This is a genomic window from Cellulosimicrobium sp. 72-3 (genome assembly GCF_013127315.1).
Classification (GTDB): Bacteria; Actinomycetota; Actinomycetes; order Actinomycetales; family Cellulomonadaceae; genus Cellulosimicrobium; species Cellulosimicrobium funkei.
This window is the reverse complement of the sequence record NZ_CP053419.1, coordinates 340,615-455,237: the sequence shown is the minus strand read 5'-3', so window position 1 is coordinate 455,237 and position 114,623 is coordinate 340,615. Positions and strand designations below refer to the sequence as shown.

Sequence of the window (114,623 nt, the reverse complement as noted above, 5' to 3'; positions counted from 1 at the left end):
GGCAACCGACCGCGGCGCTACTCCCCCACGGTCCCGTCGATCGCCTCGCGCAGCAGGTCGGCGTGACCGTTGTGCCGCGCGTACTCCTCGACCAGGTGCACGAGGATCCAGCGCAGCGTCCAGCGCTCGCCCGTGTGCCGGTCGGCGCGGGCGCTCAGCCGGTCGAGCCCGCCGTCCGCGAGCGCCGCGTCGAGCACCGCGTCCGACGCCGCGACCGCCCGGTCGAACAGCATGCGCAGCTCCTCCGGCGAGTCGCCCGCCGCGGAGGTCCAGTCCCAGTCGCGGTCGTCGGCCCAGTCCGCCGTGTCGAACGGGGGCATGAGCTCCTCGCCGCGGAACACCTGCGAGAACCACTGCGACTCGACGAACGCGAGGTGCTTGAGCAGCCCGCCGAGCGTCATCGACGACGGCCGCAGCCGGTGCGCGAGCTCCGCGGCGTCGAGCCCGGACGTCTTCCAGCGGAGCGTGTCGCGGTGGAAGTCGAGGAAGCCGCGCAGCGTGGTCACCTCGTCGGCGGCGACGGGCGGGTCGGTGCGGTGGTCGGTCACGGCGCCACCCTAGCGACCGCGCCGGTGCGCCCGCTCAGGGCAGGTCGGCCTCCCACGCGAGCCACTTCCGCCGTACCGCCGCCTCGACGTCGACGCCCTGGGAGCGCGCGAGCAGCAGCAGGTGCGCCAGGACGTCGGCGACCTCGTCCGCGAGCGGCGAGGCTCCGCCGTCGGGCCCGGGCGTCCCCGCACGTCCGCGCGGGCGGGTGCGCCCCGTCGCGGCGAGGAACGCCTGGGTCAGCTCGCCGACCTCCTCGGTGAGCTTGAGCATGAACCAGTCCGGGTCGCGGTCGACGCCGAACTTGCGCGCGTACAGCGCCGACACCGCCTCGACGCGCTCGCCGAGCGCGGGCAGGGTGAGGGGCGCGTCGTCGTCCATCGCGCCAGTGAACCACCTGGCACCTCCGACCGTTCGGCACCCACGGTCCGCGTTCGGCAGCACGAGGTGCCGAACCCCGCACGACCTGCCGAACAGCGGACCTACCGCACGACGAGCGCGACGACGAGCAGCAGCACCGTCGCGACGATCTCCCCGGTCCCGACGGCCCGCGGGCTCAGCCGTCGGCCCGGCAGCACCGCCGCCCGGGCGGTCGCGGCGGCGAGGAACGCCGTCGCCCACCACCACGTGGGGTCGTGCACGACGGCGACGACGCCCGCCGCGAGGGTGACCGCCGCGTGGTACGCGACCGAGGCGACGACGTACGACCGCACGCCGCGCTCGCGGATCATCGTCTTGACGTAGAGCACCGTGCCGAACAGGTACGCGAGGAGCAGCGCGGCGACCAGCCAGACGACGGCCGGGACGGCGAGCACGGACGCACCCGCGGGCCGGCACGCGGCGTACGCGACGACCGTCATGAGCGCTGCCGCGACCGTCAGGGCGCCGCCCGCGGCGACGGACCGCTCGGTGCGCCGCGCCGACGCCCACAGCCCGAGCGCGAGGAACGGCACGAACGCGGGCGCCCAGGCCGCGAGCGCCGGGTCGAGCAGGAGCACGACCGTCCCGAGAACGGTCGCAGCCGCGCCGTACGTGAGCATCGGGCGCCGGTAGCGGGGCCGGCGGCGGGACTTCAGCCACAGCCCGGCCGCGGAGTAGGCGAGGTAGCCGATGAGCCAGAGCGCGCCGAGCGCGAGGGTCACCGGACGGAACCCGGCGTCCTGCACGCCGCGCACCGTGCCGACCACGAACGGCAGCAGGAGCATGGGCCACGCGCCGTGCTGGTTCGGCACCCAGCCGGGCGGACGTCGGGCCACGTCCCGAGGCTAGCGCCGCGGCGGCCGGCTCCGGCCGCGCGGAGTCCCCCGTGCGCGTGGCCGCACGTCCCGGCCGCGCGGGACCTTCGTCCTGACCTTCGACGGCGTCCCGCGGCGCGCCGTCGTCCGCCGTCACGCGCAGCCGTCGGACTAGATATGGTGGCGCAGCCGTGATTCACACCCCACATGTTGGGGTACGGTCCGACGCGCAACCCCTGCGTGCCGGCGAGAACCCGGTGGGCAGAGGGGACGAGCGATGACCGCCATCGAGCTCGACCAGGCAGCACCGCACCGCACGACCGCCACGCTGGAGGTCCTCAAGCGCGACGGCCGGCGACGGCCGTTCGACGACGCCCGCATCCGCGCCGCCGTGACGAAGGCGTTCGCGGAGGTGCACGGCGACCTCACGGCGACGCACCGCCGCCGCGTGGCGGAGGTCGTCGACCGGGTCGACGCGGAGATCGCCGCGCGGTTCGACGCGACCGTGAAGATCTACGAGATCCAGGGCGTCGTCGAGCACGTGCTCCTCGAGTCGCACGAGTACGACGTCGCGCGCGCCTACATCGACTACCGCGTGCAGCGCGACTTCGCGCGCAGCCGGGCGACGGACCTCAACCACTCGATCGTGCGGCTGCTCGACAAGGACTCGACGGTCGTCAACGAGAACGCGAACAAGGACAGCGAGGTCTTCAACACCCAGCGCGACCTCACGGCCGGGACCGTGGGCAAGGCGATCGGGCTGCGGATGCTGCCGCCGCACGTCGCGAACGCGCACCAGAAGGGCGACCTGCACTACCACGACCTCGACTACCACCCCTACGCGCCCATGACGAACTGCTGCCTCATCGACTTCCGGTCGATGCTGTCGAGCGGCTTCCGGATCGGGAACGCGCAGGTGGAGCCGCCGCGCTCGATCCAGACCGCGACGGCGCAGATCAGCCAGATCATCGCGAACGTGTCCTCCAGCCAGTACGGCGGGTGCTCGGTCAACCGCATCGACGAGCTCCTCGCCCCGTACGCCGAGCGCAACCTGGAGAAGCACCTCGCGGACGCGCGCCGGTGGATCGCCGACGAGTCCGCGCACGAGGAGTACGCGCGCGAGAAGACGCGCAAGGACATCTACGACGCGATGCAGTCGCTGGAGTACGAGATCAACACCCTGTTCACGTCGAACGGGCAGACGCCGTTCACGTCGGTCGGGTTCGGGCTCGGCACGGGCTGGCTGGAGCGCGAGATCCAGCGCGCGATCCTCCAGATCCGCATCCGCGGCCTCGGCAGCGAGGGTCGCACCGCGATCTTCCCCAAGCTCATCTTCACGCTGCGCCGCGGGCTGAACCTCGACCCCGGCGACCCCAACCACGACCTCAAGCAGCTCGCGGTCGAGTGCGCGACGAAGCGCATGTACCCGGACGTGCTGTCGTACGACAAGATCGTCGAGCTCACCGGGTCGTTCAAGGTGCCCATGGGCTGCCGGTCGTTCCTCCAGGGCTGGCAGGACGAACACGGCCGGGACGTCTCGGAGGGGCGCATGAACCTCGGCGTCGTGACGCTCAACCTGCCGCGCATCGCGCTCGAGGCGGACGGCGACCTCGACGCGTTCTGGCGCCTGCTCGACGAGCGCCTGGAGACCGTGCACGACGCGCTCGTCTTCCGCATCGAGCGCTGCAAGGAGGCGACGCCGGGCAACGCGCCGATCCTCTACGTGCACGGGGCGTTCGGGGAGCGCCTCGCTCCCGGCGACGACGTCGACCGGCTCTTCCGCGACGGCCGCGCCACGGTGTCGCTCGGGTACATCGGGCTGTACGAGGTCGCCGCCGCGTTCTTCGGCGGCGCCTGGGAGCACGACCCGCGGGCCAAGGAGCTCACGCTCGACGTGCTGCGGTCCCTGCACGCGCACGCCGCCGGGTGGACGGCGCGGCTCGGCTACCGGATCAGCGTCTACGCGACGCCGAGCGAGAGCCTGACCGACCGGTTCTGCCGCCTCGACCGGGAGCGGTTCGGCGCGGTGCCCGACATCACCGACAAGGACTACTACACGAACAGCTTCCACTACGACGTCCGCAAGAGCCCGACGCCGTTCGAGAAGCTCGACTTCGAGGCCGAGTACGCGCGGTACACGTCGGGCGGGTTCATCCACTACTGCGAGTACCCCGTGCTCCAGCAGAACCCGCGGGCGCTGGAGGCCGTCTGGGACTACGCGTACGACCGCGTGGGCTACCTCGGCACCAACACGCCCATCGACCGCTGCTACGCGTGCGGGTTCACGGGTGACTTCGACCCGACCGCGCGCGGCTTCGCGTGCCCGTCGTGCGGCAACGCCGACCCGCGCACGTGCGACGTCGTGAAGCGCACGTGCGGGTACCTCGGCAACCCGCAGCAGCGCCCCATGGTGCACGGCCGCCACGCGGAGATCTCCGCGCGCGTGAAGCACCTGCCGGACTCGGCGTCGGCGTGACCGTGGCGCGCACCCCCGGCCCCGGCTGGCGCTCGGACCGCGTCAGCCAGGGGTACGTCGCGGACTACAAGCCGTTCGTCATGGTCGACGGCGAGGGAGTGCGCTGCTCCCTCTACGTGAGCGGGTGCCTGTTCGCGTGCGAGGGCTGCTTCAACGAGGCCGCGTGGAGCTTCCGCTACGGCCGCCCGTACGACGACGCCCTGGAGGACCGCGTCCTCGCCGACCTCGCGCACCCCGCCGTGCAGGGCCTGTCCCTGCTCGGCGGGGAGCCGTTCCTCAACACGGGCGTGTGCCTGCGGCTCGTGCGCCGCCTGCGCGCCGAGCACGACGACCGCCGGGACGTGTGGTGCTGGACGGGCTACACGTTCGAGGAGCTGCGCGCGGGGACCGCGGACCAGCGCGCGCTCCTCGCCGAGGTCGACGTGCTGGTGGACGGCCGGTTCGAGCTCGCGCGCCGCGACCTCACGCTCGCGTTCCGCGGCAGCACCAACCAGCGCGTGCTCGACGCGCGGGCCTCGCTCGCGACGGGGCGCGCCGTCCCGTGGGTGTCGGACCGCGCGACGACGAGCGCCTGACGACAGCAGCCCCGGGCCGCCGGATCACCGGGACGCGCGGCGCCTGGGAGCGGCGTCGGGTTCCGCGGGGCGGCGGATGCTCCCGATCATCTCCCACGTCGCCGTCGTCATCCGGAAGGTTCCCCAGAGGAAGAGGACGAACCCGCAGACGTAGAGGGCGTTGAGCGCACCGCGCGGGACAGGTGTGGTGACGTCGGGAGCGTCCGGGGCGACGACGACGGCGGTGAGGAAGGAACCCACGGCGGCGGCACCGAAGAAGATCACGCAGGCGATCACCGCGAGCACGAGCCCGGAGACCGCCTTCTTCGCCGGCGTGGTCCACGACATGTCGTCCTCCTGGTGGTCGGTTGCGCTCGACGATCTCATGGACGCCCCCGACCCACCACGGACGGCGACCACGCCCGCCGGAAGCACCTTCACCCCGCGCAGCCGCGCCTGGTGAGCCGTCAGACGGTCTTGCGGGTGCGGCGGATGCCGACCCACAGCCCGACGGCGCACGTCACCGCCGCGGCGACGAAGCCCCACAGCACGTCGGGGTCGGCGAACGACCCGGCGAGCAGCGCGCGCTCCGCGTCGACGATGTAGGTCAGCGGGTTGAAGAGCGCCGCGGTGCGCATCCACGCCGGCCCGGCCTCGAGCGGCAGCATCATGCCGGAGAGGATGAGCAGCGGGAACAGCAGCGACTGCTGCACTCCCCAGAACAGCCACTCGCGGTTCTTCGCGGCGAGCGCGAGCGCGATCGACAGCGCGCCCACCCCGATGCCGAACAGCCCGAGCAGCAGGAGCCCGACGAGCAGGTGCAGCGGGTAGAGCGTGAAGCCGAACGGGACGCACACGAGCGCGATGAGCAGCCCCTGCACGACGAGCGGCGCGAACTCCTTGAGCGAGCGCCCGACGAGGATCGCGGAACGGTCGAGCGGCGTCGCGAGCACGCGCTCGTAGGAGCCGGTCATCATCTCGTAGAGCAGGTTCGACCCGCTCATGGACGTGCCGAACAGCGAGATCATGACGATCACGCCCGGGACGAACCACTGCAGCGTCTCGGCCGTCGACCCGCCGCCCCCGGGTGCGCCGCCACCGAACCCGCCGACCGCGCCCGTGAGGAGCGGGCCGAACAGGCCGAGGAAGATCAGCGGCTGCAGCAGCGAGAAGATCAGCGTGAACGGGTCGCGCAGCACGAGCAGGATCTCGCGCGTGAACACGGCCCACGTGTCGCCGAGGAACTTCGCGACGCCGGTCCGCATCGCCGTGTCGGCACCGGCGGCCGGTGCCCCGACGCGTGCGCCCGCCAGGTCGGTCCGCGTGCTCATGCGGCCTCCTCTCGCAGGCTGCGGCCGGTGAGGTTGAGGAAGACGTCGTCGAGGCTCGCCTGCTTGAGCTCCGCCGAGCGCACGGCCAGCCCCGCGACGCGCAGCGCCTCGATGGCCTCCGGGAGACGGTCGGCGCCGTGCGTCGTCGAGATGCGGACCGTCACGACGCCGTCCGCGCCGGTCGTGGTCGCGACCCGGCCCGCGTCCTCGGCGAGGGACGCGCGGACGCGGCCGACGACGTCGGGCACCGCTCCCGGTGACGCCTCCCCCGGGGCACCGCCGCCGGGCGCCGGGACCACGGCGAGCGTGATGACGTCGTCCGCGTGGTCGTGCTTGAGGGAGTCCGGCGTGGCGTCGGCGATGATCTCGCCGTGGTCGATGACGACGACGCGCTCCGCCATGCTGTCGGCCTCGTCGAGGTAGTGGGTCGTGAGCACGATCGTCATGCCGTAGCGCTCGCGCATCGCCGCGATGTGCTCCCAGAGGTTCGCGCGGGCGTGGGGGTCGAGGCCCGTCGTCGGCTCGTCGAGGAAGAGCAGCGGCGGGTGGTTCATCAGCCCGAGCGCCACGTCGAGGCGACGGCGCTGGCCGCCGGACAGCGACTGGACGGTCCGCTTCTCGAGCCCGCCGAGGTCGAGGGCGTCGAGGAGCTCGGCGGCGCGCCGCGTGTACTCGGTGGGCGGCAGCCCGTAGAAGCGGCCCTGGTTGTGGAGCTCGTCGAGCACGCGGTAGGAGAACCCGCCGCCGTTGCCCTGGCCGATGAAGCCGATGCGCGAGCGGACCCGCGCCGGGTCGCGCGCGACGTCGTACCCGGCGACCTCCGCGGTCCCGGCGGTCGGTGCGAGGAGGCTCGTCAGCATCCTCAGGGTCGTGGACTTGCCGGCCCCGTTCGGGCCGAGGAAGGCGACGAGCTCGCCCTCCCGGACGTCGACGTCGATGCCCTTGACGGCCTCGACGGTCTCTTTCTTGCGGTGGAAGGTCTTGGTCAGGCCGCGGGCTCGGATCACCGGAGCCACCCTCTCGTACGCCGTACCGAAATGGAGCGACCACGCTAGCATACGGTGTACGGGAAAAGGCAAGCCTTCGTCGCACGCTCGCACCGGAGGCGAGATCCCGCGGGAAGTCGGGGAGGATACGCACGTGACGACCGACCCGACCGACGCCCGCGCGGCCGACCGTGCGCCGTCCGCCACCGCGCCGACCCCGCCCGCGACCCCGGACCCCGAGGACGCCGCGGGCAACGACGACGCCGTGCGGACGCGCGGCGTCGCGGCCGCCGCGGACGCCGGGGTCGCCTCCGCGGTGCAGGCGGCCGAGCACGCGCGCGCGCAGTTCACCGAGATCGTCCGCACCCCCGAGATCACGCGCCGCCTCGCGCTCCTGTGGGACCCGCCGGCCCCCGCGACGCGCGGCCGCAAGCCGCGCCTCACGCTCGACGACGTCGTGCGGGCGGGGATCGCCGTCGCGCAGGAGGGCGGGCTCGACGCGCTGTCCATGCGCCGCGTCGCGACCGAGCTCGGCGTCGGGGCGATGTCGCTCTACACCTACGTGCCCGGCCGCACCGAGCTCGTCGACCTCATGATCGACCGCGCGTACGCCGAGCTCGACCTGCCCGCCGCGGGAGCCCCGTGGCGTCCCGCGCTCGCGCAGTACGCGCACGAGCTGTGGAACCTCTACCTGCGCCACCCGTGGATCCTCCAGACCAACATGTGGCGCGCCCCGCTCGCGCCGCACGTGCTCGACGCCCAGGAGGCCGGGCTGCGGACCATCGTCGACACCGGTCTCTCCGAGCTCCAGGTCGTCGACACGCTCGGCCTCGTCGACAACTACGTCCAGGGCCTCGCGCGCGCCACGATCGCCGAGCGGACCGAGCGCGACGCGACCGGCGTGGGCAACGACGAGTACTGGACGACGCTCGGCAGCTTCTGGGAGGACTGGTTCGACGTCGAGCGCTACCCCGTCATGACGCGCGTCTACGTCGCGGGCGGCTTCGACGCGCCGCAGGGGCCCTTCGACGCGAGCCTCGACCGCCTGCTCGACGCCGTCGAGCTGGCCATCGACAGCGCGAGCGTCGACCGGTCCGACGACCCCGCCGCCGCGCCGGAGGACCCCGACCCCGCAGGCTAGGGAGGTCGTGCCGAAGGTCCCGCGCCACGACGTCCGTCCCGGCTGACGTGCGGGCGCCACCCCTGGCAGGATCGACCCATGGATCCCCGCGCCGGCACGCCCGCCCAGCCCAGCGACCTCATCGACGTCGACGCCGTGGTCGGCGCCTACTACGACCTCGCGCCCGACGTCGACGACCCGGCCCAGAAGGTCGTGTTCGGCACGTCGGGCCACCGGGGGTCGAGCCTGGACCACGCGTTCAACGAGGCGCACATCATCGCGATCACGGCCGCGATCGTCGAGTACCGGCGCTCGCAGGGCACCGACGGGCCGCTGTTCATCGGCCGCGACACGCACGCGCTGTCGCTCCCGGCGTGGCAGACCGCGCTCGAGGTCCTCGTCGCGGCGGGCGTCCAGACGTACGTCGACGCGCGCGACTCGTTCACCCCGACCCCCGCCGTCTCGCAGTCGATCCTCCTGCACAACGAGGCGACGACGGTCGACGGCGTCCGCACCACCGGCCCCGGCCTCGCGGACGGGATCGTCGTCACGCCGTCGCACAACCCTCCGCGCGACGGTGGCTTCAAGTACAACCCGCCGCACGGCGGCCCCGCCGGGTCAGAGGCGACCGGCTGGATCGCGAACCGCGCGAACGAGATCCTGCGCACCGGTGTCGGCAGCGTGCCGCGCGTGCCGCTGACCCAGGCGCTCACGTCCGAGCACGTGCACAAGCACGACTTCCTCACCACGTACGTCGACGACCTGGCGAACGTCCTCGACCTCGACGCGATCCGTGACTCCGGCGTGCGGATCGGCGCCGACCCGCTGGGCGGCGCGTCGGTCGAGTACTGGGGCGAGATCGGCGAGCGGTACGGGCTCGACCTCACGGTCGTCAACCCGCAGGTCGACCCCCGCTGGGCGTTCATGACGCTCGACTGGGACGGCAAGATCCGCATGGACTGCTCCTCGCCGTACGCGATGGCGTCCCTCGTCGCGGGCATGACCGGGGAGTCCGGGAACGCCGAGGGCGGCGCGCCGTTCGACGTCGCCACCGGGAACGACGCCGACTCCGACCGCCACGGGATCGTCACGCCCGACGCCGGGCTCATGAACCCCAACCACTACCTCGCCGTCGCGATCCAGTACCTCTACGGCGGCGCGCGCGAGGGCTGGCGCGACGACGCCGCGATCGGCAAGACGCTCGTGTCGTCCGCGCTCATCGACCGCGTCGCGGGCGGGCTCGGCCGTCGGCTCGTCGAGGTCCCCGTCGGGTTCAAGTGGTTCGTGCCCGGCCTGCTCGACGGCTCGGTCGGGTTCGGCGGCGAGGAGTCCGCGGGGGCGTCGTTCCTCCGCAAGGACGGCCGCGTCTGGTCCACGGACAAGGACGGCCTGCTCCTCGCGCTGCTCGCGTCGGAGATCATCGCGACGACGGGCCGCACGCCGTCCGAGCACCACCGCGACCTCGTCGAGCGCTACGGCGAGTCCTGGTACGCGCGCGTCGACGCGCCCGCGACGCTCGAGGAGAAGGCGACGCTCGGCAAGCTCTCGCCCGAGCAGGTCACCGCGACCGAGCTCGCCGGCGAGCCGATCACCGCGAAGCTCACGAACGCCCCGGGGAACGACGCCCCGATCGGCGGGCTCAAGGTGACGACCGAGAACGCGTGGTTCGCGGCCCGGCCGTCGGGCACGGAGAACGTCTACAAGATCTACGCCGAGTCGTTCGTCTCCGCGGAGCACCTGTCCCAGGTCCAGGCCGAGGCGAAGGACGTCGTCTCCGCGGCCCTCGGGAGCTGACGCCCCCGCCGAGGTAGAGGCGTGGTCACCACCACGCCTCTACCTCGCGAAACCGGGGCTCTACCTCGCGGGACCACGCCTCTACCTCGCGGGACCGGGGCTCTCCCTCGCGAGAAGGGGCTACGTCGTCCGACGGCGCTCGCGCTCGTCCCACGTGTCCGTCGCGACGCGCTGGGCGTCGCGGAGCGCGCGGGCCGGGTCGACGCCCTTCGGGCAGACCTGCGTGCACGCACCGATCTGGATGCACGGCCAGGCGCCGAACTCGGTGTCGAGGACGTCGGCGCGGTCGAGCTCGCCCGCGTCGCGCGAGTCCTCGTCCCAGCGGCGCGCCGTCGCGACGACTGCCGGGCCGAGGAAGTCGGGCGCGACGTCGAGCTGCGGGCACGCCGCGTAGCAGAGCATGCAGTCGATGCACTCGGCGAAGCCCTTGAACGCGGCGAGCTCGCCCGGCGTCTGCCGGTGGCCCGACGCCGGCCCGACCGCCCGCAGCACGTCGCCACCGTCCGGCGTCCGCGAGCCGTCGACGTCCTCGCCCACCTCGCCCCCGACGCCGGCCCCCGCCCCGGCGCCGGCTTCAGCCCCGACCGCGGCCGAGGGCGGGTCGACGAGCGGGAGGCGCGTGGCGCCGTCGGGCACAAGCCAGGGCTGCACGGTGGCGAGCTTGCCGAGGAACGTGTCGGTGTCCACGACGAGGTCGCGGAGCACCTCGGCGTGCGCGAGCGGCTCGACGACGAGGCCGGACGTGCGGTAGCCGCGCACGAACGTCTCGCACCCGAGCACCGGGCGGCCGTTGACCATGACGCCGCAGCTCCCGCAGACCGCCATCTTGCACGACCACCGGAACGTCAGCGTGGGGTCGGCGTGGTCCTTGACCCACTGGAGCCCGTCGAGCACGGACGTGCGGTCGTCGTAGGGCACGTCGAACACGTCCCGCCCGCCGGTGCCCGCGCCGTCGGGCGACGTGCGCGCGACCTCCAGCCGCACCGTCTGCTCGCTCACGCGCCCTCTCCCTCCTTCGCCGAGAACGACGTTCTCGTCGTCTCCGGGCCCTTCCCGACAGCAACCCCGTGCTCGGCGGGGGTCCCGGCGCCCACCGGGACGTGCGCCACCTCGATGGCGCCGCCCGCGCCGAGGCGGACCTCGGAGTGGCGCGCCACCGTGTCCGGTGCCGGGAAGTCCAGCCGCTGGTGGGCGCCGCGCGACTCCTCGCGCGCGAGCGCGGCGGCGACGGTCGCGTGCGCGACGAGCAGCGTCGCGCCGAGCTCGACGGTCGTCGCCCAGTCGGTGTTGAGCACGGCGCTCGTGTCGGCGACGCGCACGTCGTCGTACCGGGCCCGCAGGTCCTCGACGGCCCCGAGCGCCCGCCGCAGGCCGTCGGCGTCGCGGTAGATCCCGGCGTCGGCGTCGAGGACGCGCCCGAGCTCGGCCCGGATCGCGGCGGGCGGCTCGGTCCCCCGGCCGCGCATCGCGAGGTAGCCGTCGGCGATCTCGGCGGCCCGGTCCACGACCGCGGGACCCGTCGGGAGGGCCGAGGGCCCGCCGTCGGCCCCGGGCTGACCGACCTCCCGCGACCACGCGAGCGCCGCCTCGCCCGCCGCGCGCCCGACGACGAGCGTCTCGACGAGCGAGTTGGACCCGAGCCGGTTGGCGCCGTGCAGGCCGGTGGAGGCGCACTCCCCCGCGGCGAACAGCCCGGCGACGCCGGTCGTGCCGCGCGCGTCGGTGCGGATGCCGCCCATCGTGTAGTGCGCCGTCGGGCGGACGGGGACGGGCTCGTCCGCCGGGTCGACGCCCGCGAACTGCTTGGCGAGGCCGGTCACGAGCGGCAGCCGCTCGGCGAGCCGCTCCTTGCCGAGGTGCCGCAGGTCGAGCAGGACGACGCCGCCGTCGGGCGTCGGGATCGTGCGCCCGTCACGGTCGGCGTGCCAGAACGCCTGCGACAGGCGGTCGCGCGGCCCGAGCTCCATGGTGCGCGGCACAGGCGCCCCGACGGGCGACTCGGGACCGAGGCCGTAGTCGGCGAGGTAGCGGCGGCCGTCGGCGTCGAGCAGCACCCCGCCCTCGCCGCGCGCGGCCTCGGTGAGGAGGATGCCGCTGCCCGGGAGGCCGGTCGGGTGGAACTGGAGGAACTCCAGGTCGCGCAGCGGCACGCCCGCCCGCAGCGCCATCGCGGTGCCGTCGCCCGTGCAGATGCCCGCGTTCGTGCTGGTCCCCCACGCGCGCGCCGAGCCACCCGTCGCGAGGACCACGGCGGGCGCCTCCAGGAGCAGCGGCTCGCCGCGGTGCTGGTCGTGCACGACGACGCCGCGCACCCGGGCGTGCGGCCCGCCCGGGTCGTCGACCAGGAGGTCGAGCACGTGGTGCTCGTCGTACCGGCGGACGGGACCGTCGGGGCCGGAGTGCCGCAGCGACGTCTGGAACAGGGTGTGCAGGAGGTGGAAGCCGGTCTTGTCGGCGGCGAACCAGGTGCGCGCGCGGCTCATGCCGCCGAACCGGCGGACGGCCACGTCGCCGGCGTCGGTGCGCGACCACGGCAGCCCCCACCGCTCGAGCCGGTAGAGCTCGCCGGCCGCCCGCTCCACGACGAACCGGACGGCGTCCTCCTCGCACAGCCCGGCGCCGCCCGCGAGGGTGTCGGCGACGTGCTGCTCGAGCGAGTCGTCGTCCCCCACGACGCCCGCCGCGCCGCCCTCCGCGGCGACCGTGTGCGAGCGCATCGGGTACACCTTCGACACGAGCGCGACCACGGGGGCGCGACCGTCGTCGCGGGCCGCCGCCTCGGCGACGGCGAGCGCCGCGCTCAGCCCGGCGGCGCCGCCCCCGACCACGACCACGTCGGCGCGCTCGACGCGCAGCGCGGTCACCGGCGTCCTCGGGGCGTGCGGGAGGGGCTGGCCGGTGCCGGGGGTGCAGGGCGGAGCAGGGGGAGAGCGTGCCGAGGCATAGGGGAAGGGTCCCCGCGCCGCCGGGGCAGCGCAACAGGCGAAGGTCCCGGTCCGGGGCCCCATGGGCACCGCTCCCCATCGAGCCCACGACCCGTCTGTGGGTAAGGTCCGTGCGGAACCCCTCCCCGAACCACCGGAGCACTCATGCGTCCCGCCCGTACCGCCGCCCGCCTGACCGTCGCCGCCGCGCTCGCGCTCGGCCTCACCGCGTGCACCGTCGCCGTCGACGGCGGGGACGCCCCGAAGACGTCGGCCCCCGAGGAGACGACGACGGAGGAGTCCGCGCCCGCCGAGGACGCCGAGGAGGCCGACGACGCCGCGGCGGAGGAGACCGCCTCGGACGGCGAGCTCCCCGACTGGGCCAACCCCGTCGCGACGCCGGGCGAGCAGATCTCGACGTTCACGGTCGGCGACGTGCGCGTCGACGTCTACCAGGTGGGCGTCACGCAGGCCTCGAAGGACGGCCTGTTCGTCGACCCCGACACCAACCAGCCGCTCATCGCCGCGGGCGACGACATCGTCTTCATCAACTACGTCATCACGAACGAGGGCGACCCGATCGACCTCGGCTCGAGCCTCGTGAGCATCGACGAGCGCTACGACGACTGGCCGTACATGCAGGGCATGGACACGATCGTCGACGACGCGCTGTACGAGGCGCAGGGCGTGCACGACGACGCGATGCACAACCAGGCGTACCGCGAGCCGTCGGTGTACCCGTTCGCGACGGGCCAGTCGTACTCGTACGCCACGAACTTCCGCTACCAGCCCGGCTCGCCGATCACGTTCGACGCCGTGATCACGCCCGTGGACGCGGAGGGCGAGCTCCTGCACGACGAGCGCATCGAGGGCGAGGGCACCGGCACGATCTCCTGACGCCGCCCGCGCCTGCCGCGAGAGCCCCGGTCCCGACGGACCGGGGCTCTCGTGCGCTCAGCGCCGGGTCAGATCCTCGTACTCCGGGTGCCGCTCGACGTACGCACGGATGAAGGGGCACAGCGCGACGACGCGCTCGCCCGACTCCCGCACGCTGTCGAGCGCGCCCGCGGCGAGCGCGGACCCGACGCCGCGCCCCTCGAACGCGGGGTCGACCTCGGTGTGCGTGAAGATCACCGCGCCCGGCTCCCGCACGTAGGCGGCGAAGCCGGCGACGACGCCGTCGTCGGTGCGGGCCTCGAAGCGGTCGCCCTCGTCGATGACGGTGACGGTGGGCGTGCGGGGTGCGGGGCTGTCGGTCATGCCGCCATCGTCGTCGGCCCGGCGCCCCCGGACAACCGCGGCGCGACGCCTGAGACGGCCGTCACGTCGGGCCTCGCGTGGCGAATTCGCTACCGGCCGGACGGCTTCCGGGTGCGACACTGGGACGGTGGTCCAGGATTCCCCGTCGCGCGCTGACGACCCCGAGAACCCCGAGCACCGGCGGGACGACCTGACGACCGAGGGGACGACGTCGGGCACCGCGCCCGACGCCCCCGTCCGGGCCTCCCGCAACCCCTACCGCGCCGTGCTCACGCTGCCCGGCGCGTGGCGGTTCTCCGCCGCGGCGCTCGTCGCGCGCCTGCCGATGTCGATGGTCGGCATCGGCACGATCCTCATGATCCAGGGCATCTACGGCGAGTACGCCCTCGCGGGACGCGTCGCGGCCGCGCTCGTCGTCGCGCAGGCGGTCGTGTCGCCGCAGATCGCGCGCCTCGTGGACCGCACGGGGCAGCGCGTCGTCATGCTGCCGCTGCTCGCCGCCGCGACGCTCGGGCTCGGCGGGCTCATCCTGTGCGCCGTGCTGCGCGCGCCCGAGTGGACGCTCTACGTGTTCGCCGCCGTCTCCGGCGCGACGCAGGGGTCGTACGGCTCGATGGTCCGCGCGCGCTGGACGCACGTCGTGCCCGACGCGCGGCGCCTGCACACCGCGTACTCGCTCGAGTCCGCGCTCGACGAGCTCGTGTTCGTCGTCGGGCCCGTGCTCGCGACCGTGCTCGCGACGAGCGTGTCGCCGTCGGCCGGGCTGGTCGTCCCCCTGGTCGCGGCGGTCGTGGGCGGGCTGTGGTTCCTGTCCCAGCGTGCGACCGAGCCGCCCGTCGTCGTGCCCGAGGCCGGCGTCAAGCAGCGCTCGGCCATGCGGTCGACGGGCATGGTCGTGCTCGCCGTGATCTTCGTGGCGATGGGCATCGTGTTCGGCGCGACCGACGTCTCGACCATCGCGTTCGCCGAGGAGGAGGGCCAGAAGGGCGCCGCCGGCGTCATCCTCGCCGTGTTCGCCCTGGGCTCGCTCATCTCCGGCCTCGTCTACGGCGCCCGCCACTGGGTGTCCCCGCTGTGGCGCCGGTTCGTCATCGGGATCGTCGCGCTCGCCGCGGGCGTCTCGCTGTTCTTCTTCGTCACGTCGATCCCCGTCCTCGCGGCGGTCATGTTCGTCACCGGGTTCGCCATCGCGCCGACGCTCATCAACGGCAACAACCTCGTGCAGAACCTCGTGGCCCCGACCCAGCTCACCGAGGGCCTCGCGTGGGTCGGGACGTCGCTCGGCGTCGGGGTGTCGATCGGGTCGTCCGTCGCCGGGTCGCGCATCGACGCGGGCGGCGCGCACGCCGGGTTCGAGGTCGTCGTCGCGGCGGCCGCGCTCGCCGTCGTGCTGGTGCTCGTGGCCCTGCGGTCCCTGCGACGCAGCGCCGACCGCGAGGACGTCACGGACGGCACGCCGGCCCACTGACGGAGGCGCCGGATCGCGCCGGGGGAGCATCGACCGGGTATCGGTCCGGCCACGGCCGGCGCGACGCTCAGGCCGGGTCGGCGCCCGAGAGGTGGGCCCGCTCGCCCTCCTGGTCGAAGATCGTGAGGATCTCGACCGGGCCGTCGTGCGCGCCGAACGAGTGCGGCACCATCGTCGAGAACTCCGCCGCCTGGCCCTCGTGGACGAGGATCCGGCGGTCCGCGAGGTAGACGACGGCCGTCCCGGACAGCACGGTGAACCACTCGTGCCCCGGGTGGACGCGCTGGTGCTCCGGCCCGACGGCGCGCTCGGGCGTGAGGCGCATCTTCGCGACCATCGTCCCGGTCCGCTCGCGCGACAGCAGCCACGTGGTCTCCCCCGGGCGGCGCTGCGGCTCGGGCCGGATCACGACGTCCTCGTCGTCGACGGGCTCGACGAGCTGGTCGAGGGTCGTGCCGAGCGCGCGGGCGATCGGCACGAGCTGGTCGAGCGCGATGCGCCGGTGCCCGGTCTCGATGCGGCTGAGCGTGGACGGGCTGAGGAAGCAGCGCGCGGCGAGCGCGTCGAGCGTCCATCCGCGCGCGAGCCGCAGCCCGCGGATGCGTTGCCGCACGACGGCGTCGAGATCCGGTTCTTGCGTCATGAGCAAGATCATATGCTCAGCGCGCACGGTCGTCCTACGGTGGAGCCATGGACCTCCCCGCCCCCGGGCGCCCCGCGCCCACCCCCGAAGCCGCCGAGGACTCCCCGCACCGCGCCGGTCACGCCTCCGGGCACCTCCGCGAGCACGGGCACACCCCCGGCGACGCGCCCGGGCACGGGCACGCCCACGCCCAAGGCCCGCACGACGGCGCCGGGCTGGCCGAGCTGCTCGAGCTCGACGCGCTGGTCTTCGACGGTCTCCTCGACGAGGCCGTCGCGGTCGCCGTCGGGCACGCCCCGGCCCCGACGCGCGCCGTCGTCGACCTCGGCGCGGGGACCGGCACCGGCACCCGGGCGCTCGCGCGGGCGTTCCCGGAGGCCGAGATCGTGGCGGTCGACGCGGACGCCGCGATGCTCGACCGCCTGCGCGCCCGGCTCGCCGGGACGGGTCTCGCTGACCGCGTGCGCACCGTCGAGGCCGACCTCGACGCCGGGTGGCCGCCCGTCGGCGCCGCGGACGTCGTGTGGGCGTCGGCCTCGCTGCACCACGTCGCCGACCCGGCGCGCGTCCTGCACGACGCCCGCGACGCGCTCGCCCCGGGCGGCCTGCTCATCGTCGTCGAGATGACCGCGACGTCGCCCGTCCTGCCCGACGGCGCGGACCACGCCGACCTCACCGCGCGCCTCGAGCGCGCCATGGCGCACGCCGGCTGGAACCGCTACCCCGACTGGACCCCGTACCTGACCGACGCCGGGCTGGAGGTGGTGGACCGGCGCGAGCCGACCGCCGTCGTGCCGCCGGGGCCGGACACGTCCCGCTGGGCGCACGCCACCGCGCTGCGCCAGCGCGAGCACCTGGCGGACCGGCTGGAGCCCGCCGACCTCGCCGCGCTCGACGCCGTGCTCGCGGCGACCGCGCCCGGCACGACCGACCACACCGTCCGCGCCCGGGGCGGCCGCGTCGTCTGGGCCGCCCGCCGCCCCCGCTGAGGAGAGTCATGGACACCACCACCGAGAAGAACGCCCCCTACGACGTCGCGATCGTCGGCGGCGGCCCCGCCGGGCTGAGCGCCGCGGTGACGCTCGCGCGGTCGCTGCGGTCCGTCGTCGTGCTCGACGCCGGCGAACCCCGCAACGCGCCCGCGGAGGGCGCGCACAACCTGCTCGGGCGCGAGGGCGTGCCGCCGCGCGAGCTGCTGGCCACGGGCCGCGCCGAGGCCGAGGGCTACGGCGCCGAGGTCCGCGACGCGCGCGTCGCCCGCGCCGAGGGCGACGCCGGGTCCGGCTTCACGCTCACGCTCGACGACGGCGGGACGGTCCGCGCGCGCCGCGTGCTGCTCGCGACCGGCCTGGTCGACGAGCTGCCCGACGTCCCCGGGGTCCGCGAGGGCTGGGGGTCGAGCGTGCTGCACTGCCCGTTCTGCCACGGGTGGGAGGTGCGGGGGCAGCGGATCGCGGTGCTCGCGACCGGGCCCGCCGCGGCCCACCAGGTGCTGCTGTTCCGCCAGCTCACCCCGCACGTCACGCTGTTCCAGCACACCGCCCCCGAGCCCGACGACGCCACGTGGGAGCAGCTCTCGGCGCTCGGCGTGCGCGTGGTCGAGGGCGAGGTCGCGCGGCTCGACGTCGACGGCCGGTCGGTGCGGTCGGTCGTGCTGAGCGACGGGACGTCGTTCCCGGTGGACGCGGTCGTCGTCGGGCCGCGGTTCGTCGCGCGCGGCGAGCTGTTCGAGCAGCTCGGCGGGACGCTCGAGGAGCACCCGGCAGGCCGGTTCGTGCCCGCCGACCCGCGCGGCGCGACCGCCGTGCCGGGCGTGTGGGCCGCGGGCAACTCGAGCGACCTCATGGCGCAGGTCGGCGCGTCGGCGGCGGCCGGGGTCATGGCCGGCGCGGGGATCCACGGGGAGCTCGCGCAGGCGGACGCCGCGGCGGCCGTCGCACGACGACGGACGCCGTTCGCGGCGCACGCCGAGCCCGCGGTCTGAGGCGGCGGCCCGAGGCACCGGGCCGGGCCCGCGGTCGGGGGGCGACCGCGGGCCCGGCCGCGCGGAGGGTGACGCACGAGACGCCCGCTCGCGCTGCGCGGCCGGGCGGCCCGTCGCACGATGGAGGACGACCCCAGCCCACCGTGGAGGTACGTCATGCCGTTCGGAATCGGTCGCTCCCCGCAGGACAAGCGCAACCGCACGGTCGCCGACCTGCTCGTCGCGCAGCTCATCGAGGCGGGGGTGCGCCGGATCTACGGCATCGTCGGCGACAGCCTCAACCCCGTGGTCGACGCCGTGCACCGGTCCAACGCGGGCGAGAACGCGGGCAAGGGAATCGAGTGGATCCACGTGCGCCACGAGGAGGCCGCCGCGTTCGCCGCGGCTGCCGAGGCCGAGGTCACGGGCAGCCTCGCGGTGTGCGCGGGGTCGTGCGGGCCGGGCAACCTCCACCTCATCAACGGCCTGTACGACGCCAACCGGTCGCGCGTGCCCGTGCTCGCCATCGCGAGCCACATCCCGAGCAAGCAGATCGGCACCGGGTTCTTCCAGGAGACCCACCCCGACCGCCTGTTCACCGAGTGCTCCGTCTACTCGGAGATGATCTCGAGCGCCGAGCAGGCGCCGCGCGTCATCAACTCCGCGATCCACCACGCGTACGGCGCCCGCGGCGTCTCCGTCCTCACGCTCCCGGGCGACGTCGCCGACCTCGACGCCCCGGCCGCCGTGCCCGACGTCGCGTGTCGGCCCGCGCCCCCGCGCGTCGTCCCCGACGCGACCGCCGTCCAGCAGCTCGCTGACGCGATCGACGCCGCGAAGAAGGTCACGATCTTCGCCGGCGCGGGCGTGCGCGGCGCGCACGACGACGTGATCGCGCTCGCCGACAAGATCGCCGCGCCCGTGGGCCACTCGCTGCGCGGCAAGGAGTTCATCCAGTACGACAACCCGTTCGACGTCGGCATGTCCGGCCTCCTCGGCTACGGCGCCGCGTTCGACGCCATGCACGACTGCGACCTCCTCGTGCTGCTCGGCACCGACTTCCCGTACGACCAGTTCCTCCCGGAGTCGGTCCGTACGGCGCAGGTCGACGTCGACCCGACCCACCTCGGGCGGCGCACGCGCCTGGACCTCGCCGTCGTGGGTGACGTCGGCGAGACGGTGCGCGCGCTCCTGCCGCTCGTGAAGAAGGCGCGGTCCCGCAAGTTCCTCGACTCGATGGTTGCCAAGCACGAGAAGGCGATGACCGGCGTCGTCGGGGCGTACACGAAGAAGGTCGAGCGCACGACGCCGATCCACCCCGAGTTCGTCGCCGACACGCTCGACCAGGTCGCCGCCGACGACGCGGTGTTCACCGTCGACACGGGCATGTGCAACGTGTGGGCCGCGCGGTACATCACGCCCAACGGGAAGCGCCGCGTCATCGGGTCGTTCATCCACGGCTCGATGGCCAACGCGCTCCCCCACGCCATCGGCGCCGCGGCCGCCGGGCGTGCAGGGGGCCGCGAACGCCAGGTCGTCGCCATGGCCGGTGACGGCGGCCTCTCGATGCTGCTCGGCGAGCTCGTGACGCTCAAGCACTACGACCTGCCGGTCAAGGTCGTCCTGTTCGACAACGCGAGCCTCGGCATGGTGCGCCTCGAGATGCTCGTCGACGGGCTGCCGATGTTCGGCACCGAGTCGCCGCCCGTGGACTACGCCGCGGTCGCGAACGCGATCGGCATCCCGGCGGTGCGCGTCGAGAAGCCGAAGGATCTGCGCCGCGCGCTCCAGGAGGCGCTGAACCGGCCGGGGCCGGCGCTCGTCGACGTCGTCACCGACCCCCGCGCGCTCTCGATCCCGCCGAACATCACCGCGGGCCAGGTCCGCGGGTTCGCGGTCGCGATGAGCAAGGAGGTCCTCGGCGGCGGCATGGGCGAGGTCGTCTCGATGGCCCGCGCCAACCTGCGCAACGTGCCCCGCCCGTGACCGACGAGCCCACCCTCGCCGACGTCCGCGACACCGCCCGGGAGGTCTTCGGCTACCGCGACCTGCGCCCCGGGCAGCGCGAGGCGATCACCGCGCTCCTCGACGGCCGCGACGTCCTGCTCGTGCTGCCCACGGGGGCCGGCAAGTCCGCGGTCTACCAGCTCCCCGGCCTCGAGCTGCCCGGGCCGACGCTCGTCGTCTCGCCGCTCATCGCGCTCCAGCAGGACCAGGTGCGCTCCCTCCTCGAGCTCGGCGACGACGACGCGCGGGCCGCCGCCGTGAGCTCGGCCGTGCCCGCAGCCGAGCGCCGCGCCGCGCTCGAGGCCGCCGCCGCGGGCGAGCTGGAGTTCCTCTTCCTCTCGCCGGAGCAGCTCGCCAACGAGGAGGTGCTCGACGCCGTCCGCGCGGCCCGGCCCAGCCTCGTCGCTGTCGACGAGGCGCACTGCGTCTCGACCTGGGGGCACGACTTCCGGCCCGAGTACCTGCGCGTCGGCGAGCGCCTCGACACGCTCGACCCGCGACCGCCCGTGCTCGCGCTCACCGCGACAGCGTCCCCGCCCGTGCGCGAGGACGTCGCCGAGCGCCTGCACCTGCGCGACGCCGCGGTGATCGTCCGCGGGTTCGCCCGCCCGGGGATCGCGCTGGAGGTCGTGCGCACGGTCGAGGCGGCGGACAAGGACCGCGCGGTCGTCGAGCGGGTGCGCGCGGAGGCCGAGCACGGCGTGGGGATCGTCTACGTGGGCACGCGACGTCGCACGACCGAGGTCGCCGACGCGCTCGCGGAGGCGGGCCTGCGCACCGCGGCCTACCACGGCGGGCTGCGGCGGGCCGAGCGCGACGAGGCCCAGCGGCGGTTCACGGACGACGAGGTGGACGTCGTGGTCGCGACGTCCGCGTTCGGCATGGGCATCGACAAGCCGGACGTGCGGTTCGTCGTCCACGCGGACGTCCCCGGTTCCCCGGACGCCTACTACCAGGAGGTCGGCCGCGCGGGCCGCGACGGCGAGCCCGCCGTCGCGGTGCTCTTCTACCGGCCGGAGGACCTGGGCCTCCAGCGCTACTTCGCGGTCGGCGTGCCCGACCGCGACGACCTCCGCGAGGTCGCGCGCGCCCTGGGCCGGGGCGGCCCGGCGTCGGGCACGTCGTCGTCAGGAGGGCGGGCCCGGCTGCCGCGGCGTCTCGCACGCCTGCGCGCGCTCGTGGAGGACGCGCGGGCGCTCGCCGGTGAGGACGCGCGCCCGGGTGCGGTGGCCGACGTCGCGCACGAGCTCGCGGAGGCCCGGCGCCGGGTCGACGACTCGCGCCTGCAGATGATGCGCGCGTACGCCGAGACCCCGCAGTGCCGCCGCCAGTTCCTGCTCGCCTACCTCGGCGAGGAGCTGCCCGAGCCGTGCGGGCGCTGCGACAGCTGCTGGGCCGGCACCGCGGAGGAGCGGGCCGCCGACGACGCGTCCGCGCCGTGGTCGACGGGCACGCCGGTGCGGCACCCGGAGTTCGGCGAGGGGACCGTCATGGGCTACGAGGGCGACGACCGCGTGACGGTGCTCTTCGAGACGCACGGGTACCGGACCCTGAGCCTCGACGCGGTGACGGACCAGGGCCTGCTCACGGCGTCCTGACCCCGCCGGTGGCCGGCGCGGGCGCGCGTCGGGCGCCGCTGGCCCGGCCGGTAGCATCGCCGCGTGCTCACCAGGACGACGGTCACGGACGACCAGCTCGCGGCGCTCGTGGCGCCGCTCGGCGAGGCGCTGCGGTCCGAGCCGCTGAGCGGCGGGATGTTCGCGAGCGTCTTCGCGGTCGACCTCGCCCCGCGGCCGGGCACGGCGCCCGACGACGTCCCGGGCCGCGTCGTCGTCAAGGTCACGGGCGCCGACACGTCCCGGCTCCTGCGCTACGAGCACGGCATCCCCGGCACCGAGGAGGCGGCCTACCGGGCCGCCCACGCCGCAGGCCTGCCCGTCCCGCAGGTGCTGCACACCGACCTCACGCGCGAGCACGTGGACGGCGACGCGCTCGTCGTGACGTTCCTCGACGGGACCCTGTGGAGCGCGCGCGAGGCCGACGCGGCGGAGTCCGCCGCCGTCCGCCGCGGGCTCGGGTCGTTCATGGCGCGGCTGCACCGGATCGCGGGCGACCGGTTCGGCTACCCGGCCCCCGCGTCGGACCTCGCGGCGGCGAGCTGGCCCGACGCGGTCGCGCGCATGGTCGACGCCGTGCTCGACGACGCGCTCGCCTGGGGCGTCGACCTTCCGGCGGACCGGGTGCGCGACGCCGTCGCGCGGCACCGCGACGTGCTCGCCCGCGTCGAGGTCCCGCGGCTCGTGCACGCTGACCTGTGGCCGGGGAACGTGCTGCTCGCGCCGGACGCCCCGCGGATCGTCGGCGTGCTCGACGCCGAGCGGTCGCTCTGGGGCGACCCGCTGTTCGAGCTCGCGGGGGCCGACCAGCTCGGGTCCGGCCCCGTCGACGCGGACCTCCTCGCGGGCTACGTCGCCGAGGGCGGTGACCTGGGCCTCGGCGACGGCACGCCCGGCGGCGGCGACCCCGCCGCGTGGACGCGCCTGCGCCTGTACCGCACCTACCTGTCGTGCCTCCTCGCCGTCGAGGTGGTGCCGCGAGGGTACGAGGGCGACTGGGTCGAGGGGTACGCCGGCACGGCCCGCGCCAACCTGCTGCGGATGCTGGACGAGCTGGGCGCCTGAGGACTCCCGCGTGGGGAGTGCTCCCCATGTGACGTACCCCCGGATCGCCCCACGGCATGGTCGGGTCACGGTAAGGTGTGCGTACGTTCACGACAACTCCACACGCCACTCGCGCGCCGTGGCCACCCGTCCGAGGGGACCTCGCATGATCGCGTTCATCGTCATCGGCATCGCCGGACTCGCCCTCCTGCTCCTCTCGCTGCTCGTCGGCGAGATCGTCGACCTGGGTGACGGCGCGGTGTCCGGGACGACGCTCGGCGTCGGTGGCGTGGTGTTCGGCGCCGTCGGCGTGATCGTGGCCTCCAACGACCTGCCGACCTGGCTCGCGTACGTCGGGTCCCTCGTCGTGGCGCTCGTCGTCATGGTCCTCGTCCAGCTGCTGGTCAAGAACCTGCGCGCGTCGGAGGACGGCGTCCCCGTGTCCCTCGTGGGCGTCCAGGGCACCGCGACCACCGCGATCGACCCCGCGCGCGGCGAGGTCTCGCTCGACGCGGCGCACGAGCTCGAGCGCCGCCTCGCGTGGTCCGACGAACCGATCCCGGAGGGCGCGCGCGTCGTCGTGCTCGAGCAGTCCGGGAGCCGCGTGCGCGTCCAGCGGCACTACCCCAACGACTGAGGTCCGACGGACCGACCACGACGCCCCGCGCGTCGTCCCGTGGGTGCTGCGCACCCGCACGACTGCCGCACGTCCTGACCTGCCCGCACCCACGGAAGGAGACGCGCCCCGGCGCGGACCATGTTCGACGACACGAACCTCATCACGACCCTGGCGATCGTCGCCCTGGTCATCGCGTTCTTCGCGGTGGTCATCTTCATCAGCAAGCGCATCCGCCGCGTCCCGCCGAACGAGGCCCTGGTCATCGTGGGCCGCGGCGCGGGCCGCAAGGAGGCCGGGGGCAGCGGGCAGAAGGTCGTCGTCGGCGGCCGCACGTTCGTCTGGCCGATCCTCCAGCAGGGCTTCTCCATCTCGCTCGAGCAGCGCCAGATCGGCATCACGGTCGAGGGCGTGGACAAGAACCGCATCAAGATCGCCATCAAGGCGTCGATCAACTTCAAGGTGCGGGGCGACGAGGAGGGCGTGCGCCGCGCGGCCCAGCGCTTCCTCTCCCAGCAGGGCACGCTCACCGAGATCATCAAGGAGTCCCTCGAGGGCTCGCTGCGCTCCATCGTCGGCGACATGACGATCGAGCAGATCATCTCCGACCGCAAGGGCCTGTCCGACCGCGTGGTCGAGTCCACGAAGGCCGACCTCTCGGAGCAGGGCCTCCAGGTCGACCTGCTCAACATCTCCGACATCTCGACGCCGGGGTCGGACTACCTCGCGAACCTCGGGCGCGCCGAGTCGGCTCGCGCCCGCCAGGTCGCCGAGGTCTCCGAGGCCGAGGCGCAGCGCGCCTCGGAGTTCGCCGTCATCGAGGCGGCCGAGCAGATCGCCGAGCGCCAGAAGGCCCTCGACCTCAAGCGCGCCGCGATCAAGGCCGACACCGACCGCGCCAACGCCGAGGCCGAGGCCGCGGGCCAGCTCGCGCGCGCCGAGCAGGACCGCCTCGTCGCGCAGCAGGAGCGCGAGGCGCTCGCCGAGCAGGCGCGCGTGACGCAGGAGCGCCTCGACATCGAGGTCCGCAAGCCCGCCGAGGCCAAGGCGTACGCGGAGGTCCAGGAGGCCAACGCGCGTCGTGACGCCGCGAACGCCGCCACCGAGGCCGACGCGTACAAGCGCACCGTCATCGCCGAGGCGAACAAGACCGCGGCCATCCAGGACGCCGAGGCGTCCGCGCAGGCCGTGCGTCGTGCCGGTGAGGCCGAGCGCGACCGCCAGGTCGCCCTCGCGGCCGGTATCCGGGCCGAGGGCGAGGCCCGCGCAGCAGCGATCGAGGCCGAGGGTCGCGCCGAGGCGGCGGCGACCGACGCCAAGGCCGACGCGCTGCAGAAGTACGGCGAGGCGGCGCTCGTCCAGGAGCTCATCGAGCGCCTGCCCGAGATCGTGCGGGCCGCGGCCGAGCCGATCGGCAACATCCAGGGCATGACCGTCGTCTCGACCGACGGCGCGTCCGCGCTCACGAAGAACGTCGCGTCCGTCCTGGGCGAGGGCCAGGGCGTCATCAAGCAGCTCACCGGCGTCGACATCAACCAGCTCATCGCCAACCTCGCGGGCACGCAGCTCGCGGGCTCGGGGGACGCGCCCACCAACGGCACGTCGCACTGACCCACCCCGCCGAGCATGCGGCCGTGGCCCGTCCGGACCTCCGGGCGGGCCACAGCCGCGTGGTCGGCGAGCCGGCCGGCAGAACCGGGGCCGGTCAGGCCCAGCCGAGGCGCCCGAACGCGTTGAGCGCGAGCAGCACGCCGAGCGCCCCGAGCACCCAGCCCGTCATGTCCGTCGCGTTCTTCGTGAGCCACCGGTCGAGACGGTGCAGCACCGGGTCGACCGCACGCGCCGCGACGAGCCGGCCGAGCAGCAGCAGGAGCGCGGGCGCGACCATGACGACGCAGTACGCGGCGAGGATCGCAGCGTTCCCGGGCCAGCCGACGTCGGACGTCGTGACGATCCCGATCGCGGCGAGGTACGGCAGCATCGTCCCTACCTCGATCGCGACGGCACCGAGGGCCAGCCCCATGAGCGGCAGCACCGACGAGCGCGTCCGGACCACCCCGGTCCCGACGGCGTCCGCCTCGATCCCGAGCGCACGCTCGCGCCACCGCGAGAGCCTCCCCGGACGCGGGGGCGCCGACGGCGCCCCTGGCCCGGCGGTCCCGGCACCGGCACCGGTCCACGGGCTGGGCCCCACGGCGTCGGGCCGGCCGGCGGCGGACGGGGCGGCGTCGGACTGCGCGGCCTTGCGCGCCGCGCGCTTGCTGTCGAAACGGAAGCTCAGCGCGAACAGCCCGATGCCCAGGAGCAGCTGCACGATCGCGGCGGCGCGTGTGTCGAGCGCGTCGCCGAACCGGTCGAGGAACGCGCCCGCGCCGAGCAGCACGACGATCCCGACGGCGAGGTAGAACCCCGCCACCGTGCCGAGGTACACGAGCACGCGCCCCGCGCGCAGCCGCCCGGGCGCGAGCAGGAGCCACACGGGGATGAGCAGCGTGCCGAAGCTCGTGGAGTCGATGAGCGCCAGCACGACGAGCACGCCGGCCATCGCGGCCAGGCCGAGGCCCGGACCGCCGACGGCGTCGAGGTCGAGGGGGAGGTCCATGGCCCGAGCCTCCCGTCCGGGCGCGCGCGCGTCGTCCGGCGAACGACCGACCCGTGCGCCGCACCGCGGGGCCGCGGAGGCGCGAGGTGGGCGCGGATCCGGGGAGCGGGCGCGGGCGTCGTACACCGTTCGACCGATCCGTCGCCCGACGGGCTGTGCTGGGATGGGGGCGTGAGCACGCACGACGAAGGGACGCAGGACGCGCGCGCGGCCGCGCCCGGGCGCACCGAGCGCTGGCGCGCGGCGGCCGGTTCCCTGCGCGGCGTGTGGCGCATCGAGGACCGGCGCAACGACCTGTTCTCCGCCGTGACGACGTTCGCCCTCGGGTGGGTGCTGCTCGAGGTCGGGCTCGTCGGCATCGTCCGCGCGTCGTTCGTCGTCGAGCCCCCGCACGCCTGGTGGCGGGCCGCGCTGCTCGGCGTCGGGTGCCTCCTCATCCTCGTCAAGCGCGCGCACCCGATCCTCGCGCTCCTCGGCGGGGTCGTCGTCACCGCCGTCGACCTGCGGTGGGGCGGGAGCCTCGCCCTCATGCTCGTCCTCTGGGACCTGCTCTACGCCGCGGCCCTCTGGTCGCGGCCCCGGGCGCGCGCGTGGCTCTGGGGCGTCGCGGCGACGGTCGTGGCGGTGGGCGCCGTCGGGGCGGGCGAGGCCACGCGGGACGTGCGGGAGTTCGTCTACATGGGGCTCCAGCTCAGCGCCCTGCTCCTGGTCCCGATGTGGTGGGCCACCAACGTGCGCACCACGAGCGAGCTCGCCGAGGTCGCGAGCGAGCGCGCCGACCTCGCCGCGCGCGAGGCCGAGGCGTCGGCCCGCACGGCGGACCTCGAGCGCCAGCGCGCGAGCGACCTCGAGCGCATCGCGCAGCTCGACCGGCACGAGGCCGTCCGTGCGGAGCGGGCCGCGATGGCGCGCGACCTGCACGACGTCATCGCGTCGCACCTGTCGACCATCGCCATCCACTCCGGCGCCGCGCTCGTCCTCCCGCCCGACGCCGCGAAGGACCGCGCCGCGCTCGAGCAGGTGCGCGCGAGCGCCGTCGCGTCGCTCGACGAGATGCGGTCCATGATCCTGCTGCTGCGCACGGAGGGGCGACGCGAGGACGGCGGTGCGTCCGACGCCGTCGTCGCCCCCGGCCGCCTCGCCGGACTCGACACGCTCCTCGCCGCCGCACGCGCGACGACGACCGTCACGCTCCACGACCCGGACGGTGTCGCCGCGTCGCCCCTGCCCGCGGCGGCGGACCAGGCGCTGTTCCGCATCGCGCAGGAGGCCGTGACGAACGCGCTCAAGCACGCGCCCGCCGCCCCGGTCGTCGTCGAGCTCTCCCGGCACGGGGCGGCCGTCGTGCTGGAGGTGCGCGACGACGGCGCCCCCGGCTCCGGGACGGTCGAGGCACCGCTGAGCGCCGGCACCGGCCTGCTCACGATGCGTGAGCGCGCCGACGGTCTCGGCGGCACGTGCAGCGCCGGCCCGCTGCCCGCGGGCGGGTGGTCCGTGCGCGCCGAGATCCCCGTGGCCGGGCTGCCCGTCGAGAGGCAGGACGCGTGACGCGACGACCGGTCCGGGTGCTCCTCGCCGACGACCACGCCGCCATCCGGGCGGGCCTGCGCCTCCTGCTCGACGCCGCGCCCGACGTCGAGGTGGTCGGCGAGGCCGCGGACGGCACCGCCGCGGTCACGAACGCCCGGGCGCTCCGGCCCGACGTCGTGCTCATGGACCTGCGGATGCCGGGCGTCGACGGCATCGAGGCGACACGCGTCATCACCGGCGAGCGCCTCGCCGAGGTCCTCGTGCTCACGACGTTCGACCTCGACGAGTACGTGGACGGGGCGCTGCGCGCCGGGGCCGCGGGGTTCCTGCTCAAGTCCGCCGAGCCCGCCGCGCTCATCGACGCCGTGCGGCGCGTCGCCGACGGAGACGGCGTCCTCGCACCCGAGGTCACCCGCCGGCTCCTCGCCGCGTTCGCGCGCGACCCCGTGCCCGACGCCGCCCCCCGGCCCCACTCGGGATCGCGCCCGGGCGGCGCGGACGGTCCCGGGGACCCCGCGGCGTCGGGCGGCGGGGGCGTCGTCGACGACCGGCCCGACCCGCGGCTCGCCGACCTCACGCCGCGCGAGGTCGACGTGCTCGCGGCGCTCGGCCGGGGCCTGTCCAACCAGGGCATCGCGACCGACCTCTACATCACCGAGGCCACGGCCAAGACGCACGTCTCGCGCGTACTCGCGAAGCTGGGCGTCGCGACCCGCATGCAGGCGGCGATCGTCGCGCGGGACTCCGGCCTCGCCTGACCGCCCCCTGCACCCGACCGCCGACCACGCGACCGAGGCCGAGGTCAGGCCGGGGCGAGGTCCGGGCTCTGCACGACGAGGGCGGCGTGCCGGGCGCCCGCCCGCATCGCCTCCTCGACGCCCGCACCGCGCAGGTGAGCGTCGAGGAACCCGGCGAAGAAGCCGTCGCCGGCGCCGTTCGTGTCGACGACGTGCGGCACGGGCTGTGCCGGGACCTCGACGAATCCGCCCTCCGGCGTGAGCGCGACCGCGCCGCGCGAGCCGTGCGTGCAGACCACCAGGTGCGCGCCCGCCGCGACCCGGGCGGTCATGAAGCCGCGCCAGTCGTCGAGCCGGTCCCCGCTGAGGAACACGTGCGTGCCCGCGTCGACCCAGGGCCGGTGGAACGCGGACTCGCCGTCGTAGTCGTGCAGGTCGACCCAGACGTCGCGACCGCGGGCCACGGCGAGGTCGAGCACAGGGAGGGCGGGCACCGCGAGGTCGACGACGACGGCCCGCGCCGCGTCGAGCGCGGCGACCGTGGCGTCCCACGCCTCGCCCTGGGCCGGGACCTCGCCCGGTGCGCGCAGGTAGACCGAGACCCGGCCGCCGTCGTCGTCCATGAGGTTGAGGTGGCTCTCGGTGCGGCCGTCGGGCGACGGCTCCGCGAGCACCCGCACGCCCGCGCCCTCGAGCACGGACCGGACGCGCGCGCCGTCGTCGTCCGTCCCGAGCACGGTGCGCAGGAGCACCGACCGGCCGAGGCGCGCGAGGTTGAGCGCCTTGCCCGCGGACGTGCCGCCGACCGTGTGCCGGTGCGACCGCGCGAACACGGTGTGCGGCGTGGGGGCGGGCAGCTCGTCGAGCTGGACGAGGAGGTTCCACGACGCCGGCCCGGCCACGAGGACCTCGGCCTGCGGGGCCGCCATCAGTCCGTCACCGTGATGCCGAGGCTGTGGGCGAACGTCGCGGCTAGGCGGGCGAGCTGCATCGAGTCGATGGTCGATCCGCGCAGCGACTCGATGCCGCCGAGCTCGTCGATCTCGGCGCCACGCAGGTCCACGTGGGCGAGCGTGGCGCCCTGCACGTCGAGCCGGCGCACGCGCGTGCCCTCGAGCGCGACGCGCAGCGCGTCGGACGCGACGAGGTCGAGCTCCTCGATCGTGCAGTCGGTGAACACCACGTCGCGCAGCGACGCGCCCCGCAGGTTGACGAACCCGAGCTTGCAGCCGACGAACCGCACCCCGGCCCACGACGACTCGTAGAGCTCGGCGGACCCGAGGCGCGCGCCCCGCACCTCGACCTCGCGCCACCGGCCGCGCGTCCCGCGCACCACCGGGACGTCGAGGCGCCCCAGCACGACCTCCGTGAGCGTCACCGCGCCCAGGTCGGCCTCGTCGGCGCGCACCTGGTCGAGCCGCGTGGAGAACACGGTCGCGCCGTGCAGGTCGAGCCGGTCGAGACGGAGGTCCGTGATCTCGAACCCCTCGAGGTCGGCCTCCGCCTCGAGGTCGTAGGCGTCACCGGGCTGGAGGTCGTCCAGGACGACCGGGTCGATCGCAGGTGGTTCGGTCGTCGGCTTCTTCGGGGGCACGCCCCGAGCCTAGGCCGGGCCGCCCACGCGGCGAGGAGCGGCTCAGGGCTCCGGGTGCAGGGCGTCGTAGCGCCAGAACCGGCGCTGGGCCCGCACGACGAGCCACAGCACGACGACGCACGCGACACCGCCCGCGACGGCGGCCCACGCCTCCCCCACCCAGGTGGCCTGCGCGCCGAGCACGAGCTCGCCGAGGCGGGGCCCGCCCGCGACGACGACGATGAACACGCCCTGGAGACGGCCGCGCATGTCGTCGGGCGTCGCGGTCTGGAGGATCGTCTGGCGGAACACCGCGCTCACGGCGTCGGACGCGCCCGCAAGCGCCAGCGCGACGCTCGCCGCGACGACGCCGCCCACGAGGACGGTCGTCGGGGTCGTCGCGCCCACGCCGAGGAGCACGACGCCGAACAGCCCGATCGACAGCCCGTAGGCCGTGATCGCCCACACGATGACGCGGCCCTGCCACCGCACGCGCGACAGGCCGCCGGAGAACACGCCCGCGAGCACCGCCCCGACGGCGAACGCCGCGGTGAGGACGCCCGTCGTCGCCTCGCCGCCCCCGAGGAACACGACGCCGGCGGCGGGCAGGAGCACGCGCGGCGAGGCGAGCACCATCGCGGCGAGGTCGACGAGGAACGTCGTGCGGACGTTGGGCTGGGTCGCGAGGTACCGCAGGCCGTCGACGACGGACCGCCACCCCACGACGCGGCGCCGACGCCCTGCGGGGGCGGCGGCTACGGCCGGGGCGCCGGGCCCGGCGGGCAGCGGCGGGATGTCGGGGAGCCGCCACACGGCCCACAGCGCGGCCGTGAACAGGACGGCGTCGATCGTGTACGCGACCTGGTAGCCCCACAGCGCGACGAGGAACGCGCCCCCCAGGGGACCGACGGTGAGCGCGACGTTCCACGCGATCGTCTGGAGCGCGTTCGCCGCGGGCAGGAGCCGCGGCTCGACGAGGCGAGGGATGATCGCGGAGCGCGCGGGGTTGTTGATCGCGAACGCGGCGGACTGCGCCGCGACGAGCGCGTAGAGCACGCCGACGGAGTTCAGGTGCAGCCACGCCTGGACGGCGATGAGGGCGGTGACCACCCACAGCGCCGTCGAGGCCGCGAGCGCGACCTTGCGGCGGTCGTACGCGTCGACGAGCGCGCCGCCGTAGAGCCCGAGCACCACGAGCGGCACGAGCGCGCAGAGGCCGAGCACGCCGACCGCGAGCGACGAGCCCGTGAGCGCGTACACCTGCAGGCCGACGGCGACGACCGTGAGCTGCGAGCCGAGGTTGGAGATCCCGAGCCCCCACCACAGGCGGCGGAACGGCGGGGAGATGCGCAGCGGGGTCGTGTCGGCGAGAAGACCGTTGACTCGAGCCACGACCGCCGAGCCTACGTCAGCCGGCCGGCCGCGCGGGCAGACCGGGCGCGCGACCGCCCCGGGCGTCGACGGTGGCATCCTGGGCGATCCCTGCGAGCTCCCGGAGAAAGGTGGAACCCGTGGCACCCTCCGCTGCGTCTAGCAGTCGTGAGGAACCGACGTCGGCCGAGGTGCCGACCGCAGCAGGGGGGCGGTCGGCGATGACGGACGTCGCGACCGAGCGGTGGGGCGGCGCGCCCGAGGTGCAGGTCGTGCGCGTCGGCCTGACCGCCGAGGAGCGCTTCACCGAGTTCGCCCGGACGAGCTCCGCCGACCTGTACCGGTACGCGTACCTGCTGTGCGGGGACGCCCACCGGGCGCACGACCTGGTGCAGCTCGCGCTCGAGCGCACGTTCCGCGCGTGGACGCGCGTGGGCGACGGGCAGCCGTTCGCCTACGCGCGGCGCGTCGTGATGACGGCTCGCATCGACTCGTGGCGGCGCACCCGGAGGGAGGTCTCCGTGGAGCACGACACGCTCGTGGGTCTCGAGGTCCCGGCGACGGGCGACTCGTCCGGGATCGAGGACCGGGACCGGGTCGTGCGGGCCCTGCTCGCCCTCCCCGTCAAGCAGCGGCGGGTCGTCCTGCTGCGCTACGTCCTCGACCGGTCCGAGGCCGAGACCGCCGCGGAGCTCGGGATCGCGGTCGGCACCGTGAAGTCGACCGGGTCCCGGGCCCTGGCCCGCCTGCGCACCCTGATCGCACCCGAGCACGGGACGGAGATCGAGCGATGAGCACGAGGCCGGAACGCAGGACCCCGGACGACGAGGACCTCGTGGAGCGGGTGCGCGCCGCGCAGACCGCCGTCGAGGTGCCGCCCACGCTGGACCCGGACGCTCTGGCGCACCGCGCGGTCCGGCGCGTGCGGGCACGACGGCGCGTGGTCGCCGCGAGCGGGTCGGCCGTCGCCGTGGCGGCGCTGGTCGCGGTCGCGGCGATCCTCCCCGGGGCACTGTCCCGCGGGTCGGCGCCGGCGCCCGCCCTCGCGGCGGCCCCCGCGCGGACCACCGCACCGGCGTCGGAGGGACCGGCCCCCGCTCCCGCGGCGCCGCCGCAGGAGCCCGCACGCTACCTGCCGGTGGGCGACGGCGAGCTTCCGGCGCTGCCGGGTGTCGAGCACGGCGTCGTCGGCACGCACCACGGGGACTACACCGTGCAGGGCGGGCTCACGTACACGCTGCCCCCCGGGGGGTGGGAGGTCGAGGGCGAGGCGTTCGGCGAGCCCGCGTCGGTCCGCTGGAAGGGCCCGGAGCACTGGGCCCTCCAGGGGTCGGAGATCCCCGCGGACGCGGTCCCGCCGCCCATGGTCGACTCCGGCGCCACGGTGAGCATCGACGTCGATCCCGGGGCCGCGTCGTGGGTGGTGCCGGCCCGGGACTCCGGGGCCTGGACGGTCGAGGTCCCCGGCTCGGACTTCGTCGTGGTGACGCGGGGCCCGTCCGACGACCCGGACCTCGCCCGCTGGGAGGCCCGGGTCCGGTACGGGGGAACGGGCTGGACGATCCGCCTCGACTTCACGGACGACGCCGTGGGCGACGAGCTCGCCCGCAACTTCCTCGGCAACCTGTGGTTCGAGGCCGAGGGCGCGCCGGAGTGGTTCAGCCCGACGTACACGTACCCGGAGATCGGCCCGCTCACCACGGGCACGCCCGCCGGGTGGCAGACGGCCACGACGGGCACCCTCTCCTACGCCGTGCCGCCGGGATGGACCGTCGCCGACGTCGAGGGCAACTACGGTCCCGGGGTGGAGTGGACGGGCCCGTTCGCCACGAACCCCGGGCCCATCCAGGACGGCTCGTCCCCCGACGTGCACTGGAACATGTTCGTGCAGCGAGGCGGCTCCGGGGCGCGCGCGTTCGACTACTCCGGCGAGGGGTGGCACGGGCAGCGGATCGAGGTCCCGGGCGCCGACTTCGCCGAGCTGCTCCTGTCCCAGGGGCCGTTCTGGGCGGACGACGGGATGTCGGAGCTCAGCGCGGACGTCCGGGTCCACGGCGCGGACGGCGGAGAGAACCTCATGCTGATGATCTCGCTGCCCGGTGACGACGCGGGGCTCGAGACGCTGCGCGGGATCCTCGGCTCGCTACGGTTCTGACGCTCCGCCGTCAGCCGGTGCCGGCGCTGCCCGCGGCGTCCTCCGCCGCCGCGATCTCGCGCGCCTCCGCCTCGCCCCACGCGTCGACGTGGCGGTGCGGAGGTCCGGGCGGCGGCGAGTACCCGGGGTGCGGCCCGGGCGTGAGGTAGGTGCGCGCGAAGAACAGCGAGGCGGCGAGGTCCTCGCGCCGCTCGGCCGCGGTGCGGGCGCGCCGCGTCGAGATCTCGACGACGACGTCCCCCTCCCAGCCGCGGCGCACGAGCTCGGCGAGGACGAGGTCGCACGGCTGGTCGCCGCGCCCGGGGACGAGGTGCTCGTCCGTGATGGACGACGACCCGTCCGCGAGGTGCACGTGCGCGAGGCGGCCGTCGAACACGTCGAGCAGCGCGAGCGCGTCCTGCTGCGCGACGGCGGCGTGCGACAGGTCGAGCGTGACGTGCTCGTAGCCGTGCTCGGACGGGTCCCAGCCGGGCAGGTACGCCTGCATCTCGCGCTTGCGGCTGCGCCACGGGTACATGTTCTCGACCGCGATGGTGACGCCCTCGGTCTCGTCGAGCTCGCCGACGAGGTCCTCGAACTCGCGCGCGTACCGGTACTGCCAGCGGAACGGCGGGTGCACGACGACGGTGCTCGCCCCGACCTCCTGCGCCAGCTCGACGCTGCGCCGCAGCTTGGGTCCGGGCGACCGTCCCCACACCCGCTGGCTCACGAGGAGCGTGGGCGCGTGGATGCTGCGGATCGGCACGTCGTGCTCGGCGGAGAGCCGGCGCAGCGCCGCGGCGTCCTGCGTCGTCTCGTCGGACCACACCATGACCTCGACGCCGTCGTACCCGAGGTCGGCCGCCGCCTCGAAGGCGTACTGGGCCTTGCGCGGGTAGACGCTCGCCGTGGACAGCGTGACGTGGATGCGCGGCTGCTCCCCCGGTGACCGGGGGGCCTCTCGCGGCGTCGTCGCGTCTGACATGCCGGTCACCCTAGACCCGTCCGCTGTGGCCCACACCAGCGGGCGGCCGGCGCCGACGACGCCGCGCCGCGCGGAGGGCTTCCGACCCTCCCCTTTCCGGGCCGGATCGCCTAGGATGCACTGGTCCAGACCACTTGTCTGCCGGAGGAACACCATGGACCGTGCCGTCGTCGTCGCGATCACCGAGGGCCTGCATGCCCGCCCGGCCGCGCTCTTCGTCAAGACCGCCGCCGCCCAGCCCGCGCCCGTGCGCATCGCCAAGCCCGGCGGCGACGCCGTCGAGGCGGCGAGCATCCTCGGGGTCATGACGCTCGGCGTCTCGGCCGGGGACGAGGTCGTGCTCTCGACCGACGCCGACGGCGACGACGCGAGCGCGTCGATCGACGCGCTCGTCGCCTTCCTGGAGCAGACCGAGGTCGCCTGACGCCGTGCCCGGCCCCGTCGTCGCAGGGCCGGGCACGGAGCTCGTCACAGACCCAGCTCGTCGAGCACGGGGAGCCGGGCGCGCACCGCGGCGCGCGCAGCGTCGGGCGTGGGCTGCTGCAGCGCGAGGAACGCGAGCTCCTCGCACTCCTGCGACGTCGTCGCGGCCAGCACCGCGGCGACGTCCGGGAGCGCGCGCGGCGTCATGGACAACGACGTCACGCCGAGCCCGACGAGCACCGGGGCGAGCACCGGGTCGGCCGCGGCCTCCCCGCACACGCCGAGCGGTCGCCCGTTGAGCGCCGCGCCCGAGCCCGTGGCCCCGACGAGCGCGAGGACCGTCGGCTGCCACGCGGTGGACAGGCGCGCGAGGTCGGAGACCTCGCGGTCGGCCGCCATCGTGTACTGCGTGAGGTCGTTCGTGCCGATGCTCGCGAACGCCGCCCTGGCCAGCACCCAGCGCGCGCCGAGCGCCGCGGCCGGCACCTCGATCATCACGCCCGCCGTCGCGAGGCCGTGGTCCGCGCACAGCGCGACGAACGACTCCGCCTCGTCCGGCGTCGCGATCATCGGCGCCATGACCCACACGTCCGCCGTCTCCGCCTCTGCCGCGCGCGCGACCGCCGTGAGCTGGCGGTCGAGCACGTCGGGGTGGCGGCGCGCGGTCCGCAGGCCGCGCACCCCGAGCGCCGGGTTCGGCTCGGCGTCGGGCGTGACGAACGGGAGCGGCTTGTCGGCGCCCGCGTCGAGCGTGCGCACGACGACCTTGCGGCCCGGGAACGCGGCGAGCACCTCGCGGTAGGCCGCGACCTGCTCGTCGACCGTCGGCTCGACCGTCCGGCCGAGGAAGCAGACCTCGGTGCGGAACAGCCCGACACCCTCCGCGCCCGCCTCGGCGGCGGCGCGCGCGTCCGCGCCGTCCGCAACGTTGGCGAGCAGCTCCACGCGGCGGCCGTCCGCCGTCCGCCCGGGACCGTCGAGGCGCCGCCGGGCGCGGCGCGCGCCCCGGGCCGCGACGACCGCCGCCACGTCGTGCTCCGCCGGGTCGCGCTCCACCGTGCCGAGGCCGCCGTCCACGAGCACGGTCTCGCCGTCGCGCAGCGCGAGCGCGCCCTCGACCGCCACGACGGCCGGGATGCCCAGGGCGCGCGCGAGGATCGCCGTGTGCGACGTCGGCCCGCCGCCGCGCGTGACGACCGCGAGCACGCGCTCGGGGTCGAGCTGTGCCGTGTCCGCGGGCGCGAGGTCGTCGGCCACGAGCACGAAGGGATGACCCGGGTCGGGCACACCCGGCACGGGGAGGCCGAGAAGGGTCGCGACGATCCGGTCGCGCACGTCCCGCACGTCGCGCGCCCGCTCGGCGAGGAGGCCGCCCAGCGCCTCGAGCCGCCCGACGACGACCCCCGCCGCGTCCCACACGGCCCGGGCCGGGGTGGCCCGCTGCTCGCGCACCCGCCCGACGGCGTCGCGCGCCAGGGCGGGGTCGGCCGCCATCGCGGCGGTCACGCCCAGGACCTCCGCCGCGGTGCCCTCGGCCCGCGCCGCGCGGGCCGTGAGGTCCTCCTGGACCGTCGTCACCGCCGCGAGGACCTGCGTCACCGCGAGGTCGACGTCGGCGTCCGACGCGTCGGCGGGCAGCGGCGCCGGGCCCGGCTCCGCGACCGAGCCGGGCATCCGGGCCACCGGCCCTGCCGCCCGCCCGGGGCTGACCGGCACGCCGGTCAGCCCCGGGTCGGCGGCCCGCGCCGGGGCGCGCGTCGCGTCGTCGGCGAGCGTCACGCCGTGCCCCCGCTGCCGGACGCGCCCGCCCGGCCCCGGGCGCCCGCCTCCGCCGCGTCGGCGTCGCGTCGCACCGACGAGACCTCCGCCGCCGAGGCGTCGGGCCGCGCGTCCTCCGTGGTGTCGACGGCGCCGGTCGCCTGGACGGCGCCCTCCGCGTCGTCGTCCTCACGACCCGGTGTCCGCAGGTTCCAGCGGGTGATGACGAAGCGGAAGAGGACGTAGTAGAGCACCGCGTACCCGAGCCCGATGGGGATGAGGAGCAGCGGCATCTCGGCGATGCGGAAGTTCAGCAGGTAGTCGATCGCGCCGGCGGAGAAGCCGAACCCGTCGCGGATGCCGAGCGCGTTGACGAGCGCCATCGACGTGCCGGTAAGCACTGCGTGGATGACGTACAGCGGGTAGGCGACGAACACGAACGCGAACTCGAGCGGCTCGGTGACGCCCGTGACGAACGAGACGAGCGCGGCCGAGCCCATGATGCCCGCGACGACCTTGCGCTGCGCCGGCTTGGCGGTGTGGACGATCGCGAGCGCGGCGGCCGGGAGCGCGAACATCATGATGGGGAAGAACCCGGTGAGGAAGGTGCCCGCGGTGGGGTCGCCCGCGAGGAACCGGAAGATGTCGCCCTGCGCGACCGTGCCGTCGGCGGCGGTGTACTCGCCGAACTGGAACCACGGCAGCGAGTTGAGCAGGTGGTGCAGGCCGATCGGCACGAGGAGGCGGTTGAGCGTGCCGAAGACGAACGCGCCGAGGATGGTCGAGCCCGTGACGAACCCGCCGATCTGCTCGTTGATGAGCCAGTCGAACGCGGGGTAGATCAGCGCGCCCACCACGGCGATGAGCACCGAGACACCCGCCGTGACGATCGGCACGAACCGCCGGCCGCCGAAGAACGCGAGGTACTGCGGCAGCTTGATCCGGTAGTACTTCTGGTACAGCAGCGCGGCCGTCAGGCCGATGACGATGCCGCCGAGCACGCCGTAGTTGATGAGCGCCTGCGTCTCGCCCTCCGCCGCCTCACCGAGCACGTAGGGCGAGAGCGAGTCGCTGACGCCCTTGAAGACGAGGTAGCCGATGAGGGCGGCGAGCCCCGTCGTCCCGTCCGACTTCTTCGCGTACCCGACCGCGACGCCGAGGGCGAAGATGATCGGGAGGTTGCTGAACAGCGCGTTCCCGGCGGCGCCGAGGACGTCGGCGACGGGCTGCATCCACGCGAAGGTGCCGGCGACGCCGTCGGCTCCGAGCATGTCCGGCTGGCCGAGGCGCAGCAGCAGCGCGGCGGCGGGCAGCGACGCGATGGGCAGCATGAGCGAGCGCCCGACGCGCTGGAGCTGCGCGAAGCCGGGCACCCCCCTCTTGGTCCTCGTCGGTTCGGCGACGGTCGTCATGTCCTTCTCCTCCTGGGCAGGCCTGGGGCGCAGGCGAGGTGCGTCGAGCGGCGGCTGTGGCGCGACGTCGTGCGGCGTCGTTGCCGGTCCCGAGGCGCGACGAGAAGACCTGGGGTCGTCGTGCCCGGGCTGTCGGTCCAGGTTGTCTGGACCACTTGCAGGAAGAGTGGTCTAGACCTCATGATGTGTCAACCCCCGAGGGTGACCCGGGACACACGGCGGGCCCCGCGGGGCGCGTCGTCGCAGGTCGCACGACGGCCGGGCGACGACAATGCAGCCGTGGAGAACGCGGCACCGGAGCAGGGCGGTCGGCGACGACCGGGACCAGGGACGGCACGAGGACGAGGACGCGGCACGACGATGAGCAGGTCACGATCGCAGGCGAGCGAGCACAAGTACCTCACGGTGCGCGCCTACCTCGCCGACCTCGTGGCGAGCGAGCTCTCCGTCGGCGACGCGGTGCCGTCCGAGCGCAGCCTCACCGAGAAGTTCGGCGTCTCGCGCATGACCGTGCGCCAGGCCGTCGACGCGCTCGTCACGGAGGGCGTGCTGGAGCGCGCGCAGGGGCGGGGCACCTTCGTCGCGCCGCCGCGCGCCGACTTCGAGATGCGCCTCACGACGTTCGGCGAGGAGGCACGACGGCGCGGCATGGAGCCGGGCACCGAGGTGCTGGAGGTCGGGACCGTCCCCGCGCCCGCGTCCGTCGCCGAGTCGCTCGGCCGCGCGACCGGCGACCCGATGCACCACGTCGTGCGCCTGCGCACCGCGGACGGGTCGCCCATGAGCGTCGAGGAGGCCTGGATCCCCGTGGACCTCGCCCCCGAGCTGCTCGACGACGGCGTGCCCGAGAGCCTCTACGGCGCCCTGCGCGAGCGCGGCCTCGCGCCGACGTGGGGCGAGGACACGATCACCGCGTCCGACGCCACCGTCCAGGAGCAGAAGCTCCTCGGGCTCCGCGCCTCGCGAGCCGTCATGCGCACCGTGCGGCGCACGTTCGCGGGCGACTCGCCCCTCATGTACTCCCGCTCCAGCTACCGCGGCGACCGGTACAGCGTCTTCGTCCCGCTGCGCGAGGCGCGCCCGACGCTCGTGCCCCGCAGCACCACCGCCGACGACGCCGCCGCGGACGGGGGAGCCGTCACCGACGACGCGCCGACCGACCAGCTCGCCCCCGTGCCGGTGCCGGCACGGGCGACCGAAGGGAACGACCGATGACACAGTCCGACGCGGAACGCGCCGCGACGATCCTCGCCGGCCTCGGCGGGGTGGGGAACATCGAGGAGATCGACCCGTGCACCACGCGGCTCCGGTCGCTCGTCAAGGACCCCGCGCTCGTCGACGCCGCGCTCCTGCGCCGCGCCGGCGCGTTCGGCGTCATGGTGAACGGGCGAGTCGTGCAGGTGGTGGTCGGCCCGCAGGTCGACACCATCGCGTCCGACCTCGCCGACCTCATGTGAGGAACCCGGCCCGGGCGCGACCCGGGCCACCGCCCTTCTCCGCGCACCCCGCGCACCCCGACCGGCACGGCTGCCGGCCGGCCCCCCGACCCGGCCCCGGCCGGACCCCGACCACGAGGAGCACCCGTGAGCAAGGCAGAGCAGATCCTCCGAGGCCTCGGCGGCGACGCGAACGTCCTCGACCTGGAGGCGTGCATCACGCGCCTGCGCGTCGAGGTCGAGGACCCGGCGCTCGTCGACGACGCCACGCTGACCGCGGCCGGGGCGATCGCCGTCGTGCGGTCGGGCGCCGCGATCCAGGTCATCGTCGGCCCCGAGGCGGACAACATCGCCTCCGACATCGAGGACCTCCGCTGATGGCGGCGCCGCTCACGGTGCTCGTCCCCGTCACGGGCACGGTCGTGGACGTCGGCGACGTCGACGACCCCGTCTTCTCCGCCGGGCTCGTCGGCCCCGGGCTCGCGGTCGAGCCCGACGACGCGCAGGGCGGCGAGGCCGTCGCGCCCATCACGGGCACGGTCGTCAAGCTGCACCCGCACGCGTTCGTCGTCCAGCACGACGACGGCCGCGCGGTCCTCGTGCACCTCGGCATCAACACCGTCCAGCTCGGCGGCGAGGGCTTCACGACGCACGTCGCGCAGGGCGACCACGTCCAGCGCGGCACGGTGCTCGTCACGTGGGACCCGAAGGCCGTGCGCGCCGGCGGCCGGTCGGCCGTGTGCCCCGTGGTCGCGCTCGAGGCGGCGCCCGACGACGTGACCTCGCTCACCGAGGTCGGTGCGTGGGCCGCCCACGGCGAGGAGCTGCTCACCTGGGGCTGACGCCCGGCCCGCCCTGCCGGCGCGACCCGGCGAGGCCGGGCGGGGCGCCGTGTGTCAGTCGAGCACGGCGGTCGCCTCGACCTCGACGAGCACCCCCGGCGCGAAGAGCGCCTGGACACCGATCAGCGAGGCAGGGGGGAGCGGCCGCGGCATCGCGAGCTCGTCCGAGACGCTCTCGATGCCGGCCAGGAAGTCCGCCATCGCGGTCGGCTCCCACCCGACGACGAAGAACGTGAGGCGCACGACGTCGTCGAACGTGGCACCCGCGGCCGCGAGCCCCCGGGCGGTGCTGCGGAGGGCCGCAGCGACCTGGCGCGCGAGGTCGTCGCGGTCGGGGTCTCCGCCGACCTGGCCGGCGACGTGCACCTGGCGGCTCCCCGTCGCGACCGCGACGTGGTGGTAGGGGGCGGGCTGGAGCATGCCCTCGGGGGTGAGGCGCTGGACGGCCATGGGGACCTTCCTTCCGGTCGGGTATCCCATGGATACTTGATCGCCCGAACGCACTTCAACGAGACGAGGTGTCGTGCCCGATACCGCCCCACCACCCGCGTCGCACCGTCTGGAGATCGGCGACGACCACCGGCGCCTGCTGAACCAGGTGCTCGACACGTGGTCCGTCCACGTCCTCGAGACCCTCTGCGACGGCCCCGCACGGTTCAACGAGCTCCGGCGCGCGATCCCTGCCGTGACGCAGAAGTCGCTCGTGGCGACGCTGCGGCGCCTCGAGCGCCACGGCATCGTCGACCGTCGCGTGGTCCGCACCCGGCCCGTCGCGGTCGAGTACCGCATCACCCCGCTCGGCAAGTCGCTCCGCGAGCCCGTCGACGCGCTGCTCGCCTGGGTCGACGCGCACCGCCGCGAGGTCGAGGCGGCCCAGCGCCGGTTCGACGACGAGCTCGACGACGGCGAGCCGGACTACCTCGTCAGCCGCGCAGCGGGAGCGTGAGGGACGGGACGTCGCCCGGCTCGCCGCGGTCGACCACGCGGACCGGCACGCCCCAGTCCTGCTGCGCGAGGTGGCACGCGGGGAACACGTCCGGGTCGGGCTCGCCGTCCGGGCCGAGGGGGACGACGTCGCACGACGCCGCCCGGGCCGTCACGTGCAGCACGCCCTCGCCGACCGCGGGGTTGACGACCAGGTCGCGGCCGAGCTCGACGCCGACGCCCTCTCCGGACAGCAGGAGCTCGGGCGGCGTCGCGCTCACGCGCAGCTCCGTCGACGGGCCGAACCGGTCGTCGAGCTTCTGCCCCGGCGCCGGGACGAACGGCACGTCGAGCCACAGCGACCCGGCCCCGATGTCGGTGACGGGGCGCTGCGTGCGGTGCGCGCCGCCGTCGAGCACCTCGCCCGCGAGCGACGCCGGGAGCGCGACGCGCGTCAGGCGGTGCGCCGCGGACTCCACGACGAGCAGGTGGACCTGCGGCTCGCCGTCCGGCCCCTCGCCCACCTGCACGACGACGCCGCTCGGCTCCGCGAGGCCCGTCGCCAGGGTCGTGACCTCGCCGGCGAGGCGGGTTCCGAAGGTGTCGTCCCCGACGCTCCCGGCGTCACCGGCCGCGGGCGCGAACCGGCGCAGCGCGCCGTCGTAGGTGTCGGCGACGACGACGCTCCCGTCGGGCAGCGTCGCGACCCCGAGCGGGTGCTGCATCAGCGCCTGCTCGGCCGGGCCGTCGCGGTGGCCGAAGTCGAACAGCCCTTGCCCGACGGCGGTCCGCACCTCGACGCCCTCGGGCACCACGGCGACGCCACCGCCCAGCCCGGACACGCGGCGCAGCGCCGAGGTCTCGGCGTCGGCGACCCAGACGGCGCCGTCGGGTGCGACCGCCAGCCCGGACGGCTGGGCGAACCAGGCCGACGCTCCCGGCCCGTCCTCCAGACCCTCGTTCATCGTCCCGGCCAGCAGCCCGAGCTTCCACCAGTCGAAGGCCCACAACGTGTGATGGCCCGCCATCGCCACGACGAAGCCGGCCAGCTCGTCCGACCAGGCGACGTCCCACGGCGAGGAGAGCCGCACGTCGCGCGGGTCGTAGGTGGAGCCCGGATCGAACGGTCCGAACCGGGGCGTGCCCTCGTCGTCAGGGACGACCACGTTCTCGACCCCGCCCACCATGAACTGGTCGCCCGTGCCCGCGACCGTCGTCACGTGCCCGTCGGCGAGCCGTACCCCGCGGAGCGCATGGTTCGCGGTGTCCGCCACGAGGACGTCGAACCCGTACGTCGCACGCTCGCGCTCCGGGACGAGGCACAGCCCGTTCGGCTCGGCGAACCGCGCGTCCTCGGGGCCGCCGTCGGCGAGCCCGCGCTCGCCGGACCCGATGCGCCGGACGAGGGTCTCGCCGTCGGGCAGGAGCTCGGCGAGCGCGTGGTGCCCGGCGTCCGCGACGAGGATGTTGCCACCGGGCAGCTCGATCGCCTTCGCGGGGAAGCGCAGCGTGCCCGACGACGGCTCGGGCGCCACGTACGGGCCGTCGCCCCGGTGCAGCGTGCCCTTCGCGTCGTGCTCCGCGACGAGCTCCTCGACGAGCGCGGCGATCGCGGACGCGTGCCCCTCCCCCGCCATCTGCGCGACGACGTAGCCCTCGGGGTCGACGACCACGAGCGTCGGCCAGGCGCGCGCCGCGTACGCGGACCAGGTGACGAGCTCCGGGTCGTCGAGCACGGGATGGTGGACCTCGTACCGCTCGACCGCGGCCGCGAGCGCCGCCGGGTCCGCCTCGTGCTCGAACTTCGGCGAGTGCACGCCGACGACGACCAGCACGTCTCGGTGCCGCTCCTCGAGCTCGCGCAGCTCCTCGAGGACGTGCAGGCAGTTGACGCAGCAGAAGGTCCAGAAGTCGACCAGGACGATCTTGCCGCGCAGGTCGGCGAGGGTCAGGTCGCGGCCGCCGGTGTTGAGCCAGCCGCGCCCGACGAGCTCGGACGCGCGGACACGGGGAAGTCGCTCGGTGGTCACGCGGCCATTCTCGCGCGCCGGCGCGCTGTGGACCGACGACGCCTCAGGGCCGGCGCAGGTCTCGGCGCAGCGCGTGGAGCTCCCGCGTCGCGCCGAGGCCGACCACGGCGACCAGATCGCCCCCGACACGCAGCTCGGTGAGCAGCCCGCCACCGTCGAGGGTGCGGTGCTCCGGGGTCGCGCCGGGCACGGCGACGCCGAACCCGGCGACCTGGGCGCCGTGCAGCACGAGGGAGAAACCGGCGTCGGGCACGTACGGGCCGGGGTCCGGGCCGCCGACGAGACGGCGCAGGACGGCGCGTGCCGCGTGGGCGCCCTGCGCGACGGCGGCGTCCCAGTGGTCGGTCCGGAACCGTCGTCCGTGCCGGTCCCGGTGGACGGCGACCGCCCCGGCGGCGAACAGGCCGGGCGCGGCGGGGACGGCGAGGCGGTCGTCGACGTCGACGCCGCCGCCGGTGCCGGGTGCGGCGGGCGCGGTGCCGTGCGCGACGACCGCGAGGTCGGACTCCAGGGTCGTCCCTCCCGCGAGGCGCACGGTGACTCCGCCCGGGTGCTCGGTCACCGCCTCGACCCGGCGGCCGAGGTGGGCGTCGAGGTGCTCCTCGTGGCGCTGGGCGACGGCGCGCGCAACGGCGGTCCCGAGCGCCCCCGCGAGCGGGAGCCGGGAGCGGGCGACGAGGTGGACGGTCGCGCCGACCTCGGCGAGCCAGGCGGCGGTCTCGGAACCGACGAACCCGGCGCCGAGCACGGTGACCGTGCGCCGCGCGGGATCGGGGCCGAGCAGGGCACGCAGCCGCTCGGCGTCCCGCGCGGTGTGCAGGTGCACCACGCGGGGCTCCCCGCCGTCGGCGCCCGCGAGCGCCGGCACGCGACCCACGGCCGGGCCGGGTCGAGGGACCGCGCCGGTCGCGAGGACGACAGCGGTGGCGGTGAGCTCGCGCCCGTCCGCGAGGACGACGGCCCGCCGCGCGGGGTCCAGGCCGGTCGCGCGCGCCCGCACGAGCTCGACGTCGGGGGGCACGGGCAGGGCGGCCTGCTCCGCGGTGAGCAGACCCTGGAGGATCGCCTTGTCGACGGGGGTGCGCAGGTACGGCTCCCCTCCTCGCCGTGCACGAGGACGACGCGACCGTCGAAGCCCTCGCCGCGCAGCGTCGTCACGGCGGCGTGCCCGGCTGCTCCGCCGCCGACCACCACCACGTCCGGCCTGTCCACGTCGCCCATCTCTCCTCCTTGACCTCGATACCCCCTGTGGGTATATTCGCCATCCTAGCCATACCCCATGGGGGTATCAGCACCGAGGAGGAACGTCGTGAGCATCGTCGAGATCGAGTACCAGGTGACCGGGATGACGTGCGGACACTGCGAGATGTCGGTGCGCGAGGAGGTCGGGCAGGTGCCCGGCGTCACCGCGATCGACGTGAGCGCGACCACCGGTCGGCTGGTCGTCACGGCCGACCAGCCCCTCGACGACGCCGCGGTCCTCGCCGCCGTCGACGAGGCCGGCTACACGGCGGAGCGGACGCGATGAGAGCCCCCGCCCGGATCGCGCTCTACGTCGCCGGGCTCGGGGTCGTGTTCGTGGCCTCGGCCGCGGTCGCGGGCGCCGTCGTCCCCGAGGGCGTGCTGGCGGAGCCGCCCGCCGCGCACGCGCCGGAGCAGCACGCCGCCACGAGCGACGACCCCCCGCAGGAGGCCACGAGAGGAGCGGACATGGTCGGCGGACTGTCCCTGGAGCAGGGCGGCTACACGCTCGGCGAGATCGAGGCGCCGCGGTCGCCGGGCACGCCCGGCGAGCTCGCCTTCACCCTGACCGACCCCGCGGGCGCGCCGGTGACCGACTTCGCCGTCGCGCACGAGCAGCGCCTGCACCTCGTCGTCGTGCGCTCCGACGGGGCGCACTACCGCCACGCCCACCCCGAGCTGGACGACGCCGGCCGCTGGTCGGTGCCCTGGACGTGGGACGCCGCGGGCACCTACCGCGTGTATGCCGACGCCGTCCCCACCGGCGGCGACCCGATCACCCTGAGCCGCACCGTCGAGGTCGCGGGCGACGTCGTGCCCGTCCGGGCGGGAGCCCCCACGACCACGGCGTCCGCCGACGGGTACGACGTCACGCTCGACGGGAGCCTCCAGGTCGGCACGGCCTCGCGCCTGACGCTGGAGGTCACGCGGGACGGCGAGCCGGTCACGACGCTCGAGCCGTACCTCGGCGCGTTCGGCCACCTCGTCGCGCTCCGCGACGGCGACCTCGCCTACCTGCACGCCCACCCCGAGGGCGCCGAGGCCGCGCCGGGCGAGGTCTCCGGCCCGACCGTGGCGTTCGCCGTCGAGGCACCCACCGCGGGCCGGTACCTCCTGTACCTCGACTTCCAGGTCGAGGGCCAGGTGCGCACCGCGGCCTTCACCGTCGAGGCCACCGGCGCCACGTCGACCCCGGACGACGCCCCGGACGAGGCCCCGGCCGACGCCCCGGCCGACGACGACCCCGCCGCGCACGACGACCACTGACCACCCTGCACCGGGCAGCCCGCTGCCCGGCCGGAAGGAGAACCTCATGACGGCATCGGCCGCCCCGTCGCCGGGGACGTTCGTCGAGCTCGAGATCGGGGGGATGACCTGCGCCTCGTGCGCCATGCGGATCGAGAAGAAGCTCAACCGGCTCGACGGCGTCACCGCGACCGTGAACTACGCGACCGAGAAGGCGAGGGTCACCGTCCCGGACGGCGTCGACGCCGCCACGCTCATCGCGGAGGTCGAGAAGACGGGTTACACGGCGCAGGTCCCGCGCGCCGAGGCCCCCACCGCCGACGAGGACGCGGGCACGGACACGGACGACCCCGAGCTCACCGCGCTGCGGCACCGGCTGATCGGCGCCGTCGTGCTGTCGGTCCCGGTCATCGCCATGGCGATGGTCCCCGCGCTCCAGTTCACGTACTGGCAGTGGGCGAGCCTCGTGCTCACCGCGCCCGTCGTGGTGTGGGCGGCGTGGCCGTTCCACCGGGCCGCGTGGACCAACCTGCGCCACGGTGCGGCCACCATGGACACCCTGATCTCCGTCGGGACCAGCGCCGCGTTCCTCTGGTCGCTGTACGCGCTCTTCCTCGGCACGGCCGGGGAGCCGGGCATGACGCACCCGTTCACGCTCTCGGTCGCCCGGACCGACGGCGCGGCGAACATCTACCTCGAGGTCGCCGCGGGCGTCACGACGTTCATCCTCGCGGGCCGCTACTTCGAGAAGCGGTCCAAGCGGCAGGCGGGCGCCGCGCTGCGCGCCCTGCTCGAGCTCGGCGCGAAGGACGTCGCGGTGCTGCGCGACGGCGCGGAGACCCGCATCCCGATCACCGACCTCGCCGTGGGCGACGAGTTCGTCGTGCGCCCGGGCGAGAAGATCGCGACGGACGGCACCATCGTGGCCGGCACGTCCGCCGTCGACGCCTCGATGCTCACGGGCGAGTCCGTGCCCGTCGAGGTCGGGGAGGGCGACGCCGTCACCGGGGCGACCGTGAACGCCGGCGGGCGGCTCGTCGTGCGCGCGACGCGCGTCGGCGGCGACACCCAGCTCGCGCAGATGGCGCGCCTCGTCGAGGACGCGCAGTCCGGCAAGGCGCAGGTCCAGCGCCTCGCCGACCGGGTCTCCGCGATCTTCGTCCCCATCGCCATCGCGATCGCCGTCGGCGCCCTGGGCGCGTGGCTCGGGGCGGGCGCCCCCGCCTCGGCGGCGTTCACGGCCGCCGTCGCGGTCCTCATCATCGCGTGCCCGTGCGCGCTCGGCCTGGCCACCCCGACGGCGCTGCTCGTCGGGACGGGACGCGGCGCGCAGATGGGGGTGCTCATCAAGGGACCGGAGGTCCTGGAGTCCACGCGCTCCGTGGACACCGTGGTGCTCGACAAGACCGGCACCGTGACGACGGGCGTCATGACGCTCGCCGACGTCGTCACCGGGACGGGCACGGACCGCGCGGAGCTCCTGCGCCTCGCGGGCGCGCTGGAGGACGCCTCCGAGCACCCCGTCGCCCGGGCGATCGCCCGCGGTGCGGCGCAGGAGGTGGGCCCGCTCCCCGTGCCCACGGAGTTCACCAACGTCGAGGGCAAGGGCGTGCAGGGCGTCGTGGACGGGCGAGCCGTGCTCGTCGGCAGAGAGACGCTCCTCGCCGAGTGGGCGCAGCACCTCCCGCGCGAGCTCGCCGACGCCAAGGCCCGCGCCGAGGAGCAGGGCGGCACGGCCGTCATCGTCGGCTGGGACGGGCAGGCTCGCGGCGTCCTCGTGGTGGCCGACGCGGTCAAGCCCACGAGCGCCGAGGCGATCCGCCAGCTCCGCGCCCTCGGCCTCACCCCGGTGCTCCTCACCGGGGACAACGCGACCGTCGCCCGACGGATCGCGGCCGAGGTCGGCATCGACGAGGTCATCGCGGAGGTCATGCCGAGCGACAAGGTCGACGTCGTCAGCCGGCTCCAAGGCGAGGGCAAGGTCGTCGCGATGGTCGGCGACGGCGTGAACGACGCCGCCGCCCTGGCGCAGGCAGACCTGGGCCTCGCCATGGGGACGGGCACGGACGTCGCGATCGAGGCCGCCGACATCACGCTCGTGCGCGGCGACCTCCGCTCCGCGGCCGACGCGATCCGCCTCGCGCGGCGGACGCTCGGGACGATCAAGGTGAACCTCTTCTGGGCCTTCGCCTACAACGTCGCCGCGATCCCCCTGGCGGCCCTCGGCCTGCTCAACCCGATGCTCGCCGGTGCCGCCATGGCGTTCTCGAGCGTCTTCGTGGTGGGCAACAGCCTGCGCCTGCGGTCGTCCTCCAGCCGCGCGACGGGCTGACCGCCGGAGCGGTCCCTCACACCCGGACGCGTCGAGCGGTGGAGGCTCAGGCGCGCGACGCCGTCACGTCGCCGACGACGCGCACCTCGACGTCGACGCCGTCCACCGTCTCGGGGACCGCGACGTCGTCGGACGTCACGTTGACGCGCAGCAGCCAGTCGTCGCCCACGCCGGACGTCCCGGCGCCGCGCACCGGCGCACCGGTCAGGTCGGCGCGCGCGATGCCGACGCCGGTCACGCCGTCGAGGCCCGCGAGCTCGTCGCGCAGCGCGGCCTTGGCCTCCCGGGCTCGTTCGAGGGTCGCCACGGCAACCACCTCCCGCACCCATTGTGCGCCCGACGACGGCCGGGGGGCAGGGCCGAGCGTCCCGAGCAACGTCGCGGCGGTTCAGCCGGACGGCGTCGCGCCGGCTCGGCCGAGCAGCGTCGCCCCCAGCCGATCGAGGACCGTCCCGATCGGGTTGCAGTACGTGAGCCCCGTGCCGTTGGCACCGCCGGTCTCCGACCCCGCGAACAGCAGCCCCAGCGCCACGCCGTCCTCGCGGTACACGAGCGACCCGGAGTCGCCGCCGCGCGAGAAGGGCCCGTCTCCCGTGGACTCGACCTCGATCTGGTCGTCGAAGCGCAGCGCACCGAGCCCGTCGCCGTACCCGACGACGACGTCGTCGAGCTCGATCGCTGTGACCCGCCCCGCGGTGACGCCCGTGGTCCGGCCCGACTTGCCCACGACCTCGCCGCCCAGCGCGACCGCCGTCGTCGTGATCCGGCCGACCGGGTACTCCGGGTCGACGTCCGGGTCGTCGAGCAGCGCGACCGCAGCGTCCACGGTCTGGGTGACCCCGGCCTCCAGAGAGACCAGCCCGGCGAGGGTGCCCACGCGGTCGTCGGGCGCGCGACCGCCGTCGGCCGGGCCGGGCTGCACGACGACGTCCCCCACCCGCGCGGCCGGCGAGCCGACGAGCACGTGCCAGTTGGACAGCGCGTAGACCGAGGCCTCGTCGGCGCCGTCGACCGCGGGCGGCGCGACGCGCACGAACGCCCCGAGCGTCCCCGCGGTGACGTCCACGTGCGCGACGGAGACCCCGGGCCGCAGCGGCCGGACGCGGCCGGTCTCGCCGGTCGCGTACGCGGTGACGACGGGCGGGCGGACGCCCGGGCCGTCGCCGCGGGCACGCCCGGCGCCCGGCGCGGCGGCGAGCGGACGGATGCGTCCCGTGCGCCGCACGTCCACCGTGTCGCCCGCCTCGGAGGCGACCTTGCGCGCGATGCTGCGCGCGGTGGGCACCCCGAGGCGGTACCGGACCGCGATCGCGTACCCGCCGTCGTCGTGCGGGGCGAGCCCGATCGCGAGCGTGGGGGCGCGCACGACCTCCGCGGCGTCGGGCACGTCGCGAGCCTCGATCGCCGTGCCCGACCGGCCCGGCAGGCCCGACCGCTCGGCGAGCTCGCGCGCGTAGTCCGCGAGCTGCGACTTGATCTCCCGTGCCTTCTGCTGGTCCATCGGTGCACCGTCCCCTCGCCCGGCGGACGGCTCCCGCCGCCCGCGTCCTGCCGAGCGAGTCTGGCGGCAGCCGCCCACACGCGCACCGCGGCGCGCCGCACCCGCGTCAGGCGCGCAGGAGCTGCTCCACCCGGACGGACCGGCGGCGCGCGACGACGAGCGTCGTCACCGCGACGGACACGAGGCCCCACAGGACCAGGGCCACGGCGTCGCCCGCTCCCCCGGCCGCGCCGGGGTCGACGATCGACGTGAGCAGGCGGAGCGCCGAGCCCACCGGCAGGACGTCGCGCAGGCTCGTGAGCGCAGCCGGGACGGTCGCGACGATGCCGGTCGCGACGAGCAGCACCGCGACGAGCAGGCCGATCGCGCGCCCCACGTTCCCGAGGAGCGCGGCGAGCGCCTGGTTGAGCGCGACGAACACGACCGACGCGAGCGCCCCGGACGCGAGCAGACCGATCCAGCCGCCCACGCTCGCACCCTCGACCGCGGCGAGGACGCCGCCGACCACGAGACCGGTCGCCGCGGCGATCCCGGCCGGGAGCGCGAGCGCCGCGAGCGCGAGCCGGCCGGGGCCGCGCGTCGACCCGAGGAGCCGTGCCGGGACCGGCGGGAACGCGACGAAGATCGCGAGCGCGCCCAGCCACAGCGCGAGCACCGCGAACAGCGGGCCGGTCGAGCCGGTCCCGAGGTCGTCGACGCCGGGCGCGGCCACGGGGTCGGCCACGACGCTCGCGAGGTTCTCGCGCTCCGCGTCGGTGTACGAGGGGATCTGCCCGGTCGCCTCGCCCAGACCGTCGGCGAGGTCGGACGTGCCGCCCGCGAGCTGCCCGACGCCGCCCGCGAGGTCGCCCGCGCCCGTCGCCAGCTCCTGGGTGCCGGTCGCGAGCTGGTCCGCGCCGGTCCCGAGGGCGCCGACGCCGTCGGCGAGCCGGTCGGCGCCGCTGCCGAGCGCCCCGACCCCGGCGGCCAGGCCGTCGGCCCCGGTGGACAGCTGGCCCGCGCCGCCGGAGAGCTGCGCCGCGCCGTCCGCGACCTGGTCCGCGCCGGGCGCGAGCTGCCCGAGCCCGGTGGAGAGCGCGGCCGCGCCCTGGGCCACGCCGGCGGCCCCGGTCGACGCCTGCGCCGCGCCCGCGGCGAGGTCGTCGGCACCCGTGGCGAGCCGGTCGACGCCCGCCGCGAGCGCGTACAGGCCGGTCGGGGCGCCACCCTGGCCCGACGGCGAGCCCGCCAGAGCCTCGTTCCCCGCGGCGACGCCCGCCGCGCCCGCGGCGAGCGGGCGCAGCGCGGCGAGCTGCTGGTCGAGCGCCTGGCACGTCGGGCTCGCCGGGTCCTGCGCGCACCCGGCAGCGACCTTCTGCTGCTCGAGACCGGCGACGACCTGGGCGAGGCCGCCCGCCACGTCGCGCGAACCCGTCGCGAGCGCGGTCGCGGTCTCGGGGAGCGACCGGCCCGTCGACGTGCCGTCGGGCAGCCGCACGTCCGCGATCGAGGCGTCGAGCGCGCCGAGCCCGCTCGCGAGGTCCGACGCCCCGGTGGACAGCTCCCCCACGCCGCCCGCGAGGCTCTGCGCCCCGGAGGCGAGCTGCCCCGCGCCCGCGGCGCTCTGCCCGACGCCGTCCGCCACCTGCCGCGACCCCGCGGCGAGGCCCTGGGCGCCGCTCGCGACGCCCTGCGCGCCCGACGCGAGCTGGTCCGCGCCGCTGCCGAGCTCCCCGACCCCGGCGGCCAGGCCGTCCGCGCCCGTGCCGAGCTCGCCGACGCCGGACGCGAGCGCGCTCGCCCCGGTGGCGACCTCGCCCGCGCCCGACGCGAGCTGCGTCGCCCCGTCGCTCGCCTGGGCGGCGCCGTCGGCGAGCTGGTCCGCGCCGTCGGCCGCCTCGCCGAGCTGGTCGTGGAGCGTCGTGAAGCCGGTGAGGACGCCGTCCACGTAGTTCTCGGTGAGCGTCGTGCCGAGCACCGACGTCGCGGTCGTGGTGACGATGCGCGCGAGCGCCTCGTCGACGACCCGCCCGCCCGGCGTCGTCTCGACGGACAGCGTGGCCTGCGTCGCGGCCGACGGGTCGCCGCCGAACGACGTGGCCGCCGCGGAGAAGTTCTCCGGGATCGTCACGACGGCCGCGTACGTGCCGTCGGCGAGCCCGGCCGCGGCGTCGTCCGCGTCGGTGATGACCCAGTCGTAGTTCGTCGTCCCCGGGTCGGGCTGCACGGCGACCGCGCCGGTGTCGGTCGAGGCGGCGCCGCCGCTGACGAGCCCGGCGGTGAGCTGACGGCCGAGCGGGACGGTCTGGCCGTCCACCTCGACCGGCTCGTCGAGGTTCACGACCGCGGCCTTGACCGTGTCCAGCCGTTCCTGCGGGTTCCACAGCGCCCACAGGAGCAGGCCGAGGACGGCGAGGGGCAGCGCGACCGCGGCGGCCACGGTCCACGCGCGCCGGGCGTCGACGCGGCGGGGACGCGCGCCGCCGGTCCGTGCGTCCGGCGCGGTCGGGTCGGCGGTCGGGTCGGTCGGGACCGGCTCGGGCGGGAAGACGCTCATGCGGGCACCTCCTCGGTGCGCGGGCCGACGACGGGCGCGGCGGGGACGGTGCGGTCGGGGTCGTGCGGGTCGTGCAGGTCGAGCACGGGCGTGCCGGGCGGGGCGAGGTCCGTCGGTGCCGGGCCGACGGCGCCGAGCACCACCGCCGTGCCGCGCCCCGCCGCGTCGGCGAGCACCTCGGCCAGCGCGGCCCGCTCGGCGGGCGACGTGACGGCGTCGGTCCCGACGACGGCGAGGAGCCGGGGCCGCTCGCGCAGGACCTCGGCGACGCTCGCCGCCGCCGGCACGCGGTGCGCCGCGGGCGCCGGGGCGTCGCCGGGGAGCGCGGCGACGTCCGCCGCGAGGTCCACGAGCGCGACGCGCCGCCGCACGGTCAGCGCACGCTCCGGCAGCACGAGGCCCGTGACCTTGAGCGCCCCGCTCGTCGGGCGCAGGCGCCCCGCGAGCGCGAGCACGACCCCGGACACCGCCGCGGGCGACTCCCCGTGCACGACGAGCGACCCGCCGTCGGGCACCCGGACCGTGACCGGCTCGGCCAGCGGGCCGCGCGCGCCGGCGACCACGAGGTCGTGCGCGACGACCGCGTCCGTGCTGCCCGGCTCCGGCCAGTCCGCGAGCGCGAGCTCCTTCGACAGCCCCTCGCCCTCGACGTCGAACGACGGCAGCACCCGGTCGAGCCAGCGCGGCATCCACCACGCCTTGTCGCCGAGCAGCGCGAGCACGGCCGGGACGAGCGTCATGCGCACGACGAACGCGTCGACGAGGACGCCCACCGCGAGGCCGAGCGCGATGGGCTTGAGGCTCATGTCGCCCTCGGGCACGAACGCCACGAACACGGCGAACATGATGACCGCGGCCGCGGTGACGACCTTCGCCGACGCCTGGAACCCCGTGAAGATCGACCGCCGGGCCTGGCCCGAGTGCACGTAGTCCTCGCGGATGCGCGCCACGAGGAACACCTCGTAGTCCATCGCGAGGCCGAACAGCACGCCCATGAGGACGATCGGCATGAACGAGATGACCGGCCCGAGCCGTGTCACGTGCAGCGCGTCCGCGAGGAACCCGTGCTCGAACACGAGCGTCACGACGCCGAACGCGGCACCGACCGAGAACAGGTAGCCGAGCGTCGCCTTGATCGGCACCGCGACCGACCGGAACACCATCGTCAGCAGCACGAGGGACAGGCCGACGACGACGAACGCGAACGGCAGCAGCGCCGCCCCGAGCTTCGCCGAGACGTCGATCCCGACGGCCGTGAAGCCCGTGACCGCGAGGTCGACGCCGTACTCGTCGAGGAAGTGGTCGTGCTGCGCGCGGATCTCCGTGACGAGGTCCTTCGTCTCCTCCGAGTCCGGCGCGCCGGTCGGGACGACCTGCACGATGCCCGTGTCCGCCGTGAGGTTCGGCGTCGCGAGCGGCACATCCGCCACGCCCGGGAGGTCCGCGATCTCGTCGCCCAGGTCGTTCATGAGACCGACGGGGTCCGTCGACGTGACGATCGTGCCCGTGACGATGAGCGGCCCGTTGAAGCCCGGGCCGAAGTGCTCCGACACCAGGTCGTACGTGACGCGCGCCTGGTTGTCCTCGGGCAGCGTCCCTGCGTCGGGCAGCGCGAGCTGCAGGTCGCGCGCCGGCAGCGTGAGCAGCACGATCGCGGCGACGACGAGCCCGATGGTCAGCAGCGGGATCCGCGTGACGGCGCGCACCCACCCCGCGAAGAAGCGGTTGCGGTGCTCGGTCGTGGTCGGGTCGGAGACGTCTCGGGTCGGGTCGGAGGCGTCCCGGGTCGGGTCGGAGAGGTCCCGGGTCGGGTCCGCGGTGGGGGCGCCCTCGGTGCTCGGGGCTGCCGCGCCGTCACCCGGGTCGTCCGGGCGGGGGTTCACGAGCGCGGCTTGACGCCCTGTCGCATCCGAGGCCGCCCCCACCGCTCGTCCGGTCCGTCGCCCGCGCGACCCGGTCGCCCCGGTCGCCCCGGTCGCCCCGGTCGCCCCGGTCGCCCCGGTCGCCCCGGTCGACCTTCCGCCGTCCGCTCCCGCGGCCGCACGCCGTCGCCCACGCCCTCGACGGCGCGGTGCCTTCGGGCGGAGGCGCTCGCCCGCGAAGCCCAGCATGGCGGGCAGCAGCGTGATCGAGACGAGGACGGCGAGCCCGACCCCGACGGCGGCGGCGACGCCCATGACGGTGAGGAACGGGATGCCGGCGACGCCGAGGCCGACGAGCGCGATCATGACGGTGAGGCCCGCGAAGATGACGGCCGAGCCGGCGGTGGCGACGGCCCGCGCCGTGGCCTCCTCGACGCTGAGGCCGGTCGCGAGCTCGTCGCGCTGCCGGGACACGATGAACAGCGCGTAGTCGATGCCGACGGCGAGGCCGAGCATGACGGCGAGCATCGGGGTCGTGGAGTTGATCTGCGCGACGGCGGTCGCGGCGAACAGGAGCCCCATGCTCACGCCGACCCCGACGACGGCGTTGAGGAGCGGCAGACCGGCGGCGACGAACGAGCCGAACGTGAGCACGAGCACGACGAGCGCGACGAGGAGGCCGAGCGCCTCGGTGACGGTGAGGGTCGGGAACTCGGTGCTGAAGAGCTGGCCGCCGAGCGCGGCCTGCGCGCCGTCGGGCAGGGCCGCGGCGAGGTCGTCGACGACGTCGCCGAGCGCGTCCTTCGTGGCGTCGGTGACCTCGCTCTGGCCCTCGTCGAGCTGGACGGTCATGAGGGTCGCGACGTCGTCGTCGCTGACCGACGCGGGCATGGTGTCGTCGTAGGGGGAGGTGACGGCGGCGACGCCGTCGACCTCGCCGAGCGCGGTGACGGCGTCCTCCACGGGGCCGCGGACGGCGTCGTCCTCGATGGTCGAGCCGTCGGGAGCGACGACGACGACCTGCGCGGACGCCCCGCTGACCTGCGGGAACGTGGCGGCGAGACGGTCGAGCGCGGCCTGCGACTCGGTGCCGGGGATGGTCACCTCGTCGTCGAGGCCCTGGCCGACGAGCCCGGCGAGCCCTCCGGCCAGCACGAGGATGCCGATCCAGGCCACGAGGACGAGCCGGCGCGCCCCGACCGCCCAACGGCCGAGCGAGTACAGCGCTGAGGACACGGGCGGCCTCCCGGGGAGAGTGCAGACGGATTCGAGGATACGCCGCTGTATCCGATGCGCGAACGTATCGGATACACTCGTGCATCGCAAGGCCGCCCGGTTCGGGCGGCGCCGTCCGACAGTGGGAGCATGTCCGGCGTGACGACGGACCTCGACCCGACCCGAGTCGACCGCGCGGAGAGCGACGCGCCGCTCTCGCGGCGCCGCGAGCGCACGCGCGAGCGCCTGCTCGACGCCGCCTACGGCCTCTTCGCCGAGCACGGCATCAACGGCACCTCGATCGAGGCGGTGTGCGAGGCCGCGGGCTTCACCCGCGGCGCGTTCTACTCGAACTTCGAGTCGAAGGAGTCGCTGTTCCTCGCCCTCACGGAGCGCGAGATCCGGACGCGCATGCGCAACCTCGAGGCCGCCGTCGAGCACCTGCCCGACGACCCGGTCCGCGACGGCGTCATCGCGCCCGACACGATCGCCGCGATCGTCGCCGCCGTCATGGCCGACCCGCGCGACGAGCGCCGCTGGTGCCTCATGAGCGCGGAGCTCGAGCTGCTCGCGCTGCGCGACCCGCAGGTCGCGGCGCGGTTCGCGGACCAGGAGGAGTCGTTCCGCGCCGAGCTCGCGGGCATCCTCACCCGCGTGCTCACCGAGGTCGGGATGCGGTTCGCGATCGACCCGGCCGCCGCGACGCGCGTGCTGATCAGCGCGTACACGTGCGCGGCGCGCGACGCGTTCCTCAGCCCCGCGGGCGACGACGCCGTGCAGCGCGCCCAGAGCGCGGAGTGGCTCCCGGCGCTCGTCGGCCGGCTCGTCGAGCCGCTGCCCGCCGCGGACTGAGAACCGCCCCCCGGTGTGGGTGGCGCGCGTCACACTGGCGGCATGGCACTCACCTTCAGCGGCGCCGTGGTCGACTGCGCCGACCCCGCCGCCGTGGCGGACTTCTGGCAGGCCGCGCTCGGGTGGACGGGGCGCGAGACCGGGCCGCACGGCGAGGCCGTGCTCTTCCCGCGCGACGGCGAGACGATCCTCGGGCCGCCGAGCCTCGTCTTCCAGCGCGTCCCCGAGGGCAAGACGGTGAAGAACCGCCTCCACCTCGACTTCTCGTCGTCGACCCAGGCCGCCGACGTCGCACGGCTCGAAGAGCTCGGCGCGCGCCGCGTCGACGTCGGGCAGGGCGAGCACGAGACGTTCGTCGTCCTGGCGGACGTCGAGGGCAACGAGTTCTGCGTCCTGCGCGGCGACTGACCCCGGGTCACGCGGGGTCGGGGCGGTACACCGCGGCCGAGCCCGGGGGCGGCTCCCCCACGTCCGCGACGGGGCGCGGGTCGTACGCCTCCGCGGTGAGGTCCGCCCGCTCGACGCGCGAGAGCCGGAACCAGCGGATCGCCTCGCGCGTGCGGCACCACGCGACGAGGTACCAGCGGCCGTCGGTGTGCGCGAGCAGCACGGGCTCCACGCGACGCGTCGACGTCGCCCCGCGCCCGTCCCGGTAGCGGATCGCCAGCACGCGCCCGCCCGCGATCGACTGCTCGACCGCGCGCAGCACCCCGAGGTGGGTCCGCGCACGCCCGACGACGTCGCCGCGGCCGGACGCGGTCGTGTCGCCGTGCGGCTCATCCGGGTGGACGGCGGCGGGCGGGACGGCGTCGGCCGGGACGGCGGGCGGGCCTGCTGCGGGCGGGACGACGTCGGGCGGGCTCGCGGGCGGGACGGCGTCGGGCGGGCTCGCAGGCGGGACGGCGTCGGGCAGGTCCGGGTCCGGCGCGGCGTGGCGGACCCACACGCGGGCGGCGAGCGCCTCGGCCCGCGCGCGGTCGCCCGCGCCGAGCGCGTCCCACACCTTGCCGCGGGCGGCGAGGGCGTCGACCGCGAACGGGCTGCCGGGCGGGAGCGTCGCGAGCGCGACGGCCACGGCGACGGCCTGGCCGGGCGTGAAGTTCACGGGCGGCAGCGACGCGCTCGGGTCGAGCACGTACCCGCCCCCGGGGCCCGCCTGGGCCCAGATCGTGAGCCCGGCCTGCTGGAGCGCGGCGACGTCGCGCTTGATCGTCCGCTCGCTCACCTCGAGCGCCGCGGCGAGGCGCGGCCCCGTCGTCCCGGTCCGGCCCGCGCGGCGCAGCTCCTCCGCGAGCGCGTAGAGGCGCTCCGTCCTGTTCACCCGAGAATGGTGACAGACAGGTGTCACCGACACCCTGCGAGGGTGGCTGCATGAGCACCCACGGAACACCCGAGCAGCCCGTCCACGTCGTCCTCGTCCCCGGCTTCTGGCTGGGCGCGTGGGCCTGGGACGACGTCGTCCCCCACCTCGAGGCCGCCGGCCTCGTCCCCCACCCGGTGACCCTGCCGGGCCTGGAGCCCGGCGCGACCGCGGCCGACCGCGCGCACGTCACGCGCGCGGACCACGTCGCCGCGGTCACGCGCCTCATCGAAGAGCTCGACGGCCGCGTCGTGCTCGTCGGGCACAGCGGCGGCGGGCCGGTCGTGCAGGAGGCCCTCGACCGGGACCCCGCGCGCATCGAGCGCGTCGTCTACGTCGACACGGGCCCGCTCGTCGACGGCGCGGCGCTGTCGCCGGAGCTTCCGGCCGATGCCGCAGAGGTCCCGCTCCCGACGTGGGAGGAGCTCGCCGAGGCCGGGTCGAGCGTCGACGGGCTGGACGAGGCCGCGCTGGCGCGTTTCCGCGAGCGGGCGGTGCCCACCCCGGGAACCGTCGCGCGGGGGGCCGTGCGGGTGTCGGACCCGCGGCGCCTGCGGGTGCCCGCGACCGCCGTCTGCTCGTCGATCCCGTCCGCCGTCCTCGCCGAGATGGCGCACCCGGGGCCGCCCCTGCACACCGAGCTGGGCGAGGTCGAGGACGTCACCTACGTCGACCTCCCGACCGGCCACTGGCCGATGCTCTCGCGCCCCCGGGACCTCGCGGCCGTGATCGTCGACGCCCTCTCCTGACCTCCGGGTGAGACATCGTGCGCGTTCCGGAAAAAAAGTCCCCGAAGTCGCGTCACAGACGGAGACTTCTGCCGTCTCCTCGTGTGGACGGCCGACCGGCCGCCGCAGAACGACGGACGACGAGACGGACCATGCACGACACCCTGCCCTCCGCCCCCTCGCGCACCGAGGTGCGCACCGCCCTGCTCTGGGCGCTCGAGAACGACCGCGACGCGCTCCTCGAGCACCGCGAGACGACCCAGCACTGCCTGTGGGCGGCCGCGCGCGGCGCCGCCGACCGGCGCCTCGTGCGGCGCTGGCGCGCGGCGGCCGCGGGGCTCCCGTCGACCGTCGCCTGACGCCGGTCGCCTGACGCCGGTCACCTGACGCTGACCGTCGGTGGGAGCCCTGCGGGCCGCCGCCCGCGGGCGGCGGTCCGGTCAGCCGAGCGTCGTCGGCAGCGCGGCGTCGCCCTCGCCCGGGACGGCCCCCAGCACGTGCTCCGCGAGGAAGGCCAGGACCACCTGGTACCAGACCTTCGCGTGCTGCGGCTGGAGGATCCAGTGGTTCTCGTCCGGGTAGAAGAGGAACCGGTGCACCGTGTCGCCGTCCGGGCCGGCGGGCAGCCCGGACGACGCGAGCAGCTCGTACCAGAGCCGCAGGCCCTCGCCGATCGGCACGCGATAGTCCTTGTCGCCGTGGATGACGAGCATCGGCGTCACGATGTCCTGGACGAACCGGTGCGGGCTGTTCTCCAGCGCCATCTCGTCCGTCATCTCGCGCGCCCAGTAGTACGCGTGGTCGGTCGTCGGGCCGAACTGGTCGAGCGCCCACAGGCTCGCGTGCGTGACGATCGCGCGGAAGCGGTCCGTGTGGCCCGCGACCCAGTTCGCCATGTACCCGCCGAAGGACCCGCCCATCGCGGCCGTCCGGGTCGCGTCGATCTCCGGGCGCGCCTCCACGGCGTCCGTGATCGCGAGCAGGTCCGTGTACGGGGCCTTGCCCCACGCGCCCCACCCGCGCTGCACGAAGTCCTGCCCGTACCCGGTCGACAGCGCCGGGTCCGGCAGCAGCACCGCGTAGCCCTGCGCGACCATCAGCCACGGGTTCCAGCGCCAGCTCCACGCGTTCCACGACCCGAGCGGGCCGCCGTGGATCCACAGCAGCAGCGGTGCCGGGTCCTCCGCGGACGCGCCGTGCGGCAGCGCGAGCCAGCCCCGCACACGCACGTCGTCCCCCGCCGCCGTCTCGACGTCGACGAGCGTGCCCGGCAGGTCGGGCGTCGCGACCGGGCCGCGCAGCGGCGTCGCGGGCACCGGCGTGCGGCCGCCCGGCGTGCCGGAGTCGAGGAACGTCCCGAGGTCGACGCGCACCGGGTGCGCGGGCTCCAGGTAGCTCGTCCGCAGCGCGTAGAGCGTCCGGCCGTCGGGCGCGACCTGCACGTCCGTGAACGTCGCGTCGTCGCTCGTCACGCGCTCCGCCGTGCCGTGCTCGGCAGCGCCGTTGCCCGCGGGGTCGAAGGGGACGAGGAAGACCGGGCCGCGGCCGTCGTCGTCCGCGGTGACGAGCAGGCCCGAGCCGTCGGGCAGCCAGCGCAGCGACGTCGGCCAGCGGTCCCAGTGCGGCACGAGCGTGCGCGGCGACGCGTGGTTCTCGGCGCGCGTCGTCGCCGAGTCGTCGTGGCCCTCCGCGGTCCCGGCGGGCCCGTCCGGCGCGTGCAGCGGCACGACGGCGAGGCTCTCCTCCGGCGCCTGGTGCGGCGTCGAGATCGTCTCGCGCACGAACGCGACCCACGCGCCGTCGGGCGAGATGCGGGGCGAGTGCGCCTCCGCGCGCGGCTCGTCGACGAGCGTGCGGCGCGCGCCCGTCGCCGTGTCGATCGCGACGAGCGTGCTGCGCACCTGCGGGCCGGGACCCGGCACCTGCCACGTCGTGACGAGCGTCGTGCCGTCGGCGGACAGGTCCGCCGAGTGCTCGTGCAGCGCGCGCCCCGGCGCCGTGCCGTCGTGCCCGACGCCGCGGCTCACGTCGCGCAGGTCGAGCAGCCGCGCGTCGTGCTCGGCGGCGGCGTGCTCGGCTGCGTGCTCCGCGGCGGTGTCCTGCGCTCCCGCGGCGAGCGGCGCGGTGCTGCCCGAGGTCGCGGGCGCGTCAGTCGCGTCGGTCGGGGCGGCCGGGGCGGCCGGGGCCGGGAGGGGCTGCGCGGGCGCGTCGACCAGCGTCGTGAGGTCGCCGACGAACCGGTGCGCCTCGTCGGGGCCACGGTCGTGGTCCCACTGCCGCACCGGGTAGGCGCGGTGCAGGATCGCCGCGACCTTCGCGTCCTTGCGCGCCGACCGGAGCTCGGCGTCGTGCGCGAGGTCGCGCGCGCTCGGCAGCACCGACGCCGCGACCGACACGACCGGCGCGTCCGTCGCCGCGAGCGGCCCGCTCACGCCCGCGGGCGCCGTGGCCACCACGCGCGCCTCCCCGCCCGACGCCGGCAGCAGCCACAGCGCCGCCGTCGCGTCGTCGTCGGAGCCGCCGTCCGGGTCGGGCCGCGCCGACGTGAACAGCACGTCGCCCGCGCCGGTGAACGTCGCGCTCGACTCGCCCTTCGTGCTGCGCGTCAGCCGACGCGCGGGCGCCTCGCCCGCCGGGTCGACCTCCCACAGCGCCGCCCGGTAGCCGGTGCGCTGCGGGTCGAGCGTCTGGACGGTCGTGACGAGGCGCGTCCCGTCGGGCGAGAGCGCGAGGCCCCCGACGCGCGGGATCGCGAGATATCGGTCGAGATCGTGGAACGGTCCCACGGTCGGGTCGGGTGTACCGGGCGTGCCAGCCAGATTGCTCACCCGTACGTCCTATCACGCCCCTCCCCCGGAAACGGCTCCCGCCGAACACGGGATCAGAGACCGGAATCCGCCGATTCGGGTCTTCTACCCCGTGCTCGACCGTCGCCTTTCCCGTGTTCGGGCCTCTGTCACGCGGGGAGGGCGCCGCGATGGCCGAGGAAGGCTCGTACCGCGGGGCCGACGCCGCCCGGCACGTCACGACCCGTGAACCGGAGCAGCTCGATCGTGCCCGAGGCGGCGAGACGGTTCTGGCGCGTGCGATCGGCGTACACGGCCTGAGGGTCGGAGTGCACGTCCGCTCCGTCCATCTCCGCCACCAGCCACCGCCCGCCACCGAGGCGCCAACCCATGTCTCCCCGCGCGACGACGCGACCGTCCGCGTTGAGGACCGGCAGCTGGAGGACGTCGGGCGGCACGCCCGCATCCACGCAGTCGAGCCGCCCGAAGGACTCCAACGGCGACTCCGCGCGGCCGTCCGCCATTCCCCAGAGCGCGTGCGTGGCGGCGACGCCACGGCGCCCTCGTGCCAGGTCGTGCGCCCTCGCGAGCCCGTCGGGGTCGGTCGACCGCCGGTGCAGCGCGGAGTCCAGGACGGCCAGCGCGTGCGCGCGAGGCAGCTCGGGCACCGCCTGGGCGAGGGCGCGTTCGACGGTCGCGACGGCTCGCCCACCGATCTGGACGGTCGTCATCCCGTCGTCGAACTGCCGCAGGCGGATGCCGTCGCGCATGGTGCGGTCGCTCGCACGGGGCAGGGCGACCTCCGGGGCGACCCCGACGGGGATCCCCTGGACGCCGTGCAGCACGAGCGCCGTCGTCCCGACGGCGATGGCCTCCGGGCCGAAGGCGAGCAGGCCCGCCCACGCCGATCTTCGCCGCCTATCGTCCCAGTCCAGGCGCTGACCGCCCGGCGGCCGGAGGTCGTAGACACCCCGCGTGACGCGCGCCCAGGCACCCGAGTCGACGCGACGACGAGCGACGCGCGAGGAGACCCCCAAGGCGAGCAGCTGGTCGATCGACACGAGCCCGGCCTGCGCAGCGACGAGCCGGTCCAGCTCCGATGAGAACGCCATGGCCGGCATGGCACCACGACGCCCTCGTCCACTGCGGCACGAGCCTTCGCCCCCTGTGGACACCCGGCCCGGCACCGACCCTGTGCACAACAAGAGTCGCCCCCCATCACCGCCCCGCGAGCACGCGATCAGCGACCGAAATCACGGATTCTCGGTCGACAACCCCGTGTTCGTCGGGAGAGGGGGCGAGGAACGGGGGTCGGGGAGGGAGGGGGCAGGGTCGGTCAGTCGTTCCGCTTCGACATCTGGGCGAGCATGTCGTTGTACTCCTGGAGCTCGGCGTCGCCGTCGCGGTCGGCCTGGCGGTCGCGGCGCTTGGCCTCGCGCTCGTCGGAGCGCGTCCACATGACGGCGACGACGATCGCGAGGATGAGCGTCGGCAGCTCGCCGATGCCCCACGCGACGGCGCCGCCGCGCTGCTGGTCGGCGATGGCGCTCGGGCCCCACTCGCGGCCGAGGAGGCCGAACCACTCGGGCACGAGCAGCTCCTCGCCCGAGGTGAGCGCGACGCCGAAGAACGCGTGGAACGCCATGGTCGCGAACAGCAGGAGCAGACGCTGCGGGTAGGGCGGGCGGTGCGGGCCGGGGTCGATGCCGACGAGCGCGTTCGCGAACAGGTACCCCGCGAGCGTGAAGTGCACCAGCATGACGAGGTGGCCGGCGTACGTCGTGAGCGCGTACTCGAACGCGGGCGTGTAGTAGAAGACGATCATCGAGCCGGCGAAGTTCACCGCCGCGACGATCGGGTTCGCGAAGAACTGGCCCACGCGCGACGTGACGAGGGCGAGCACCCACTCGCGCGGTCCCCGCGACCCGTCCTTGCGCGGCGGCACCGCGCGCACCAGGAGCGTCACGGGGGCGGCGAGCACGAGGAAGATCGGCACGACCATCGCGAGGATCATGTGCTGGACCATGTGCGCGCTGAACAGCACGTGGCCGTACATCGCCGGGCCGCCGGACGTGACCCAGAACAGGACGAGGATCCCCAGGCACCAGGAGACGGTGCGCCCCACCGACCACGAGTCGCCGCGCCGCGCGAGACGGCGCACCCAGCGCAGGTACACGACGATCGCCGCGACGCACGCGAACGCGGGCAGCAGGTCCCAGCGCCACTCGGTGAACCAGCGGGCGAGCGTCGGCTCCGGCGGGAGCGCGTGCCCCGTCACCTGGTACGCGGCGGAGGTGTCGAGCGGCTCCTCCTGCGGCACGGGCGGGGCGGTGGACCCGAGCGCGACCGCGACGCCGGACACGGCGCCCATGATCGCGAGCTCGACCGCGACGAGGCGCCAGAACAGCCAGCGCGCGCCCTCCGCGGCCGCGGCCCGTGCGCTCGTGGACGACGACGCCCCTCCCGTCCCGGCACCGCTCGCCGGGGTGCGGTCCCCGGCCGGGCGGGCGGCCGCCGTCGGGCCGGCGAGGCGGCGCACGACGAGCTCGCGGTGCGCGAAGCCGACCGCGCCGAGGACGAGCAGGAGCGCGAGCTTGGTGAGCAGGAGGATGCCGTAGTCCGTCGTCAGGCCGGCGAGGGAGTCGACCCGGATGCTCGCGTTCGCGATGCCCGAGACGGCGACGGCGACGTAGCACCACAGCGCGATCGCGGAGTACCGCGCGACGGACGACGCGAAGTCCGCGCGGCCCAGGCCGCCGCGCACGCGCACGACGGCGAGCGTCCCGAGCCCGCCGACCCACAGCGCGGCGCCGGCCAGGTGCAGGAACATCGAGGAGACGGCGAGCTCGTGGCTCACCGCGCCGGCCGCGTGGCCGGTGTTGGCCTGCATCGCGAGGGCGACGAGGGCGAGGGCCGCGGTCCACATCGCCCCGGTCGCGCTGCGCACGGCGAGCGCGACGGCGGACGTCAGGGCCGCGACGACGACGATCGCGAGGTAGTTCCGGCCGAGGCTGACCTGCGAGACGAAGAGGCCGAGCTGGTCGCCGAACGTCGGGTTGGTGACCGGCGTGCTCGAGATGGAGGAGTAGCGCAGCACGACCTGCAGGACGGTGAGCACCGCCCACGTGGCCGACGCCGCCCCCGCGACGCCGAGCGCCTTGCGCACGGGCGTCCCGGCGGGCAGCACGCACGCCGCGAGGACGAGCGAGCCGAGCGTGAGCGCGACGGCGAGCTCGGTGAGCACCGTGACGACCGGGGTGCCGAGGCGCGCGAGGGCGCCCGGGTCCGGGAAGCCGGCGGGGACGGTGAACGCGGCCGAGAACGCGCCGGCGGCGAGCACGGCGACGACCGCGACGACGACGGCGAACGGCCCGGCGACGACGAGCCACCACGGGTTCGCGGGTCGGGCGTCCGAGGGCGCGCGGCGCAGGGCAGTGGTGGTCACCCCACCAGGGTATCGACCGCGCGGGCCCCTCCGGTCACGGCTCAGGGCCGGGACAGGCGGGCCATCCCGTAGACCTTCGTCGCGCGCACGCGCAGCACCTGGCGGCGGTCCGCGACCATGGCGCGCCGGAACTCCTCCCAGTCCGGGTGCTCGCCCCCGGTGGCCGCGCGGTAGGTCGCGACGAGCTCGTCGGCGGCGGCGTCGTAGGGGTCGAGCGCGACGGCGCTCAGCTCGGCGTCGCCCTCGACGACGGCGTAGCCCGCGAAGTCCTCCGCGCTCACGTGCAGCGAGACGCGCGGGTCGCGCGCCGCGTTGCGGGTCTTCGCGCGGTCGGCGGTGACGGAGACGCGCGCGAGCCCGTCCTCCGGGTCCCAGACGTAGAGCACGTTGGAGAGCTGGGGCCGCCCGTCCTTCTTCACGGTCGCGAGGACGCCCTGGCGGCGCGCGGCGACGAGGTCGAGCAGCGCGGGGTCCCCGAGCGGGGCGCGCGGCGCGCGGCCGGGGGCGTCGCGGTCGGTGTCACGGGCGGAGTCCGGGGGAGGTGTCACGGGCGTCGGTGCTCATGCCGGGGCAACCGTCGCCAGCCCGCGGGGCATTCCCGGTGCACCGCACGTGGGGACCTCTCCCCACCCGAACCTGTGGACGACGCCCGGTCCGGCGGGGTCCGCGCTGGCATACTGGGCCGGGTTCGCCGGGGGCTCGCGAGGCTCCGTCCGCCCTCCGGCCGCGCACGGGACCACACCACCCGCACCACCCGGAGGACGACCGATGGCCGCAGGGCACGGCAGCATCTCGACGCAGGACCTCGACCGCGCGAGCCACCTGCTCAAGCGCGTCGGCCAGGTCTTCGACCAGCGCGTCGTCGGGCAGGAGGCTCTGCGCACCGCGCTCGTGAGCACGCTGCTCGCGGGCGGGCACATCCTGCTCGAGTCGGTCCCGGGCCTCGCCAAGACGACCGCGGCGCAGACGCTCGCCGCGGCGGTCGACGGCTCGTTCCACCGCATCCAGTGCACGCCGGACCTCATGCCGAACGACATCGTCGGCACGCAGATCTTCAACTACGCGACCGGCCAGTTCACGACCCAGCTCGGCCCGGTGCACGCGAACGTCGTCCTGCTCGACGAGATCAACCGCTCGTCGGCCAAGACGCAGTCGGCGATGCTCGAGGCGATGCAGGAGAAGCAGACGTCGATCGGCGGCGAGAACTACGCGCTCCCGGACCCGTTCATGGTGCTCGCGACGCAGAACCCCATCGAGGAGGAGGGCACGTACGTGCTCCCCGAGGCGCAGATGGACCGCTTCCTCATGAAGGAGGTGCTCACGTACCCGACGCCGCCCCAGGAGCTCGAGATCCTCCAGCGCATCGCGACCGGGCAGATGACGCGCCCCCTCACGGCGCAGCCGATCTCGCTCGACGACGTGCGCTTCCTGCGCGGTCTCGTCGACGACGTGTACGTGGACGACTCGATCAAGCGCTACGTCGTCGACCTCATCAACACGACGCGGTTCTCGGGTCCCCGCCCGGTGCCGGGCCTGGAGCGCCACGTGCGCGTGGGCGCGTCGCCGCGCGGCGGCATCGCGCTCATGCGCGTGGGCCAGGCGCTCGCGATCCTCGCGGGCCGGGCGTACGTCATCCCGGACGACATCAAGGCGGTGCGGTACTCGGTGCTGCGCCACCGCCTCGTGCGCACGTTCGACGCGCTCGCCAACAACGTGCCGCCGGAGCAGCTCGTGGACGCGGTGTTCGACGCCGTCCCCACGCCCTGACCGGTCCGCCCACCGTCCCGAGAGAGCACCACGTGCCCGACGTCTCCCGTCTCGCCCAGGTCCGGGCCCGGCTCGACCTGCCGGTCGCGCGCCGGGCGTCCGGCCTGCTCGAGGGCCGGCACCGCTCGGTGTTCAAGGGGCACGGGCAGGACTTCGACGACCTGCACCTGTACGCGCCGGGCGAGGACGTCGGCGACATCGACTGGAAGTCCTCGGCGCGCGCCGGGCTGCCGATCATCCGCCGGTTCGTGCGCGAGTCGAACCTCAACCTCGTGCTCGTCGTGGACACGGGGCGCACCATGGGCGCGACGGCGCCGAGCGGGGAGACGAAGGCGGAGATCGCGAGCTTCTGCTGCGCGCTCGTCGCCTACCTCGCCCGCGACCGGGGCGACCGCGTCGCGCTCGTCGCGGGCGACGCCGAGCGCCTGGTCCAGCTCCCGCCACGGGCGAGCACGCGCGACCTCGAGGTGCTGCTGCGCACCGTGGAGGGGCTGTGGCGCCCGGACGCTCCCGGGAGCGACCTGTCCCGTCCGCTCGACCGCGCGCAGACGGCGTTCCGGCGCCGCTCGCTCGTGGTCGTCGTCACCGACGAGGCCCGGCCGGCGGCCGAGCACGAGCAGCTGCTGCGCTCGCTGCGCGTGCGTCACGAGGTGATGGTCGTGCAGGTCGCGGACCTCTCGCCGGTGGGCGCCGGGACCGGGGAGGTGGCCGACGTCGACGGCACGCTGCGCCTGCCGCCGTTCCTGCGCGGGCGGGCCGCGCTCGCGGCGCCCGCCGCCGAGGCGCTGGCCGCGCGGCGCGCCGAGGTGGCCGAGCGGCTGCGCGCCCTCCAGGTCGAGGGCGTGCTCGTCGAGGGGTCCGACGACGTCCTGCAACGCTTCGTCGAGCTCCTGGGGAGGCAGAAGCGTGCCCGTCGATGAGCTCGTCGACCCCGTCGGCTACTCGGGGTGGTGGACGGTCCTGGGGGTCGTCCTGGTCCTCGCGGCCGCCGCGGTCCTGTTCCTGGTGATCTGGCTGACGCGCGCGAGCGCGGAGGAGAAGAACGGCCCGCGTCCCGCGCCGCTGCTCCCCACGGGCCTGCACGACCCGTACGCGTCGCTCCGGGCGGAGTACGAGCGGCGCCTCGACGCCGTCGCCGAGCGGTTCCGCGCGGGCGAGCTCGACGAGCGCACCCTGCACCTCGCCCTCTCGGCGGAGATGCGCGGCTTCGCGACCGGGCGGCTCGGCCAGGACGCGTCGTCCATGACGCTCTCGGAGATCCAGCAGCTCGCCGAGGCGGGCCGCCTCACGCAGCTCATCGCGCGCTACTACCGGCCGTCGTTCGCGGACCACGACAACGACCCGGCGGCGCGCTCGACGGACGGCGAGGACTCCATCGACCGCGCCCGGGCGGTGGTGCGCGGATGGTGACGCGTCCCGTCGCGGCGAGCGCCGCCGTCGTCCCCGGGCCGCAGGGCCCGTCGATCCTGTGGCCGTGGCTGTGGGTCGTCCTCGTCGTCGCGGTGCTCGCGGCGGCGGCGGTGGCCTGGTGGCTCGCGCGGCGGCGCCGGTCGCGCGACGCGGACGCGGGCGTGCTCTGGGTCGCGAACTCCGACTACCTCGCGCGCGTCCCGGCGTTCGCCGCGTGGGTGCGCCGCTACCGCGTGCTGCAGGGCCTCACCGCGGCGGGGCTGCTCGTGGCGGTCGTCGGGGCGGGCGCGGTCGCGGCCCGCCCGGTCGAGACGGACGTCGTCGTCGACCGCCTCGGTACGCGCGACATCGTGCTGTGCCTCGACGTGTCGGGCTCGATGATCGAGTACGACGGCGCAGTGCTCAAGGTCTTCCAGGAGCTCGTGGACAACTTCGAGGGCGAGCGGATCGCGCTGTCGATCTTCAACTCGTCGTCGCGCACGGTCTTCCCGCTCACGGACGACTACACGTTGGTCCAGGAGGAGCTCCAGGCCGGGATCGCCGCGCTCGACCAGGACCCGGCGACGTTCGACTACACGGGCGGCACCGACGACGCGGAGATCCTCGAGTACGCGCAGTTCACGGCGGGCACGACGGCGAACCTCTCCGGCGCGAGCCTCATCGGCGACGGGCTCGCGAGCTGCGCGCTCCAGTTCGACGCGGAGGACACCGAGCGCTCGCGCTCGATCATCCTGGCGACGGACAACTACGTCTCCGGCGAGCCGATCTACACGCTCCCGCAGGCGGCGGACCTCGTCGCGTCGCGCGACATCACGCTGCACGGCATCTTCGGCGGGTCCCAGCGCTACGAGGGCACGCCCGAGGAGACCGAGTACCGCGAGACCGTCGAGTCGGGCGGCGGCCTGTACTTCCTCGCGGACGACCCGGCGGCGGTGCAGGGCATGGTCGACGACGTCGTCGCGCAGCAGGCGGTCGAGCTCGACGCGTCCCCCGAGGTGATCGTCACCGACCGGCCCGCGGGCTGGTTCCTCGTCGCGGTCCTCGGCGTCGCGCTGCTGCTCGTCGTCGCGTGGCGGGTGAAGGAGTGACGCGCCGATGAACCTCGCCGGACTCACGTTCCAGCCGCTCGTGCCCCTGTGGGCGCTGGCGCTGCTCGTGCTGCCGCTGCTCGGCCTCGCCGGGTGGCAGGCGGTCGTGGCCGGGCGCCCGGGGCCCGACGGCGCCCCCCGCCCGGGCGCCCCGCGCGCGGCCTGGGTGCGCCGCGCCGGGGCGGTCGTGCTGCTCGGGGTCATCGGGATCGCGCCCTCGGTCGCGTCGACGGACCGCGACACGTCGGTCGCGAACGTCGACATGTTCTTCGTCGTCGACCGCACGGGGTCGATGGCGGCCGAGGACTACGGGCCCGAGGGCGGTCAGGAGCGCCTCGACGGCGTGCGGCACGACATCACGAGCCTCACGGAGGCGATCCCCGGGGCGCGGTACTCGATCATCTCGTTCGACTCGCAGGCGTCGCGCCAGCTCCCGCTGACGACGGACGCGCGCGCGATCACCTCCTGGGCCGACACGTTCCACCGCGAGATCACGCGGTACTCGCAGGGCTCCCTCACGGACCGGCCGCTCGACGAGCTGCGGTCCGCGCTCGAGGGCTCGGCGGAGCAGCACCCGGCCAACGTGCGGCTCGTCTTCTTCCTCACCGACGGCGAGCAGACGGCGGAGGGCGAGCCGCGGTCGTTCGCCGACCTCGCCCCGCTCGTCGACGGCGGAGCGGTGCTGGGCTACGGGACCGCCGAGGGAGGCCGCATGAAGGAGTACGACCCGGACGTGGACCCCGAGGACGCGGAGTACCTCGTCGACTGGTCGAAGCCGAGCGACGGCGGCGAGCCCGTCGAGGCGCTGTCCGTGCTGGACGAGGCGACGCTCACCGCGCTCGCCGGCCAGCTCGGCGTGCCGTACGTGCACCGGCAGGAGCCGTCGGAGACGGCGTCGCTCGTCGCGGGCGTCGACCCGCAGCAGGTGGCGGCGGACGGACGCCGCGACGTCACGGCGTACCGGCCGGTCGTGTGGCCGTTCGCCCTCGCGCTCGTGGCGCTGCTCGGCGTCGAGGCGTGGTTCTGGGCGCGCTCCGCGAGCCGCTCGCTCGTCCGCCCGACGGCGCCCGACCGGGCGGAGGTGCGCCGATGACCTGGACCCCTCCCCCGGCACCCCCGCCCGGCGCCCGCGCGCCCCGGCCCACCGGCGGGGCCGCCCTGCGCGCGGCGCGGCTGCGGCGGCGCCGGTGGTGGCTCCTCGGGACCCTGCCCGTCGTGCTCGTGCTCCTCGTGCTGGGGTTCACGCTCGCCCTGCGCGCCCCGGTCGCCTCGCTCGCGAAGGACCGCTACGACGCCGGCGACACCGAGGGCGCGGCGAGCACGTACGGCCTCCAGCGGACGCTCAACCTCGTCGAGCCGTGGAAGGCGCACTACAACCACGGGACGGCGCTCGCGCGGACCGAGGACTCGTGGTCGCTGTACGACGCCATCCGGTCCCTCGACCGCGCCTACGACCTCGCGGAGAACGCGTCTCCCGAGGAACGGTGCATGATCCAGACCAACCTGTCGCTGACGTACGAGATCCAGGGCGACGGCGACATGGCCTACGCCGACCGCAAGGCGGCGGAGCTCGCCCTCGTGGAGGAGGCGATCGCCGCCCGCGACGCCGGCCGCTCGTACGACGAGGACGTCCTCGACCCGTACGGGGACGGCACCGAGCCCGACCCGGACGAGCTGAGGCAGGACGTCCAGGACTGGTACGAGTACGCCGAGCAGGAGTACGCGACGGCCGAGCAGATCCGCGGCTGGCCCGACTGCGGGGAGTCCGAGCAGACCCCCGAGCAGCAGGAGCAGGACGCGGCCGCGCAGCAGCGTCTCCAGGACAAGCAGCAGGAGGCGCAGGACGCGCAGCCCGAGAACCAGGACGGTGGCGACACCTCGGAGGGCGAGGGCGACGGCTCCGAGGGCGACGAGCAGTCGGACGCCTCGGGCGGGGACGGCGCGCAGGGTGAGGACCAGCAGAGCCAGGCCGAGCGCGAGGAGCAGGAGCGCCAGGAACAGCTCGAGCAGCAGGGCTCCGAGGCGCGCGACGAGCAGGAGCGTCTCGAGCAGGAGTACCGCGACCTCTACGGGGACCAGCCGGGCACCGGCAGCGACCCGGGCGACAGCAGCGGGGGCGGCACCAAGAACTGGTGATCCCCGGCTGAGCTGCAGCCGAGCCGCCGTCGCCCGCCGGCCGCTCCGGCGACCGCCTGCTCTCCACGCCGGCCGGTGGAGCCGGACGCGTCGCAGGGGTGCCCAGCCTGCGAGACGACGGCCGGGACCCGAGGACGCGCCGGATGCTCGCCCGTACCCTCGGCGACCGTGACCACACCCGAGGACCTGCCCGTCCTGCGCGCGCTCCACTCGACGCCGTCGCGCCGCTACCTCTCGCCCGACCCGGTGCCCGACGACGTGCTCGACGCGATCCTCGACGCCGCGGTTCGCGGACCGAGCGGGGGCAACCGGCAGCGGTGGGCGTGGGTCGTCGTGCGGGACCCCGCGACGAAGGCGCAGATCGCCGCCTGGTACCGCGAGGGGTGGCGCGCGGCGTACGGGGACCGCCGCGACGCCGTCCTCAGTGTCGCGACCGACGACGCCGGCGTGAGCGAGGCGGGCTTCCGCGCCGTCGAGCACCTGGCGCTGCACCTGGAGGAGGCCCCGGTGTGGGTCGTGCCGGTGCTGCGGGACGCGGCGCGCTCGGCCGACCCCCGGCTCGGGGCCTCGATCTACGGCGCGGTGCAGAACCTCGTCCTCGCGGCCCGGGCCTACGGGATCGGGACGACGCTCACGACCTTCCACACCGTCCGGGAGCGCGACGTCGCCGCGCTGCTCGGCCTGCCCGACGACGCGCTGACGATGGGCCTGCTCCCGCTCGGGTACCCGACCCGGGGCCGCTGGTCCGAGCCGCGGCGGCGCCCGCTCGCGGAGGTCGTGCACCGGGACCGGTGGCACGGCTGAGCGCGCCGGGAAGAGGCGACCGCCCGGACGCGTTCGCCCCGGAGGACACGCACGGCCGGACGGCCGCGACGACGGCACGGCACCCGGGCGACCGGGCGAGGAGGAGCAGCATGACCGCGACGAGCACGGGGCCCGGCACCACCGGCGTCGACGACCCGGCCCTGGACAACCCGTCGTGGAGCGCGCTCACCGGCGCGCACGCGCACCTCGCCGAGGGCGACGACCTGGCGCGTCGCTACCCGGCCGACGTCTCCCCGATCACGGGCGTGCGCTCGTGGACCGACCCGGGCGTGTGGGACGCGATCGCCGCGCTCGTCGGCCCGGGCGGGCACTTCTCGGCGCCGCCGGTCGGGGTCGAGCCGCCGCAGGGCTGGACGGTCGAGGCCCGCGTCGAGGGCGTCCAGCTCGTCGAGACCGAGCGCCTCGTCACCCGACCCGACCCGGAGGCGGTCGTGCTCGGCGCGGACGACGTCCCGGAGATGCTCGCGCTCGTCGAGCGCAGCCGACCGGGTCCTTTCGAGGCGCGGACCTACCTCCTCGGCCGGTACGTCGGGTTCCGCGACGGCGACGGGCGCCTCGTCGCCATGGCGGGCGAGCGCCTGCGGCCCGCGGGGTGGACCGAGATCAGCGCCGTGACGACCGACCCCGACCACCGCGGGCGCGACCTCGCCTCGCGCCTGGTGCGCGACGTCGCGTTCCACGTCCAGGAGCGGGGCGACCGCGCGTTCCTGCACGCCGCGGCGCAGAACGTCGGCGCGATCGGCGTCTACGAGCGGCTCGGGTTCGCCCTGCGCCACCGTCCGACGTTCGGCTCGCTGCGCGCGCCGGGCTGACGGCCTCGTCGCCGGGCCCGCCCCACGCTCCTGCCACGCGGCCCCGCGGCCGATCGGACGCTCGACGCCGTGTGGCTCAGTCCTCGATCCCCTCGACGAGCAGCGTGCGGGGGCCGGGGCCCTCGTCGGCGAGCGCGTCGTCGGGGTTGACGAGGACGCACCGGCGCAGCGAGAGGCACCCGCAGCCGATGCAGTCCGTGAGGTGGTCCCGCAGGCGCGTGAGCTGCTCGATGCGCGCGTCGAGGTCGGCGTGCCACCCGGCCGAGAGCCGGTGCCAGTCCTTGGCCGTGGGCGTGCGGTCGCCGGGGAGCGTCGCGAGGGCGGCGCGGATGCGGGCGAGCGGGATGCCCACGCGCTGCGACGCGCGCACGAACGCGACGCGGCGCAGCGTCTCGCGCGTGAAGCGCCGCTGGTTGCCGGGCGTCCGACGGCTCGTGATGAGCCCCTCGCGCTCGTAGAAGTGCAGGGCGGACACGGCGACGCCGCTGCGCGCCGCGAGCTGGCCGACGGTGAGCTCGTCGCTCGGGGACGGGGCGGCGTCGGGCACGGCGGTTCCTCCACGCGGACGGATGCAGCGGCGACGCGGCGGGCACGGCCGGCCGCCGGTCGGCACGGGTACTTGACCTGAACAATTGTTGAGGTTCGAGACTAGCAGGGCGGCGCGATCGCGAGGCCGCACGACCCTGGCACGACCCCGATCCCGATCCCGAGGAGCACCCGTGGACGCCATCCGCCTGCACGCGTTCGGACCACCCGAGAACCTCGTGCTGGACCAGCTCCCCGACCCGGTCCCCGGCCCCGGCCAGGTACGCGTCGCCGTGCGCGCGCACGGCGTCCACCTGCTCGACACGACGCTGCGCCGCGGCGAGGTCGCGGGACCGCTCCCGCTGCCCGCCCTGCCCACGGTCCCCGGGCGCGAGGTCGCCGGGGTGGTGGACGTCGTCGGGCCGGGCGTCGACGCCGCGTGGCGCGGGCGACGCGTCGCGGCCCACCTCGGCGCCACGCCCGACGGCGGCGGGTACGCCCGCCTGGCCGTCGTGCCCGTCGAGGCGCTGCACCGCATCCCCGTCCACGTCACCGCGCCCGACGCGCTGGCCATGATCGGCACCGGTCGGACCGCCGTCGGCATCCTCGACCTCGCGGAGCTCGCCGCGACGGACACCGTCGTCGTCACGGCCGCGGCCGGCGGGCTCGGCACGCTGCTCGTCCAGAGCGCGCTCGCGGCGGGGGCGCGCGTCGTCGCGCTCGCCGGCGGGCCGGAGAAGGTCGCGCTCGTCCGGTCGCTCGCCAGGGAGGCGCAGGAGGATCGACTCGCCGCCGTCGACTACCGGGCGGACGCCTGGCTCGACGAGGCGCGGGCCGCCGTCGGGCAGCACGCCCCGGAGGGCGCGACCGTGCTCCTCGACGGCGTCGGCGGCGACGCGGGCGCCGACGCCGCGAGCCTCGTCGCACCGACCGGTCGCCTCGTGCTCTACGGCTGGGCGTCGGGGGCACCGAACCGGGCCGGTGACGTCGACCACCCGGACGAGAAATCGGGGGCCGCGGGCGGCACGCCGGACGTACGGTGGGCCGTGGGACCCCGGGCCCGACCCTGGGGAGACCTGTCCACGCTGCAGGAGCGCGCGCTCGCGCTCGCGGCGGACGGGACGTGGCGGGTCGTCACGCACCAGATCCCCCTCGCGGAGGCCGCGCGCGCCCACCGCGAGCTCGAAGCGCGCGCCACCACCGGAAAGGTCGTTCTCGTATGACGGCGGACCCCCGCACCGACGCCGACGCACCGGCGTACGGCTCCCCCGCGCCCGGCGCGGACGAGGCCGGCACGTTCGAGGCCGGCACGGGAGACGTCGGCACGGCAGACGTCGGCGCGCCCGCGGCCGACCCCGCCGAGGCGGGTGCGCTCTCGCCCGGGACGCAGCGCACGGTGCTGTTCGGCATGGTCGCGTTCGTGTTCCTCGGCGCGTTCGAGGCGCTCGCCGTCGCGACCGCCATGCCGACGGTCGCCGTCGAGCTCGACGGCCTCACCCTGTACACGCTCGCGTTCGCCGCGTCGCTCGCGTCGAGCGTCGTCGGCATGGTGGCGTCCGGCCGCTGGAGCGACCGCGCCGGCCCGACCACCCCGCTGTGGACCGGCATCGGGCTCTTCCTCGCCGGGCTGCTCGTCGCCGGGCTCGCGCAGGACATGCTCGTGCTCGTCGCGGGCCGCGTGCTCCAGGGCGTCGGGACGGGCCTGTACATCGTCGCGCTGTACGTGCTCGTCGCGCGCGTCTTCCCCACCGACCGGCGCCCGAAGGTCTTCGCGGCCTTCGCGGCGGCCTGGGTGATCCCGTCGATCGTCGGGCCCGCCATCGCGGGGCTCGTGGTCGAGCACGTCGGGTGGCGCTGGGTGTTCCTCGCCGTCCCGGTCCTCGCGGTGCCCGCGCTGTTCCTCATGCGCCCGGGCATGCGCGCGGCCCGCGGCTCGGCCCCCGAGCCCGCCCCGGCGTCCGCCCCGCTGTCCGGGGACCGGCCCGACGACGCCGAGTCGCCGCTCGACCGGACCGCACGCCAGGCGTCGCTCACCTGGGCCGTCGTCGCCGCCGTCGGCATCGGGGCGCTCAACTACGCGGGCCAGCTGCGCGGGGTCGGGCTCGCAGCCCTGCTCGTCGTGTCGCTCGCCGCCGTCGCGCTCGCCGTCCCGCGCCTGCTCCCCCGCGGCACGACCCGCGCGGCCCGCGGCCTGCCGAGCGTCATCGCGATCCGCGGCCTCGTCGCGGCCGCGTTCACCGGCGCCGAGGTGCTGCTCCCGCTCCTGCTGTCGCACGAGCGCGGCCTCTCGCCGTCGCTCGCGGGCGCCGTGCTCACGTTCGGCGCCGTCGGCTGGTCGACGGGGTCGTGGCTCCGCGGCCGGGCGACGTGGGTCCTCCAGCACGCAGGCTACGTGCGACTCGGCGGGACGCTCGTCGCGCTCGGGATCGGTGGCGCCGCGCTGCTCGCGTGGACGGCGGTGCCGCCCGTCGTCGGGATGGTCGCGTGGACCCTCGCGGGGCTCGGCATGGGCATGACGCACCCGACGCTCTCCGTGCTCACGCTCGAGCTCTCGCCCGTCGCCGAGCAGGGCGCGAACTCGTCCGCGCTCCAGGTGTCCGACGCCGTCGCCGCGGCGACCGCGCTCGCCGTCACGGGGTCGCTCCTGTGGGCCCTGCACCCCACGCTCGGCCTGGCGTCGTACGTCGTGTGCTTCGGCGTCACGGTGCTGCTCGCGGCGGGCGTCGCCCTCCTCGCGCCCCGCACCCGCCCGGTCCTCAGGGCGTAGGGCGCAGCCCGGCCGCGGCGTCCCCATAGCGGTCGAGCACGATCGCGGTGAGCCGCGGGTCGGGCGCGAGCGGGCCGGTCACGACGTCGGCGCCCGCCTCCAGCACCCGGTCGTAGAAGAAGCCGGGCGCGAGGAGGTAGGCCGCGACGACGACGCGCCCGCCCGGGGCGAGGCCCGCGCGGGCGGCGGCGACGGCGTCGGGCACCGTGGGCGTCGCCATGGCGCCGTAGCCGACGGAGACCGGGCCGGGGACGCGCTCGCGGAGCCCGGCGGCGAGCGTCTCGACGTCGCGCGCGGCGCCCGGGCGGCTCGACCCCGCGGCGGCGATCACGACGGCGTCGCCGTCGCGCAGCCCGGCCTCCGCGAGCCGCTCGGCGAGCAGCTCCACGAGGCGCGGGTCGGGACCGAGCGGCCCCGACGCGGCAGCGGCCCCGGTGCCGGGGCCGCGGTCCTCGACGGCCGCCGCGACGTCCACGCTCACGTGGAACCCGGCGGAGAGCAGGAGCGGCACCACCACGGCGTCACCGGGCGCCCCGCCGTCGGACGGGGCGACGACGGCGGTCACGACGTCCGCCACCTCGGGCTGCTGGACGTCCACGAACGCCTCGCGCACGTCGAGGTCGGGGCGGGCCGCACGCACGTCGTCCAGGAGTGCGCGGACCACCGCGCGCCCCGCGAGGTCGTCCGTGCCGTGGGAGCAGCCGACGAGCACCGGCGCCGCGGCGCGCGGGCCGGCCGGAGCGCCGGCGACGGCGTCGAGGGAGGTGGGGCTGTCCGGGCTCATGCGAGCTCCAATCGGTATCCGCGCTTGACGACGGTCTTGACGAGGTCCCGGCGGCCGGTGGCCTCGCGCAGGCGCGCGACCGCGACCTCGGCCGTGTGCGGGTCGCGCGAGTCGCCGGGCAGGACGTCGAGCACGTCGTCGCGCGTGACGACCTCGCCGCGGCGCGCGGCGAGGAGGCGCAGCACCTCGAGGCTGCTGGGCGACAGGGGCAGCACCTCGCCGTCGAGCACGGCGACGCGCGAGCGGATCTGGAGCGCCCCGGCGACGGTCGCGAGGGCCACGGTCTCGGCCTGCTCGTAGTGCGCGACGAGCGTCCGCACGAGCGCGCCGAGGCGTCCGCGCTCCGGCTGCAGCGGCGTGACGCCGCGGTGCTCGAGCGGCCGCGCGGTGACGGGACCGACGGCGGCCGCGACCATCGACCCGTCCTGGAACCGGGACACGACGAGCCGCCCCACACCGTGCTCCTCGGCGGCGCTCAGCCACGCCTCGGCGCCGGGCGCGGAGGTGAAGACGACGGCGTCGATCTCCCCGACGGCCGCGGCCTCGACCGACGCGCGCAGCGCCTCGGGGTCCGGCGGCGGGCCCCAGCGGTAGACGACGAGGCTCGCGACCTCGGCGCCCGCCTCGGCGAACACGACGTCGAGGCCGTCGGCCCCGGCACCGTGGTGCTGGACGGCGATCCGCAGCCCGGCGACGCCCTCGCCGAGCAGCACGTCGGCGATCTCGGCCGACGTCTCGGACTCGGCGACCCAGTCGGCGGTGAGCCCGGCGGCCTGGATCGCGCCGCGCGCCTTGGGTCCGCGCGCGACGATCCGCGCGTCGGCGAGCACCTCGAGCAGGCGGTCGGCGAGGCCGTGCGCGTCCGCGGCCTCGACCCAGGACCGGAAGCCGATGCCGGTCGTCACGACGACGACGTCCGGCGGTCGCTCGACGAGGTCGCGCGTCCCCGCGAGGAGCTGCTCGTCGTCGGCGTGCGGGATCATGCTCAGCGCGGGCGCGTGGCGGACCTCGGCGCCCCGGCGCTGGAGGGCGGCGGCGAGCTCGCTCTTGCGGCGGTCGGCCGTGACGAGCACGGTGCAGCCCGCCATGACCTGGCCGAGGGCGGGGCGCTCCCCGTCGGGGCCGGAGTCGCTCACGCGACCGTCGCCGGGTCCGGTTCGAGCCGTCCCGCGGCGGCGACGTCCCCCACCACGATGATCGCGGGGGCCCGGACCCCGACCTGGGCGGCGCGCTCCACGACCTCGCCGAGCGGGGCGCGCGTCACGCGCTGGCGGGGCGTCGACCCGTTCTCCACGATCGCGACGGGCAGCGCAGGGTCGGCCCCGGCGTCGAGGGCCTGGGCCGTGATGCGTGCGAGCTGCGAGACACCCATGAGGACCACCAGCGTAGCCGTGCGGTCGCGCACCCCGGCGAGCGCGGCGGCGTCGAGCCCGTCGTGGCCGCTGACCACGTGGAACGCGGCGACCGTGCCCCGGTGCGTGAGCGGGATGCCCGCGAGCGCCGGGACGCTCAGCGCGCTCGACACGCCCGGCACGACGTCGACCGGCACGCCCGCCGCGCGGCACGCGAGCACCTCCTCGCCGCCGCGCCCGTAGACGAACGGGTCGCCGCCCTTGAGCCGCACGACGCGCCGGCCGCGCTGCGCGTGCTCCACGAGGAGGGCGTTGATCTCGTGCTGCGGCACGGGGTGGTGGCCGGGCGTCTTGCCGACGTCGATCACCTCGACGCCGGGCGCGAGCTCGTCGAGCACGTCGACCGGCCCGAGCCGGTCCGCGACGACGACGTCCGCCTCCGCGAGCGCCCGGCGGCCCCGGAGGGTGAGCAGGTCCACGGCGCCCGGTCCCCCGCCCACGAGCGTCACGCTCCCGAGACCACCGGACGCCGGGCGGTGGCGCCGCTGGTCGGCCCCGCCGGAGCGCAGGTGCTCGGCGATCGCGTCGCGTACCGCGCGCGCCCGCCGCGGGTCCGGACCGCGCCGCCCGGCCGCGGCGTCAGCCGCTCGTCGTTCCCGGACGTCCGCCGGCACGCCGACCGCGGGGGCGTCCGTGACGACCCCGACGAGGACGTCGCCGCTGCGGGTCGTCGCGGGCGTGCGCGCGGTGCCCTCGTGCGCGGCCCCGGCGTTGACGCACCAGGTGCGGCGCGCGGCAGCCCATGCAGCGACGTCCCGGTTGGTCCCCGAGTCGTCCGTCGCCGCGAGCACGAGCCACGCGTCCTCGAGGTCGGACTCGCGGACGTCGCGCGGCGCCCAGGTGACACGACCACCCGGCGCGACCTCGCCGTCGGCCCGCAGCCCGGCGGGTGAGGGTGCCCGGAGCGGGGCGCGCAGCGAGGCGGCGACGAGATCGCGCAGGTCCTCGCAGACGTGGGGCGCGACGACGCGGACGTGCGCGCCGTCGTCGGCCATGGCCCGCGCGCGGCGGGCCGCGACGGGGCCGCCGCCCGCGACGAGCACCGTGCGCCCGGCGAGGTCGATCCCGAGGAGCGTCGTCACGACGCACCGTCCGCGGGCCCGGCGGCGTGGGGGCGCAGGCCCACGTGCACGACGCCGTCGCGCACCTCGGCGGGCCACGTCGCCAGGTCCGGCGCGAGGCCTTGGACGGGCACGTACCCGGCGGCCTCGAGGCACCGGCCGGTCGTGAGGTCGAAGACCTGCTTGTACATGGGGCCGGCGACCGTCGGCACGCCCCCGCGCGTGCCGACGATGCCGCGCGACAGGACGTTCGCACCGGAGAACGGGTCGCGCTGCTGCACGACGCGGACCGTGTCGTCGGGGAGGCGGAACAGCGCGACCTGCACCCCGCCGACGAGGGCGGCGGCGCCGCGTTCGACGAGGAGGTCGCGCAGGAGGCACACGCGCTCCCACCCCGCCGCGTCCGACGTCGGCGTCTCCACGGGGTACGCGGCCTGCTCTGCTGGCACGACGCTCATCGACGGACCTCCAGGGTCGTGCCGGCGATCACCACGGGGCCGGCGGGGACGGTGGCGAGACCCGCGGCGCGGGCCTCCTCGAGGGCGGCCCGCTCGTCCGCCCTGGCGGGCCGGATCTGGCCGCGCTCGGTGACGTACGCGAGGTCGGGGTCGGGCTCGGCGGGCGCGTTGACGAACGAGCCGAAGCGGCGCAGCTTCTCCGGGTCCTCGAGGACCGCGCGCCACTCGTCCTCGTAGTCGCCGACGTGGCGGGCCATCGCGGCGTCGAGGTCGGCACCGATGCCGAGCGAGTCCTCGACGACCACCTCGCGGATCGCGTCGAGACCGCCTTCGTGGTCCTCGACCCACGCGGCCGTGCGCTGCAGGCGGTCGGCCGTCCGCACGTAGTACATGAGGAAGCGGTCGACGGTGCGGACGAGCGCCTCGTCGTCCAGGTCCTCGGCGAGGAGCTGCGCGTGCCGGGGCGTGAACCCGCCGTTGCCGCCGACGTACACGTTCCAGCCCTTGTCCGTCGCGATGACGCCGACGTCCTTGCCGCGCGCCTCGGCGCACTCGCGCGCGCACCCCGAGACGCCGAGCTTGATCTTGTGCGGCGAGCGCAGGCCGCGGTACCGGAGCTCGAGCTCGACGGCCATGCCCACCGAGTCCTGTACGCCGAACCGGCACCACGTGGACCCGACGCACGACTTCACCGTGCGCAGCGACTTGCCGTACGCGTGGCCGGACTCGAACCCGTGCTCCACGAGCCGGCGCCAGATGTGCGGGAGCTGCTCGATGCGCGCCCCGAACATGTCGATGCGCTGGCCGCCCGTGATCTTCGTGTAGAGCCCGAAGTCCTTGGCGACCTGCCCGATGACGAGCAGCCCGTCGGGCGTGATCTCGCCCCCGGGGATGCGCGGGACCACGGAGTACGTGCCGTCCTTCTGCATGTTCGCCAGGACGTGGTCGTTGGTGTCCTGCAGCGTCGCCTGCTCACCGTCGAGGACGTGACCGTTGCCGAGCGACGCGAGGATCGACGCGATCGTGGGCTTGCAGATGTCGCAGCCGCGCCCGGCGTCGCGCACCAGCACGGCACCCTGCGTGTCGGTGACCGGCTCGGGCACCCGGCCGAACCGCCGGACGATCTCGCTGAACGTGTGCAGGTCCGCGACGCGCACCGCGTCGAAGAGCTGCGCGCGCGAGAGGTCGAAGTGCTCGCACAGCGCGTTCGAGACCTCGACGCCGGCCCGGGCGAGCTCGGTCGTCGTGATCTTCTTGACGAGCGGCAGGCACGACCCGCAGCTCGTCCCCGCGCGCGTGCACGCCTTGACGCCCGCGAGGTCGGTGCAGGCGTGCTCGGTGACCGCGCTCCGGATCGTGCCCGCGCTGACGTTGTTGCACGAGCAGACCGTGGCGTCGTCGGGGAGCTCGAGGCTCGGCACCCCGCCGCCGGACCCCTCGGGAAGGAGGAACAGCCCCGGGTCGCCCGGAAGCTCCGTGCCGAGCATCGGCCGCAGCGACGCGTACGGCGCGGCGTCGCCCACGAACACCCCGCCCAGGAGGGTGCGCGCGTCGTCGGACAGGACGAGCTTCTTGTAGACGCCCGCGACCGGGTCGGCCCAGACGAGCTCCATCGCGCCCTCGGTGCGGCCGTGCGCGTCGCCGAAGCTCGCGACGTCGACCCCCTGGAGCTTGAGCTTGGTCGCCGTGTCCGCGCCGGGGAACGTCGCCTCGCCGCCGAGCAGGCGGTCCACGACGACCTCCGCCATCGCGTAGCCCGGCGCGACCAGGCCGAGGCACCGGCCCTCGAGGCACGCGACCTCGCCGACCGCCCACACGTGCTCGTCCTCGGTGCGGCACGCGAGGTCCACGACGGCGCCACCGCGCTCCCCGACCGCGAGCCCCGCCGCGCGCGCGAGCTCGTCGCGCGGCCGCACGCCCGTCGCGAGGACCACGACGTCGACGTCGAGCCGGCCGCCGTCGGCGAAGTCGAGCCGGCCCACGTGCCCGGTCTTGCGGGAGACCCTCAGCTCCTTGGTCCCGGTGTCGCACCGGACCGCGATGCCCATGCCGTTGATGAGGCGCTTGAGGGCCTCGCCGCCGCCCAGGTCGATCTGCGCGTCCATCAGGTGCGTGCCGAACTGGACGACCGTGGCCTGCGCGCCGAGGGCCTTGAGCGCGCCCGCGGCCTCGAGGCCCAGGAGTCCGCCGCCGATGACGGCACCGCGCACCGGGCGTTCCCAGCCACCCTCGGTCGTGGCGCTGCGCCGCTTCTCCTCGACCCAGCCGCGCAGGGCCGCGACGTCGTCGATCGTGCGGTAGACGAACACGCCGGGCAGCTCGTTGCCGGGGATCGGGGGGCGCGCGGCGTTCGAACCGGTCGCGAGGACGAGCTCGTCGTAGGCGTGCACGCGCCCGAGCCGGTCGGTGACGGTCTGCGCCTCGCGGTCGATCGACGTCACCGCGCAGTCACGGTGCAGCGTGACCAGCGGGTCGTCCCACAGGGCAGGGTCGCCGAGCGTGAGCTCCTCGGCGTCGCGCGCCGAGAAGTAGCTCGTCAGGGCGACGCGGTCGTACGGCTTGCGCGGCTCCTCGGCGAAGAGCGAGACGCGCCACGTGCCGTCGGCGTCGCGCGCGCGCAACGCCTCGACGAGCCGCTGCGCCACCATGCCGCCGCCGACGACGACGAGGTGCCGGGGCGCACCGGGGGCCGGGGCGGGGGCGGGATCGGTCTCAGGTCCGGTCACGGCGGGCTCCTGGGGGCGTCGGGGCGGATCGGTCACCGTCCGCGGGGTCCGACGCGAGCGAGGAGAGGCCCCCGGGGATGGTGCTGACGACGCTACGGACGGGCGGTTTCGCGACCGTGCCCCGCCCGTTGCCCGTCCGTAACGGTGTTCTCACCCGGCCGGACGCCGCCGTGTGAGGTCGGCGGAGCGGTGCGAGACCGGCAGGTCGTGTCCAGATCGGCGATCGTGACTGCCGATCTCGGCAGGGCTTGCCGACCTCACGCGCCGAGGCCGACGCTCGCCCGTGCGCCGTCGGCCTGCGGCTGCTCCGGGTCGGTCTGCGCGAGCCAGTCGACCAGGCCGCACACGACGTCCTTGCACCCGCCGCAGCCCGTCGTCGCGCGCGTCGCCCGTGCGACGTCGTCGACGCTCCGGGCGCCGTCGTGCCAGCAGCCCACGACGTCGCCCTTGGTCACGCCGTTGCACGTGCACACGGTCGTGCGGTCGGGCATGAGCGTCGGGGACGACGCCGGCGCGGGCGCCTGCGCGACCGGGCGCAGCAGCAGGTGGGCCGGGTCGGCGGGCACGGGGACTCGGCGCGTGTACGCGGCGGCGAGGTCGGCGCCCACCTCGGGCGCGCCGACGCACGTGGCGCCGACGAGCAGCCCGTCCGCGACGACGACCTCGACGTGCCGCCCCGCCGCCGGGTCGCTCAGCGTCACGGACCGGTGCGCCGCGTCGGGCGCGCGACGCTCGCCGCACACGCCCATCGTCACGATCTCGAGCCCCGCCGCCTTGAGCCGCACGACGTCGGTCCCGGCGGTCGCGCGCGTGCCGACCCCGGGGTCGGCCGTCGGCTCGAGCGGGCGCGCGACGACGTCCGTGGCGAGCCGCAGCGCCACGCTCGGCCGGTCGGCGGCCGGTCCTCGGCGCGCACGCCGCCGGTCGGGCGCGGCCCCCTGCGCGGCGCCCGGCCTCCCCGCGCCGTCGGCCCCGGCGGCGAGCCGCTCCGCGAGGTGCTGCGCGAGCCGGCGCGCCTGGTCCCACCCCTGGGCGATCAGCCCGGTGCCGCCCTCGGGCGGCTGGGCGCAGTCGCCGATCGCGAACACGCGCGGGTCGTCCGGGCTGGCGAGGTCGGGCCCGACGACGACCCCACGGTCGACCGTGAGCCCCGCCGCCCGTGCGAGCCCGGCCTCGGGCACGGTGCCGCACGCGAGCACGACGAGGTCGGCGTCGAGGTCGACGCGACGCACGCCGTCCGGCACTCCCCCGGCCGCGCCCGGCCGATCCGCCGCGGGGTCGTGCGGGCCAACGTCGGGCACGCGGAGCGTCACGCCCCGCACGCTGCCGCCGGCCACGACCACGCGCTCGGTCCGGGCTGAGGTCCAGGCGCGCACCCCGAGGCCGGCGAGACCGCGCGCGACGACGCCGCCCGCCGCACGGTCGAGCTGGCGGTCCATCACGCTCGCGCCGCCGTGCACGAGGCTCACGGCGACGCCGCGACGCGCAAGCCCGCACGCGACCTCGAGGCCGAGGACGCCCGCTCCCACGACGACGGCGTGCCGCGCGTCGAGCGACCTCGCGACGATCGCGCGTGCGTCGTCGAGCGTCCGCAGGACGTGCGCGCCACGCGGCAGGCCGCCGGGCAGGCCGGTGAGGCCGGGCACCTCGGGGACGCGCGCCGCGGCGCCCGTCGCGAGCACGACGACGTCGTACGGGTAGGCACCCTCGCCCGTGAGGACGCGGCGCGACGCCCGGTCGACCGCGAGGGCCTCGGTGCCCCGCCGGACCGTGACGAGCGCGTCGTCCGCGACAGGCAGGGCGATCGTCGCGACGTCGGCCCGGCCCGCGACGACCTCGCTGAGCAGCACGCGGTTGTACGGCTCGTGCTCCTCCGCGCCGAGCACGGTGACCTCGACGTCGGCGGACCCCCCGCACCGCGCCGCGAGGTCGCCCGCGAACCGCGACCCGACCATGCCGTGACCGACCACGACGACGCGCGTCATCCCACGACCTCCTGGAGCGCAGGGGCGCGTCGCACGTCCACGGCGCAGACCTTGAACTCCGGCATCCCGGAGACGGGGTCGGTCGCGTCGGTCGTCACGCGGTTGACGCTGCCCACGCCGCCCCAGTGGAAGGGCATGAAGACCGTGTCCGGCCGGACGCGGTCCGTCCACCGCACGACCGCCTCGATCGCGCCGCGCGCGGTCGTGAGGCGCGCCCGGTCTCCGTCGTCGACGCCGAGGCGCGTGCCGAGGACCGGGTGGACCTCGACGAACGGCTCCGGGACGAGGCGGTCGAGCTCCGGCACGCGCCGGGTCTGCGCGCCCGACTGGTAGTGCTGGAGCACGCGGCCCGTGACGAGGTAGAGCGGCGCGTCGGGCCGCACGTCGTCGCTCGGGCCCGTGTGGTCGACCGCGACCAGGCGGGCACGTCCGTCCGGCGTCGGGAACCGGTCGAGGAACATCCGCGGGGTGCCCGGGTGGTCGGGGGACGGCACCGGCCAGTGCAGGCCCGGGCCGCCGTCCGCCTCGTCCGCGTCGAGGCGCGCGTGGCTGAGCCCGGCGTAGTCCGCGACGCCGCCCGCGGACGCGCGCGCGAGCTCGTCGAAGACGACGGCCGGGTCGGTCGGGAAGGAGACCGGCGATCCCAGCCGACGCGCGAGCTCCGCCAGGATCCACAGCTCCGACCGTGCCTCGCCCGGCGCGTCGACCGCGCGGCGCCGTCGGATCACGCGTCCCTCGAGCGACGTCATGGTGCCCTCCTCCTCGGCCCACTGCGTCACGGGCAGCACGACGTCCGCGAGCAGCGCCGTCTCCGACGGCACGAGGTCGCACACGACGAGCAGGTCGAGCGCGCGCAGGTTCGCCGCGACCCGGTCCGCGTCCGGGGCGCTGACCACGACGTTCGACCCGTGCACGAGCAAGGCGCGCGGGCGCCCGTCCTCGGCGTAGGTCGTGCTCGCACCGCCCGGTCCGGGCCGCGCGCCGAGCGACCGCAGGAGCTCGACGGCGGGCATCCCAGGACCGGGGAGCGTCGCCGGGTCGACGCCCCACACCGCGGCGACGTGCGCGCGGGCCGCCGGGTCGTCGATCCTGCGGTACCCGGGGAGCTGGTCCGCCTTCTGCCCGTGCTCGCGTCCGCCCTGCCCGTTGCCCTGGCCGGTGATCGCGCCGTACCCGGACCCCACCCGGCCGGGCAGGCCGAGGGCGAGCGCGAGGTCGATCGCCGCGGTCACGGTCGCCGTGCCCTGCGCGGACTGCTCGACGCCGCGGCCCGTGAGCACGTACGCACCCGCACCCCCGTGGACGGGCGACGCCGCCGCGAGCAGCCGGGCGACGTGCCGCAGCCGTCCCGCCGGCACCCCGCACACCGTCTCCGCGCGCTCGGGCCACCACCCGGCGACGGACCGGCGGACGTCGTCGAACCCGGTCGTGCGCGCGTCGAGGTAGGCCGTGTCCGCGAGCCCATCCGCGACCACGACGTGCAGCAGCGCGAGCAGCACCACGAGGTCGGTGCCCGGGACCGGCTGCAGGTGCACCCCCTGCCCGACGGCGTCCCCCGCCTCCCCCGTGAGCGCCGCCGTCGCGCTGCGGCGCGGGTCCACGACGACGAGCCCGCCCCGCGCCCGCACGCCGGCGAGGTGCTGGACGGACGGCGGCATCGTCTCGGCGACGTTCGACCCGAGCAGCAGCACGGCGTCCGCGCCGCCGAGGTCGGCGAGCGGGAACGGGAGCCCGCGGTCGGCGCCGAACGCGCGGTTCGCCCCCGCCGCGGCGGACGCCATGCAGAACCGCCCGTTGTAGTCGATGTTCGCGCTCCGCAGCACCGTGCGCGCGAACTTCCCGAGCGCGTACGCCTTCTCGTTCGTCAGGCCGCCGCCCCCGAACACCGCGACGGCGTCGCGGCCGTGCGCGGCCTGGACCCGCTCGATCCCGGCCGCGACCACGTCGAGGGCCTCGTCCCACGGGGCGGGCCGGAGCTCGCCGTCGGGCCCGCGCAGGAGCGGGCTCGTCAGCCGGTCGGGTGCGCGCAGGACCGTCGCGCTCGTCCAGCCCTTCTGGCACAGCCCACCGCGGTTGGTCGGGAAGTCGCGCGGGGCGACCGCGACCGGCAGCGGGCCGCGCGCGGGTGCGAGCGTCATGCCGCACTGGAGCGCGCAGTAGGGGCAGTGGGTGTCCACGCTCAGATCCCGGCCGCGGCGAGGGCCGAGCCCTTGCGCAGGTAGACCGCCCACGCGACGACCGCCATCACCGCGTACATCCCCACGAACGTCCACAGGGCGGGGACGAGCGAGCCGGAGAGGCTCGTCGACGCGGCGAACCCGCGCGGGATGAGGAACCCGCCGAACGCGCCGACGGCGCCCGCGATCCCGATGCACCCGGCCGCGGCCTGGCGGGCGCGGACCCGGGCCGCGGCCAGGGCCGCAGGGTCGCTCGCCGTCGGGCCGTCGAGGTCGCGGGCCGCGCTCGCCTGGAAGACGGCCGGGATCATCCGGTAGGTCGAGCCGTTGCCGACGCCCGTCGCGACGAACAGGACGAGGAACGACGCGAAGAAGAGGCCGAAGCTGTGCGTCTCCAGCGCCCGGATCGCGCCGACCGCGCCGAGCGCCATGACCCCGTACGACGCGATCGTCACGCGCGCGCCGCCCAGGCGGTCCGCGACGATGCCGCCCAGCGGCCGGGACACCGAGCCGACCAGCGCGCCGAGGAACGCGATCGAGAGCGTGACCTCCGGGAACTGGCCCGCGAGGAGCGTCGGGAACGCACCGGCGTAGCCGATGAACGACCCGAACGTCCCGATGTAGAGGAACGAGATGATCCACGTGTGCCGGTTCCGGGTCGCGACGGCGAACGACCGCGGGTCCGCCTTCGCCGTGGCGAGGTTGTCCATGAACCGCCACGCGAGGAACGCCGCGAGCAGGACGAACGGGATCATCATGAGGCCCGCGCGCTCGAGCGCGACACCCGCCCCGGCGACGATGACGAGCGGCACCGCGAGCTGCACGACCGCCGTCCCCAGGTTGCCGCCCGCGGCGTTGAGGCCCAGCGCCTTGCCCTTCTCCCGCTCCGGGTAGAAGAACGAGATGTTCGCCATCGAGGACGCGAAGTTGCCGCCGCCGAAGCCGGCGAGCGCCGCGACGGCCAGCATCACGCCGAACGACGTGCCGGGGTCCTGCACGACGGCCGCGAGCGCCGCCGTCGGGAGCAGCAGGAGGAGGGCGGACACGACCGTCCAGTTGCGCCCGCCGAAGAGGGGCACGGCGAACGTGTACGGGATGCGCAGCGTCGCGCCGACGAGGCTCGGCACGGCGATGAGCCAGAACTGCTGGTCCACGGTGAAGGTGAACCCGGCGGCGGGGAGCTGCGGCACGACGATCGACCACAGCGCCCAGACCGCGAAGCCGAGGAACTCCGCGAACACCGAGATCCCCAGGTTGCGGGTCGCGACCCGGCGGCCGCCGTCGCGCCAGAACGTCGGGTCCTCCGGGTCCCAGCGGTCGATCCACCGCCCGGAGCGGCGGTGCGGCGTCCTCGGTGGTGCCGGGGCGAGTCCCGGGGCGGGCGGCGTCGCGGGCACGACGCCGGACGGGCGGGCTGCGGACTGCTCACCCTCGTGGGTGGTGGGGCTCGTGGGCGCGGACATGGCGGCTCCTTCAGCAGGTCCCGGTCAGTGACCAGGACGCTAGGAACGCCGTGTTTCCCCCGCGCGCGACCCCCGTTAAGCCCGTGTGAGGTCTTCCGCACACCCGCTCGGCGGGCGCTGTGAGCGGCCGTCCGCGCGCTCGCCGTCAGGCCTCGACGCCGGTCGCCTCGTGGGACGAGCCCGCCGGCTTGGACTCGGGCGACCCGCGCTCGCGCAGGTAGATCGCGAGGACGACCATGCTGAGGACGGCCAGCATCTCGGACTGCCAGTTCTGGAACGTGCGGCTCCAGAAGTCCGGCATGGACAGGTACTCCGTCCACGGCACGGGGTCCTGGAGGTCGCGCAGCTGCTCCTCGCTGAACGCGACCGCGCCGGCCGCCGACTGCGCGGCCCAGGACCCGAGGAAGATCGCGCCCATGACGAGCGACAGGGAGCGCGAGTAGACGGCGAGCCGCCAGCCTCGGGCCCGGGCCCACGCCGGGGAGTCCGCGGTGGCGTGCTCGCCGACCTTCTGGTCCTCGTCGGACTCGCGGCCCGCCTGGTCGAGCTTCTTCGACTCGGGCGAGCCTCGCTGCACGAACCACACCGTCGCGGTGATGAAGAGGAGGAACTGCAGGTACTCGGACTGCCAGTTCTCCGTGACGTCGACCCAGAACGCCGACGACAGCACGTACTGGCCGAACGTCACCGGGTCGAGGCCCGCCGCCCGCTGGTCGGTGTTGAAGACGGCGACGCCGCTCACGGCCTGCGCGACGAGCGACGCGAGGAACGCGAGCGCGAAGAACAGGCTCAGCGAGCTCGCGCGCAGGCCGCCGAGGACGCCGCCCTTCCCGCTGCCGGCGCTCATCGGTGCACCGCCGCCAGCACGAACGTGACCGCGAGGCCCGCGACGACGAGCACGAGCGTGGCCCAGAACATCAGCCGCGGGACCCTCATGCCTCCACCTCGCAGTCGTAGGGGCGGTCGTCGCGGGGCGTGCAGCCTGCTGCGGTGACGACCCACGCGTCGCCGGAGAGCGCGAGGAAGACGGTGTCCGTCGCCGTGACGACCTGCGCCTGACGCCCCGCGACGTGCACGTCCTCGACGACGACCTGGGTTCCGGCCGCGGTCAGCCCGGCGAGGGGGCCGTCCGGCGCGGTGACGACGTCCGCGCACGGCTCGCCCTCGTCGGCGGCGAGCGCGTCGGCCGCGGCGGGCAGGATCAGGGCGCACGCGGCGTCGCCGTCCCCCACGGCGAGCGCGCCCGCGAGGTCCTCGACGACGTCCTGCGCCTCTGCCGCGCCGGGTCCCGCGCACCCCGCGAGCGTGGCGGTCACGAGCGCGAGGGCCGCGAGCCCGACGCCCGGACCCGTCCGTGACCCCCGACCAGCACTCCCGAGCACACGACCCTCCTGTGGCGACACCGCGCCGACCGGGTCGCCGACGCTGAGCCTCATGCTCGCGGTTCTCGATGCGCTCGCAAGCAGTGGCCCGGGCACGGTTCGGCACGGAGCGTGCCCGCTCGGCACCTCGAGGTGCCGAGCGGCGCAGCGTGTGCCGACGCGCGTCCCGCGTGCCGACGGGTGGGCTCAGCCCCAGACGAGACCGCGCGCCGGGTCCTCGAGGATCCGCGCGACGTCGGCCAGCACGCGCGCGCCGAGCTCGCCGTCGACGAGGCGGTGGTCGAAGCTCAGCGCGAGCTGCGTGACCCAGCGCTTGCGGATCTTGCCCTTGTGGACCCAGGGCTGCTCGCGGATCGCGCCGAACGCGAGGATCGCGGCCTCGCCGGGGTTGAGGATGGGCGTGCCCGTGTCGATGCCGAACACCCCGACGTTGGTGATCGTGATCGTGCCGTCGGACATGTCGGTGGGCGACGTGCGCCCGGCCCGCGCGGTCGCGGTGAGGTCCGCGATCCCGCCGGCGAGGCCGTGCAGGTCGAGGCGGTGCGCGTCCTTGATGTTCGGCACGACGAGCCCGCGCGGCGTCGCCGCCGCGATCCCCAGGTTCACGTAGTGCTTGTAGACGATCTCCTGCGCGGCGTCGTCCCAGCTCGCGTTGATCTCCGGGTGGCGGCGCACCGCGAGGAGCAGCGCCTTGGCGGTGACGAGCAGGGGCGTGACGCGCACGTCCGCGAACTCGCGGTCCTCCCGCAGGGTGCGGACGAGCTTCATGGTGCGCGTGACGTCGACCGTGTGGAAGACCGTCACGTGGGGGGCGGTGAACGCGCTCGTGACCATCGCCTCGGCCGTGCGCTTGCGCACCGACTTCACGGGCACGCGCGTCTGGCGGCCGTCGGCCGTGACGGCGCCCGTCGCGAGCCACGGCTGGTCGTCGTCGGCGTACGTCGCGAGCGGCTGCGCCTTCGCCTGCTCGTGGTAGGCCTGCACGTCCTCGCGCGTGACGATCCCGCCCGGGCCGGTGCCCGCGACGCTCGCCAGGTCGACGCCCAGGTCCTTCGCGAGCTTGCGCACCGGCGGCTTGGCCAGCACCGGCAGGGTCGCGTGCCCGACGGCGGCCGGCGCGCTCGCCCGCGGGGCGGAGGTCGAGGCTGGGGCCGACGGCGCGGTGCTCGCCGCCGGGGCCGTCCGGTCCGGGGTCGCCGGGCCGGGGCGGTCGGTCGCGGGTGCTGCGGCGGTGGGCTCGGCCGCGGGCGCTGCGGCGGCCGGCTCGGCCGCGCGGCGCCGCCGTCGGGCCGTGCCCGGCTCGACGGTGCCGTACCCGACGAGCACCGAGCCGGAACCCTCGCTCGCGGCGGGCGTCGCGTCCCCGGTGCCCGTCTGCGGCGACGCGGTCGCTGCGGGCGCGTCTGCGCCGTCGGGCACGACGCCGGCCGGTGCGGTCGGCGCCGGGGCCGTGCCGCCCGGGTCCGTGTCCACGACGATGATCGGCACGCCGACCTCGACCGTCGTGCCCTCGGGCGTGAGGATCTCCGTGACGACGCCCGTGTACGGCGACGGCAGCTCGACGAGCGACTTCGCCGTCTCGATCTCGACGATCGTCTGGTTGACCGTGACGGCGTCGCCGACGGCGACGTGCCAGTGCACGATCTCGGCCTCGGTGAGGCCCTCGCCCGCGTCGGGGAGGTTGAACTTCTCGAAGGTGGGCACTGCGTGGTCCTCCTGGTGGTCCCGGTCGGCGCTGTCGAGGTCGCGGCGGACGCGCGTCAGAACGCGAACGCGCGGTCGACGGCGTCGAGCACGCGGTCGAGGCTCGGCAGGTAGTCGTGCTCGATCTTCGCGACGGGGTACGGCGTGTGGAAGCCGCCGACGCGCAGCACGGGCGCCTCGAGCGAGTAGAAGCACTCCTCGGTCACGCGGGCCGCGACCTCGGCGCCCGAGCCGAGGTAGGTCGGGGCCTCGTGCACGACGACGCAGCGTCCCGTCCGGCGGACGGACTCGACGACCGTCGCGGTGTCGAGCGGCGAGATGCTGCGCAGGTCCACGACCTCGATGCTGCGGCCCTCCTGCTCGGCCGCCGCGGCGACGCGGAGCGCGGTCGCGACGGTCGGACCGTAGGCGACGAGCGTGAGGTCCGTGCCGGGGCGGACGACGCGCGCCCGGTCGAGCACGGTCGCGCCCTCGCCGCGACCCGCGACGTCGACCGGCCCCTTCTCCCAGTAGCGGCCCTTGGGCTCGAAGAAGAGCACCGGGTCCGGCGAGGCGACGGCCTCCTGGATCATCGTGTACGCGTCCTGCGGCGTGGACGGCGACACGACGCGCAGGCCGGCCGTGTGCGCGAACAGCGCCTCGGGGCTCTCGCTGTGGTGCTCGACCGCACCGATCCCGCCGCCGTACGGCACGCGGATCACGACGGGCACCTGGAGCTTCCCGCCCGAGCGGTAGCCCATCTTCGCGAGCTGCGTCGTGATCTGGTCGTACGCGGGGAAGATGAACCCGTCGAACTGGATCTCGCACACCGGCCGGTAGCCGCGCAGCGCGAGACCGATCGCCGTGCCGAGGATGCCGGACTCCGCGAGCGGCGTGTCGACGACGCGGTCCTCGCCGAAGTCCTTCTGCAGGCCGTCCGTCACCCGGAAGACGCCGCCGAGCGCGCCGATGTCCTCACCCATGAGCAGGACCTTGGGGTCGTTCTCCAGCGACCGGCGCAGCCCCTCGTTGATGGCGCGGGCCAGGGTCAGGGTCTTGCTGTCGCTCATCGCGCCACCTCCGCGGTCGGCTCCTCGAAGGACTGCTGGTAGTCGGCGAACCACGCCTTCTCGCGCTCGACCACGGCGTTCGGGGTCGCGTAGACGTGGTCGAACATGCTCGACGGGTCCGGTGCGGCGAGCGCACGGACCTCCTCGCGCAGCCGCTCGCCCAGCGCGTCGGCCTCGGCGGCCAGGTCGGCGGCGAACGCGTCGTCCCACGCGTCCTCGGCGCGGAGCAGGTTCTCCAGCCGGTCGATCGGGTCCCGACGGCGCCAGTAGTCCTCCTGGGCACGCGACCGGTACTTCGTCGGGTCGTCGGACGTCGTGTGCGCGCCCATGCGGTAGGTGAACGCCTCGACGAACGTCGGGCCGCCGCCGGAGCGGGCACGCTCGAGCGCCTCCGCGGTCACGGCGTAGCACGCGAGCACGTCGTTGCCGTCGACCCGCACGCTGGGGATGCCGAACCCCCCGCCGCGGCGGTAGAGCGGCACGCGGGTCTGCCGGGTCGTCGGCTCCGAGATCGCCCACTGGTTGTTCTGGCAGAAGAACACGACCGGCGCGTTGTTCACGGCCGCGAAGACGAGCGCCTCGTTGACGTCGCCCTGCGACGTCGCGCCGTCGCCGAAGTACGTGACGACGGCCGCGTCGCGCTCCGGGTCGCCCGACCCGACGAGGCCGTCGCGCTGGACCCCCATGGCGTACCCCGTCGCGTGCAGCGCGTGCGACCCGATGACGAGCGTGTACAGGTGGACGTTGTGCGCCGTCGGGTCCCACCCGCCGTGGTCCACGCCGCGGAAGAGGCGCAGGCGCGCCGTCGGGTCGATGCCGCGCACGTGCGAGACGCCGTGCTCGCGGTACGACGGGAAGACGTAGTCCTGGGGGGCGAGCGCGCGGCCGGAGCCGATCTGCGCGGCCTCCTGGCCCTTCGCCTGCGCGAACAGGCCGAGCTCGCCCTGGCGCTGGAGCGACGTCGCCTCGTCGTCGAAGCGGCGCGTGAGCACCATGTCGCGGTAGAGACCGCGCAGCGCCGCGGCGTCGAGGTGGGCGACGCGCTCGCGGTAGCCGTCGGTCTCCGGGGTCGTGACGCGGGCGCCGGCGGGCGTCACGAGCTGGAGCAGGGGTGCGTCGTCGGGACCGCCCGCGACGTCGGGGAGGTCGGGGTGCGTGCTCGCAGCGTCCCGCACGCCGGTTCTCGCGTCGTTCTCGGTCACGCGACTCTCCTTCGGTGCGGCCCGGCCGGCGGCCGGCCCGCTCGGGGGCAGGAGGCGCCCGGTGCGGGGCGCCGTCGGAACCTACGTCTCCGTAGCCTACGCAAGCGTAGGCTACGACCCCGTAGGTAGCGCCTCCGACGTGTCGCCCAACGTCCGTCACGACCGGCTGTAGAGAACCTCCAATCCCCACCGGCGCACCCCCGGCCCCGGGAGGGCTGCCCCTACCGCGGGTAGACGCCGCCCGAGCGCAGCGCGTCGCGCTCGCGCAGGACCGGCCAGCGCGAGAACGCGAACACGAGGAACATGACGACGTTGAGGATCGGCACGAGGCCCACGAGCACCCACCAGCCGGAGTAGCCGGCCTTCTGGATGATCCGGACGTAGGCGATGAAGAAGATCACCGCGACCGCGACGTAGAGGACCAGGGCCGCGCCCCCGAAGAGCCAGCCGTTGTCCTCGACGAACTGCTCCCACTCCTGGTTGTCCATGCCGCGAGTCTTCTCGCGTGACCAGGACCCGGCAACCGCGCCGCCGTCGCCCGCCGCTACGCCGCGCCGTCGTCGTCCGCGCCGACGAACGCGCGGGCCACGTGCTGGGTCGAGGCGCCGAGCTCGAGGACGGTGTCGCAGGCCTGCTCGACGCGCGGGTTGTGCGTCGCGACGACCACGGCACGCCCCTCGTCCGCGAGCTCGCGCAGGAGCCCGACGATCGCGTCGGCGTTCCCCTCGTCGAGCGCCCCCGTGGGCTCGTCGGCGAGCACGACGCGCGGCCGCTTGAGGAGCAGCCGCGCCACGGCGACGCGCTGCTGCTCGCCGCCCGACAGCTCGTAGACGGCCGCGCGCTCGTACCCGCCGAGCCCCACGCGCTCGAGCACCTCCTCGCGCCGGCGCGCGCGGTCCGCCCGCCGGACGCCCCTGCTCACGAACGCGACGTCGAGGTTCGCCGCGACCGTCGCGTTGTCGATGAGCGCGTAGTTCTGGAACAGGTACCCGAGCTCGTCCCGTCGGAACAGGCGTCGCCCGTGCGGGCTCAGCGCGGTGACGTCGCGCCCGTCCACGAACAGCGTCCCCGCGTCCAGCCGGTCGAGCAGGCCCACGCAGTTGAGCAGCGTCGTCTTCCCCGAGCCGCTCGACCCCACGAGGCCCGCCATCGAGCCCGCCTCCACGCTCAGCGTGAGGCCCGTCCAGACCGTCCGCGCCCCGTAGAACTTGGCCGCACCCACGACCTCGATCATCGCCATCCCCCTTCGTTCAGCTGTCACTGGATCGCGTCCGCAGGAGCCTGCGCTGGGCCACCGCGAGCGCGGTCACCAGCAGGGCGGACGACACGAGGCACACCGCCACCGCGACGAGCGGCTCCGCTCCCCCGAGCAGCCGCGGTGCGGCGGCCGCGACGACGGCGCCGAGGGCCGGCGGCGTGCGCGGCGGGTTCGCCGCCACGTACGCGACGAGCAGCACCGCCGAGGCGGCCTCGGCGAGGAACGCCGCGCGGTACCGCGCGGCGAACGACCACCCCGCGATGTAGCGGACGAACACGCTCTGCGCGTACCGCCGCGTGTACGCGCTCGACACCACGACCGCGGTGAGGAGCACGACGCCGGCCGCCGCCGCGATGTTCGCGAGGCCGAGCCGGAAGCTCCGGACGAGCTTCTGGTACTCCTCGGCCGCGGCGTCCGCGATCGGCGTGACCGAGAGGACGTAGTCGCGGATGCCCGCCGCGCGGCTCTCCTCCAGCACGTACGCCGGGTCGAGGAAGACGACGTCCCCCGTCGAGGTGTACGCGCCGTACCCGTCGGCGCTCACGACCTCCGAGGCCGGGTCCACGACGAGCACGACCGGCTCGTCCACGAGCGGTGACGCGCTCGGGTCCGCGGCGTTGCCGTAGTCGAACAGCGTGCTGCCCTCGGCGAGCGGCGCACCGCGCTCGACGGCGCACGTCGCACCGAAGTAGTCCGCCCACGAGCCGACGGCGGCCACGACGTCGTCCTGCTGGTCCGCCCGCAGCGTGGTGGGCAGGTGGATCGTGAGGCACGACCCCGGCGCCGGGACGAGCCGCGACCCGGTCGCGTCGCGGACGTCCTGCTCCTCCAGGTACGACGGGCTGACGAGGAGGACCGGCTGGTCCTCGGGCGCGACCGTCACCGTGCCGAACGCCGAGACGGGCTGCCGCGCGGCGAGCACCGCCTCGCGGTCGTCGAGCGCCCGCACGACGACCTCGCCGAGGCGCTGCGCGAACTCGCCCGCGCGGGCCTGGTCGTCGCCGCCGACGCCCACGGAGGTCGCGCCGCCCGCGCTCTGCCAGGCGGAGCGGGCGGCCTGCTGACCCGCGATGAGCTGGCCCGCGTGCACGGCGGAGAAGATCGACGCGACGAGGATGACGAGGGCGCAGAACCGCACGCCGAACGCGGCGGGGACGACCCAGGCCCCCACGGACTCGCCCTTGATCGCGGCCGCGAGCGGGATGCGCTGCGCGGCGGCCGTCGAGACGGCGTGGGCGGTCACGGTGACGAGCAGCAGCCCGGCGAGGACGGCGCCGGCCAGGCCGAGGAACGTCGTCGCCTGCGCGAACCCGTTGTAGGCGCCGAGCACGATCGCGCACACGACGGCAGCACCACCCAGGTGGAGGGCGAGGCGTCGGCAGATCGGGGCGAGGTCGCGCCGCAGGATGCTGGAGAACGGCGCGCCCTGGAGGCGCTGGACCGCGTACGCCCGGGCGTTGAGGAGCGCGCCGCACCCCGCGAGGAGCACGACGGCGACCGCCGCGATGGCGTAGCCCGCCGGGATCGGCGTGCCCGCGAGGTAGCGGTGCCACGAGAGGATCGTCGGGTAGGAGTCGGCCGACGCCGTCACCCCGGCCTCCCGCAGCGCGGCGGCCAGCGCCTCGGCCTCCGCCGTGCCGCACGAGAGCCCGTAGGAGCCCACCGGGCTCGTGGCCCCGAGCTCGGCGCCGGGGTGCACCTGCGTGGTGACGCCGCGGCTGAAGTCGGCCACGCCGTGGTCGAGCCACCGCCCGCCCGGGTCGGCCGAGCCGTCACCGAGGACGGAGAGGTGCCGCGTCGAGACGTCGGTGAGGTCGAAGGTCACCTTGGCGACGGTGCAGTCGCGGGAGGTCGCGAAGGTCGCGATCGTGCCGTACGCCTCGGCGCTCGACGCGGTCGTGCCGAGGGAGTCGACGCGGAGCTGGGCGTCGAACCCGCGGACCGCGAACTCGCTGTACGCCTGCACCGTGAAGAAGGCGAGGAAGAGGCTGACGACCACCGCGAGGGCGTAGGCCAGGCTGAGGCTTCTGTTCGGCATGGAGGCTCCGCGCCGGACCGGGCAGGGGCGGCACGGCGCCGCCCCTGCCCTGCGTCCGTGCTACGCGCACTTGTGCCAGTAGGCGTGGTCCACGCGCATGGGCCAGTCCTTGGCGTGCACCTTCGCCCAGACCCCGGGCTTGATGTTGGTCACCCGGTAGAGCTTCCCGTTGTGCACGGACGCGCCGTGGCACTGGGTGTTGTGCAGGTAGTGCGAGTAGATCGCGCCCGCACTGGTCCCGTAGTTCCAGATCCCGCCGCCCACGAGCTGCGAGCCGGCGAACGCCGCCGCCGGTGTGAAGGCCAGGACCCCGGCGACCATCGCCGTCGTCAGTACTCGACCAAACCTCATATCTCCCCCTTCGGAAGTGATTGCTACGTAAAAGTAGCAATCCGGAGACGCGAGCACCAGGGGTTCGGTCGATCTGGGGAAGTTCCGTTGCCGGAACGCAGAGGGGCCGTCGAGGAAGGGCTACAGCCAGGTCGCGCTGACGCGCAGGAAGAGGTCGGTCGCCTCGGGCTCGCCCACGCTCACGCGCAGGCCCTCGCCCGCGAACGGGCGCACGATCGCGCCGGCAGCACGCGCCTCCTCGGCGCGCTGGGCCGTGCGCTCCCCCAGGTCGAACCACACGAAGTTCGCCTGCGACTCCGGCAGGGACCAGCCCTGGTCGCGCAGACCCTCGACGAGGCGGGTGCGGTCCGCCACGAGGTGCTCGACCCGCTGCAGGAGCTCGCCTCGCGCCCCGAGCGACGCGATCGCGGCCCGCTGCGCCACGTGCGAGACCCCGAACGGCGTGGAGACGGCACGGATGCCCGCCGCGAGGCGCGGACGCGCGACGGCGTACCCGACGCGCAGGCCCGCGAGCCCGTACGCCTTGGAGAACGTGCGCAGCAGCACGACGTTCGGGTGCTGCGCGTACACCGCGAGACCGTCGGGGGCCTCCGGGTCGCGCACGAACTCGAGGTACGCCTCGTCGAGCACCACGAGCACGTCCGACGGCACCGCCGCGAGGAACGTCTCGAGCTCGTCGCGGTGCACCGCCGGACCGGTCGGGTTGTTGGGCGTGCACACCATGACGACGCGCGTGCGCTCGGTGACCGCCGCGGCCATCGCGGGCAGGTCGAGGCGCCCGCGGTGCTCCCCCGTCCGGAGCGGGACCCGCACCGACGTGCCGCCCGCGACCGCGACCGCGATCGGGTACGCCTCGAACGAGCGCCACGGGTAGACGACCTCGTCGCCCGGCTCGACGACCGCCTGGAGCACGTGCGCGAGGACCGCGACCGACCCGTTGCCCACCACGACCTCGTCGGCCCCGACCCCGAGGTCCGCCGCGAGCGCCTCGGTGAGCTCGGTCGCGTACATGTCCGGGTAGCGGTTCGCGTCCGCCGCGGCGTCGGCGATCGCCGCCACGACCGAGGGCAGCGGCGGGTACGGGTTCTCGTTCGAGGAGAGCTTGAACGCCGCCGCACCCGGGGCGACGCGCGCCCCCGGGACGTAGGCCGGCAGGGCGGCGACGGCAGGACGCAGGGGGACGCGGGGTTCGTGGGCCACGGTCCTCGATCATGCCACTCGTGCACCGCGGTCCGTGGCGGACGACGGCGCGCCACGCGCGGCGCCCGTGCCGCACCACCGCCCGGATGGCAGGATGCCGGGTATGAGCTTCGTCGTCCGCGTCCTCATCACCGGTCTCGCGATCTGGCTCACGAGCCTGTTCATGGACGAGCACTTCCAGATCGTCGGCTCCGACACGGCCGGCGGGAAGGTCGTGATCGTCCTCGTCGTGGCGCTGCTCTACTCGCTGGTGAACGCGGTGATCAAGCCGATCGTGCAGGTCCTCTCGATCCCGCTCTACATCCTCACGCTGGGGCTGTTCTCGCTCGTGGTCAACGCGCTCATGCTCATGCTCACCGCGTGGATCACCGAGCAGACGGACTGGGGCATCCGCATCATCGGCGGGTTCTGGTGGGCGCTGCTCGCGGCCCTCATCATCGCCGTGATCAACTTCCTCGTCTCGGCCGTCGTGCCGAAGGCCCAGGACCGCTGACCCGAGCGCTCCACCGCGCGCGCCGCTGCCCGCCCTCCCGACCGGCCCGCCGGGGGACGGCACCGGGCCGTCACCGCGCATCGTCCTCGCCACCACCCGTCCCGGCGCCCCCGAGCGTGCCCGTGCCGCCGAGCGTGCCGGAGCCACCGGTCGTCCCGGACGGACCCGGCGTGCCGAGGGACGGGCCCGGCGCCGTCACGACGCCGTCCGGAGCCGGCCACGGGGGCCACGGCGGCCTCGGCACCGCGAGCTCACCGACGCAGAACGTCGTCTCGGGGTCCGGGACGAGACGCGCCTCGTAGACGAGCGGGTCCTCCGCCTCGCCGTCGAGCCAGTGCTCCACGTCGGCGAGGTGCTCCTCGAGGCCGCGGTCGCCCACCTCGACCGCGGCGTCGAGCACGTCCTGGTGGTAGCCGACGGAGTGCGGCACGTCGAGCGGCGGCCCGCCGCCGGGCGCGAAGACGGTACCCGTCACCGTCACGCGCTCGGGCGTCGCCGGGTTCGGCTTCCCGTCGAGGCCGGAGACCCCCTCCCCGCTGGTCTCGAGGTGCGTGGCGCGCACGCCGGGCGGGAGGCCGTGCCCCCCGACCGGTGACCCGGCCGTCACGACGTGGCGCACCTGGTAGGTCCCGACCGTCGCCGCCGCGATCGTGGCCGCGACCATGCCGCCCTGGCTGTGCCCGACGAGCACGACGTCGTCCCCAGGCGCGATCCCCGACTGGCCCATCGCGTCGAGCACCGCCCGCACGCTGTCCGCCCGCGCGCGCTGGGACTCGTCGTCGGACATGAGGTCGTAGTTGGACGTCATGTTCCACACCGTCCGGAGGTTGCCGGGCTGGGTGCCCGGGATCGCGACGACCCACGTCGGCGTCCCGTCGTCCTTGACGATGCGCTGGACGCTCAGCACCGAGTCCGTGCTCCCGAGCGCCGCCACGGCGCCGAGGGCGGACCGCGTGTCCGTGGGGGTCGGCAGGTCGTAGGGCGCCGCGTCGACCCGCCGCACCTCCGGGTCGGGCAGGAACCGGTCGCGCAGCGGCTGGACGGACGCCCGCAGCACCGCCGCCGCGTTCCCGACCGTCGGCACGGCGTACCAGGGGCGGTCCGGGTCGAGCATGCCGATCGTGCGACCCAGCGCGCGGACGGTCGCGGGGTGCAGCGCCTCGCCCGTCGTGACGAGCCGACCGAGAGCGGGCCCTCCGTGCAGCAGCGACTGCGCGAGCCCGGCGAGGCCTTGCGCGACGATCATCCCGAGCCCGGCGGCGCCCGCCCCCGCCAGCCCGTAGTGCCGTCCCGCGACAACCAGCGCGGTGTCGGACCACCCGGCGGCAGCCGCGGCGTCCGCGTCGTCGTACACCCGGACCGCCTGGTGCAGCCGCCCGGCGAGCCCGCGCAACCGCTGCTCCTCCTGCCCGGTGAGCAGAGCCGCCGCGTCGAGGCCGTCGAGGAGGGCCGCACGCGCGGCCCGGACCTCCGCCGACCAGAACGGCGTCGTCGTCAGGTTCGCGCCCGCGGCCGCCCCGAGCGGCTCGGCCGGGACGAGCCGCCCGGCGTACGCCGTCGGCGTGGCCGTCGTGACCTCCACCGCGTGCCGCGCGTCCCGCAGCGCCCCTGCCGCTCCCGCCAGGAGGTCCGCACGGGCCGCGAGCACCGCGGCCTGCGCGACGACCCCCGCCGTCTCGACGACCGTCGGCTCCGTCCCGCCACGGATCACGACGGACGGGCCGGGCGGCGACCCGCTCACGAGCCGCCTCCCGCGGCGAGCCCCGCGGCCAGCCCCGCCCGCATGCTCGCGACGTCGGCCTCCGCGAGCACGGTGAGCGCGTCCAGCCGCACGAGGCACGTCCCGAGCGTCTCGTCGAGCCGGAGCAGGGCTGCCCGCACCTCCGCCGTCGCGTCGTCGTACGCGTGCCGCGCCTGCCCGGCCCACGGGAGGTCGGGGGTCTCGAGGGCGGCGCCGGCGCGCGCGGCGTCGTGGGTCGCGGTGAGGACCTGGTCGCGGGCGCGCGTGATCCCGAAGGGTGCGGCGAGGCACGGCGGTGGTGGCGGGGTCGGCATGGCGGCGACCGTACGGAGCCCCGTCGGCCGACGGCGCGGCAGGTCGCCAGGCTGTGGACCGAACCCTCGCGCCCGGACGCTGGGGACGGCCACGGGCCGCGCGACGGCTCCGTTGCCCGGACTGCGGGCGGCACCGACCGCCGTCGGGCACGCGTGGGAGAATCAGGGGCGTGCCCGAGAACCCTGCCGCAGCCGCCCCTGCCCGCGTGAGCCTCGCCGAGGTGACCCCGCCGATCGCGCTCGGTCCGCTCGACGGCCGCTACCGCGCCGCGGTCGCCCCGCTCGTCGACCACCTCAGCGAGGCCGCGCTCAACCGCGAGCGCATCCACGTCGAGGTCGAGTGGCTCATCACGCTGTGCAACGGCGTCCAGGCGGTCGACGAGAACGCGGTCCGCCCGGTCGTGCCCGGCGCGCCCCAGCTCTCCGACGCCGAGGTCGCCTACCTGCGCCGCATCCCCGCGACGTTCGGTGGCGACGAGATCGCCGAGCTCGCCGCGATCGAGCGCGAGACGGTGCACGACGTCAAGGCGGTCGAGTACTTCGTCAAGCGCCGCCTCGCCGCGGCGCCCGACACGCTGGGCCCCGACACGGTGCTGCCGGGCGTCGGGGAGCTCGTGCACTTCGCGTGCACGAGCGAGGACGTCAACAACCTGTCCTACGCGCTCATGGTGCGCGGCGCCGTCGAGCACGTGTGGCTGCCCGCCGCGACGGCGCTCGCCGACCAGCTCGCGGACATGGCGCGCGAGCACGCCGACGTGCCGATGCTCTCCCGCACGCACGGCCAGCCCGCGACGCCGACGACGCTCGGCAAGGAGCTCGCCGTCCTCGCGCACCGGCTGCGCCGCCAGCTCCGCCGCGTGGGTGCGGCCGAGTACCTGGGCAAGCTCAACGGCGCGACGGGCACGTACGGCGCGCACACCGTCGCCGTCCCGGGCGTGGACTGGCCGTCGGTCTCGAAGCACTTCGTCGAGGGCCTCGGTCTCACCTGGAACCCGCTGACGACGCAGATCGAGTCGCACGACTGGCAGGCCGAGCTGTACGCGGACGTCGCGCGGTTCAACCGGATCCTCCACAACCTCGCGACCGACGTGTGGACGTACATCTCGCTCGGGTTCTTCACGCAGATCCCCGTGCCGGGCGCGACCGGGTCGTCGACCATGCCGCACAAGGTCAACCCGATCCGGTTCGAGAACGCCGAGGCGAACCTCGAGATCTCGTCCGCGCTGCTCGACACGCTCGGCGCGACGCTCGTGACGTCGCGCCTCCAGCGCGACCTCACGGACTCGACGACGCAGCGCAACGTCGGCCCCGCGTTCGGCCACTCGCTCCTCGCGATCGACAACGTGCGCCGCGGCCTGAAGGCCCTCGCCGCGAACGCCGACCTCATGGCGGCGGACCTCGACGAGAACTGGGAGGTGCTCGGTGAGCCCATCCAGTCGGCCATGCGCGCGGCGTCGGTCGCGGGCGTCCCCGGCATGGAGAACCCGTACGAGCGCCTCAAGGACCTCACGCGCGGCCAGCGCGTCGACGCGGCGCGGCTCCGCGAGTTCGTCGCGGGCCTCGGCCTGCCCGACGACGTCGCGCAGCGCCTCGCGGACCTCACCCCCGCGACGTACACGGGCCTCGCCTCCCGCCTGGTCGAGGACTACCTGGACTGACCGGCCGGCGTCGAGAAGCGGGGCAGCTGTCGTCGTCCGACGGATGACGACAGCAGCCCCGTTCTCGTCCGCACGCACCGTCGTGCTCGACGGCGCCCGGGTCAGACGGCGGTCGGCGCGCCCGGGCGGGAGCCGCCCCGGCTCCGCACCCCTCCCGCGGCGGCGAGCTGGGCGCGGTGCGCCGCGCGCACCTCGGCGAGCTCGTCGAGGCGGTTGACGACCCAGGTCAGGACGAGCGTCGCGGCGGCCGCGAGCGCGAGCAGGCCGAGCACGTTGCCGAGGTCCGCGGTCTGGACGTTCACGGTCCCCGACCAGATGTAGGCCGAGCGGCTCAGCACGCCTGCGAGGGCGAGACCGCCGAGCACCGGGACGGCCGGCCGCGTCCGGCGCCACAGCAGCGCGACGCCGAGGAGCAGGACGACCGGCGCAGCCAGCACGGGAGGCGTCCACGGGCTCAGCGCGACCCCCGACCACCACGGCGCCCCGAAGCTCGCCGCGTCGGCAGCGGTCGCCGCGGCGAACCCGCCGAGGGCGAGAGCCATCGCCCCGAGGGTCGCCGCCCGGAGCGTCCACGGCTCAGGCCCGACCCGGCACGCCCGACGCGCGGCGAGCACGCCCGCGTAGACGGACACCGCCGCGACCCACGGCGCGTCGAGGTACGCCGCATAGCTGCTCCCCGCGCCGAGCGAGACCGCGAGCCCGCCCACCCCGGCGACGGCGGCGAGCACCGCAGCAGCGAGGCCGACGCGCTGCGCCCCGGCGAGCGTGAGGGCCACCGCCGCGAGCCAGAGGGTCCACATCGACGCCGTCGGGACGGTCGTCAGGAGCGGTGCGTGCCCGCTCGGGCCGAGCACGGCCCCGACGATCGCCGCGGCGAACGCGAGGACGCGCGCGGCCATGACCACGAGCACGGCGGGCAGGACCACGAGCAGGAGCCCCGTCGCCGCGCGCCGCTGCCGCGGGGACGAACCCAGCGGCGCGAGCAACCACTCGCGCGCGGCGGCGCGCAGCAGGTCCCACCGCTCGGCCCGCGTCGGCCGCGACTGCCCGGGCCGCGCGCCGTCGACCAGGTGCCCGAGCATCTCGGCCTCGTGCGCCCGCCGGTAGGTGTACGGGAACAGGCGCAGCAGCCGCCGGTAGTCCCGCACGAGGACCGGCGTCACCGGCAGGAGCGAGTCCGCGGGCGATGCCGCCACCCCGGTCACGCGGCAGCCGCCGTGCCGTCGGCCGCCGCCGCCAGGAACGCGCGGTGCGCGGCGCGGGCGGCGGCGAGCTCGTCGAGGCGGTTGACGACCCAGCGGGTCGCGAGGGTCAGCGCTACCGACAGCCCGACCACGCCCAGCACGTTGCCGAGGTTCACGACCGTCGTGTCGAGCGCGCCGGACCAGAAGAGGTCCGACCGGCTCAGGGTCATGGCGAGGAGCGCGCCACCGAGGACGGGAGCGGCCTGCCGGACCGGGCGGACGAGCACGAGCAGCGCCACGACACCCAGGCAGCCCAGGCCGATGGCCTGTTGGGAAGGGCTCACCGACACGGACACCCAGACGTGCTCCTGCGAGACCGCCGAGGCACCGCCCCGTGCCGAGAGCGCGAGGGTGGCCGCCGTCATCCAGAACGCCACCGCTCCCGCTCGCGCGCCGAAGACGGGCGCCTCCTGCCGTGCCCGCGCGACGAAGGTCAGGAGGAAGGCCAGGAGGACGACGACCCAGCCGACCGCCTGGAACGCGACGAACGCCCGTCCCGCGGAGACGAGAGCCCCGACGGCCACGACTCCCGCCGTCGCGGCGAGCGCGGCGAGCACGAGCGCCGTCCGCCGTGCTCCCACGGCGACGGCGACGAGCGCGGAGAGCCACGCCAGCCAGGCCGGCGCGAGGGGCGCCGCGACCAGTGCCGCCACGGTCGCCAGCAGCACCGGGGAGGAGAGCGACCCGAGCGCCTCTCGCGCCGAGTCGTCCGTCACCGCCTGGACGGCGCGCACGAGGTCGTACGCCGCGGGGGCCGCGAGCACGGCGGTCAGCACGACGAGCACGACCACCGAGGCCGAGGCGCGCTGGCGCTCCGTCGGGCCCAGCGGCGCGAGCAGCCACTCGCGCGCGGCGGCGCGCAGCAGGTCCCACCGCTCGGCCCGCGTCGGCCGCGACTGCCCGGGCCGCGCGCCGTCGACCAGGTGCCCGAGCATCTCGGCCTCGTGCGCCCGCCGGTAGGTGTACGGGAACAGGCGCAGCAGCCGCCGGTAGTCCCGCACGAGGACCGGCGCCACGAGCACCGGGCCGGCGGCATCCGTGTCGCGGTAGCCGTCGTGGCCGCTCATGCCGGCACCGCCCCGCCGTCGACGACTCCCCCGTCGAGCCTGCGCGCGGGGCGGGGCGCAGTGCGGTCGCCCGCCGGGGCGGCCGTGCGGCGTCGGGCACCGAGACGCTCGAGCGCGCGGCGTGCCTGGGCCTCGGCGCGCTCGGCCTCGGCGGCGAGGCGCGACCCGCCCTCGCTGGTGAGCCGGTAGTACCGGCGCAGCCGCGAGTCGACGACCTCCTCGTGGTCGACCTCGACGAGCCCGGCGGCGACGAGCCGGTCGATCGCGCCGTAGAGCGTGCCGGCGCGCAGGGTCACGCGCCCGTCGGAGCTGGACTCGACGTCCTGCGCGATGCCGTACCCGTGCAGCGGCCCGGCGGCGAGCGCGGACAGCACGAGGAACGCGGGTTCCTGGAGCGGTTTCGATGCCATGGCGGCGACCATACTCTCGCCGCGAAGGTATGTGCAGGACCCGCACCGCACGGCGCGTCGCGGCCCGCCGGGCACAGGCCGGGAGGGTCCACCACGGTCGAGAACCTCGACCTCGGCGCCTCTGGCGTCCCGCACCGCGCCGGACCCGGGAGCGCCGACGACCCCACGCCCGGCGCCGCCGCCGGGAGCGCGTGGCGCAAACCTTCACAGGCACGATGTTCTGTGAAACTATCTGCCACATACTCGACGACCCGGAGGATCAGCAATGACGCTCGACGGCTCCCCCACGTCCCCCGCCTCGGCCCCGGCCTGCGTCGGACGACGACAGTTCCTCACCCTCGCCACGGCGGGCGTCGCGGCGAGCACGCTCACCGTGACGGTCGGCTCGCTCACCCCGGCCGCCGCGCTCACCACGCCCGGCTCGACCCACGCCGCACCGACCGCGGCCCCGGCGCCCCGCAAGCGCGAGCTGCGCGCGATGTGGATCTCGAGCGTCGTGAACATCGACTGGCCGTCGGCGTCCGGGCTCTCGGCGGAGCAGCAGAAGGCCGAGCTCCTCGGCTGGCTCGACGTCGCACGCGACTTCCGCCTCAACGCCGTGTTCGTCCAGGTCCGCCCGACGGCCGACGCGTTCTGGCCCAGCCCCTACGAGCCGTGGTCGCAGTACCTCACGGGCGTGCAGGGCCAGCACCCCGGCTACGACCCCCTCGGGTTCGTCGTCGAGGAGTGCCACCGGCGCAACCTGGAGATCCACGCCTGGTACAACCCGTACCGCGTGTCGATGCAGGCCGACCCGGCGCGGCTCGTCCCCGAGCACCCCGCGCGGCAGCACCCGGAGTGGGTGTGGGCCTACGGGGGCAAGCTCTACTTCGACCCGGGCCTGCCCGCGGCGCAGGAGCACATCAAGAACGCGATCCTGCACAGCGTCGAGAACTACGACATCGACGGCGTGCACTTCGACGACTACTTCTACCCCTACGCCGTCGCGGGCGAGACGATCCCGGACGCCGCGACCTTCGCGACCCACGGCGCGGGCTTCGACCGGGTCGAGGACTGGCGGCGCCACAACGTCGACACGTTCGTGCAGTCCATCTCGCAGCGCATCAAGCAGGCGAAGCCGTGGGTCAAGTTCGGCATCAGCCCGTTCGGCATCTGGCGCAACGCCTCGACGGACCCGCGCGGCTCGCAGACGGGCGGCTCGCAGTCGTACGACATGCAGTTCGCCGACACGCGCAAGTGGGTCCTCGAGGGCTGGCTCGACTACATCAACCCGCAGATCTACTGGCAGCTGGGGCTCGCCGTCGCGGACTACGCGAAGCTCGTCCCGTGGTGGGCCGACGTCGCCGCGCAGTCCGGCACGCACCTGTACATCGGCGAGGCCCTGTACAAGGTGACGTCGGGCGTCTTCACCGACCCGGCGGAGCTGTCGAACCACCTGACGTTCTGCCAGGAGCAGGAGCACCCGGTGCACGGCAACGTCTACTTCTCGGCCAAGCACGTCCCGGCCGACCCGCAGGGCTCGATGACGCGCGTGCGCGACGACCACTACCGGTACCCGGCGCTCGTCCCGGCCATGCCGCACCTCCCGGGCACGAAGGTCCGCACGCCCGTGCTCGCGTGGGCCGGCTGGCGCGACGACGGCGTCCGCGTGCACTGGACCGACGCCGGCGGCCGCCGGTTCGCGGCGACGTCGTTCGCGATCTACCGTGCCGACGGGTGGGTGCAGCACGTGGACACCGAGAACCCCGCGAATCTCGTCGCGACGCAGCGCGCCGAGGGCCGGGTGGTCCAGGACTTCCTCGACCCGACCGCCGTGCGCGGCCGCCGGTACACATACGCCGTGACCGCGCTGGACCGCGTCTGGAACGAGTCCGCACCGAGCAGGGTCCGCTGGTCGGTGTGACGATCGTCGTGCCGGGCCTCGGCCCGGCACGATCGCCCTTCGCCGGAACTGGGGCCGCGCGAGGGGCAGGCCCGACGGCGCGTGGTTCGCTGGGTGCGCCACGCGCCGTCGGGGTTCCTCGGCCGCCCCGCCGTGGGTGCCGGGTGGCACAGTGGGACGCGTGAGCACGCCCGACCTGCGCCCCGCCGACCCCTCGACCGCCGGAGCGTCGGCCCCGCCGTCCGACCTCCCGCCCCTGCGCACCGTCGGGTGGGTGAACGTCCGTGACGGACGCCTGCTCGCGGTGCGGACGACCGGGAAGGACCGCTTCTTCATGCCGGGCGGCAAGGTGGAGCCCGGCGAGACGGACACCGAGGCGCTGGTGCGCGAGATCCACGAGGAGCTCGGCGTGCGCCTGGACCCGGGGACGGTCCGGCCCGCGTTCGTCGCCGAGGCCCCGGGGCACGGGCTGGGCGGGCGCGTCGCGCGGATGCACTGCCTGTACGCCGAGCCGCTGCCCGGGTCCCCCGAGCCGGCGCCGAACGCCGAGATCGCCGAGCTCGCGTGGCTCACGCCGGCGGACGCGGACCGCGTCCCGCCCGCCGGCCGCATCGTCCTCGAACGCCTCGCGGACGTCCTCTCGGCCTGACCGCGCGCCCCCAGGCAGGCCGCTCGGACGCGGCATGGGGACCTCGCCCCATGGGCACCCCGAGACGCGGGGGCGCCCGTCCACGTACGCTCCGGAAGCACGATCCGCCGCGACAGAGGGACGACCATGGGGTTCTACGGTGCCGACATCGGCGAGCTGCGCAGGCTCGCGCAGAGCCTGACGACGGCGTCGGAGTCGCTCGAGACGACGCGCGGCGGCCTCCAGTCCACCGTCAGCGGGGCCCGCTGGGCCGGGCCCGACGGCGACGAGCTGCGCGGCCGCTGGACCTCCGAGCTCGGCCCCGCGCTCGCCGCGGCCGCGGCGACGCTGCGCGACGCGGCCGACAAGGTGCGCACGAACGCCGACCAGCAGGAGAGCGCCAGCTCCGACGGCACGGGCGGGGGCGCCAGCGGCCCCGGCGGGTCCGGGTCGGGCTCCGGCGGGTCGGGCTCCGGCGGGTCGGGCGACGGCGGCGAGAGCGGTGACGGCCCCGGCGGCCCGACGGTCTCGGTGAAGGGCAGCCAGAGCGGCGGCACCGACAACGGTGGCCTCGGGAGCCCCGCGACCGAGGGCACGGACTCGAAGGTCGGCTTCGGCGTCTCCCACGACCCGGACAGCGGCGAGACGACGTACTCCGGCAACGGGTCGCTCGCCGACTGGTTCAAGACGACCGACGGCTCCAAGGTCTCGTTCGGCGTCAACGGCGGCGCCGAGTACACGGTCGGGGAGAAGTCGGAGGACGGCTTCACCACCTACACCTCGAAGTCGGACGTCTCGATCGGCGTCGAGGGCGGCGTCTCGAAGGGCGGCACGGGCGTCAGCGGCGGGTACACGACCGGCGTCACGTCCGAGTACACCCTGAAGATGCCCGACGGCACCGACGTCGACCCCGGGTCCGTCAACCCGTTCGACCCGCGGAGCATGCCGGTCGGATCCTCCGTGACGATGGACGGCGGGAGCTACGCCAAGACCGAGCTCGACGCCGCGTTCCGGCACATCGCGCTCGAGTCGTCCGTCAAGGACTCCGAGGGCGTGAGCAGCCTCATCGAGCGCACGGGCGACGACACCGTCCGCGTCACCGCGGGCCCGACGGAGGCGATCGCGAACCACGCGGGCCTCGGCCTCGACTTCGACGCGGTCAAGGTCATGCTCGGCAACACGACGTCGCTCGACGGCGCGTCCCTGCGCAGCGCCGAGTTCGACCTGTCGACGCCCGAGGGCCAGGCCGCCTACGACACCTACCTCGTCACCGGCGAGATCCCCGGGGACCCGTCGACCGGGATCTCCGGCACGACGACCATCGAGCGCGTCAACTACGACTCGACGTCGACCGTCGGCTTCGACACGCCCGTCGGCGGGGCCGAGTGGCAGATCGGCCAGAACACCGGCTCGCTCGTCGCGACGACCTACCCCGACGGCAGCACCGAGCAGCTCATGACCGCGACGTACGGCGACCGAGGCGACTTCCGCCTGTCGCAGTCGTTCGACGCCTCCGGCACGGAGGACCTCTCGGCGCGCACGTACTCGTTCGACGTCACGGCCGACGACATGTCGTCGCAGTACTTCAACACGCGCGACTTCTCCGGCTTCTCGCCGTCCGGCGAGGTGTCGCCCGGCCAGCAGGTGACGATGACGCTCACCGAGTCGCAGATGAACCGCCTCGCCGACAGCGTGCGGACCGCCGTCGAGAACGACGCCCTCGGCATGCAGACGCGGGCCGTCGTCACCGACTACGACATGCAGCCGCTCTCGGACCCGTACCAGCTCGCCACGAGCCTCGCCCGGGCGGCCGACTCCGACCTGGACCTCGTCATGATGATCAGCGAGATCAACGCCGCGGGCGACGGCTCGGTCACGGACCGGTCCGCCGCCCGGTTCCCCGGCACGGTGACGCCGGGGGGCTGACGCCGCGCCGCCCGGAGGGGCGCGGCGCCGGGTCGGCTCAGCGGGGCTTCTGCGCCGAGAGGTACGAGGTCGAGACGAAGCCCGTCCGGCCCCCGGCGGTCACCTTGAGCCACCCCTTCGAGGCGGTGCCCGCGTGCGTCACCGCGGTCCCGCGCCCGAGCCGTGCGACGACCTTGGACGAGGTCGACGCCGACGCCCGCAGGTTGAGGCTCGAGGCGGTGACGTACGACGTCGCGGCCTTGGGCGGTGCGGGCTTCGCGGGCGCCGGCTTCGCGGGAGCCGCCGGTGCGCTCGTCGAGGTGTACTGGGCGGAGACCCAGCCGGTCCGTCCGTTCGCGGTGACCTTGAGCCAGCCGCCCGAGGTCGACGCGACCGCGAGCTTCGTGCCCTTCGGCAGGCGTGCGACCACGGCCGAGGACGTCGTCGCCGAGGCCCGCAGGTTGAGCGACGCGGCCGTGACGTACCGCGTCGCCGGCTGGGGCGCCGACGGCTTCGGCGCCGGCTGGGGTGCCGGCGGCTTCGTCGCCGGGGGCGTGCTGACCGGAGCGGGCTTCGTCGGCCCGATGCTCGCGGCCGGGACCCAGCCCGTCGTCCGCCCCGACGTGACCCGGCGCCACGTGCCGCTCTCGTCCCCGGGCTTGCCGACGACGGTCGCCCCGCGCGCGACCCGGGCGACGACGGCACCGGTGCCCGCCCCGGCGCGCACGTCCACGGCGGCGTTCGTGTAGTAGGTGCACGACGTCGCGGTCGACCGGGCGGCCACCCGCGTCGCGTCGCGCCCGAGGTCGACGCCCTTGCCCTTGAGGTAGGCGAGCGGGTCGGTGTGCGACGCGCCCGACCCGTAGGTGCCGTTCCAGACCTCGAGGTGCAGGTGCGGCGAGGTGGAGATGCCGGTGGAGCCGACGTCGGCGATGCGCTGCCCGGCCTTGACCGTCTGCCCGGCCTTGACGTACTTGTCGCCGTCGATGACGTGCCCGTAGACGCTCGAGACCGTCTTCCCGCCGATGGTGTGCCGCAGGACGACCCACTGCCCGAACCCGCTGACGCTGCCCGCGCGCAGGACGGTGCCGTCGGCGATCGCGTTGATCCGCGTGCCGGAGGTCGCGCCGAGGTCCTGCCCGAGGTGCCAGGTCGACGCGCTGGCGACCGGCATGCAGCGCGGGCCGTAGTAGGAGGAGACCGAGTAGGTGCGCGCCCCCAGCGGCGCCACGACGGCGGCCGCCGCGCTCGCGCTCGGGGCGACGAGCAGCCCGCCGAGCCCCGTGGCGAGCGCCGTCGCCATCGCCACGCTCGCCACGCCCGACCAGCGCCTCGCGTTCCGAACCATCCTCTGCCCCCTGAAAAGAAATCAGACATACCCGGCGTGTCGGGTTGACACGCCTCAGGAACGGTAAGCCCAGTCCGCGGGGACCGCCAGATGGACGACCGTCCAACACTGCCCGGGGCTCGACGACGCGGGGCGTACCGTCGTGCCATGACCGTCGGGACGGGACGCGCGGACGACGACCTCCTCGCCGCGACGCTGCCCGTGCTCGGCCTCGCGCTCGCGTCGGTCGCGGCCGTGCGCGACGCCGCGGCGCGGGCGGGCCGGTTCGACCCCGGACCGGCCCCGGACCCCGAGCGCGTCGCGGCGGCGTTCGCGAGCGACCGGCTGCTGCGGTTCGACGGCGCTCCGGTGGACGGGTTCGCGCCGCTGTCCGGCTTCTTCCGCACGGCGGACGGCTGGGTCCGCACGCACGCGAACTACCCGCACCACCGCGCGCGGCTGCTCGCGCTCCTCGACCTGCCCGCCGCGGTCGCGGACCACCCGTCCCGGGACGACGTCGCGACGGCGCTCGCCGCGCGGTCGGCGCAGGAGGTCGAGGACCTCGCGGCCTCGGTCGGCGCGATCGCCGTGCGCGTGCGCTCCGCGGACGAGTGGCGCGCGTCCGCGCCGGGCCGGGCCGCGGCGTCGGGCCCTCCCGTGCGGACCGCGGTGCGCGACGACGCCGCTCCCCCGCGCCCGCTCGCCGTCGGGCCCCGGCCGCTCGCCGGCCTCCGGGTCCTGGATCTCACCCGCGTCATCGCCGGGCCCGTCGCGACCCGGACGCTCGCGCTGCTCGGCGCGGACGTCCTGCGCGTCGACCCGCCGGGCCTGCCCGAGATCGAGGTCCAGCACCTCGACACGGGGCAGGGCAAGCGGTCCGCGCTGCTCGACCTCGCGACCCCCGACGGCCGCGCCCGGGCCCAGGAGCTGCTCGACGCCGCCGACGTCCTCGTGACGGGCTACCGCCCGGGCGCGGTCGAGGCGTTCGGCCTGCGCCTGCCGGGCGGCGCGGTGCACGCGCGCGTCAGCGCGTGGGGCGACGACGGCCCGTGGGCCCCGCGCCGCGGCTTCGACTCGATCGTGCAGGCGGCCAGCGGGATCGCGCTCGTGGAGGGCACCCGGGACGGGACCGTGGGCGACGCCTCGACCGCCGCGCCCGGCGCCCTGCCCGCCCAGGCGCTCGACCACGCGACGGGCTACCTCCTGGCCGCGGCCGTCGTGGACGCCCTCGCCGACCGCGCGGCCGACGGGCGTGGGCGCGACGTCGACGGCGCGCTCGCCCGCACCGCGCACGCGCTGCTCGTCGCCCCCGGGCGCGACCCCGCGCACGGGCCGCCCCGGACGCCGGGGGCGCGGTGCGTCGTCGGGCACCGGGTGCGCCTCGACGGCCGGAACGTCGAGGCGACGACGACGCGGCCCGCGCTCGACCGCCTCGCGGACGAGCCCGTCGACGACTACCCGGCCCCGGCCCGGCCGTGGGGCACGGACGCGCCGCGGTGGGCGACCCCGCCCGGCGCGCCCGGAGCCGACGGCTGAGCGGGTCGCCGGACGTCAGGCGTGGTCGAGGCGGCGCAGGATCGCGCCCTCGCGCAGCGCCCACGGGCAGATCTCGACCTCGTCCACGCCGAGCGCGCGCATCGTCTCGACCGCGACCACCCCGCCCGCGACGATCTGGAACGTGCGCTCCGGCGTGATGCCCGGCAGCGCGGTGCGGCCCTCGGCCGTGATGCGCGCGAGCCGCGGCACCCAGTCCGCGAGCTGCGCGCGCCGCATCCGCCACCGGTCGTCGGGGCCGACCGCCTCGGTCTGCATGCCCGCGAGCCGCGCGAGCGAGCGGAAGGTCTTGGACGTCGCGACGACGTGGTCCGGGCGCGGGAGCCGGGCGAACCGCGCGACGGCGGGCGCGAGCGTCGTGCGCACGTGCTCCCGCAGCGCCTCGACGTGCTCGGGTGCGGGCGGGTCGTCGGGCAGGAAGGCCATGGTCATGCGCCCCGCGCCGAGCGGGAGGGACACGGCGAGGTCGGGCTCCTCGTCGACGCCCGACGCGATCTCGAGCGACCCGCCCCCGATGTCGAGGACGAGCAGCCGGCCCGCCGCCCAGCCGTGCCAGCGGCGCGCGGCGAGGAACGTCAGGCGCGACTCGTCCTCGCCGGAGAGCACGTGGACCGGCTGCCCGACGCGCTCGCCGATCGCCGCGAGCACCTCGGGCCCGTTGGTCGCGTCCCGCAGCGCCGACGTCGCCATGGGCAGCATCTCGTCGACGGCGGACTCGCGCGCGAGCGCCATCGCGTCGTCGACGGCGGCGAGCATCGCCGCGACGCCCTCCGGGGACAGCGACCCGTCGGGCCGGAGGTAGCGCATGATGCGCACGACCGTGCGCGCCCCCGCGGCCTGCACGGGACGCGCCGCGTAGGCGGCGTCGACGACGGCGAGGTGCACGGTGTTCGAGCCGATGTCGAGGACGCCCAGGCGCGTGGTGCTGCTCACGCGGCGAGCCTAGCGGCGCGGCGAGGGCCGCCGTCGGGAGTCCTGCCCGACGACGGCCCTCGTCCGGTGCGCGGCGCGCACCCGTGGTGACGCGGCGGTCAGCCGCAGGCCAGCGCCTCGTACGCCGCGTCGACCGTCGACGTCGTGCCGTCCGCGGCGACGACCGTGACGGTCGCCGTCCCGGCCTCGACGGACGTCGTGCGCGTCGTGAACGACTGGTAGGCGCTCCTGCCCGGCTGCACGTGCCGGACCGTCCGCTCGCCGAACGGCGTCGTGAGAGTCACGTCCACCGGCGCGTCGGCCGTGCTGGTCGCGCGGACCGCGACGAACGCCCGGCCGCCGAGGCAGCGCGCGCTCGCCTCGACCTCGACCGGCGCGGGCGGGGCGACGGCGGAGACCGACGGGATGCGGTCGGCCGCGCCGGTGCCCCACGTGAGGCCCGCGCTCGTGCCGGACAGGTCGAAGTCGAGCGTGCCGCCGTCCTGCAGCGCCGCGACATCGAGCCACGCGGCGGTGTGCGCGACGCCGTCGACCTCCAGGCCGGCGACGTAGCTCGGGAGCTTCTCGTTCGCGCCCGCCGCGTCGATGCGCAGCGTCGCCCCGGCGTCGGTCGTGAGCGTCGCGGCCTGCACCTTCGGCGCGTTGAGCGCGAGGATCCCCGAGCCCGGCATGACGGGCTCGAACCCGAGCGACGCCATGACGTACCAGGCGGCAAGCGTGCCGAGGTCGTCGTTCCCGACGCCGCCGCCCGGGGTGTCCGGGAAGCGGTTGAGGTTCGCGGCGAGGACGTCGTTCGTCTTCCACGGCTGGCCCACGTAGCCGTAGAGCCACGCGTTCATGATCGTCGGCTCGTTGCCCGGGTTGTAGCGGATGGTCGTGTAGTACGAGCTGCCGCCCTTGGCCCACGTGCTCGGCGAGACGCCGGGGTTCGCGGCGAGCGCCGGCTGGTCGAAGTAGTAGTCGAGACGCTCGACGAAGCCGTCCTCGCCGCCCATGACCTCCTGGAGGCCCGTGACGTCCTGCGGCACCATCCACTGGTACTGCCACGGCACGCCCTCGTGGAAGCCGGAGCGCGTGACGTCGGTCAGCTCGGGCAGCGTGACGAAATCGCCCGTCGGGCGCTTCGCGTTGACCATGCCCTGGAAGCCGCCGGAGAGCTGGACGTCCGGGTTCCAGAGGTTGCGCCAGTTGCGACCCTTGTCGAGGAACGCCTGGCCGCCCTCGCGGCCCGTGCGCTCGGCCGCGGCGCCGAGGCTCGCGTCGGCGAGCGCGAGCTCCAGCGTGGCCGAGCCGCCGTGGCGGTACTCCTCGAACTGGCCGCCGAGGCCGCCCTCGTTCTCGGGGTAGAACGGCACGTGGCCGTGCTCGGCGTAGAACTCGGTGCTGCGCCGCCCGACGGACGCGACGTCGTCCGGCGGGGTCGTCGTGGCGTTCTCCACGAGG

Annotated in this window: 102 protein-coding genes (1 of these 102 running past the window's edge); 46 read left to right on the top strand and 56 right to left on the bottom strand. The window is 75.5% G+C overall.

From position 1 onward, the window contains the following. Positions 1-17: 17 nt before the first annotated feature. The 3 genes from HKK73_RS02090 to HKK73_RS02080 form a co-directional block, all read right to left on the bottom strand. Entirely contained in the window at positions 18-548 is a 531-nt protein-coding gene (locus HKK73_RS02090; protein WP_034655021.1) for a DinB family protein, read from the bottom strand. A gap of 34 nt (positions 549-582) precedes the next feature. Further along, complete coding sequence (locus HKK73_RS02085) at positions 583-927, bottom strand: MazG nucleotide pyrophosphohydrolase domain-containing protein (protein ID WP_170982051.1); 345 nt, start codon at positions 925-927, stop codon at positions 583-585. Positions 928-1,028: 101 nt separating this feature from the next. After that, entirely contained in the window at positions 1,029-1,802 is a 774-nt protein-coding gene (locus HKK73_RS02080; RefSeq protein WP_171467337.1) for a YwiC-like family protein, read from the bottom strand. Between the two features lie 256 nt (positions 1,803-2,058). Here HKK73_RS02080 and nrdD point away from each other — a divergent pair, with 256 nt between their 5' ends. Continuing rightward, positions 2,059-4,257, top strand: coding sequence for an anaerobic ribonucleoside-triphosphate reductase (nrdD, locus tag HKK73_RS02075; protein ID WP_171467336.1), 2,199 nt, complete (start codon positions 2,059-2,061; stop codon positions 4,255-4,257). Positions 4,258-4,259: 2 nt separating this feature from the next. After that, positions 4,260-4,832, top strand: coding sequence for an anaerobic ribonucleoside-triphosphate reductase activating protein (nrdG, locus tag HKK73_RS02070; protein WP_137279835.1), 573 nt, complete (start codon positions 4,260-4,262; stop codon positions 4,830-4,832). Positions 4,833-4,856: 24 nt separating this feature from the next. Here the strand turns inward: nrdG and HKK73_RS02065 are convergent, their stop codons facing one another. From HKK73_RS02065 to HKK73_RS02055, 3 genes are all read right to left on the bottom strand, one after another. Beyond that, positions 4,857-5,159, bottom strand: a complete 303-nt coding sequence (locus HKK73_RS02065) for a hypothetical protein (protein WP_043652929.1) — start codon at positions 5,157-5,159, stop codon at positions 4,857-4,859. Between the two features lie 119 nt (positions 5,160-5,278). Then, positions 5,279-6,142, bottom strand: a complete 864-nt coding sequence (locus HKK73_RS02060) for an ABC transporter permease (protein ID WP_021483463.1) — start codon at positions 6,140-6,142, stop codon at positions 5,279-5,281. Further along, positions 6,139-7,149, bottom strand: coding sequence for an ABC transporter ATP-binding protein (locus HKK73_RS02055; protein ID WP_253705749.1), 1,011 nt, complete (start codon positions 7,147-7,149; stop codon positions 6,139-6,141). Before HKK73_RS02055 ends, HKK73_RS02060 begins: the two co-directional genes overlap by 4 nt. A 133-nt stretch (positions 7,150-7,282) precedes the next feature. On the opposite strand from HKK73_RS02055, the gene HKK73_RS02050 reads away from it, so the two are divergent. Together HKK73_RS02050 and pgm are read left to right on the top strand one after the other, a co-directional pair. Next, a complete protein-coding gene (locus tag HKK73_RS02050) occupies positions 7,283-8,269 on the top strand; it encodes a TetR/AcrR family transcriptional regulator (protein WP_171467334.1) in 987 nt (328 codons plus the stop codon). Between the two features lie 78 nt (positions 8,270-8,347). Then, complete coding sequence (gene pgm, locus HKK73_RS02045) at positions 8,348-10,042, top strand: phosphoglucomutase (alpha-D-glucose-1,6-bisphosphate-dependent) (RefSeq protein WP_171467333.1); 1,695 nt, start codon at positions 8,348-8,350, stop codon at positions 10,040-10,042. A gap of 120 nt (positions 10,043-10,162) precedes the next feature. On the opposite strand, the gene HKK73_RS02040 is transcribed toward pgm, so the two are convergent. Further along, positions 10,163-11,041, bottom strand: coding sequence for a 2Fe-2S iron-sulfur cluster-binding protein (locus HKK73_RS02040; RefSeq protein ID WP_171467332.1), 879 nt, complete (start codon positions 11,039-11,041; stop codon positions 10,163-10,165). Beyond that, positions 11,038-12,906: an FAD-binding protein gene (locus tag HKK73_RS02035; RefSeq protein ID WP_171467331.1), complete on the bottom strand. Its 1,869-nt coding sequence runs from the start codon at positions 12,904-12,906 to the stop codon at positions 11,038-11,040. Before HKK73_RS02035 ends, HKK73_RS02040 begins: the two co-directional genes overlap by 4 nt. A gap of 225 nt (positions 12,907-13,131) precedes the next feature. On the opposite strand from HKK73_RS02035, the gene HKK73_RS02030 reads away from it, so the two are divergent. Then, positions 13,132-13,863 (top strand): hypothetical protein, encoded by a 732-nt coding sequence (locus HKK73_RS02030; protein ID WP_051027805.1) that lies wholly within the window; start codon positions 13,132-13,134, stop codon positions 13,861-13,863. Positions 13,864-13,920: 57 nt separating this feature from the next. On the opposite strand, the gene HKK73_RS02025 is transcribed toward HKK73_RS02030, so the two are convergent. Then, entirely contained in the window at positions 13,921-14,226 is a 306-nt protein-coding gene (locus HKK73_RS02025) for a GNAT family N-acetyltransferase (protein ID WP_171467330.1), read from the bottom strand. A gap of 265 nt (positions 14,227-14,491) precedes the next feature. Here HKK73_RS02025 and HKK73_RS02020 point away from each other — a divergent pair, with 265 nt between their 5' ends. After that, the gene (locus HKK73_RS02020) at positions 14,492-15,694 is read left to right on the top strand and encodes an MFS transporter (protein ID WP_240696645.1); all 1,203 of its coding nucleotides are present in this window, start codon (positions 14,492-14,494) and stop codon (positions 15,692-15,694) included. Between the two features lie 67 nt (positions 15,695-15,761). Here the strand turns inward: HKK73_RS02020 and HKK73_RS02015 are convergent, their stop codons facing one another. Further along, the gene (locus tag HKK73_RS02015) at positions 15,762-16,337 is read right to left on the bottom strand and encodes a helix-turn-helix domain-containing protein (protein WP_043652975.1); all 576 of its coding nucleotides are present in this window, start codon (positions 16,335-16,337) and stop codon (positions 15,762-15,764) included. 47 nt (positions 16,338-16,384) lie between these two features. Here HKK73_RS02015 and HKK73_RS02010 point away from each other — a divergent pair, with 47 nt between their 5' ends. The 7 genes from HKK73_RS02010 to HKK73_RS01980 all read left to right on the top strand — a co-directional run bounded on the left by HKK73_RS02010 (position 16,385) and on the right by HKK73_RS01980 (position 25,194). Continuing rightward, positions 16,385-17,326, top strand: coding sequence for a trans-aconitate 2-methyltransferase (locus HKK73_RS02010; protein WP_081599858.1), 942 nt, complete (start codon positions 16,385-16,387; stop codon positions 17,324-17,326). An 8-nt stretch (positions 17,327-17,334) separates the two neighbouring features. Continuing rightward, on the top strand, positions 17,335-18,321 hold the full coding sequence (locus HKK73_RS02005; RefSeq protein WP_171467328.1) for an NAD(P)/FAD-dependent oxidoreductase: 987 nt from the start codon (positions 17,335-17,337) through the stop codon (positions 18,319-18,321). Positions 18,322-18,477: 156 nt separating this feature from the next. Continuing rightward, positions 18,478-20,286 carry a pyruvate dehydrogenase gene (locus HKK73_RS02000; RefSeq protein ID WP_051028717.1) on the top strand — a complete coding sequence of 603 codons (1,809 nt, stop codon included), beginning with the start codon at positions 18,478-18,480 and terminating at the stop codon, positions 20,284-20,286. Continuing rightward, positions 20,283-21,905: an ATP-dependent DNA helicase RecQ gene (locus HKK73_RS01995; RefSeq protein WP_171467327.1), complete on the top strand. Its 1,623-nt coding sequence runs from the start codon at positions 20,283-20,285 to the stop codon at positions 21,903-21,905. Before HKK73_RS02000 ends, HKK73_RS01995 begins: the two co-directional genes overlap by 4 nt. 63 nt (positions 21,906-21,968) lie before the next feature. Further along, positions 21,969-22,988 (top strand): phosphotransferase family protein, encoded by a 1,020-nt coding sequence (locus tag HKK73_RS01990; protein ID WP_171467326.1) that lies wholly within the window; start codon positions 21,969-21,971, stop codon positions 22,986-22,988. 145 nt (positions 22,989-23,133) lie between these two features. Next, positions 23,134-23,604, top strand: a complete 471-nt coding sequence (locus HKK73_RS01985; protein WP_021482495.1) for an NfeD family protein — start codon at positions 23,134-23,136, stop codon at positions 23,602-23,604. 120 nt (positions 23,605-23,724) lie between these two features. Beyond that, positions 23,725-25,194 carry a flotillin family protein gene (locus tag HKK73_RS01980; protein WP_034652746.1) on the top strand — a complete coding sequence of 490 codons (1,470 nt, stop codon included), beginning with the start codon at positions 23,725-23,727 and terminating at the stop codon, positions 25,192-25,194. A 94-nt stretch (positions 25,195-25,288) separates the two neighbouring features. Here the strand turns inward: HKK73_RS01980 and HKK73_RS01975 are convergent, their stop codons facing one another. After that, positions 25,289-26,185, bottom strand: a complete 897-nt coding sequence (locus tag HKK73_RS01975; protein WP_076403802.1) for a GAP family protein — start codon at positions 26,183-26,185, stop codon at positions 25,289-25,291. A gap of 171 nt (positions 26,186-26,356) precedes the next feature. On the opposite strand from HKK73_RS01975, the gene HKK73_RS01970 reads away from it, so the two are divergent. After that, a complete protein-coding gene (locus tag HKK73_RS01970) occupies positions 26,357-27,733 on the top strand; it encodes a sensor histidine kinase (protein WP_171467325.1) in 1,377 nt (458 codons plus the stop codon). Next, a complete protein-coding gene (locus HKK73_RS01965) occupies positions 27,730-28,473 on the top strand; it encodes a response regulator transcription factor (RefSeq protein WP_061267000.1) in 744 nt (247 codons plus the stop codon). The genes HKK73_RS01970 and HKK73_RS01965 overlap by 4 nt, the downstream gene beginning before the upstream one ends. Positions 28,474-28,517: 44 nt before the next feature. Here the strand turns inward: HKK73_RS01965 and HKK73_RS01960 are convergent, their stop codons facing one another. The 3 genes from HKK73_RS01960 to HKK73_RS01950 are packed head-to-tail and all read right to left on the bottom strand — an operon-like array spanning position 28,518 to position 31,417. Further along, entirely contained in the window at positions 28,518-29,381 is an 864-nt protein-coding gene (locus HKK73_RS01960; protein WP_171467324.1) for a carbohydrate kinase family protein, read from the bottom strand. Continuing rightward, a complete protein-coding gene (locus HKK73_RS01955) occupies positions 29,381-30,046 on the bottom strand; it encodes a pentapeptide repeat-containing protein (protein WP_085386722.1) in 666 nt (221 codons plus the stop codon). Before HKK73_RS01955 ends, HKK73_RS01960 begins: the two co-directional genes overlap by 1 nt. A gap of 42 nt (positions 30,047-30,088) precedes the next feature. Continuing rightward, complete coding sequence (locus HKK73_RS01950; RefSeq protein ID WP_253705747.1) at positions 30,089-31,417, bottom strand: MFS transporter; 1,329 nt, start codon at positions 31,415-31,417, stop codon at positions 30,089-30,091. Positions 31,418-31,617: 200 nt separating this feature from the next. Here HKK73_RS01950 and HKK73_RS01945 point away from each other — a divergent pair, with 200 nt between their 5' ends. After that, a complete protein-coding gene (locus HKK73_RS01945) occupies positions 31,618-32,190 on the top strand; it encodes a SigE family RNA polymerase sigma factor (protein ID WP_171467322.1) in 573 nt (190 codons plus the stop codon). Further along, the gene (locus HKK73_RS01940) at positions 32,187-33,551 is read left to right on the top strand and encodes a hypothetical protein (RefSeq protein WP_157446518.1); all 1,365 of its coding nucleotides are present in this window, start codon (positions 32,187-32,189) and stop codon (positions 33,549-33,551) included. The genes HKK73_RS01945 and HKK73_RS01940 overlap by 4 nt, the downstream gene beginning before the upstream one ends. A gap of 10 nt (positions 33,552-33,561) precedes the next feature. Here HKK73_RS01940 and HKK73_RS01935 read toward each other — a convergent pair whose 3' ends face one another. Next, a complete protein-coding gene (locus HKK73_RS01935) occupies positions 33,562-34,515 on the bottom strand; it encodes a sugar phosphate isomerase/epimerase (protein ID WP_081600354.1) in 954 nt (317 codons plus the stop codon). Positions 34,516-34,669: 154 nt separating this feature from the next. On the opposite strand from HKK73_RS01935, the gene HKK73_RS01930 reads away from it, so the two are divergent. Next, positions 34,670-34,939 carry an HPr family phosphocarrier protein gene (locus tag HKK73_RS01930; protein ID WP_034650738.1) on the top strand — a complete coding sequence of 90 codons (270 nt, stop codon included), beginning with the start codon at positions 34,670-34,672 and terminating at the stop codon, positions 34,937-34,939. A 44-nt stretch (positions 34,940-34,983) separates the two neighbouring features. On the opposite strand, the gene ptsP is transcribed toward HKK73_RS01930, so the two are convergent. Both ptsP and HKK73_RS01920 read right to left on the bottom strand, forming a co-directional pair. After that, the gene (ptsP, locus tag HKK73_RS01925; RefSeq protein WP_256380364.1) at positions 34,984-36,717 is read right to left on the bottom strand and encodes a phosphoenolpyruvate--protein phosphotransferase; all 1,734 of its coding nucleotides are present in this window, start codon (positions 36,715-36,717) and stop codon (positions 34,984-34,986) included. Further along, positions 36,714-38,108 carry a PTS transporter subunit EIIC gene (locus tag HKK73_RS01920; RefSeq protein ID WP_137279853.1) on the bottom strand — a complete coding sequence of 465 codons (1,395 nt, stop codon included), beginning with the start codon at positions 38,106-38,108 and terminating at the stop codon, positions 36,714-36,716. The genes ptsP and HKK73_RS01920 overlap by 4 nt, the downstream gene beginning before the upstream one ends. 360 nt (positions 38,109-38,468) lie before the next feature. Between HKK73_RS01920 and HKK73_RS01915 the strand changes: the two genes are divergently transcribed. The 4 genes from HKK73_RS01915 to HKK73_RS01900 all read left to right on the top strand — a co-directional run bounded on the left by HKK73_RS01915 (position 38,469) and on the right by HKK73_RS01900 (position 40,386). Continuing rightward, complete coding sequence (locus HKK73_RS01915; RefSeq protein ID WP_085386727.1) at positions 38,469-39,323, top strand: GntR family transcriptional regulator; 855 nt, start codon at positions 38,469-38,471, stop codon at positions 39,321-39,323. Further along, positions 39,320-39,565 (top strand): glucose PTS transporter subunit EIIB, encoded by a 246-nt coding sequence (locus HKK73_RS01910; RefSeq protein WP_021482555.1) that lies wholly within the window; start codon positions 39,320-39,322, stop codon positions 39,563-39,565. Before HKK73_RS01915 ends, HKK73_RS01910 begins: the two co-directional genes overlap by 4 nt. Before the next feature lie 126 nt (positions 39,566-39,691). Next, complete coding sequence (locus tag HKK73_RS01905) at positions 39,692-39,922, top strand: PTS transporter subunit EIIB (protein WP_061267010.1); 231 nt, start codon at positions 39,692-39,694, stop codon at positions 39,920-39,922. Further along, positions 39,922-40,386: a PTS glucose transporter subunit IIA gene (locus HKK73_RS01900; protein WP_085386728.1), complete on the top strand. Its 465-nt coding sequence runs from the start codon at positions 39,922-39,924 to the stop codon at positions 40,384-40,386. The genes HKK73_RS01905 and HKK73_RS01900 overlap by 1 nt, the downstream gene beginning before the upstream one ends. Before the next feature lie 54 nt (positions 40,387-40,440). Here HKK73_RS01900 and HKK73_RS01895 read toward each other — a convergent pair whose 3' ends face one another. Continuing rightward, complete coding sequence (locus tag HKK73_RS01895) at positions 40,441-40,836, bottom strand: RidA family protein (protein WP_034650926.1); 396 nt, start codon at positions 40,834-40,836, stop codon at positions 40,441-40,443. A 73-nt stretch (positions 40,837-40,909) separates the two neighbouring features. Here HKK73_RS01895 and HKK73_RS01890 point away from each other — a divergent pair, with 73 nt between their 5' ends. After that, positions 40,910-41,332 (top strand): helix-turn-helix domain-containing protein, encoded by a 423-nt coding sequence (locus tag HKK73_RS01890; RefSeq protein WP_051028499.1) that lies wholly within the window; start codon positions 40,910-40,912, stop codon positions 41,330-41,332. Here HKK73_RS01890 and HKK73_RS01885 read toward each other — a convergent pair. Both HKK73_RS01885 and HKK73_RS01880 read right to left on the bottom strand, forming a co-directional pair. Then, entirely contained in the window at positions 41,310-43,340 is a 2,031-nt protein-coding gene (locus HKK73_RS01885; RefSeq protein WP_171467321.1) for an NHL domain-containing thioredoxin family protein, read from the bottom strand. The genes HKK73_RS01890 and HKK73_RS01885 overlap by 23 nt on opposite strands. Before the next feature lie 43 nt (positions 43,341-43,383). After that, a complete protein-coding gene (locus HKK73_RS01880) occupies positions 43,384-44,427 on the bottom strand; it encodes an FAD-dependent oxidoreductase (RefSeq protein WP_256380370.1) in 1,044 nt (347 codons plus the stop codon). Between the two features lie 258 nt (positions 44,428-44,685). Between HKK73_RS01880 and HKK73_RS01875 the strand changes: the two genes are divergently transcribed. The 3 genes from HKK73_RS01875 to HKK73_RS01865 are packed head-to-tail and all read left to right on the top strand — an operon-like array spanning position 44,686 to position 48,159. Continuing rightward, positions 44,686-44,868 carry a heavy-metal-associated domain-containing protein gene (locus HKK73_RS01875; protein ID WP_034650939.1) on the top strand — a complete coding sequence of 61 codons (183 nt, stop codon included), beginning with the start codon at positions 44,686-44,688 and terminating at the stop codon, positions 44,866-44,868. Further along, entirely contained in the window at positions 44,865-45,848 is a 984-nt protein-coding gene (locus HKK73_RS01870) for a hypothetical protein (protein ID WP_171467319.1), read from the top strand. Before HKK73_RS01875 ends, HKK73_RS01870 begins: the two co-directional genes overlap by 4 nt. A gap of 46 nt (positions 45,849-45,894) precedes the next feature. Next, complete coding sequence (locus tag HKK73_RS01865; protein WP_085386732.1) at positions 45,895-48,159, top strand: cation-translocating P-type ATPase; 2,265 nt, start codon at positions 45,895-45,897, stop codon at positions 48,157-48,159. A gap of 46 nt (positions 48,160-48,205) precedes the next feature. On the opposite strand, the gene HKK73_RS01860 is transcribed toward HKK73_RS01865, so the two are convergent. The 4 genes from HKK73_RS01860 to HKK73_RS01845 form a co-directional block, all read right to left on the bottom strand. Continuing rightward, entirely contained in the window at positions 48,206-48,466 is a 261-nt protein-coding gene (locus HKK73_RS01860; RefSeq protein WP_228485195.1) for a hypothetical protein, read from the bottom strand. 81 nt (positions 48,467-48,547) lie between these two features. After that, positions 48,548-49,660 (bottom strand): hypothetical protein, encoded by a 1,113-nt coding sequence (locus tag HKK73_RS01855; protein WP_171467318.1) that lies wholly within the window; start codon positions 49,658-49,660, stop codon positions 48,548-48,550. Between the two features lie 106 nt (positions 49,661-49,766). After that, entirely contained in the window at positions 49,767-52,196 is a 2,430-nt protein-coding gene (locus HKK73_RS01850) for a YhgE/Pip domain-containing protein (protein ID WP_171467317.1), read from the bottom strand. Further along, entirely contained in the window at positions 52,193-55,294 is a 3,102-nt protein-coding gene (locus HKK73_RS01845) for an MMPL family transporter (protein WP_171467316.1), read from the bottom strand. Before HKK73_RS01845 ends, HKK73_RS01850 begins: the two co-directional genes overlap by 4 nt. A gap of 129 nt (positions 55,295-55,423) precedes the next feature. Between HKK73_RS01845 and HKK73_RS01840 the strand changes: the two genes are divergently transcribed. Together HKK73_RS01840 and HKK73_RS01835 are read left to right on the top strand one after the other, a co-directional pair. Further along, a complete protein-coding gene (locus HKK73_RS01840; RefSeq protein WP_171467315.1) occupies positions 55,424-56,125 on the top strand; it encodes a TetR/AcrR family transcriptional regulator in 702 nt (233 codons plus the stop codon). Between the two features lie 42 nt (positions 56,126-56,167). After that, the gene (locus tag HKK73_RS01835) at positions 56,168-56,533 is read left to right on the top strand and encodes a VOC family protein (protein WP_171467314.1); all 366 of its coding nucleotides are present in this window, start codon (positions 56,168-56,170) and stop codon (positions 56,531-56,533) included. Positions 56,534-56,540: 7 nt separating this feature from the next. Here the strand turns inward: HKK73_RS01835 and HKK73_RS19040 are convergent, their stop codons facing one another. After that, entirely contained in the window at positions 56,541-57,446 is a 906-nt protein-coding gene (locus HKK73_RS19040; RefSeq protein ID WP_171467313.1) for a YafY family protein, read from the bottom strand. Positions 57,447-57,496: 50 nt separating this feature from the next. On the opposite strand from HKK73_RS19040, the gene HKK73_RS01825 reads away from it, so the two are divergent. Together HKK73_RS01825 and HKK73_RS01820 are read left to right on the top strand one after the other, a co-directional pair. Beyond that, a complete protein-coding gene (locus HKK73_RS01825; RefSeq protein ID WP_171467312.1) occupies positions 57,497-58,234 on the top strand; it encodes an alpha/beta fold hydrolase in 738 nt (245 codons plus the stop codon). Positions 58,235-58,365: 131 nt separating this feature from the next. After that, positions 58,366-58,572 (top strand): hypothetical protein, encoded by a 207-nt coding sequence (locus HKK73_RS01820; RefSeq protein WP_061267027.1) that lies wholly within the window; start codon positions 58,366-58,368, stop codon positions 58,570-58,572. Between the two features lie 81 nt (positions 58,573-58,653). Here HKK73_RS01820 and HKK73_RS01815 read toward each other — a convergent pair whose 3' ends face one another. The 4 genes from HKK73_RS01815 to HKK73_RS01800 all read right to left on the bottom strand — a co-directional run bounded on the left by HKK73_RS01815 (position 58,654) and on the right by HKK73_RS01800 (position 64,992). Continuing rightward, positions 58,654-61,032, bottom strand: coding sequence for a prolyl oligopeptidase family serine peptidase (locus tag HKK73_RS01815; RefSeq protein ID WP_371810615.1), 2,379 nt, complete (start codon positions 61,030-61,032; stop codon positions 58,654-58,656). Positions 61,033-61,169: 137 nt separating this feature from the next. Beyond that, the gene (locus HKK73_RS01810) at positions 61,170-62,111 is read right to left on the bottom strand and encodes a type IV toxin-antitoxin system AbiEi family antitoxin domain-containing protein (protein WP_171467311.1); all 942 of its coding nucleotides are present in this window, start codon (positions 62,109-62,111) and stop codon (positions 61,170-61,172) included. A gap of 224 nt (positions 62,112-62,335) precedes the next feature. Continuing rightward, on the bottom strand, positions 62,336-64,444 hold the full coding sequence (locus HKK73_RS01805) for a cytochrome c oxidase assembly protein (protein WP_171467310.1): 2,109 nt from the start codon (positions 64,442-64,444) through the stop codon (positions 62,336-62,338). A 41-nt stretch (positions 64,445-64,485) separates the two neighbouring features. After that, the gene (locus tag HKK73_RS01800; protein ID WP_253705743.1) at positions 64,486-64,992 is read right to left on the bottom strand and encodes a PPOX class F420-dependent oxidoreductase; all 507 of its coding nucleotides are present in this window, start codon (positions 64,990-64,992) and stop codon (positions 64,486-64,488) included. Between the two features lie 220 nt (positions 64,993-65,212). Between HKK73_RS01800 and HKK73_RS01795 the strand changes: the two genes are divergently transcribed. From HKK73_RS01795 to HKK73_RS01760, 8 genes are all read left to right on the top strand, one after another. Continuing rightward, entirely contained in the window at positions 65,213-66,211 is a 999-nt protein-coding gene (locus HKK73_RS01795; RefSeq protein ID WP_043659061.1) for a MoxR family ATPase, read from the top strand. 32 nt (positions 66,212-66,243) lie between these two features. Continuing rightward, on the top strand, positions 66,244-67,131 hold the full coding sequence (locus tag HKK73_RS01790; RefSeq protein ID WP_076403835.1) for a DUF58 domain-containing protein: 888 nt from the start codon (positions 66,244-66,246) through the stop codon (positions 67,129-67,131). Continuing rightward, positions 67,118-67,621 carry a hypothetical protein gene (locus HKK73_RS01785; protein WP_171467309.1) on the top strand — a complete coding sequence of 168 codons (504 nt, stop codon included), beginning with the start codon at positions 67,118-67,120 and terminating at the stop codon, positions 67,619-67,621. Before HKK73_RS01790 ends, HKK73_RS01785 begins: the two co-directional genes overlap by 14 nt. Further along, on the top strand, positions 67,615-68,709 hold the full coding sequence (locus HKK73_RS01780) for a VWA domain-containing protein (protein ID WP_171467308.1): 1,095 nt from the start codon (positions 67,615-67,617) through the stop codon (positions 68,707-68,709). The genes HKK73_RS01785 and HKK73_RS01780 overlap by 7 nt, the downstream gene beginning before the upstream one ends. A 7-nt stretch (positions 68,710-68,716) precedes the next feature. Beyond that, on the top strand, positions 68,717-69,802 hold the full coding sequence (locus tag HKK73_RS01775; protein ID WP_171467307.1) for a VWA domain-containing protein: 1,086 nt from the start codon (positions 68,717-68,719) through the stop codon (positions 69,800-69,802). Beyond that, positions 69,799-70,845 carry a hypothetical protein gene (locus tag HKK73_RS01770; RefSeq protein ID WP_171467306.1) on the top strand — a complete coding sequence of 349 codons (1,047 nt, stop codon included), beginning with the start codon at positions 69,799-69,801 and terminating at the stop codon, positions 70,843-70,845. The genes HKK73_RS01775 and HKK73_RS01770 overlap by 4 nt, the downstream gene beginning before the upstream one ends. 168 nt (positions 70,846-71,013) lie before the next feature. After that, positions 71,014-71,649 carry a nitroreductase family protein gene (locus HKK73_RS01765; protein ID WP_171467305.1) on the top strand — a complete coding sequence of 212 codons (636 nt, stop codon included), beginning with the start codon at positions 71,014-71,016 and terminating at the stop codon, positions 71,647-71,649. A gap of 110 nt (positions 71,650-71,759) precedes the next feature. Continuing rightward, positions 71,760-72,482 (top strand): GNAT family N-acetyltransferase, encoded by a 723-nt coding sequence (locus HKK73_RS01760; protein WP_171467304.1) that lies wholly within the window; start codon positions 71,760-71,762, stop codon positions 72,480-72,482. 76 nt (positions 72,483-72,558) lie between these two features. Here the strand turns inward: HKK73_RS01760 and soxR are convergent, their stop codons facing one another. Then, a complete protein-coding gene (gene soxR / locus HKK73_RS01755; protein ID WP_043659223.1) occupies positions 72,559-73,029 on the bottom strand; it encodes a redox-sensitive transcriptional activator SoxR in 471 nt (156 codons plus the stop codon). Between the two features lie 172 nt (positions 73,030-73,201). Here soxR and HKK73_RS01750 point away from each other — a divergent pair, with 172 nt between their 5' ends. Both HKK73_RS01750 and HKK73_RS01745 read left to right on the top strand, forming a co-directional pair. Beyond that, entirely contained in the window at positions 73,202-74,230 is a 1,029-nt protein-coding gene (locus tag HKK73_RS01750) for a zinc-binding dehydrogenase (RefSeq protein WP_171467303.1), read from the top strand. Next, positions 74,227-75,774, top strand: coding sequence for an MFS transporter (locus HKK73_RS01745; protein WP_171467302.1), 1,548 nt, complete (start codon positions 74,227-74,229; stop codon positions 75,772-75,774). The genes HKK73_RS01750 and HKK73_RS01745 overlap by 4 nt, the downstream gene beginning before the upstream one ends. Here the strand turns inward: HKK73_RS01745 and HKK73_RS01740 are convergent. The 18 genes from HKK73_RS01740 to hisC form a co-directional block, all read right to left on the bottom strand. Further along, the gene (locus HKK73_RS01740; protein WP_171467301.1) at positions 75,764-76,558 is read right to left on the bottom strand and encodes a sirohydrochlorin chelatase; all 795 of its coding nucleotides are present in this window, start codon (positions 76,556-76,558) and stop codon (positions 75,764-75,766) included. The genes HKK73_RS01745 and HKK73_RS01740 overlap by 11 nt on opposite strands. Beyond that, entirely contained in the window at positions 76,555-77,646 is a 1,092-nt protein-coding gene (locus tag HKK73_RS01735; RefSeq protein WP_171468642.1) for a uroporphyrinogen-III synthase, read from the bottom strand. The genes HKK73_RS01740 and HKK73_RS01735 overlap by 4 nt, the downstream gene beginning before the upstream one ends. 44 nt (positions 77,647-77,690) lie before the next feature. Then, a complete protein-coding gene (cobA, locus tag HKK73_RS01730; RefSeq protein ID WP_171467300.1) occupies positions 77,691-79,052 on the bottom strand; it encodes a uroporphyrinogen-III C-methyltransferase in 1,362 nt (453 codons plus the stop codon). Then, positions 79,049-79,489: a nitrite reductase small subunit NirD gene (gene nirD, locus HKK73_RS01725; protein ID WP_082774289.1), complete on the bottom strand. Its 441-nt coding sequence runs from the start codon at positions 79,487-79,489 to the stop codon at positions 79,049-79,051. Before nirD ends, cobA begins: the two co-directional genes overlap by 4 nt. Then, entirely contained in the window at positions 79,486-82,137 is a 2,652-nt protein-coding gene (nirB, locus tag HKK73_RS01720; protein ID WP_171468641.1) for a nitrite reductase large subunit NirB, read from the bottom strand. The genes nirD and nirB overlap by 4 nt, the downstream gene beginning before the upstream one ends. A 335-nt stretch (positions 82,138-82,472) precedes the next feature. Further along, positions 82,473-84,200, bottom strand: a complete 1,728-nt coding sequence (locus HKK73_RS01715) for an FAD-dependent oxidoreductase (protein ID WP_171467299.1) — start codon at positions 84,198-84,200, stop codon at positions 82,473-82,475. After that, entirely contained in the window at positions 84,197-86,377 is a 2,181-nt protein-coding gene (locus tag HKK73_RS01710) for a molybdopterin oxidoreductase family protein (RefSeq protein ID WP_256380362.1), read from the bottom strand. Before HKK73_RS01710 ends, HKK73_RS01715 begins: the two co-directional genes overlap by 4 nt. Positions 86,378-86,379: 2 nt before the next feature. After that, on the bottom strand, positions 86,380-87,840 hold the full coding sequence (locus tag HKK73_RS01705; RefSeq protein WP_171467298.1) for an MFS transporter: 1,461 nt from the start codon (positions 87,838-87,840) through the stop codon (positions 86,380-86,382). Between the two features lie 145 nt (positions 87,841-87,985). Further along, positions 87,986-88,687, bottom strand: a complete 702-nt coding sequence (locus HKK73_RS01700) for a DUF6766 family protein (protein WP_171467297.1) — start codon at positions 88,685-88,687, stop codon at positions 87,986-87,988. 85 nt (positions 88,688-88,772) lie between these two features. Next, entirely contained in the window at positions 88,773-89,276 is a 504-nt protein-coding gene (locus tag HKK73_RS01695) for a hypothetical protein (protein ID WP_171467296.1), read from the bottom strand. A gap of 132 nt (positions 89,277-89,408) precedes the next feature. Further along, entirely contained in the window at positions 89,409-90,926 is a 1,518-nt protein-coding gene (locus HKK73_RS01690; RefSeq protein WP_171467295.1) for a dihydrolipoamide acetyltransferase family protein, read from the bottom strand. Positions 90,927-90,982: 56 nt separating this feature from the next. Further along, the gene (locus HKK73_RS01685; protein ID WP_043656580.1) at positions 90,983-91,975 is read right to left on the bottom strand and encodes an alpha-ketoacid dehydrogenase subunit beta; all 993 of its coding nucleotides are present in this window, start codon (positions 91,973-91,975) and stop codon (positions 90,983-90,985) included. Then, on the bottom strand, positions 91,972-93,150 hold the full coding sequence (gene pdhA / locus HKK73_RS01680) for a pyruvate dehydrogenase (acetyl-transferring) E1 component subunit alpha (protein ID WP_212715453.1): 1,179 nt from the start codon (positions 93,148-93,150) through the stop codon (positions 91,972-91,974). The genes HKK73_RS01685 and pdhA overlap by 4 nt, the downstream gene beginning before the upstream one ends. A 248-nt stretch (positions 93,151-93,398) precedes the next feature. After that, the gene (locus HKK73_RS01675; protein WP_076403859.1) at positions 93,399-93,665 is read right to left on the bottom strand and encodes a hypothetical protein; all 267 of its coding nucleotides are present in this window, start codon (positions 93,663-93,665) and stop codon (positions 93,399-93,401) included. 56 nt (positions 93,666-93,721) lie between these two features. After that, positions 93,722-94,417 (bottom strand): ABC transporter ATP-binding protein, encoded by a 696-nt coding sequence (locus tag HKK73_RS01670; RefSeq protein ID WP_232422994.1) that lies wholly within the window; start codon positions 94,415-94,417, stop codon positions 93,722-93,724. 10 nt (positions 94,418-94,427) lie between these two features. Continuing rightward, entirely contained in the window at positions 94,428-96,473 is a 2,046-nt protein-coding gene (locus HKK73_RS01665) for a hypothetical protein (RefSeq protein WP_171467294.1), read from the bottom strand. A 60-nt stretch (positions 96,474-96,533) separates the two neighbouring features. Then, complete coding sequence (locus tag HKK73_RS01660; protein WP_021483224.1) at positions 96,534-96,824, bottom strand: lactococcin 972 family bacteriocin; 291 nt, start codon at positions 96,822-96,824, stop codon at positions 96,534-96,536. Positions 96,825-96,944: 120 nt separating this feature from the next. Beyond that, the gene (gene hisC / locus HKK73_RS01655; protein ID WP_085386760.1) at positions 96,945-98,024 is read right to left on the bottom strand and encodes a histidinol-phosphate transaminase; all 1,080 of its coding nucleotides are present in this window, start codon (positions 98,022-98,024) and stop codon (positions 96,945-96,947) included. 103 nt (positions 98,025-98,127) lie between these two features. On the opposite strand from hisC, the gene HKK73_RS01650 reads away from it, so the two are divergent. Continuing rightward, the gene (locus tag HKK73_RS01650; RefSeq protein WP_021483630.1) at positions 98,128-98,517 is read left to right on the top strand and encodes a phage holin family protein; all 390 of its coding nucleotides are present in this window, start codon (positions 98,128-98,130) and stop codon (positions 98,515-98,517) included. A 70-nt stretch (positions 98,518-98,587) separates the two neighbouring features. Here HKK73_RS01650 and HKK73_RS01645 read toward each other — a convergent pair whose 3' ends face one another. Then, positions 98,588-100,258 carry a lipase family protein gene (locus HKK73_RS01645; protein ID WP_171467293.1) on the bottom strand — a complete coding sequence of 557 codons (1,671 nt, stop codon included), beginning with the start codon at positions 100,256-100,258 and terminating at the stop codon, positions 98,588-98,590. Next, positions 100,255-100,572, bottom strand: coding sequence for a hypothetical protein (locus HKK73_RS01640; RefSeq protein WP_171467292.1), 318 nt, complete (start codon positions 100,570-100,572; stop codon positions 100,255-100,257). The genes HKK73_RS01645 and HKK73_RS01640 overlap by 4 nt, the downstream gene beginning before the upstream one ends. Positions 100,573-100,742: 170 nt before the next feature. Here HKK73_RS01640 and purB point away from each other — a divergent pair, with 170 nt between their 5' ends. Next, positions 100,743-102,230: an adenylosuccinate lyase gene (gene purB / locus HKK73_RS01635; RefSeq protein WP_043656595.1), complete on the top strand. Its 1,488-nt coding sequence runs from the start codon at positions 100,743-100,745 to the stop codon at positions 102,228-102,230. A 101-nt stretch (positions 102,231-102,331) separates the two neighbouring features. Here purB and HKK73_RS01630 read toward each other — a convergent pair whose 3' ends face one another. From HKK73_RS01630 to HKK73_RS01620, 3 genes are read right to left on the bottom strand one after another with little or no spacing between them, the layout of a single operon-like run. Next, positions 102,332-103,426, bottom strand: a complete 1,095-nt coding sequence (locus HKK73_RS01630; RefSeq protein WP_171467291.1) for a hypothetical protein — start codon at positions 103,424-103,426, stop codon at positions 102,332-102,334. A 5-nt stretch (positions 103,427-103,431) separates the two neighbouring features. Beyond that, complete coding sequence (locus HKK73_RS01625) at positions 103,432-104,541, bottom strand: hypothetical protein (protein ID WP_171467290.1); 1,110 nt, start codon at positions 104,539-104,541, stop codon at positions 103,432-103,434. Then, positions 104,538-104,951, bottom strand: a complete 414-nt coding sequence (locus HKK73_RS01620) for a PadR family transcriptional regulator (RefSeq protein WP_144721078.1) — start codon at positions 104,949-104,951, stop codon at positions 104,538-104,540. Before HKK73_RS01620 ends, HKK73_RS01625 begins: the two co-directional genes overlap by 4 nt. Positions 104,952-105,216: 265 nt before the next feature. Here HKK73_RS01620 and HKK73_RS01615 point away from each other — a divergent pair, with 265 nt between their 5' ends. From HKK73_RS01615 to HKK73_RS01605, 3 genes are all read left to right on the top strand, one after another. Continuing rightward, positions 105,217-106,854, top strand: coding sequence for a glycoside hydrolase family 10 protein (locus HKK73_RS01615; RefSeq protein WP_171467289.1), 1,638 nt, complete (start codon positions 105,217-105,219; stop codon positions 106,852-106,854). A 160-nt stretch (positions 106,855-107,014) separates the two neighbouring features. Next, positions 107,015-107,482, top strand: a complete 468-nt coding sequence (locus tag HKK73_RS01610; RefSeq protein ID WP_216608034.1) for an NUDIX domain-containing protein — start codon at positions 107,015-107,017, stop codon at positions 107,480-107,482. Positions 107,483-107,608: 126 nt separating this feature from the next. Then, entirely contained in the window at positions 107,609-109,387 is a 1,779-nt protein-coding gene (locus HKK73_RS01605; protein ID WP_171467288.1) for a hypothetical protein, read from the top strand. A 37-nt stretch (positions 109,388-109,424) separates the two neighbouring features. On the opposite strand, the gene HKK73_RS19340 is transcribed toward HKK73_RS01605, so the two are convergent. Beyond that, positions 109,425-110,684: an SH3 domain-containing protein gene (locus HKK73_RS19340; protein ID WP_171467287.1), complete on the bottom strand. Its 1,260-nt coding sequence runs from the start codon at positions 110,682-110,684 to the stop codon at positions 109,425-109,427. Between the two features lie 177 nt (positions 110,685-110,861). On the opposite strand from HKK73_RS19340, the gene HKK73_RS01595 reads away from it, so the two are divergent. Next, positions 110,862-112,229 carry a CoA transferase gene (locus tag HKK73_RS01595; RefSeq protein ID WP_171467286.1) on the top strand — a complete coding sequence of 456 codons (1,368 nt, stop codon included), beginning with the start codon at positions 110,862-110,864 and terminating at the stop codon, positions 112,227-112,229. Positions 112,230-112,244: 15 nt separating this feature from the next. On the opposite strand, the gene HKK73_RS01590 is transcribed toward HKK73_RS01595, so the two are convergent. Together HKK73_RS01590 and HKK73_RS01585 are read right to left on the bottom strand one after the other, a co-directional pair. Beyond that, positions 112,245-113,180 carry a Ppx/GppA phosphatase family protein gene (locus HKK73_RS01590; protein WP_043658174.1) on the bottom strand — a complete coding sequence of 312 codons (936 nt, stop codon included), beginning with the start codon at positions 113,178-113,180 and terminating at the stop codon, positions 112,245-112,247. 98 nt (positions 113,181-113,278) lie between these two features. Beyond that, positions 113,279-114,623, bottom strand: partial view of a GH92 family glycosyl hydrolase gene (locus HKK73_RS01585; protein WP_171467285.1) — the end only. 1,358 nt of this gene lie beyond the right edge of the window; only the last 1,345 of its 2,703 coding nucleotides appear in the window; its start codon lies off the right edge, out of view; the stop codon is at positions 113,279-113,281.

Bases quoted from the DNA above. Each gene is read 5' to 3' on its own strand.
- HKK73_RS02085 (WP_170982051.1), bottom strand. From the start codon at position 927: ATGGACGACGACGCGCCCCTCACCCTGCCCGCGCTCGGCGAGCGCGTC.
- nrdD (WP_171467336.1), top strand. From the start codon at position 2,059: ATGACCGCCATCGAGCTCGACCAGGCAGCACCGCACCGCACGACCGCC.
- HKK73_RS02065 (WP_043652929.1), bottom strand. From the start codon at position 5,159: ATGTCGTGGACCACGCCGGCGAAGAAGGCGGTCTCCGGGCTCGTGCTC.
- HKK73_RS02060 (WP_021483463.1), bottom strand. From the start codon at position 6,142: ATGAGCACGCGGACCGACCTGGCGGGCGCACGCGTCGGGGCACCGGCC.
- pgm (WP_171467333.1), top strand. From the start codon at position 8,348: ATGGATCCCCGCGCCGGCACGCCCGCCCAGCCCAGCGACCTCATCGAC.
- HKK73_RS02030 (WP_051027805.1), top strand. From the start codon at position 13,132: ATGCGTCCCGCCCGTACCGCCGCCCGCCTGACCGTCGCCGCCGCGCTC.
- HKK73_RS02025 (WP_171467330.1), bottom strand. From the start codon at position 14,226: ATGACCGACAGCCCCGCACCCCGCACGCCCACCGTCACCGTCATCGAC.
- HKK73_RS02015 (WP_043652975.1), bottom strand. From the start codon at position 16,337: ATGACGCAAGAACCGGATCTCGACGCCGTCGTGCGGCAACGCATCCGC.
- HKK73_RS02010 (WP_081599858.1), top strand. From the start codon at position 16,385: ATGGACCTCCCCGCCCCCGGGCGCCCCGCGCCCACCCCCGAAGCCGCC.
- HKK73_RS02005 (WP_171467328.1), top strand. From the start codon at position 17,335: ATGGACACCACCACCGAGAAGAACGCCCCCTACGACGTCGCGATCGTC.
- HKK73_RS02000 (WP_051028717.1), top strand. From the start codon at position 18,478: ATGCCGTTCGGAATCGGTCGCTCCCCGCAGGACAAGCGCAACCGCACG.
- HKK73_RS01985 (WP_021482495.1), top strand. From the start codon at position 23,134: ATGATCGCGTTCATCGTCATCGGCATCGCCGGACTCGCCCTCCTGCTC.
- HKK73_RS01980 (WP_034652746.1), top strand. From the start codon at position 23,725: ATGTTCGACGACACGAACCTCATCACGACCCTGGCGATCGTCGCCCTG.
- HKK73_RS01975 (WP_076403802.1), bottom strand. From the start codon at position 26,185: ATGGACCTCCCCCTCGACCTCGACGCCGTCGGCGGTCCGGGCCTCGGC.
- HKK73_RS01960 (WP_171467324.1), bottom strand. From the start codon at position 29,381: ATGGCGGCCCCGCAGGCCGAGGTCCTCGTGGCCGGGCCGGCGTCGTGG.
- HKK73_RS01945 (WP_171467322.1), top strand. From the start codon at position 31,618: ATGACGGACGTCGCGACCGAGCGGTGGGGCGGCGCGCCCGAGGTGCAG.
- HKK73_RS01940 (WP_157446518.1), top strand. From the start codon at position 32,187: ATGAGCACGAGGCCGGAACGCAGGACCCCGGACGACGAGGACCTCGTG.
- HKK73_RS01935 (WP_081600354.1), bottom strand. From the start codon at position 34,515: ATGTCAGACGCGACGACGCCGCGAGAGGCCCCCCGGTCACCGGGGGAG.
- HKK73_RS01930 (WP_034650738.1), top strand. From the start codon at position 34,670: ATGGACCGTGCCGTCGTCGTCGCGATCACCGAGGGCCTGCATGCCCGC.
- HKK73_RS01920 (WP_137279853.1), bottom strand. From the start codon at position 38,108: ATGACGACCGTCGCCGAACCGACGAGGACCAAGAGGGGGGTGCCCGGC.
- HKK73_RS01915 (WP_085386727.1), top strand. From the start codon at position 38,469: ATGAGCAGGTCACGATCGCAGGCGAGCGAGCACAAGTACCTCACGGTG.
- HKK73_RS01910 (WP_021482555.1), top strand. From the start codon at position 39,320: ATGACACAGTCCGACGCGGAACGCGCCGCGACGATCCTCGCCGGCCTC.
- HKK73_RS01900 (WP_085386728.1), top strand. From the start codon at position 39,922: ATGGCGGCGCCGCTCACGGTGCTCGTCCCCGTCACGGGCACGGTCGTG.
- HKK73_RS01895 (WP_034650926.1), bottom strand. From the start codon at position 40,836: ATGGCCGTCCAGCGCCTCACCCCCGAGGGCATGCTCCAGCCCGCCCCC.
- HKK73_RS01875 (WP_034650939.1), top strand. From the start codon at position 44,686: ATGACGTGCGGACACTGCGAGATGTCGGTGCGCGAGGAGGTCGGGCAG.
- HKK73_RS01870 (WP_171467319.1), top strand. From the start codon at position 44,865: ATGAGAGCCCCCGCCCGGATCGCGCTCTACGTCGCCGGGCTCGGGGTC.
- HKK73_RS01865 (WP_085386732.1), top strand. From the start codon at position 45,895: ATGACGGCATCGGCCGCCCCGTCGCCGGGGACGTTCGTCGAGCTCGAG.
- HKK73_RS01855 (WP_171467318.1), bottom strand. From the start codon at position 49,660: ATGGACCAGCAGAAGGCACGGGAGATCAAGTCGCAGCTCGCGGACTAC.
- HKK73_RS01850 (WP_171467317.1), bottom strand. From the start codon at position 52,196: ATGAGCGTCTTCCCGCCCGAGCCGGTCCCGACCGACCCGACCGCCGAC.
- HKK73_RS01840 (WP_171467315.1), top strand. From the start codon at position 55,424: ATGTCCGGCGTGACGACGGACCTCGACCCGACCCGAGTCGACCGCGCG.
- HKK73_RS01835 (WP_171467314.1), top strand. From the start codon at position 56,168: ATGGCACTCACCTTCAGCGGCGCCGTGGTCGACTGCGCCGACCCCGCC.
- HKK73_RS01825 (WP_171467312.1), top strand. From the start codon at position 57,497: ATGAGCACCCACGGAACACCCGAGCAGCCCGTCCACGTCGTCCTCGTC.
- HKK73_RS01820 (WP_061267027.1), top strand. From the start codon at position 58,366: ATGCACGACACCCTGCCCTCCGCCCCCTCGCGCACCGAGGTGCGCACC.
- HKK73_RS01810 (WP_171467311.1), bottom strand. From the start codon at position 62,111: ATGGCGTTCTCATCGGAGCTGGACCGGCTCGTCGCTGCGCAGGCCGGG.
- HKK73_RS01795 (WP_043659061.1), top strand. From the start codon at position 65,213: ATGGCCGCAGGGCACGGCAGCATCTCGACGCAGGACCTCGACCGCGCG.
- HKK73_RS01780 (WP_171467308.1), top strand. From the start codon at position 67,615: ATGGTGACGCGTCCCGTCGCGGCGAGCGCCGCCGTCGTCCCCGGGCCG.
- HKK73_RS01775 (WP_171467307.1), top strand. From the start codon at position 68,717: ATGAACCTCGCCGGACTCACGTTCCAGCCGCTCGTGCCCCTGTGGGCG.
- HKK73_RS01770 (WP_171467306.1), top strand. From the start codon at position 69,799: ATGACCTGGACCCCTCCCCCGGCACCCCCGCCCGGCGCCCGCGCGCCC.
- HKK73_RS01760 (WP_171467304.1), top strand. From the start codon at position 71,760: ATGACCGCGACGAGCACGGGGCCCGGCACCACCGGCGTCGACGACCCG.
- HKK73_RS01745 (WP_171467302.1), top strand. From the start codon at position 74,227: ATGACGGCGGACCCCCGCACCGACGCCGACGCACCGGCGTACGGCTCC.
- HKK73_RS01740 (WP_171467301.1), bottom strand. From the start codon at position 76,558: ATGAGCCCGGACAGCCCCACCTCCCTCGACGCCGTCGCCGGCGCTCCG.
- HKK73_RS01735 (WP_171468642.1), bottom strand. From the start codon at position 77,646: ATGGCGGGCTGCACCGTGCTCGTCACGGCCGACCGCCGCAAGAGCGAG.
- nirD (WP_082774289.1), bottom strand. From the start codon at position 79,489: ATGAGCGTCGTGCCAGCAGAGCAGGCCGCGTACCCCGTGGAGACGCCG.
- nirB (WP_171468641.1), bottom strand. From the start codon at position 82,137: ATGGTGGCGCAGCGGCTCGTCGAGGCGTTGCGCGCGCGCGACGCCGAC.
- HKK73_RS01715 (WP_171467299.1), bottom strand. From the start codon at position 84,200: ATGACGCGCGTCGTCGTGGTCGGTCACGGCATGGTCGGGTCGCGGTTC.
- HKK73_RS01705 (WP_171467298.1), bottom strand. From the start codon at position 87,840: ATGTCCGCGCCCACGAGCCCCACCACCCACGAGGGTGAGCAGTCCGCA.
- HKK73_RS01700 (WP_171467297.1), bottom strand. From the start codon at position 88,687: ATGAGCGCCGGCAGCGGGAAGGGCGGCGTCCTCGGCGGCCTGCGCGCG.
- HKK73_RS01695 (WP_171467296.1), bottom strand. From the start codon at position 89,276: ATGAGGCTCAGCGTCGGCGACCCGGTCGGCGCGGTGTCGCCACAGGAG.
- HKK73_RS01685 (WP_043656580.1), bottom strand. From the start codon at position 91,975: ATGAGCGACAGCAAGACCCTGACCCTGGCCCGCGCCATCAACGAGGGG.
- HKK73_RS01675 (WP_076403859.1), bottom strand. From the start codon at position 93,665: ATGGACAACCAGGAGTGGGAGCAGTTCGTCGAGGACAACGGCTGGCTC.
- HKK73_RS01670 (WP_232422994.1), bottom strand. From the start codon at position 94,417: ATGGCGATGATCGAGGTCGTGGGTGCGGCCAAGTTCTACGGGGCGCGG.
- HKK73_RS01665 (WP_171467294.1), bottom strand. From the start codon at position 96,473: ATGCCGAACAGAAGCCTCAGCCTGGCCTACGCCCTCGCGGTGGTCGTC.
- HKK73_RS01660 (WP_021483224.1), bottom strand. From the start codon at position 96,824: ATGAGGTTTGGTCGAGTACTGACGACGGCGATGGTCGCCGGGGTCCTG.
- HKK73_RS01650 (WP_021483630.1), top strand. From the start codon at position 98,128: ATGAGCTTCGTCGTCCGCGTCCTCATCACCGGTCTCGCGATCTGGCTC.
- HKK73_RS01640 (WP_171467292.1), bottom strand. From the start codon at position 100,572: ATGCCGACCCCGCCACCACCGCCGTGCCTCGCCGCACCCTTCGGGATC.
- HKK73_RS01625 (WP_171467290.1), bottom strand. From the start codon at position 104,541: ATGAGCGGCCACGACGGCTACCGCGACACGGATGCCGCCGGCCCGGTG.
- HKK73_RS01620 (WP_144721078.1), bottom strand. From the start codon at position 104,951: ATGGCATCGAAACCGCTCCAGGAACCCGCGTTCCTCGTGCTGTCCGCG.
- HKK73_RS01615 (WP_171467289.1), top strand. From the start codon at position 105,217: ATGACGCTCGACGGCTCCCCCACGTCCCCCGCCTCGGCCCCGGCCTGC.
- HKK73_RS01605 (WP_171467288.1), top strand. From the start codon at position 107,609: ATGGGGTTCTACGGTGCCGACATCGGCGAGCTGCGCAGGCTCGCGCAG.
- HKK73_RS01595 (WP_171467286.1), top strand. From the start codon at position 110,862: ATGACCGTCGGGACGGGACGCGCGGACGACGACCTCCTCGCCGCGACG.